This is a genomic window from Cryobacterium sandaracinum, assembly GCF_004403415.1.
Lineage (GTDB): Bacteria > Actinomycetota > Actinomycetes > Actinomycetales > Microbacteriaceae > Cryobacterium > Cryobacterium sandaracinum.
Genome location: NZ_SOGO01000031.1, coordinates 1 through 114,087, shown reverse-complemented (window position 1 = coordinate 114,087; position 114,087 = coordinate 1). Strand labels below are relative to the sequence as shown.

Sequence of the window (114,087 nt, the reverse complement as noted above, 5' to 3'; positions counted from 1 at the left end):
GGTCGCGCGCACGCGCGCCGACGTGCTCGCCCGGGACATCGACCTCACGGTGCACGCCGGCACCGCTCTGGCAGTCACCGGACCGAACGGCGCCGGCAAATCGACCCTGATGCTCACCCTCGCCGGCCTGCTAAAACCGGCCGGGGGAGCGGTTCTCGCGAGCCCGGAGTTCGCCGGCGGGGCCGACGAGGAACCGATCCGCTGGAAGTCCCGCCAGCTGCTCACCCGCATCGGCACTGTGTTCCAGAGCCCGGAGCACCAGTTCGTGGCCGCCACCGTGCGGGCCGAACTCGCCGTAGGGCCGCGCGCCCTCAAACGGCCGGAGGCGAACATCAATGCCCGGGTCGACGAGGTGCTGCAGCGCCTGCGCCTGGATCACCTGGCCGAGGCGAACCCGTTCACCCTCTCCGGCGGAGAGAAACGTCGGCTGTCGGTGGGCACCGTGCTGGCCACCCAGCCACGACTGCTCATGCTCGACGAGCCCACCTTCGGCCAGGACCTGCGCACCTGGCGGGAGATCGTGGCCCTGCTCGACGAACTCCTGCGGGAGGGCACCGCGGTGGTCGCCGTCTCGCACGACACCGACTTCGTGGTCGCCCTGGCTGACCGGGAGTACCATCTGGCCGGGCGGGCCGGCCGCAGCGTCACGCCGCGGGCGGCGGTGTCCCGGTGAGCGTGCTGACGCCTGCCCGGGGAACCCAGGCCATCTTCCGGATCAACCCGGTCGCGAAGCTGGCCGCCGCGCTGCTGCTGGCGGGCGTGCTCATCCTCACCATCGACTGGGTCTCCGCAGTCGTCGCCCTCGCCTGCGAGTTCGTGCTCTTCTTCTGGGCCGGGCTGTCCCTGAAGGCCTTCGCGGTGCGCACCCTGCCGGTCTGGATCGCCGCACCCACCGCCGGCGTCACCACCCTGCTCTACGGGCAGGCGGCCGGGGCGGTCTATTGGTCTTTCGGGCTGGTGAACGTGACCGAGGGATCACTCGAGCTGGCCATCGCCACGACCCTGCGCATCCTCGCCATCGGACTGCCGTCGGTCGTGCTCTTCGTGACCGTCGACCCCACCGACCTGGCCGACGGCCTCGGCCAAGTCGTGAAACTGCCGGCCCGCTTCGTGCTTGGCGGTCTGGCCGGGCTGCGCCTGGTCGGCCTGTTCCTCGAGGACTGGCGCGCCCTCGAACTGGCCCGGCGGGCCCGCGGCATCGCGGACCGCGGCGTCCTGCGCCGGCTGCTCAGCCAGGCCTTCGCCCTGCTGGTGCTGTCGATCCGGCGCGGCAGCAAACTCGCGACGGCGATGGAGGCCCGCGGGTTCGGCGCCTCGGTGCGGCGCACCTGGGCCCGCCCCTCCAGCTTCCGGGGGCGCGAGGTGGCCCTGGTCGGCATCGGTCTGGCCGTGGCCCTGCTCTCGGTGAGCGTCTCCGTGGCGACGGGAAGCTGGAACTTTGTCCTCACCTGATCTGCCCACGGCCGCCCTCGAACCGGCCGCCCCCGATCCGGTCGGTGACCGACGGATGCTGCTGGCCCCCGTGCTCCGCGACCTTGCCGCCGCCGGGGTGGCGCCCGTCGTTCTCATCGACGGGCCGAGCGGCGCCGGCAAGAGCACCCTCGCCGACGCGCTTGTCGTCGCCTGGCCGGGACCGCTCCGGCCCACCCTGGTGCGGCTGGATGACATCTACCCCGGCTGGCAGGGGCTGGACGCCGCCGTCACGCACCTGCGCGAACAGGTGCTCGCCCCGAGAAGACTGGGCCGGCCCGCCGCCTGGCGGCGCTATGACTGGGAGCGGCGCGAGTTGGCAGAATGGCACCCGGTCGACCCGGCCCGCCCGCTGATCGTGGAGGGCTGCGGAACCCTGGCGGCCGCCCACGCGCCACTCAGCGACATCCGGGTCTGGCTGGCCGCCGACGACCGCATCCGCAAGCAGCGGGCCCTCGCCCGGGACGGCGAACTGTTCCGGTCGCACTGGGACCAGTGGGAAGCGGGCTGGGACGCTTACCGAGAGCGGGAGGCGCCCGAGCGGCAGGCGACGATCCGGCTGGCCGGGACCCCGGACATCCGTCGCCCGTAAGTCGGTGCCCGGGACTAGGTTGGAGGCATGGCTGATCAAGGTGCTGAAAATGTCGTTTACACCGCGGAATTCATTGACGGTCCCCTCGCGGGCCAGGTCGACACCCGGGTGCTGATCCAGGGCAAACATGACGCCCGGGTCAGCATGATGGCCGCCGTCGAGGGGGTCGAAACGCTGTTCTGGTACGACGAGGAGGACGTGCGCGATGTGCAGGGCCGCGTGCACGTGCGCTACCGGTTCGACGCGGGCGAGAGCGACCCGTTCCTGCCGACCGGCGAGCGCGAGTAGCCGCAGACCAGTAGCCGGCGGGCGGTCGCGGCAGCCTTTCGCCGCTAGCGGTCCGCGGCGATCAGCGCCGAGATCATCGGCACGGGGTGCAGGAGCCGCCAACCGAGGCCCGGCGCGCTGATCGTGCGGTCGAGCACCAGCGTCGACGTCACCTCGGTGCCCCCGGTCTCCACCGTGACCCGGCCGACGGTCTTGCCCGCCCGGCCGGTCGACACCGTCTCCAGGATCACCTCCGCGTCGCCCGGCGCCTGGGCCTGCCAGCCGTACGTCGTCGTGGCCGTGCGCACGGTTCCGGAGGCCTCGGCCCCCCACGGTGTGCTGAACTCCACGTAGGCGTCACCCTGGGCGAGGGTTGGCAGCTCGCGTACCCCGGCGCGGGCGCTCTCCATCAGGGCGGTGACGTCACTGGTCAGGGTGTCGTAATCGGGTTCGCCGAGCAGGGCACCGGCAAAGGTGTAGGTCGAGTCCGGGCCCTGCACCTGACCGGTGAAGAGAAAACAGACGCCCGCCCCGTCCGTGTAGCTGCGGGTGATGCCGGTGACGCCCTCCTCGGCCAGGAACGCCGTGGTGTTGTCCACGCCGCGCTGGCCCACCAGGGCGGAGGCCGGCTGGGAGAGGATGGCACCGATCACCGGGTCGGCGGCGGCCAGGCCGGCCAGCCGGGCAAGGTCGGTGGCCGTTCCGACGCTTTCGTCGTTGAGCCCGGTGGCGTCGGCGACACGAGTGCCGTCGAGGCCCTGCTTGCCCAGCCAGGCGTTGGCGGCGGCGCTGTAGGCGTCGAGGGAGCCGAAGGCCCAACGCGCCAGCGTGTCGGCGTGATTGTTGCTGGAGCCGAGGATCATCGCCTGGAGCAGCTCGGTCTCGGTCCACAGTTCGCCCGGGAAGACCACGACGGTGCGGGCACCGGAATTGCCGTAGTCGATGTAGTCCTGGTAATCCGCGGCCGTGATCGGGATCTGAGGCCCCGTCTCACCAAGGGTCAGCGGTTTCGCGTCGAGCACGACCAGGGCGGTCACGATCTTCGTCGCCGCGGCCATCGGCAGCGGTTCGGCCGTGCCGGCCACGGCGAGAGGCAGGGTGGTGGCGAGAGCGTCGGCGTCCAGCGCCGTCGTCTCCGGGAAGGCCGGATCGGGTGTGACCGTGGCCAGGCCGATGACGGCGCTGCCGCCGGTGGCCGGCAGCGCGGGCGGGAACGGAACCGACTCGCCGGCCGCCGGCGTGACCAGCGTGGCGGTGGCCTCAGGCAACGGCCCCAGTAGGGTGGCCGGCCCGTAGACGCCGACGGACAGGATGACGAGGGCGCCGACCGTGGCGCCGATGACGCGGGCAGGCCGGGATCTACTCATGACGCAAGGCTAACGGTGGTTGGTCATCCCCAGCCGAGGTCGTGCAGCCTGTCGTCGTCGATGCCGTAGAAATGGGCGATCTCATGCACCAGAGTGATGTGCACCTGGTCGCGCAACTCCCCGAGATCCGCGCAGAGCTCCAGCAGCGGCTCCCGGTAGAGCACGATCCGGTCCGGCATCTCACCGAAGCCGTACTGCCCGCGCTCGGTCAGGGCAACCCCGTCATAGAGCCCGAGGGTGTCCATCGTGCCGTCTTCGGGTCGGTCCTCGACCACGAAGATCACGTTGTCCAGGCCGTCGACCATGTCGTCGGGCAGGAGGTCGAGCTCGTCGACGACGAGACGCTCGAACTCCTCGTGAGTCAGCTGCGGCATCCGTTCAGCATCTCACATTCGTTCAGCCTCTCAGGGAGCCGGTCAGCCGTTGATCGTGATGGTGCTCAGGCCGCCGTCGGTGACGCCCCAGGTCTTGAGGATCTCGCCGTAGGAGCCGTCGTCGACCATGGACTGCAGGGCAGCCTGCACGGCCGCTGCCATCCCGGAGTCCTTCGCCACGGCCATGCCGTACGGTGCCTCGTCGAAGGAGGTGCCGGCCTTCTGCAGCTTGCCCGCGGTCTGCTGGATCGCGTAGAGGGTGACCGGGGAGTCTGCGCTGAAGGCGTCGGCCTGGCCGAGCACAGTGGCGTTCGTGGCCAGGTCCTGGGTGTCGAACTTGAGCTTGTCGATCGGGGGCTTTCCGGCGGCGACGCATGCGGCGCTCTTGGCCGGGATTTCGTCGGTGTCCTCGTAGGTGGTGGACTGCACGGCGATCTTCAGGCCGCAGGCGTCGTCGGGGTCGACGGTGGTGCCGGTGGCGGAGGCCCACTGGATGCCGGCCGTGTAGTAGTTGACGAAGTCGACCTGCTCCTGGCGCTTCAGGTTGACGGTGAAGGACGAGTTTCCCAGGTCCATCTCGCCGCCGATGATGCTCGGGATTATGGTGTCGAAATTCGCGACCTTGTAGTCGGCGGTCAGACCCAACTTCGCGGCAACCGCGGCGCCGAGTTCGACTCCCCAGCCGATCGGGTTGCCGGAATCGTCCTTGAACTCGTTGGGGGAGTAATTCGGGCTCGTGCCGATCACGAGCGTGTCGGAGGCGCGGACCTTCTCCGGGAGCAGCGCCGAGGCGGCGGCATCTTCGGTCACGGTCTTGGCGGGCGCGGTGGCGTCGGCTCCGGGAACCGGCACAGTGTTGTCGACGCAGCCGGTGAGCAGGGAGGCGGCCACCGCAGCGACGGCGGGGAGGGCGAAACGAGCACGCATGGAGAGATCCCTTTCAGCTGTCCCGGACGCCGTTGGATCGGCGGGGAGGCCGAGGCGAGGACACCATTTCGGTGAGGCGTTTCGATGCCGGAAATGCGAACGCGCGGCCGGATCCGAGGGCCCGGTCGCGCGTTCGATGGACTGTTTCTGCGTGTTTCAATTGGGGTGAGTAACGGGGCTTGAACCCGCGGCCTTCCGGACCACAACCGGATGCTCTACCAGCTGAGCTATACCCACCATGCGCTGCTTTCTCACAGAGAAGGCAACTTGACAAGTGTATTACATGTTCGCAGCGAAAATGTTCACGGCTTCGGCCGCGCTGTTCTTCGCCTGTTGGCTGGACGGCCCGGGGTCGGCCACGAACACGGTTTGGCGGTAGTACGCCAGTTCGCGGATGGATTCGAGGATGTCAGCCAGGGCGCGGTGTCCGCCGTCTTTCGCGGGGGCGTTGAAGTACACCCGAGGGTACCAGCGGCGTGCGAGTTCCTTGATCGAGGACACGTCGACGTTGCGGTAGTGCAGCTGGGCGTCGAGGCGAGGCATGAATTTCATCAGGAAGGCCCGGTCGGTGCCGATGGAATTTCCCGCCAGCGGAGCCCTCTGCTCGGCCGGGATGAACTGCAGTACGTATTCCAGCACCAGGGTCTCGGCCTCGGCGGCGCTGATTCCGTTCGGGATCTCGTTGATCAGCCCGCTGGTCTCGTGCATGTTGCGCACGAAGTCGTTCATGTTCTCCAGCGACGCCTGATTCGGCTTGATGATGAGGTCGAGTCCCGGGTCGATGATGTTCAGGTCGTAATCGGTGATCACTACAGCGATCTCCACCAACTCGTCGGAATCAATGTCCAAACCGGTCATCTCGCAGTCAATCCACACCAACCGGTCACTACTTTTTTTCATGTGCCGAGTCTAACGGCGGACGCCGACCGGCCCTGTTGCGCTGATCCCGGCAGCGGTGCGACTGAGACGTTCGCTCCGTAGACTACCTCGCATGGAATTGACGTACTTCTCCTCCGCCTTCTGTGAGCCCTGCATGCAGACCCGGGCAGTCCTGGCCGAGGTCGAACGCCTCGTGCCCCAGGCGACCGTGCGTGAGCTCGACGTGGTGCGGGACGTCGCGGAAGCCGAGGCCGACGGCATCCGGATCACCCCCACGGTGATCATCCGGGACGCGGCCGGGATCGAGGCCTTCCGGGCCACGGGTGTGCCGACACTCGCCCAGGTGCTCGTGGCGGCCGCGAAGGCCGTTTGAGCGCCGGCGGGCCGGGTCTGCGGTATTGTTGATCGTTCTTCGCCCCCGTAGCTCAGTGGATAGAGCAGCGGCCTTCTAATCCGCTTGTCGTAGGTTCGATTCCTACCGGGGGCACCGCACAACACCCGTGAATCCTGTTGCTCTACCCTCGGTTTGGTAGATTCGGGAAATGCGAGAACTACAGGCGCGAATCATCGCGGAGCTGAACGTGTCCCCCCATATCGATGCATCCTCCGAGGTTCGCCGCAGAGTGCAGTTCCTCGCGGACTACCTGCTCCGAACGGGGGCACAGGGCCTCGTGCTCGGCATCAGCGGGGGTCAGGATTCCAGCCTGGCCGGCCGTCTGTGCCAGCTGGCCGTGGAGCAGCTCGCCGAGGCGGGACATTCGGCCATCTTCCAGGCCGTGCGCCTGCCGTACCGGGTGCAGCGGGACGAGGAGGACGCGCAGCTCGCCCTGGAATTCATTCGTCCTGCGTCGACCGTCACCTTCGACATCAAGCGCGCCGTCGACGGCATCGAAGCGGAATTCGCCGATGCGACGGGCCGCCCGCTGCCGGACTTCGACAAGGGAAACGTCAAGGCCCGGGTGCGCATGGTCGCCCAGTATGCCCTCGCCGGCTCGGCCGGCCTGCTGGTCGTGGGCACCGACCACGCCGCCGAGGCGGTCACGGGATTCTTCACCAAGTACGGCGACGGCGGCACGGACATCCTGCCGCTGACCGGACTGACCAAGCGTCAGGGGCGAGCGCTTCTGGTCGAGCTGGGGGCGCCGGACCGGTTATACCTCAAGGCGCCGACTGCCGACCTTCTCGACGACAACCCCGGCCAGACCGACGAGGCCAACCTGGGGTTGCGGTACGAGCAGATCGACGACTTCCTGGAAGGGCTGCCCGTCGACGATCTCGTCGCCGAGACGATCGAGAACCGCTACCTCGGCACCGAGCACAAGCGCCAGGTCCCGGCATCGATGTTCGACGAGTGGTGGCGCTGACTCGTGAGAGCTGTGAGCCGCCGCCGCCTCGCTCGGGAGCGCGGCGGCGGCTCACGGACGTCTAGCTCTGGAGCGGGGTGGGGCGCACTTCCAGTGCCTGCACGTCGTCGAGGAGGCGCTGGGTCTCCGTCGACGCCGAGGCCGTTCCAGACGCATATTGTAGCGGGGCAGGCACGGGCGCGGCCGGCGCGGCGGTGAACTGGTCGTGGTGCTGCTGGGCGGTCCAGGCATCCTGCTCGGCGAGGAGGTTCTTCTCGGTGCTGTTCTTGGAGACCTTCCACCGGTCGAGGTCGCTCTGGAAGATCTTGCGGGTGCGGCCCGGCTTGTCCTGCCATTCGACCAGGCGGTCGCGGAACTCGAGCAGCGCGGGCTCGAGCTGGTACCCGAACGTGGCCGAGGTGCGCTTGAGCTCAGCGAGTTGATGCGCGGCCCAGTTCGCGGCGACGCCCGAACCCTTGATCGGCAGGAGGCGTAGCTGCACGTCGGCCTGGCCCACCGCGCGGTCCGCCATGACCTGCTCCTGCGGCGTGAGCGAGTTCCAGACGGATGCCTCGGTCGCGGCATCCACGAGGGTGCCGATCACGGCCGCCTTGAGAGCCCGGTCGTTCTGCGCCAAGAGGCGTTTGATCGCCCCGCGGGAGATCACCGCCGCCAGAAGGCTGGCGACGACGATCGAGACGATGAGCACCACGGCGCTGAAAACCATGGACTGATTGCTGGCTGCCGTGAGCCAGGATACGAAACTATTCCACCACTGCATGAGCGCACTTTACCGGCGTCTCGTCCCGATCTCCGGGAGCGGCGCGGCGTGCCCTGCGGAGAGGTGCGCGCAGTCAGCGGAAGCAGTCGGCCGCGTCGTCAATGCGCCAGAACGAACCGACGTTCATTGTGCGGGTGGCGGCGAGCAGGCGCCGCGCGGCGAAGTGGTCGCCGTCGACCTCGGTGCGCCGCTCGATGTGCCCGAGCACCATGCCGGACCGGTTCGAGACCCGCCAGAGGCCGTCTTTCACGGGAACAAACTGCAGACCGCGGATGACCGGCAGTCGGGGAAGTGGGGACGCTGGTGTGGACATGGAATTCTCCGAGAACGACCGTACGCGGGTGAGGGTCCCCTCAGGCTACGGAGAGCCACCGACAGTGGTTTCGGCGCTACCGCAGAGGTCCGTTCAGCAAAACCATGTCCTGGCTGGCCAGGTCGAGGTCCACAACCCGGTTCGGACGTGCGGTCTGGGCGACGACGATGCCCGCGAGCACAAGGACCACCCCCGCCATCTGCAGCCCGTCGAGGGACTCGCCGAGCCAGAGGAACGCGAACGCGAAGGCGAAGATCACCTCTGAGGCAGACACGATGCCGGCCGCCGTGGCAGTCAGTCGGCCGAGCGCCATGTACGAGAACAGATACGGGGCGAAGGAGCCGAACACGCCGTTCCACAGCGTCAGCAGCCACAGCGGGAGAGACACCGCCCCGAGGTTGCCGTTCAACGCGACATCCTGAACCAGGGTCTGCGGCTCGACCTGCCACCAGGCGCTGAACACGAGCCAGAACGCGCTGGCGAAAAGCATGGACCAGAACGACACGGCCAGTGGCGAGGTCGCGGCGACCTGCCGCTCCCCGACCAGGAAATACACTGCCAGGCAGATTGCGGCGAGGATTCCCGCCAGCACACCCAGTTCAGAGAGGGTGCTGGCCCAGATCTGGGCGACGACGGCCATGCCGATCAGAACGCAGCCGATGGCCAGCCAGATGCGGGATTTGACCCGCTCCTTGAAGACGAACCGGGCGACCAGGGCGACGATCAGCACCCCGGTGTACTCGAGCATGAGCGCGATGCCCACCGGCAGCAGACTGATCGCCACTGCGTAGAACCACTGGATCAGGGCGACCCCGGCCACCCCCAGGATGGCCATTACCGCGAGCTGGCGCAGGCTGATGCGGAACGCCCGCCGGTTGGTCACGAGCAACAGACCGCCGGCCAGGAGGGCGACGACCGTGACCCGGAAGAAGGTCAGCTGGGCCGGGGACAGGCCCGCATCCACGATCACCTTGGTGGTGCTGCCGTTGAGGCCGAAGAGCAGCGACGCGAGGAGAGCGTAGAGGTAGCCCACTTCGCTCAGCCCAGACCGGTGCCGTGCACGGCGTACGGTTCGATCTCGTCGATTTCGATCTGGGTGAGAGGCGGGGCATCCAAGGCCGCCACGGTCTGCTCGAGCTGGTTCAGGCTGCTCGCGCCGACCAGCACACTGGTCACCGACGGCTGGCGCAGGATCCAGGTGACCGCCAGCTGGGCCAGCGTCTGGCCGCGCGCGGCGGCAATCTCGTTCAGGGCGCGGGCACGGCCCTGGTAGGTGTCGGTGAGAACGTCCTCCGACAGGAAATCGCTCGTCGCGACCCGCGAGCCTGCCGGAACGGTGCCGTCCAGGTAGCGGTCGGTGAGAAGTCCCTGTGCGAGCGGCGAGAAGACGATGCTGCCCATGCCGAGCTCGTCGAGCACGGGGAAGAGCCCGTCTTCGATGTGGCGGTCGAACATCGAGTAACGCGGCTGGTGGATCAGGAGGGGGATCTTGTGCTCGGCCAGCGCCGCCGCCGCGGCCCGCGTCTGCTCGGGGGTGTAGCTGGAGATGCCGACATAGAGGGCCTTTCCCTGCTGCACCGCCGACGCCAGCGCGCCCATGGTCTCCTCGATGGGAGTCTCCGGGTCCGGCCGGTGGGAGTAGAAGATGTCGACGTAGTCGACGCCGAGCCGGCCCAGGCTCGCGTCGAGGGAGGAGAGCAGGTACTTGCGAGAACCGAAGTCGCCGTAGGGGCCCGGCCACATGTCGTAGCCGGCCTTGCTGGAAATGATCATCTCGTCGCGGTAGGCCCGGAAATCTTCGGCGCAGATGCGGCCGAAGTTGGTCTCGGCGGCTCCGGGAGGAGGACCGTAGTTGTTGGCCAGGTCGAAGTGGGTGACCCCCAGGTCGAAGGCACGGCGCAGGATGGCGCGTTGGGTCTCGATCGGGCGCTCGTGGCCGAAGTTGTGCCAGAGGCCGAGAGACAGCGCCGGCAGTTTGAGGCCGCTCCGTCCGACGCGTCGGTAGGTCATGTCGGCATAGCGGTTCGGAGCTGGCACGAAGGTCATGCCGTTACTCTAGGGGTGTGCAAACTTTTGTGGTCGCAGGTGGATGTTTCTGGTGTCTCGATGCCGTGTATCGGGTGTTGCGTGGCGTGAGCGAGGTGGTTTCCGGGTATACCGGGGGAGGGGCTCAACGGCCAACGTATGAGTCGGTGTGCACGGGCCGTACCGGCCACGCCGAGGCCATCGCCGTGACGTTCGACCCGGAGGTCATCCCGGCCAGCGTCATCCTCGACGTGTTCTTCTCGCTGCACGACCCGACCCAGCTGAACCGCCAGGGCGCCGACGTGGGCACCCAGTACCGGTCGGCGATGTTCTATGCCGACGACGCGCAGAAGCGGCTCTTCGAAACCGCTCGCACTCGCGCCGCCGAATGGTGGGGCGGCGGCGTCGTCACCACGATCGATCCGCTCGGCGAATACTTCGTGGCCGAGGACCACCACCAGGACTTCTTCGCCAAAAACCCAGGTCAGGGCTACTGCATGGCCGTCGCGCTGCCCAAGGTGAACAAGATCCGCAAGTCCTACGCCGAATACCTCCTCTAGCAGCGCGAGTTCGTGTACTCGTAGGCGGCGAGTATCGCCGAGCGCGGCGAAATGAACGGGTTTTCTAGCTGCCGTGCCAGCGCCGCCGAGACCGCCGTGCGGAAACCCGGAGCCAAACGAATTCGACGGAGATTTTGCCCAAAGCGGCACTAGAAACTGGGAAAGAGCGCTTTCACAGGAGAATCTCCGTCGAATTGGTTCGGCATCGACCGCGGCGCGCACCCGGACCCTCTCCGTCAGAAGCGAGCCCAGCCCTCCCCAGCTGCGGGGGGCGGTCATTCGGCACAGGTTCCGGATGCCGCGGCCGCGCGTCGTCCTGCCGCCGCACACTCGGAGTACGCGATCTGGGGCGGCGGAGACGGGCACGAGCCGTCGCTCCAGGTCGCGTGTTCCGGGCATTCGTCCGGGGCTCACAGGATGAGGGAGACCGTAATGAGCGACAGCATCACCGTGACCGGAATCGTGGCCACCACGCCCCGTCACCTCGTGACCAGTTCGGGGCTGGCCATCACGTCGTTTCGGCTGGCATCAAGCCAGCGTCGCTTCGACCGTGTGAAACAGACCTGGGTTGACGCCGAGACCAACTGGTACACGGTGTCCTCCTTCCGGCAGCTCGCCCACAACGTGGAGCGCTCGGTGCAGAAGGGTGAGCACGTAGTCGTGGCGGGGCGGTTGCGCATCCGGCCGTGGGAAAATGCCGACCGCAACGGTACCTCGGTCGAGGTCGAGGCAGAGACCGTCGGGCACGACCTGGCCTGGTGCAGCACCGTCTACACGCGCTCGCCGCCGCCCGGCGCAGCGTCGGCGCCACATCCGACCGAGCCCACGGACGGCTTCCTACCTGCCGATACTGACGACGCACCCCCGATGCGCGACGAGGCAGAGTCCGCGGCGCTAGTCGGGGTCGATTCCTGATGGCGGCAACTCGGCACAGTGTCCGGCACAGTCACCGGGACAGTGACCGGAATAGACTCTCGGGGACACGGGGCATCTGGCAGACTCAGAGGTCTGACCGCACCGCGGTCGCGGAAGGACCACGTGCCGGCACCATCAGATCGGGAAACCCGTAGTCGTCGAACCGGCATCCGTTCCCCACGCACCGGTAGCGCGTTGCTGCTCGGGCTGGCCGTCACGGTCAGCCTCGCGGCCTGCTCGGCGGCACCGGCCGCGACTTCCTCGAGCACGGCCACGGCGTCGGCGTCGGCGTCGGCTCGTCCGACCGCGAGCGCGGCGCCCATACCCGCGCCGCAGCTACAGCCGGAGAAGGATGCCGCGGCGAACCTGACCTACTTCGACAGCGTCGCCACGGCGGTCGTCACCGCCGACGAGAATGCCGGCGGGCGGGCATTCGTGGACGCGCTGGGGGCCTCCGGCTTCGACCGGGCCCAAATGGAGGTTACCTTCGACGAGACCAACATCGACCTCCCAGCGGACTCTATCCAGTTCTCCGTTCGGTTCAACGGCGAATGCCTGATCGGGCAGAACGGACCGGCCACGGGCGGGTACCACAGCGCGGTCACGGCGATCCTCGCATCCGGAACGTGTCTGGTCGGGGCCACGCGGCAAATAGACTGGTAAGCACTATGGCTGAATTTATCTACACGATGGTCCGCGCTCGCAAGGCGGTCGGCGACAAACTGATCCTCGACGACGTCACCATGTCGTTCTTCCCCGGCGCCAAAATCGGTATCGTGGGGCCGAACGGCGCCGGAAAATCCACGATCCTGAAGATCATGGCCGGGCTGGACACCCCCAGCAACGGCGAGGCGAAGCTCTCGCCCGGCTACTCGGTCGGCATCCTGATGCAGGAGCCCGAACTCGACGAGGCCAAGACGGTCCTCGAGAATGTGCAGGAGGGCGTCGGCCCGATCAAGGCCAAGGTCGACCGGTTCAACGAGATCAGCCTCGCGCTCGGCGAACCCGACGCGGACTTCGACGCACTGCTGGCCGAAATGGGCACGCTGCAGGAGGCCATCGACGCCGCCGACGCCTGGGACCTCGATTCCCAGCTGGAGCAGGCCATGGACGCCCTCCGCACCCCGCCGGGCGATTACTCCGTCGCCGACCTCTCCGGCGGTGAGAAGCGCCGCGTGGCGCTGACCAAGCTGCTGCTGCAGAAGCCCGACCTGCTCCTCCTTGACGAGCCCACCAACCACCTCGACGCCGAAAGCGTGCTCTGGCTCGAGCAGCACCTGGCCCAGTACCCCGGCGCCGTTCTCGCCGTCACCCACGACCGGTACTTCCTCGACCACGTGGCCGAGTGGATCGCCGAAGTCGACCGCGGCCACCTGTACCCCTACGAGGGCAACTACTCGACCTACCTCGAGAAGAAGCAGGAACGGTTGCTCATCGCGGGCAAGAAGGACGCGAAGATGGCCAAGCGCCTCGCGGACGAGCTCGAATGGGTGCGCTCGAATGCGAAGGGCCGCCAGGCAAAGTCGAAGGCGCGTCTCGCCCGCTACGAAGAGATGGCGGCAGCGGCCGAGAGCACCCGCAAGCTTGACTTCGAAGAGATCCAGATTCCCGTCGGCCCGCGCCTCGGTGCCCAGGTCATCGACGCCAAGAAGGTCAAGAAGGGCTTCGGCGACCGGGTCCTCATCGAGGATCTCTCCTTCACCCTCCCGCGCAACGGCATCGTCGGCATCATCGGCCCCAACGGCGTGGGCAAGACCACGCTGTTCAAGACGATTGTCGGACTCGAGCCACTGGACCTGGGTGAACTGAAGATCGGCGAGACGGTCGACATCTCCTACGTCGACCAGAGCCGCGCGGGCATCGACCCGAACAAGTCGCTTTGGGAGGTCGTCTCCGACGGCCAGGACTATATCCAGGTCGGCAAGACCGAGATCCCGTCGCGGGCCTACGTGTCCACATTCGGCTTCAAGGGTCCCGACCAGCAGAAGAAGGCCGGCGTGCTCTCCGGTGGTGAGCGCAACCGCCTCAACCTGGCGCTCACCCTCAAGCAGGGCGGCAACCTGCTGCTGCTCGACGAGCCCACCAACGACCTGGACGTCGAAACCCTCGGCTCGCTCGAGAACGCGCTCCTTGAATTCCCCGGCTGCGCCGTGGTCATCACCCACGACCGGTGGTTCCTTGACCGAATCGCCACGCACATCCTCTCCTATGAGGGCACCGACGAAGACCCGGCGAACTGGTACTGGTTCGAGGGCAACTTCGAGTCGTACGAGCAGAACAAGATCGAACGCCTTGGCCCGGATGCCGCGAAACCGCACCGGTCCGCGTACCGCAAGCTGACCCGCGACTAGGACCCGCGGTGAAGCTGCGCGTGCCGGTGAAGTTGCGCTGGTCGGATCTGGACGCCTACGGCCACGTCAACAACGCCGAGTTGTTGCGTGTGCTCGAGGATGCGCGCATCCAGGCGTTCTGGCCGGATGAAGACGGCGACGGCCCCGGGGCGTTCGCCGGCACCGCCGTGCTGGACGGGCGCCCGGGCGCGGCGACGCTGACCCTGATCGCGCGGATGGAGGCCGAGTATCTGGCTCCGATTCCGTATCTGAGGCAGCCTCTGGACATCCGTCTCTGGCTCGGCAAGCTCGGCGGCGCCAGCCTCGAGGTCTGCTACGAGGTCTGGACTCCGATCGGCCTGGAGCCAGCGGTTCTCTTCGCGCAGGCGAGCACCACAATCGTGTTGGTGGATGCCGCGACCGAGCGGCCGCGCAAGATCAACGAGGTCGAGCGCGCCGCTTGGGCTCCATACGTAGACGAACCCATCCGATTCACCCGGCGCGCGTCCCTGCCGGCTGAGTAGGCCGGCCCGGACGCAGTCCGCCTCAGCCGGCGGTGACGGCGTCGCCGGTGACGGTGACCTTCACCGACGCCAGCGGTTCGGTCGCCGGTCCGGCGAGGGCCTCGCCGGTGGCACGGTCGAACTTCGAGCCGTGGCAGGGGCAGTCGAACTCGTCCTTTACCGCTTTGACCACGCAGCCCTGGTGGGTGCAGATCGCGCTGAACGCCACCACGGTGCCGGCCGCGGGCTGGCTGATCAGGATGGGCTTGCCATCGAGGGAGGCCTCGATCGAACCGCCCACGGGGATGTCGGCGAGCTTGGCTAACTCCACCGGGCCAATGTTGCCGGTGCCGGTGCCGGAGTCTGCGGCGCCGTCGGTGCTGCAGCCGACCAGCGCGACGGCGGTGCCAGCGGTGCCGAGCAGGAGCGCGGTGCGGCGGGAGATGTCGGTGGCGTTCGTCATGGTTCTCCTCGATCGGGCGGGCGTTCAGAGATGCTCAGAGACGCTCAGAGCATGTGAGAGAGGCTACTCTGCGTTCGTGGGCACGCGCAGCATGCCCTCCTGCGCGACCGTGGCGAGAAGCAGGCCCGCCCGGCTGTAGATGCTGCCGGTGGAGAGCCCGCGTCCACCCTGGGCGGTCGGGGAATCCTGTACGTAGAGCATCCACTCGTCGACCCGGCCGAAGCGGTGGAACCACATGGCGTGGTCCAGGCTCGCAACCTTGAGCCCGGGTGTGGCCCAGGCCACGCCGTGGCGACGCATGACAGGCTCCATGATCGAGTAGTCGCTGGCGTATGCCAGCGCGGCGCGGTGCAGGTCAGGGTCGTCGGGCAACGGTCCCATGGTCTTCATCCACACGGCCTGGCGAGAGGTGTGCTCGCCGTCCACCTTGAGGTAGATCGGCGACGGCAGGTGCCGCATGTCGAACGGACGCTCGTTCGCCCAGTAGCGGGCGATGGAGTGGTCGACCTGGGCCAAAGCATCCGCCGCCGTCGGCAAGGACTCCGGGTCGGGCATATCGGTTGGCATCTCGATCTGGTGCTCGAGGCCTTCATCACCGTCCTGGAACGAGGCGATCATCGACAGGATCGGATGCCCGTCCTGATAGGCCTGCGTGCGGCGGGTGGAGAAGGAGCGGCCGTCGTGGATGCGATCGACGGAGAAGGTGATCGGCTGGCCCACGTCGCCGGGGCGCAGGAAATAGCCGTGCATCGAGTGCACATGGCGGTCGTCGGGAACCGTGCGCATCGCGGCGACCAGTGACTGGGCGAGCACCTGCCCGCCGAAAACGCGGCCGAGCGGCATCCACTGCGACGGCCCGGTGAAGATGTCCTCGCTGGTGCGGGCGCCCGTGTCGGTGAGGTCCAGGGCGGTTAGAAGGCCCTCCATCGGCAAGTCCATGTGGCCTCCTCAGGCGCGTGGCGGAGCAGACGCGCGCACCGGTGTGACGCGCGCCGTACCTTGGTAGTTTAGGAGCAGATGAGTAAGTCATTTTCTCTCCCAGAGTCCCTGTCCCTTCGCGACCTCCAGGTCTACCTCTCCCGCGCTAGCCGGGTGGAGGACGGTTCCGTGCGCCTCATTCAGGCCGCGGGGGTGCTCGCTGTCTACACCGCGATCCTCTACCCGCGCGGTCTCCTCGACTCCAGCCCGACCGTGCTGGGCCTGCGCACCTTCGCGCTCACCGCACCGGTCGAGCTCGACGCGGTCGTTCCCGTGCGCTCCCTGCTGGACCGCCTCGCCCGCCTCACCGCGGCCGTGCTGGAGGACGAGGCGACAGTGACCGTAACCGTGCCGCTGGAAGTGACCACCGTGACCTGGGCCGGTATCTCGCCGCCCCAAGGCGGCTGGACCCTGCTCGGTGAAACGGATGCCGCCCTGCTCGACGGTGCGGCGCAGGCCGGCATTGAGGAAGTCGCCGCCGTCATCCCGGCGGGAACCGGCGGGCAGATCGTGCAGCGGGTGCGCTCCGAAGTCTGGAGCCGCCCGATCCCCGGCCTGGAAATCGTGCCGGCCGGCGCCGCCTTCGCGGCCGTCAGCCTCGGTTTCCTGCCGAAAAACGAGCCCGTGCGCCTGTTCGAGACGGGCCTGTGGACCCGGCTGAGCACGAGCCGCGGCCACATCCTCGTGCGTCGCAAGCCCTGGTCGCTGAGCCGCTGACTATTCGCTGGGTGTTCGCACCGTGCCCCGAACGAATTCGACGGAGATTTTGCCCGGATCGGCCTTAAACTGGCCGAGAATCGGCTCAAACATCAAAATCTCCGTCGAATTGGTTCGACACCGGTCGCTGACTCGGCGACACGCGGGCGTCCTGCCACAGCCGGGTGAGCACGTCGGCCGCCGGTTCTGCGCGGGCAGAGCGGAAGCCGGTGCCCGCCCAGAGGGCGAGTCCGTCGGCGTCGCCGCGTCGACCCGCATCCGCCCTGAGGCCACTGGTGAGATGGTTCACCTGAGGATAAGCCCGGGGCGCGGTGGCGTCGTGCTCGATGATGAACGCGTTGCGCAGCCCCCGTGCCGGACGCCCGGAGAACGCGCGCGTGACCACGGTGCGATCAAAGTTCGGGTCGACGAGCGCGTCCTTGTGCGCCTGCTGGGCGCCGGACTCCGCGGTGCGGAGGAACGCCGTGCCCAGTTGCACGGCGTCCGCGCCGGCCGCCAGGAGCGTCGCGATCCCGGCACCGGAGTGGATGCCCCCGGCCGCGATGAGCGGCAGAACCACCAGGTCCGAAATGGCGCGGACCAGTACGATCAGGGGAGTGGTCTCCGGTTCTTCGGCCGTCGTGAAGGTCGCCCGGTGTCCGCCTGCTTCCGGGCCCTGCACGCAGAGCACATCGACTCCGCGTTCCTCCGCGAGAACCGCCTCCCGAACCGAGGTGACCGTGGCGATCACGCACGCGTCGACGGCGTGCAAACCGTCCACGGCCTCGGCCGGCGGTAACCCGAAGGTGAACGACACCACGGGGACTCGGTGCCCGATGAGAAGGGACACCTTGGCGGAGAACCAGTCATCGTCCGCGGCCAGTGTCGGGGGCAATTCCACGCCGTGTTCCAGCGCGGTCGCTGCCAGGCTCCGGCGGTAGGCATCGACTCCGGCCTGGTCGGTCAGTGGTGGCCCGGGAACGAATACGTTCACGCCGTACGGCGGCCGCGAGCCCTGGTGCACGTCGGCGATCTGCCGGGCCAGCGCATCCGGGGTCTTGTACCCGGCGGCCAGGAACCCGAGGCCGCCCCCCGCGCTGAGGCTGCGCACCAGGGCTGGGGTGGACGCGCCACCGGCCATGGGTGCCGCGATGATCGGAATGCGAAGGTCCTTCAGACTGAACATTGTCTCTTTCCGGTGTGTGGTTGCTTGCGTCACAGTGTGCGAGCCGCCTCGTGCGTGCGGTGTTTCCGGCCTATCCCGCCGACGCCAGCAGCGCCGCCCAGAGGTCGGCGCGGGCGTGGAAGGCGCCGAGGTCCCGCCCGAGCAACTGCTCGGCGTGGCTGATCCGGCCGCGCACGGTGTGTCGGTGCACGCCGAGCTCCGTCGCGGCCGGGCCGAACTGGCCGTTGCGCTCGAGCCACACCCGCAGGGTGGGGAGCAGCGCCGTGCCGTGGGCGGCATCGTGGTCGGAGAGCGGCCGGAGGGTGGCGCGGCCGACCTCCGAGGCATCCGTTCGGGCCAGGAACGCGAGCACGCCCTGCCGTGAGATCACCTCGAATTCGACGATGCCCGCCGCGCCTTCGTGGGCGCGCTCGAGCGCCTGTCGGGCCTGGGCCGCCGCGTGCGGCAGGGCACGATAGGCGCTCCGGTCGGAGACGCCCACGTGCAGCCCGAGGCCCACCAGCTCGGCGAGCACCGGATCGGCGGCGACATCGAGGATGAGCAGCACCTGGCCGCCGTCGCGGGCGAAGAACAGGTACCCGGGGCGTTCCTCGACCCGCAGTTCGAGCAGCTCGGCCAGAGCGTCCAAGCGTTCGGGCGGCGGGGAGACGACGGCGACCCGTACCGGCTCGGCCGGGAGGGCACCCCAGAGCTCCCGGGAGATGCTCTGCACCAGCGGGAGGTCGCCGCCGAGCAGCGCCTGCAGCAGCCCGGACCGCAGGTGGCCGCGGGCGCGACCCTGGGCGCTGTTCTGCTCGAGCGCGAGCCCGGCGAGGGCGATGACGCTGGTCACCACCTGCTGGCTGGCCTGGTCGAGCAGGGTGCCGCCCCCGAGGGCCAGCACCCCGCGCAGCTGGCCCTGCCTCCCCAGGGTCTGCAGGGTCAAAGTCTCGCCGCCCTCGTCGAGGGTGGTGCCGGCCCGCTGCCCGCGGCGGAGCAGCCGGCCGGCCTCCGCCTGCACCTGCGGCAGGGCGGTGGAGGAGGCGGAACCGGAGAACGCGTCGCGGGGGAAGACCCGGTCGAGCGTGCCGCTCGCGTCGAAGAGCGCGACCCAGTGGCCCAGCTGCCGGGACAGCTCGCTAAGAATGTTGCTCAGGCCGTCGGGTCGGAGGGCCGCGTGCGAGATGGCCCGCTGGGCGTCCAGCGCCCAGGTGTTGCGGGCATAGCGCAACTCGGCGACCAGGTCGCCGGCCGCGCGGGCCACCGCGATGAACGGAGTGTCATAGGGCACCTCGATCAGGGGCAGCCCCTCGGCAAGGCAGGCCGCAACGAGGGCCTCCGGCGTGCCGGCGCGCACGACCTCCGTGCCGAAGCCGAGACAGGCGATGCCGCGGGCCGTGAGCCGGCGCACGTAGTCGCGGTAGTAGGCATCCGTCATCGGGTCGGCGAACTGGGTGCCGGTGGTGAGGAGCACCTGGCTGGCGGAGAGAAACGGCGTCGGGTCGGCCAGGTCGGAGCCGTGCACCCACTCCACGGGCTGGTCGAGCGCGTGTGCCGGCAGCTGCGGCTCGGCCGTGAGCAGGCGCAGCTGGAGGCCGGGCTGGGCCAGCAGGCGGCGCACGGTGGGCAGGAGCGGCGGGGCCAGGTTCGGAGCCATGCGACGAGTGTACAACGTGGCGAAAGTTCACCCGCGCGTTGTACACGGTGCCAGATGTTGCGGGTGGCCGCCCTGCGTAGCCTTCTGGAATCGGTATCGTCGCCGGCCCCGCGCCGATGCAACAGCCAGCGAACTGGAGCAGCAATGACCCTCGTAGACGCCCTTTCTGTGATCCCGGTCGGCGGGCCGTCCCTTCCCCAGGAACGCCGCCTCGTCACCGCCATCCCCGGCCCGAAGTCCCAGGAGCTCGGACGTCGCAAGATCGAGGCCGTCTCCGCCGGGGTGGGAGTGACCCTGCCTGCCTATATCGTCGCGGCCGGCGGCGGTGTGCTTGTCGACGTCGACGGCAACTTCCTGATCGACCTCGGCAGCGGCATCGCCGTGACCGGCATCGGAAACAGCGCCCCCGAGGTCGTGGCCGCCGTGGCCGCCCAGCTGGCCCAGTTCACGCACACGTGCTTCACCGTGACGCCCTACGACTCGTACATCGAGGTAGCCGAGATGCTCAACCGGCTCACCCCGGGCGACCACGCCAAGCGCAGCGCCCTGTTCAACTCCGGCGCCGAGGCCGTGGAGAACGCCGTCAAGATCGCCCGGCACTACACCGGCAAGCAGGCCGTCGTCGCCTTCGACCACGCTTACCACGGCCGCACCACCCTGACCATGGGCCTCACCGCGAAGAACCAGCCGTACAAGAATGGCTTCGGCCCCTTCGCCGCGGAGATCTACCGGGCACCCATGTCGTACCCCTACCGCGACGCCGGACTCGACGGGGTAGGGGCCGCCCGGCGCGCCATTTCCCAGATCGAGAAGCAGGTCGGCGCCGACAACCTGGCCGCCCTGATCATTGAGCCGATCCAGGGTGAGGGCGGCTTCATCGTGCCCGCACCCGGCTTCCTTCCCACCCTGGTGGACTGGTGCCGCGCGAACGAGGTCGTCTTCATTGCCGACGAGGTGCAGACCGGATTCGCCCGCACCGGCGACCTCTTCGCCAGCAACCACGAGGGCATCGTGCCTGACCTGATGGTGATGGCCAAGGGCATCGCCGGCGGCCTGCCGCTCTCCGCCGTCACCGGCCGCGCCGAGATCATGGACGCACCGCAGGTCGGTGGCATCGGCGGCACCTATGGCGGCAACCCGCTCGCCTGCGCCGCGGCCCTGGCCACCATGCGCAGCTATGAGACCGAGAACCTGGCCCAGCGCGCCCGTGAAATCGGCGCCATCCTGACCGAGCGGCTGAACGCCATCCGTGCCGTCGACAAGCGTGTGGGCGATGTGCGCGGCCGCGGCGCCATGATCGCCATCGAACTGGTCGACCCGGTGACCGGAGACCCGGATGCCGCCCTCACCGGCCGCGTCGTGGCTGCCGCCCACGCCATGGGCGTCGTGCTGCTCACCTGCGGCACCTACGGCAACGTGATCCGCTTCCTGCCGCCTCTGAGCATCTCCGACGACCTCCTCGTCGAGGGCCTGCAGGTGCTGGTGAGCGTGCTCGCCGCCGCATGAGCCCTGGCTCCGCGGTCTCCTGCCCGAAGCCGACGGGGGCACAGGGCGATCAGTCATACTGGGGGAACGCCGCGGGGAGGGTGGCGGAAACGCCCGTTCTGCACGGCCTCCACCCCTGATCAAAACTTCATTCGCATTTCCCGTATCGCATCGGAAAGAGTCTCATCGTGTCCACTCGTGAAACCGAACTGCTCGCCCGCGTCCCGGACGGCCTCTACATCAACGGCACCTGGCAGCAGGGTGGCGGTAAGGCCATCGAGGTCACCGACCCGGCGACCGGTGCTGTGCTCAAACGGATCGCGAACGCGGATGCCGCCGACGGCATCCGTGCCCTCGATGCGGCCGTCGAGGCGGCCGAGTCGTGGGCGGCTACCGCGCCGCGTACGCGGGCCGAGATCCTGCGCCGGGCCTTCGACCTGCTGCAGGAGCGCCGCGATGATTTTGCGCTGCTGATGACCATGGAGATGGGCAAACCTCTCGCCGAGGCTAATGGAGAGGTCACCTACGGCGGCGAGTTCCTGCGCTGGTTCAGCGAGGAGGCCGTGCGCATCAGCGGTCGCTTCGGGCTGAACCCGGAGGGAACCGGCACGATGGTTGTCTCTCAGTATCCGGTCGGACCGTGCCTGCTGATCACTCCGTGGAACTTCCCGCTGGCCATGGCCACCCGCAAGATCGCCCCCGCGCTCGCCGCCGGCTGCACGGTCGTCGTGAAGCCCGCCGAGCTGACCCCGCTGACCACCCTCTTCTTCGTGCAGCTGCTCGAAGACGCCGGGGTACCGGCCGGCGTCGTCAACGTGATCACCACGTCGACCTCTTCCGCCGTTGCCGGGCCGATCATCGCCGACCCCAGGCTGCGGAAACTCAGCTTCACCGGGTCGACCCCCGTGGGCCGCAAGCTCATTCAGCAGGCGGCCCAGGGTGTGCTGCGCACCTCGATGGAGCTCGGCGGCAACGCCCCGTTCGTCGTCTTCGAAGACGCCGACCTGGACAAGGCCGTCGAGGGCGCGATGCTCGCCAAGTTCCGCAACATCGGGCAGGCCTGCACCGCGGCCAACCGTTTCATCGTGCACGAGTCCGTCGCCGCCGAGTTCGCCCGCCGCCTGACCGAGCGTGTCGGCGCGCTGAAGATCGGCCGCGGCACCGAAGCCGGCGTCACCATCGGCCCGCTCGTCAGCGAGGCTGCCGTCGCCGGCACCGATGCCCTCGTGCAGGACGCGCTGGCCCACGGCGCCACCCTGCTCGCCGGCGGCAAGCGCCCCGAAGGCGCCGGCTCCTTCTACGAGCCCACCGTGCTGACGGACGTGGCCCCGGCCAGCGCCCTCCTGACCGAGGAGATCTTCGGCCCGGTCGTTGGCATCGTCACCTTCGCCGACGAGGCCGAGGGCGTGCGTCTGGCGAACTCCACCGAGTACGGCTTGATCAGCTACGTGTACACCCAGGACCTCGCCCGCGGGCAGCGGATGATCGCCAAGCTTGAAACCGGAATGATGGGTCTGAACACGGGCCTGGTCTCCAACGCGGCGGCACCGTTCGGCGGTGTCAAGCAATCCGGTCTGGGCCGCGAAGGCGGGCTCGAGGGCATCCAGGAGTACCTGTCCACCAAGTACACGCTCATCCCGGTCTCCTGACCGGCGACGTACCTGTTTTTCACCTGCTTCCCCACCACCAGAACGCAATGGAGCACTTCTTGAGCATCATCGAACGTGACATCGTCATTATCGGCGCGGGGGCATCCGGCCTGACCGCCGCGACCGAGCTGCGGAAGGCCGGCCTCACCGTGGCCGTGCTCGAAGCGCGAGACCGCGTCGGCGGCCGCCTCCACACCGACGACATCAACGGTGCCATGCTCGAGATCGGCGGCCAGTGGGTTTCGCCCGATCAGGACGCACTCAAGGAGACCATCGCCGAGCTGGGCCTCGAGACCTTTGCGCGGTACCGCGAGGGCGAAAGCGTCTACATCAACGCCGCGGGGGAGCGAACCCGGTTCGAGGGCGAGATCTTCCCGGTCTCGGCCGACACCGAGCGCGAGATGGTGGCCCTGATCGCCACTCTCGACGAGCTCGTGGACCAGATGGACCCCGACCGTCCCTGGGCACACCCGCGTGCGGTGGAGCTCGACCAGATCTCCTTCCGGCGCTGGCTGGAGCAGGAGACCGACGACCAGGAGGCCCGCGACAACATTAGCCTCTTCATCGCCGGGGCCATGCTGACCAAGCCGGCGCACGCTTTTTCCACGCTGCAGGCCCTCCTGATGGCGGCCAGCGCCGGCAGTTTCAGCAACCTCGTCGACGCCGACTTCATCCTCGACGAACGGGTCGTGGGCGGGCTGCAGCGGGTGCCGATCCTGCTGGCCGAGAACCTCGGTGACGACGTATTCCTCGGGCAGGCCGCCCGCACCGTGCGCTGGGGCGACGCCGGCGTGAGTGTGCTCACCGACGACCTCGAGGTGCGTGCGCGTCGCGTGATCGTTGCCGTTCCTCCCGTGCTCTACACCCGGATCTCCTTCGATCCGCCGCTGCCACGCCGCCAGCAGATGATGCACCAGCACCTCTCGATGGGCTTCGTGATCAAGGTGCACGCGGTCTACGAGACCCCGTTCTGGCGGGAGGACGGCCTCTCCGGCACGGCCTTCAGCCCCTACGAGCTCTCCCACGAGGCCTACGACAACACCAATTTCAACGACCCGCGCGGCACTTTGGTCGGCTTCGTCTCCGACGAGGCCGCCGATGGCGTGTTCACCGTCTCGGCGGAGGAGCGCAAGCAGCGCATCCTCACCTCGCTCTCGCACTACTTCGGCCAGAAGGCACTGACGCCCGTCGTCTACTACGAGAGCGACTGGGGCACGGAAGAGTGGACCCGCGGCGCCTACGCGGCGAGCTTCGACCTGGGCGGGCTGGCTCGCTTCGGCGCGGACCTGCGCACACCGGTTGGCCCGATCCTGTTCTCCTGCAGCGACCTCGCCGGAAAGGGCTACCAACACGTCGACGGCGCAATTCGGATGGGACGCGCAACGGCCGCGGAGATCGTCGCCGAGCTCGACTTGTAAAGCAGGCGCGGCGGCATCCGTCGGCCGGCCTGGTTCGGTCGGCCTGTGTCTCGCGGCGCAGATTGCAGAAGCGGGCGCACGGTAGAACGTGCGCCTGCGTCCCAAGGGTGCGCCGAGAGCGGGTGCGCTGCTACTCGTCGAAGGTATTGAGCATTGCGAAGGCCGCGCGCTCGAGGTAGTCCCAGAGCTGGTCGCGCTGCAGCGGTGCAAGAGCGGCCTTGTCGACGGCGGCGCGCATGTGGTTCAGCCAGCGGTCGCGGGAATCCGGGTTCACCTTGAAGGGCTGGTGCCGTTGGCGCAGCCGCGGGTGGCCGCGCTGCTCGCTGTAGGTGGTCGGGCCACCCCAGAACTGCTCGAGGAACATGGTCAGACGCTCGGCGGCCGGGGCCAGGTCGTCCTCGGGGTACATCGGCTTCAGTACCGGGTCGGTGGCGACGCCGCGATAGAACTCGTTCACCAGATTCTCGAAGAACGGCCTACCGCCGACCTGCTCGTAGAACGTGGCGCCGATCGCGGTGCCGTTCTCGCCCGCGCGCAGGTGGACCGCACCGGGCGTGGCAGGAGTGGGGGCGCCGGCGTCATTCGTCATCGTGAGTCTCCGGATCTGGTGCCGTGTGCGTGGGTGCCTCGGTCTTGGGTGTCGGGGCCTTGGGTGCCGCGGTCTTGGGTGTCGGGGCCGTGGGCACAGCCGGGTCTGTACCGGAAACATCCGCTGACGCTGCGCGTGGGTGGGCCTCCTGGGGCAGCGCGGTCGCGGCGTTCTTGGGTCGGCGGGGTGCGCGGGGAGCCTTTTTCTTCCGCACCGGGATCGGGGCCGTGAACGGGCCGGTGGTGAGGTCCGGCATGGCCGCGGCTGCTTCCGCGGCCGCGTCGGGCGTTCCCTCGGAGCCGGGGTCGGAGCCGGCGGCGACCGTGCCATCCGTGCCGGCCATGACCACGCTGTTGAGCGGAGTCAGACCGATGCCGAGCCCGTCCAGCGCCTTCTTCAGGTGCAGGCGCAGGTCGCGGGCGAAGTCCCACTTCGCCGCCACCCGGGTCTTGACGACGAGGCGCACGACGAGGGCCTCGGCGGAGATCGACTCGAGTCCCCAGATCTCCGGCTTCTCCAATATCACCGACCGCCACTTGCGGCTGGAGGCGAGCGCCTTCGCGACGCGCAGCAACTCGTTCTGCACCGCCTCGACATCGGACGAGTAGGGGATGGCGAGGTCGATGATCACGCGCGCCCAGCCCTGGGACATGTTGCCGACGCGCAGGATCTCACCGTTGCGCACGAACCACAGAGTGCCGTCGATGTCACGCACCTGGGTGACACGGATGCCGACGGTCTCCACGACCCCGGAAGCGAAGCCCACGTCGACGATGTCGCCCACGCCGATCTGGTCCTCCACGACCATGAACAGCCCGTTCAGGATGTCCTTGACGATGTTCTGCGCGCCGAAACCGAGACCGGCGCCGAGCGCGGCCGTCAGCAGGGCGAAAGAGCCCAGGATTTCATTGTTGATGATGTTGACGATCAGCAGGATAGTCACGATCAACAGGGTCACGTTGATGATATTCGAGAGCACCGAACCGAGGGTGCGGGTGCGCTGCACGACGCGCACGGCGGCTAGCGGCGAAACGCTCAGCGCCTGCGTGTCCTCCACGTTCTGTGTCTTCTTGACCCCCGTGACGATCTGTTGCACGACGCGGTCGATCACGAAGCGCAACACCCACCGGATGACCAGCGCGGCCACAATGATGACGACGATATTGATGACCCTGAGCCACAGGTCGATTTTGAAAAATTGAATCAGTTCAAGCCAGATTGCGTCAAAGTCCATAACGATCCGAGTCTACAGAGCCGCGTCCTGTCCAAGTCCTGAGTCCGCGGCTCCGCACCCAGCCGCACCCTGTTGACCCCTGCCACCCGCCCGAACGAATTCGACGGAGATTTCTACCCAGGTGACGAGCTGAACCGGTTTTGTGCGGCTCGGGGAGCAGAATCTTTGTCGAATTTATTAGGGGCGAGGGCGAGGGTGGGAGCGAGAGCGAGAGCGGGGGTGGGGACGGGGGCGAGGGCGAGGGCGGATGCGGCGTGGGGCACGAACGGCGCGGGCGGGCGGATGCCTCGGCGCGGCTACTCCGCGTCGCGCGCCTGGGCGGCGAGGGCGCGTTCGACCCCGGCCAGGTTCTCGATCACCAGGCGACGCAGTGCGAGCGGCTCCGGGTTGGCGTCGAGCCACTTTCGCGTCGCGGTGACGAGCGCCCGGTCAGCCAACGGCGCCGGGTATAGGCCGAGCACCAGCTTTTCCGCGATGGAGAAGCTGCGGGCGGCCCAAACCGGCTGCAACATGGCGAAGTACTGCTCGACGAACGGCTCCAGCAACGTGGTGTCGTTGGCCCGTAGGAAACCGGCTGCCGTGACCCGCACGATGGTGTTCGGCGCGGTGTCCACGTCGATCAGAGACGACCAGGCGGACTGCTTGCCCTCCAGGGTGGGGATGGCGGCGCGGGCCTGCGCGGCCGACTGAGCGCCGGTCGCGGTGTTGTCCGCGGCCAGTGCTGCGTCGATCTCGACCGCGTCGGCCTTGCCGCCGGCTACGAGGGCGATGAGCAGCTCCCAGGAGAGGTCGGTGTCGATCTCGAGGCCGTCGAGCGGCGCCGTGCCACCACGCAGCGCGGCAACGGATGCCAGCTGGCTGTCGGTGGTCGCGATGGCGGCGAAGAACTTCACGAACTGGAACTGCTCGTCGCTGCCGGCGTCGGCGTGGCGGGCGAGGGACCAGAGCGCGTCACCGACCTCCTTGACTGTACTCGTACGGAATTCCTCGGCGACGTAGTACGAGGCGGCGAGCACAACCTGGCCGAGCACGGTGCGCAGCGTGGTGGACTCGGATTCCGTCGCGACGTTGCCGAGCACAAGCGTGATGAAGTCGCGCGCCGAGGTCTCGGCGTCGCGGGTGGCGTCCCAGACCGCGCCCCAGATGATGGCGCGGGCGAGGGGGCTCTCGATCGCGGAGAGGTTCTCGAGGGCCACCTCCTGCGATTCCGGGTCGAGGCGGATCTTGGCGTAGGCCAGGTCATCGTCATTGAGCAGAACGAGGTCGGGTTGTTGGCGGCCGAGCAGTGACGGGACATCCGTCTGCTCGCCGTCGACGTCGATCTCGATCCGGTGAGTGCGCACCAGGGCGCCGTCCACCCGGTCGTAAAAGCCGATGGCGAGGCGGTGCGGGCGGATGGTGGGGTAGTCGGCCGCGGCGGTCTGCAGCACCGTGAAGCCGGTGATGGCGCCGGACTTGTCCACGACGATCTCGGGACGCAGCGTGTTCACGCCCGCGGTCTCGAGCCACAGCTTCGTCCACTCGGTGAGATCGCGGCCGCTGGAGGCTTCGAGCAGGGCCATCAGGTCGGTCAGCTCGGTGTTGCCCCACTGGTGCTTCTGGAAGTACGCGGCGACGCCGGCGAAGAATTCATCGCGGCCGACCCAGGCCACGAGCTGCTTGAGCACGGAGCCGCCCTTGGCGTAGGTGATGCCATCGAAGTTGACCTGCACGTCTTCGAGGTCGTTGATCGTGGCGGTGATCGGGTGGGTGGAGGGCAGCTGGTCCTGCTTGTAGGCCCAGCTCTTCTCCATCACGGCGAAGGTGGTCCACGCTTCGGTCCACTCGGTGGCCTCGGCGGTTGCCATGGTCGACGCCCACTCGGCGAACGACTCGTTCAGCCACAGGTCGTTCCACCACTTCATGGTGACGAGGTCGCCGAACCACATGTGCGCCAGTTCGTGCAGCACGGTGACGACGCGGCGTTCCTTGATGGCGTCGGTGACCTTGGACCGGAACACGTACGTCTCCGTGAAGGTGACCGCGCCGGCGTTCTCCATGGCGCCCGCGTTGAATTCCGGCACGAACATCTGGTCGTACTTGTCGAACGGGTACGGGTAGTTGAACTTGCCCTCGAAGTATGCGAAGCCCTGGCGGGTCTTCTCGAACAGGTAATCCGCGTCGAGGAACTCGAACAGGCTTTTACGGCAGAAGAGCCCGAGCGGGATGACGCGGGCGTCGTTGGAGGTCAGCTCGCTGCGCACGACTGCGTAAGGGCCGGCGACGAGGGCAGTGATGTAGCTGGAGATGGTGTGGGTGGGGGCGAACGCCCAGGTCTTGTGGCCGCTGCCGGCATCCGTCGGCTCGGGCGTGACGGAGTTGGAGATGACTTCCCAGGCGCCGGGGGCGGTGACGGTGAAGGCGAACGTGGCCTTGAGGTCGGGCTGCTCGAACACGGCGAAGACGCGGCGGGAGTCGGGCACCTCGAACTGGCTGTACAGGTAGACCTCGTTGTCGACCGGGTCGACGAAGCGGTGCAGGCCCTCGCCGGTGTTCGTGTACTCGGCGTCGGCGACGACGGTGAGCGTATTCTCGGCGGCTAGGCCGTCGAGCTGAATCCGGATGCCGTCACTGACGAGTGAGGGGTCGAGCGCGGCGCCGTTCAGCGTCACCGAGTGCACGGTGCGGGTGATCGCGTCGATGAAGGTGGACGCGCCGGGCGTCGCGGTGAAGTGCACCGTGGTCTCGCTGCCGAACGTTTCCGGTCCGGTCGTGAGGTCGAGGGTGACCTCGTAGCTCTGAACGGTGATGAGCGCGGCGCGCTCCTGGGCTTCGATCCTGGTGAGGTTCTCTCCGGGCAACGGTTTCTCCATCTCGGTTTCGCGGTCTGCACGCGCGCCGACGCTTGTGGCGCCGCGCACCGACAATCAGCCTAGCCAAGGAATATGGTGTCTGCACGAGGGTAAGCACCGACCCGTGGGCCGCGACGGACGACCGGTACCGTGAGTTTGCTGACGTGGGAGCGCGCGGCATGAGCGCCTGCTAAGAGGCGTGGGCGCACAAAGTGTCGGATGACCCGGCGACCTCCGCTCCGATCGCCGGTTCTCGGCTCTGAAACGGCTTCGTGCTCGCGCCCGATGCCGAACTCCTCGCAGTCCCCCGGCCGCATAGGCGGGCGCTGCACTGGCGGTGAGCAGGGACCGTCGCCCCGGCAGGTGAGCGGAGGCGTCGCCCGGTCGTGCGCGTGCGCTCACCCGTCATCCGGTGTCTGGTGTCCCGCGTCCGGTGTCGGGCGTGGAGTCAATTCGACGGAGATTCTGCGGAAAAGGGCGGATTAAGGCCTCCGTGGAGCCGTTTCGCGCAAAATCTCCGTCGAATTCGTTCTGGGCGGCTCTAGGGTTATCCACAATGACAACCCGAGACGCGCTCCGTGATGCCTACGACGCACAGCTTCGGCTCTGGGTTCCGACCGACCGGCCCACGGGCATCCGTTACGAACTGTCGGGCCCGGTTCTGCGGATCTTGGGACGGCACCAGGGGCTCGTCGAGACCGCTCGCGACGTGGGTGCGACCGGCGCGGCGCTCGACGCCCTGATCGCGGAGCACCGCGATTTCTTCGCTGCCCGCGGCGAGGCCTTCGAGTGGAAGACCCGCGGCCACGACCTGCCAGCCGATCTGCCGGACCGCCTGCTTGCGGCCGGCTTCGTGGCCGAGGAGCTGGAGACGGTCGTCGTCGCCGAGACCGAACGCCTGAACGCCGTGCCGGTGCTGCCGGTCGGCGTCACGATCAGGCAGGTCGACACCCGGGCCGACTTCGAGCGCATCGCCGCGCTGCAGTCGCAGGTCTGGGACGAGGACTACGCCTGGCTGGCCGACCAGCTGGAGGCCGGTGTGCGTGATGCCCCGGGCGACGTGCTCGTGTTCGTCGCCGAGGCCGGCGGCGTGCACGGCGGCGAGCTCGTCTCCTCGTGCCGGCTCGAGTTCACCCGCGGCACTGATTTCGCGGGACTCTGGGGTGGGTCGACCCTGGCCGCCTGGCGGGGCCGCGGCATCTACCGGGCGCTGGTGGCATACCGCGCGCGGCTCGCGCACCAACGCGGTGTGCGCTACCTGCAAGTGGATGCCTCCGACGATAGCAAACCGATCCTGCTGCGGCTGGGCTTTCAGGCCATCACGACGACGACCCCCTGGGTCTGGACCCCGCCGGCTCCTGACTGAGGTGCGGTTCGGCGGGGCGCGATCCCGGTGCCGGCACCCAGCGGCATCCGCTCGCCGCACCAAAATGGCCCGCACCATGTCGCCCGCCCGAACCAATTCGACGGAGATTCTGCCGAAACCAGGCCGCAACCGGCCGCCCGGGTGCGCAAACCTCAAAATCTCCGTCGAATTGGTGAGGGGCCTGCCGGCTGTCCTGCTGCCTGTCCAGCGCGCCGACGTGACTCGCCGACTCGACTCGCCGACTCGACCCGCCGACCCGCCGACTCGCCGACTCGACCCGCCGACTCGCCGACTCGACTCGCCGACTCGACCCGCCGACTTGCAGGCCGACCCCGCCGACTTGACCCGCCGACTCGCAGGCCGACCCCGCCGACGACCTGCCCCGGCTACCAGGCGCCGGGCTTGTAGTCCTTGAGGAAGACGCCGCAGAGGTCCTCGCCGCCCTCGCCGCGCACAATCGGGTCGTAGACCCTCGCCGCGCCGTCGACCAGGTCGAGTGGGGCGTGGAAGCCCTCCTCGGCGAGGCGGATCTTGGTGGGGTGCGGCCGCTCGTCGGTGATCCAGCCGGTGTCGACGCTGGTCATCAGGATGCCGTCGGACAGCATTTCCTTCGCGCTCGTGCGGGTGAGCATGTTCAGCGCGGCTTTGGCCATGTTCGTGTGCGGGTGGCCGGGCCCCTTGTAGCCGCGGCCGAACACGCCCTCCATCGCCGACACGTTCACAATGTAGGTGCGGCGGGCGTCGGATGCCGCGAGCGAGCCACGCAGACGGCTCACCAGCAGGAACGGGGCCGTGGTGTTGCACAGCTGCACCTCCAGCATCTCCAGCGGGTCGACGTCTTCCACGTTCGCGGTCCAGCTGTTTCGGGAGTGCAGGTCGGGCACGAGCCCGCCGGCGTCGATCGCGGTGCCGGCGGCGAGACGCGCGAGAGACGAGGAGCCCGGTGCGAGCGCCAGGGCGGTCAGGTCGTCGGCCGTGAGTGCGCCACTCGCTCCGGCTGCTGCGGCCAGGATCGGGTGGCTGGTGACGGATGCCGCGAGCGCGGTCGGGTGCGCGTCACTGGTGTGCCCGAACGTGACGATCTCCGGGATGACGCCCTCCGGCAGCGGCGACTGCTCGGCCTCGACCAGCATCGAGTAGGAGCCGGGGGAGCGGCGCACGGTCTGGGCGGCGTTGTTGATCAGGATGTCCAGCGGCCCGGCCGCGGCGACGGAGTCGGCCAGGCCGATCACCTGGGCCGGGTCGCGCAGGTCGATCCCGACGATGCGGAGACGGTGCAACCAGTCGGCCGAGTCCGGCATGGCGCTGAAGCGGCGCACCGCGTCGCGCGGGAACCGGGTGGTGATGGTGGTGTGGGCGCCGTCGCGCAGCAGGCGCAGGGCGATGTACATGCCGATCTTGGCGCGGCCGCCCGTGAGTAGGGCGCGCCTGCCGGTCAGGTCGGTGCGGGCATCCCGCTTCTCATGGCTCATCGCCGCGCAGGCAGGGCAGAGCTGGTGGTAGAAGGCGTCGACGAGGGTGTACTTCTGTTTGCAGATGTAGCAGGCCCGCGGCACGAGCAACTCGCCGGCCGACGCCCGGTCGGTGCCCAGGCGCAGCTGGGCGCCAATGGTCTCGTCGTCGATGCGGGTGGCGGCGCCGGTCGCGGTCGCGGCGATGACCTCCCGGTCGGCATCCGCAATCGCCTGCCGCTTCTCGCCGCGTCGCACCATCTTGACGGACTTGAACATCTTGGCGGTGGCCTGCCGCACGGTGACGAAATCGGGGTCTTCGGGGTCGATCTCGCTGAGCGAGGCGAGCACGCGCAGGGCGATCGCCATCTCGGCAGGGTCGATGCTGAGGGTGGACACGGCCCCGGGAGCGGGCTCGGTCGGAGGCGTCGTGGTCATCGAACAATTCTACGATGGCCCCCGCGATGGCCCGGCCCGGTGCACACAGCACACAGACCGGTGGCCCGGCGCGCCGAGACCAGGGTCTCCGCACGCCGGGCCACCGGTCGATGCAGCAGGGTGTCGCTAGACCTTCAGCGGCTCCGGCTCGGTTTCCGGCTCCGTCGCGAGCGATGAGAGATCCATCGACGAGGTCGGCGGCTCATAGGTCTCGTCGAACGGCATCTCGTCGGTGTCCAGGGCAGGGTTGTCATCCTGCGTGGCTACCAGTTCACGGGCCTCGAAAACCGAGTCCACGCTGGGCATCGAGCCGATCAGCGGACGCCCGGCAGACTCGCGCAGGAAGAAGATCGCGATTCCACCGATGACGGATGTCCCCATCAGGTAGTAAGCCGGCATCATGTCGTTCTCGGTCGTGGCGATCAGCGCCGCGATGATGAAAGGCGTCGTGCCACCGAAGATGGCCACCGAGAAGTTGTATGCGATGCCCATGGCACCGTAACGGCTTTCGGTCGGGAACAGCGCCGGCAGGGCCGAGGCGAGGTTGGAGACGTAGAACGTGACGGGCAGGGCGATCAGAGCCAGGCCGAGCAGCGTCGTCCAGATCTCGCCGACGCCGATCAGCATGAAGGCGGGGATGGAGAGCACTACGGCGCTGAGCGAACCCATCCAGAGCACGGGACGACGACCGATCTTGTCGGACAGGCGGCCGGCCAGGGGGATGCAGAGCGCCATGATAACGAGGATCGGGATGGTGAGCAGTGTCCCGTGCAGCTCGTCGTAGCCCTTGGTGGCGGTGAGGTAGGTCGGCATGTATGAGGTGAGCGCGTAGCCGAGCGTGTTGGCCGCGGCGACGAGGATCATGGCGACGATGATGCCGCGCCAGTGGTTCTTGAAAATGCTGACCGGGCTGTTGGACGGGGCGGACTCGTCGGAGAACGACGGGTCGGTCGCGGCCAGTTCCTTCGCGTCCAGGGTGGCCTGGAAGGTGGGGGATTCCTCGATCTTCAGACGGAACCAGATGGCGATCAGGCCGAGCGGTCCGGCGATCAGGAATGGGATGCGCCAACCCCAGTCTTCCATGACGGGCTGCCCGAGGGTGACCTGCAGGATGGACACGAGCGCGGCGCCGATGGCGAAGCCGAGGTAGCTGCCCATATCGAGCAGGCTGGCGAAGAAGCCGCGGTGCTTGTCGGGCGAGTGCTCGCTCACGAAGGTGGTCGCACCGGCGTACTCACCGCCGGTGGAGAAGCCCTGCACGAGTTTGGTGAAGACCAGCAGCGCGGCGGCGAGCATGCCCACCTGGGCGTAGCCGGGCAGCAGGCCCACGGCGAAAGTGGATGCCGCCATCAGGATCAGGGTCATCGACAGCACCTTCTGGCGGCCGATCTTGTCCCCGAGCCAGCCGAAGAACACACCACCCAGCGGACGGGCGATGAACGTCGCGGCGAAGGTGCCGAGCAGGAACAGGGTCTGCACGGTCGGGTCGGACTCGGGCAGGAACACCGGACCCATGGTCGTGATGAGGTAGCCGAACACGCCGACGTCGTACCACTCCATCGTGTTTCCCACGATGGTTCCGCCGAGGGCTTTCTTCAGCCTTGACTGATCGACCACGTTCACGTGCGACACCTTCAAGCGGCGCTGCAGGAGCGGATTCTTGGTCTTCACCGCCGTGCCGTCGGCACCGGAAAGTGAGCTGGTTCTGGGCATGGGAACTTCTCTCGTAGAGATCATGTTGCTGCGAAAAAAAGGGGCCCGCTTTCGGGCATAACGAACAATTTTAGTCGGAAATGGGCAACAACCAGACATTTTGCCGAGGATACCCTCTCTGGACAGGGGTTTACGTTCGGTCTCCGTCGGCGCTTTCCCAGCCGGGAGACACTTAGGCTGGGCCCCATGGCTGACTCTGTGAAGTTCTGGTTCGACCCCTCCTGCCCCTGGGCCTGGATGACCTCCCGCTGGGTGGAGGAGGTCTCCGCCCTGCGCGGTTTCGACGTCGAGTGGAAGGTGATGAGCCTCGCCGTCCTGAACGAGGACCAGGACGTGTCCGAGGAGTACCGCGCGTTCTTCCCCCGGGCTCTCAAGTACACCCGCCTGGTTGCTGCCGCACAGGAACTGCACGGCCAGAAAACGGTCAAGGCGCTCTACGATGCCCTGGGCGCCCGCATCCACCTCGGTGGCAGCACAAACCCCGACGAGGTCATTCCCGCCGCGCTCGCCGAGGTGGGCCTGCCGGCATCGTTCGCGGAGTGGGCCGACAGCGACCACTACGACGTGCAGATGCGCGCCAGCCACTTCGACGCCATGGAGCGGGTGGGCCAGGATGTCGGCACCCCCGTCATCGCCGTGAACGACGTGGCCTTCTTCGGCCCGGTCATCTCGCCCGCGCCGAGCGGAGATGCGGCGCTCAAGCTTTGGGACGGTGTGGTGGCCGTTGCCGGGTACGACGGTTTCTTCGAGCTGAAGCGCTCCCGCACCCGCGAGCCGATCTTCGCCGCGGCTGCGACGGTACCAGCCGAGTAAGCCGAGTAAATATAATCGGTTGCATGCGCATCCACATCGCCACTGACCACGCCGGCCTCGACTTCAGCCACCAGCTGGTCACGCACCTCGCCCTTGCCGGTCACGAAGTCGTGGACCACGGGCCGGAGGTCTACGACGCCCTCGACGACTACCCCGGTTTCTGCATCCGGGCGGCCGAGGCCGTCGTCGCCGACCTGTCCGTCGGCGTCGACGCGCTCGGCGTCGTCTTCGGCGGCTCGGGCAACGGCGAGCAGATGGCCGCTAACAAAGTGAAGGGCGTGCGCGCCGCGCTGGTCTGGAGCCTCAGTACCGCCAGGCTCGCCCGCGAGCACAACGACGCGAACGTCATCTCCATCGGTGCCAGGCAGCACAGCATCGAGGACGCCATCGACTTCATCGACGCCTTTATCTCGGAGCCGTTCCCCGGCGACGAACGCCACTGCCGCCGCATCCTGCAGCTGGCGGAGTACGAGGCGCACTGCACCATCAACGGCACGCGTCTCGCCGACTAGCCGTGCCTGAGGGTCATTCCGTCCACCGCATTGCGCGCCAGTTCGCCCGCAACTTCGTGGGTAAAAGCATCCGACTGTCGTCGCCGCAGGGCCGCTTCGTGGACGGCGCGGCGATGCTCGACGGCCACATCATGACGGATGCCCGTGCCGTCGGCAAGCAGATGTTCCTCGAATTCGACAACGGGCTCTGGCTGCGCGTGCACCTGGGGCTCTACGGCGCCTGGGACTTTGCCGGGGACATCCAAGCGCACGGTACGGACGCCGCCATCAAGGGTCGCAGGCGCCGGACCGTCAGGCGCGACGCGGGTGACGTCATGCAGGGCCTGGCGGGGGAGGACTCGCTGCAGAGCATCGGCGCGCCCCGGCTGACCCGGCTGCGGATGGCGGAAGACGAGAAGGTCAGCGTCGAGCCCGACGGCTTCCCGCCCGCACCCATCGGCCAGGTGCGGGTGCGTCTGCTGGCCGACGACGTCGTTGCGGACCTGCGCGGGCCCACGGCTTGCGTGGTGCTCGACTCTCAGGAGGTGCACGTGGCGATGGACCGTCTCGGGCCGGACCCGATGCTCGACGACAGCCGCGCCGCCGAGGACCGCTTCGTCACGGTGGTGCGGAAGAAGCCCACCCCGATCGGGCGCCTTTTGATGGACCAGTTGGTGGTCAGCGGCATCGGCAACGTCTACCGGGCCGAGTTGCTCTTCCGTGCGCGCCTGAACCCGTATGCGCCGGGCAAGTCGCTCAGCGACGAGCAGTCCCGTGCGCTCTGGCGAGACTGGGCGCACCTGCTGAAGATCGGCGTGTCGACCGGGCAGATGATGACCATGGACGGCCTCGGCGACGCGGCTTATGGGCGAGCCCTGAGGCGACGGGCCGACCGGCACTGGGTGTACAAGCGCGAGGGGCTGCCCTGCCGGGTCTGCGGCACCCACATCACCGTTGAGGAGATGGCCGCACGCAAGCTCTACTGGTGCCCGAAATGCCAGGCCTGACCTGCTCGCCCTGATCTGCTTCACCTGATCTGAACCCACGACCAGAACGGGACACCGATGAGACACAACCCCATTTTTGAGCAGGGCGACCCGGCCGAGATCCGCCGTCTCATCCGGGAGAACCCACGGGCCACGCTGATCAGCCACACCGAGTCCGGTCTGGTGGCCTCGCACTACCCGGTACTGCTCGACGAGGAGGCCGACGAGACCGACGGAATCGTGCTGGTCAGCCACGTCGGACGCCCCGACGAGGCCCTGCACGAACTCGGCCGGCACGAGCTGCTGGTGATCATCCAGGGACCCCACGGCTACATCTCGCCCGGCTGGTACGACGCGGCGCCCGCCGTTCCCACCTGGAACTTCGTCGCCGCGCACCTGAACGGCACACCCGAACTACTCAGCGACGAGGAGAACCTGCGGGTGCTGGACCGCCTGGTCGACCACTTCGAGGAGCGGATGCCTGAACCGCGTCGCCTGTCCGGCACCGAGGCCAACGCCGCCTACGCCGCCCGTATTGCGGCCGGTACGGTCGGCTTCCGGCTCAGGGTGAACCGCCTCACCGCCAAGAGCAAGCTCAGCCAGAACAAGCCGGCCGAGACCGTGGCGCGCATTCTGGGTGAACTCGAGGGAGACGGTCCCTATGCGAGCCCGGGCCTGGCAGCCGAAATGCGCCGGGTGCACGGGGTCGACCGGTGAGCGTGTCCACGCCCGCTCCGGCAACAGCGTCGGCCCCTCCGCTCGTCTTGCGGAACGGCCGGCTGCCGGGAAGCGACGAGATCGTCGACACGCTGATCGTCGACGGCCGGGTGCGCCGGCTCGGGTATCTGAGTCAGTCGGCTGCGGGCATCCGTTCGGTCGATCTGGAAGAACGCTGGCTGATTCCGGGCCTCTGGGACAACCACGTGCACTTCAGCCAGTGGGCGCAGACGAATCAGCGGCTGGATCTGTCCGGCACCGACAGTGCCGCCGCCGCGGCCGACCTGGTGGCCGAACGGGTGCCCGGCGTTTCGAGGGGGGAGACCCTGGTCGGGTTCGGGTTTCGCGACGCTCTGTGGCCGGATGCCCCGAGCCGGCCCCTGCTGGACGCCGCCGCCGGCACCGTTCCGACCGTGTTGATCAGCGGTGACCTACACTCATGCTGGCTGAACTCGGCCGCGCTCGCCCGCCACGGCCACACGGAGCACCCGACCGGGCTGCTCCGTGAGGAGGACTGCTTCGCCGTGGTGCGCACGCTCGCCGAGGTGCCCGATGTCGTGATGGACGGCTGGGCCGACAGCGCGGCCCGGACCGCGGCGGCTCGCGGGGTCGTGGGCATCGTCGACATGGAGATGGACTGGAACCTCGCCACCTGGCTGCGGCGCATCCAGGGCGGCACCGACTCGCTGCGGGTGGAGTTCGGTATCTACACCCAGCATTTGGAGCGCGCCATCGCACTCGGTCTGCGGAGTGGGGCCGGCATCGACGGCACCGGCGGGCTGCTCACGGTGGGATCCTGCAAGGTGATCACCGACGGCTCGCTGAACACCCGCACCGCGTACTGCGTCGACGAGTACCCCGGCCTGGAGGGCCAGCCCGGGTCACGCGGGATGCTCACCGTGCCGCCGGAGGAGCTGCTCGCGCACCTGGGCCGGGCCGTGGCCGCGGGCATCCGCCCCGCCGTGCACGCCATCGGCGACCGGGCCAACGCGCTGGCCCTCGACGCCTTCGAGCAGCTCGGCTGCGCCGGCAGCATCGAGCACGCGCAGCTGCTCACGAGGGAGGACGTCGCCCGTTTCGCCCGGCTCGGCGTGGTAGCGAGCGTGCAGCCCGAGCACGCCCTCGACGACCGGGACGTCGCCGACCGCTACTGGGTGGGACGCACCGACCGGGCCTTCGTGCTGAAGAGCCTGCTGAACGCCGGGGTCACGCTCGCGCTCGGGTCCGACGCCCCGGTCGCTCCGCTGGACCCGTGGGTGAGCATCGCCGCCGCCGTCGGGCGCACTCGCGGCAGCCGCGAACCCTGGCACGCCGAGCAAGCCATCTCCCGGCAGGCCGCGCTCGCCGCGTCCGCGCGCGGCCGGCACCGCGTTCTGGCGGGAGACGTCGCCGACCTCGCGGTGTGCGAGATCGACCCGTTCGTCGCCTCAGTGCCCGACCTGCGACGGATGCCCGTGGCCGCCACCCTGCTCGCCGGCCGCTTCACCCACACCACCCTCTGACCTGGGGGGTTACCCCCGGCGAGATCCGGTTGGCAGCGGGATGTCGTCAACTCGACCCAGCGATCAGGCTGAGTACCGACAGACTTACTGGAGGACACCATGACCGCACCGACCGAAACCCCCGCACGCGCCGGCTATCGCGCGCTCTGGCGGCGCGTGCCGCAGGAGCTGCTCTTTCTACTGCTGACCCTGCCGGTGGTCGTGATCGCCCTCACCGTTCTGAGCACCGTATTCTTCACCGGCATCGGCCTGCTCGCCGCCGTCGTTGGGATCGTCGTCGTCGTGGCGTCCCTCTACCTCGCCCGCGGCATCGGTCTGGTCGAACTCGCCCGCCTGCGCTGGGCCGGCCAGCCTGCCATCACCCCGCCGCGGTGGGCGACGCCGGGGGAGCCGGCCACCACCCTCCGCGCCCTGCTCGGCCCGCTCGTCAACGGGCACTACTGGCTCTACCTGCTGCACGGCATGGTCGTGAACTTCGTGGTCGGGCTTGTCAGCTGGATCGTCACCGTAGTCTGGCTGTCGGTGGGCCTCGGCGGCGTCAGCTACTGGATCTGGGGCCGCTTCCTCCCCGAGGACCGGAACGACGACCTGCACGCGATCATCCTGAACTGGATTCTGCCGGGCACCACGCTCCCGATCGACCCGCTCCTGGCCGAAAGCCTCCTCCAGCTCGTCCTGGGCATCCTCTTTCTGCTGACTCTGCCGTACATCACCCACGCGTTCACCCGGCTGCACCAGTTCGCGGCCCGCGGCATGCTGGGCGCCTGGCGGTCCGAGGCCCTGCAGCGTGAGGTCGCCGACCTCAGCGCGTCGCGCGGGGCGGCCGTCGCCGCGGAAGACCAGTCCCTGCGGCGCCTGGAACGGGACATCCACGATGGTCCGCAGCAGCGCCTGGTGCGCCTGCAGATGGACCTCGCCAGCGCCGAGCGCAAGCTCGATACCGACCCGGATGCCGCGCGCACCCTGATCGTGGAGGCCCGGGAGCAGGCTCACGACACCCTCGAGGAGCTGCGGGCGCTGTCCCGCGGTTTGGTGCCGCCCCTCCTGCAGGACCGCGGTCTCCTCGCCGGCCTCGAGTCCCTGGCCGCCCGTAGCACCATCCCTGTGCGGCTCGAGCTGCAGGTCGACCCGGCGCTGCGGCTGCCCAGCGAAATCGAGCGGAGCGCGTATTTCGTCGGCGCGGAGTTGCTCACCAACGCCGCCAAGCACTCGCGGGCCACGGACATCCGTCTGCACCTGGCCCTGCGCGCCGTCCCCGACGATGGGAGCACCGGCAGCCCTGCCAGCACGGGGGCCGCCGGCGTCATCTGGCTCGACCTCTGGGTGATCGACGACGGCATCGGCGGGGCCCGGCTGACCGATGCCCATGGCCTGCACGGACTCGACGAACGCCTGCACGGCCTTCGCGGGGTGTTGTCGGTGCGGAGCCCCGAGGGTGGCCCGACCGCGATCGGGGCACACATCCCACTGCCCGCGGCCCGGCCGGCGCGAGCGGTCGCCGTATCCTGAACGGATGACCGACCTCGCTTCAGCCATTCTCGCCGCTCCCTCCGCCCCACCCCTGAGGCTCGTGCTGGCCGAGGACTCGGTGCTGCTCAGAGAGGGCCTGATCCGCCTGTTCGACGAGGCCGGGTTTGTGACCGTCGCGTCCTACGGCGACGCGGATTCCCTCCTGGCCGAGGTAGACGCGCTGCGGCCCGACATCGCCGTGCTGGATGTGCGGATGCCGCCCACCTTCCGGGACGAGGGCGTGCGCGCCGCGCTGGAACTGCGCCGCAGGCTGCCGTCGGTGGGCATCCTGCTGCTCAGCCAGTATGTGGAGGGCACCTACGCGCATGAACTTCTCGCCGCCGGCAACGGGGGACTGGGCTACCTGCTCAAGGACCGGGTGGCGTCGCTCGACGAGCTGCGGGACGCCGTGACCCGGATCAGCGCGGGCGGCACCGTGCTCGACCCGCAGGTCGTGCGCGAGTTGCTGGCCCGCCGCACCGACCCGGTCGCGGCCCTCACCCCGCGTGAGCGTGACGTGCTCGGGCTGATGGCGGAGGGGCGCACCAACGCCGGCATCGCCGCGAAGCTCGTGATCGGCGTCGGCGCGGTCGAGAAGAACGTCACCTCGATCTTCCAGAAGCTCGGCCTCGACGACTCGGGCTCCGACCACCGCCGGGTGCTGGCCGTGCTCACCTACCTGCGGCACTGACCCTGCGGCACTGACTCAGCCACGGATATCCGGATACTCGGATCCGGCCCGGTCAGGGGTGCAGAATGAGCTTATGAGCGAGATCGCGAATTCCAAGCTGGCCATCATCGGAGCCGGGGCCGTCGGGTCGTCCCTGGCCTACGCCGCACTGATCCGGCAGTCCGCGCGGGAAGTCGTGCTCTACGACATCAACGGGCCCAAGGTGGAGGCCGAGGTTCTCGACCTGGCCCACGGCACCCAGTTCACGGGTGCTTCCTGCGTGGCCGGCGGCAGCGACCTCGACGCCATCGCGGGGGCGAACATGGTCGTGATCACGGCCGGGGCCAGACAGCACCCCGGTCAGTCCCGGCTCGAGATGGCCGGCGTCAATGTCGGGATCCTGCGGGAGCTGATGCCCCAGCTGGTCGAGCGAGCCCCGGACGCCGTCTATATGCTCGTCACCAACCCCTGCGACGTGCTTGCCTATGCTGCCCGCCAGTTCAGCGGGCTGCCGGCCACGCGCGTCTTCGGGTCGGGCACGGTGCTCGACTCCTCCCGGCTGCGCTGGATGCTCGCGCACCGGGTCGGCGTCGCGATCGCCAATGTGCACGCCGTGATCGTCGGAGAGCACGGCGACTCGGAGTTCCCGCTCTGGTCCCAGGCCCGGATCGGCCCGATCTCCCTGGCCGAGTGGGTGCAGGACGACATCTCGCCTAAGGGTCTGGTGCCGTTCTCGGAGGCGGAATTCGACGCGATCACCGAGAGCGTGAAGACCGCGGCGTACACGGTCATCGCCGGCAAGGGCGCCACGAACTACGCGATCGGGCTTTCGGGCGCCCGGATCGTCGAGGCCGTGCTGCGCGACGAGGGCGCCGTGCTTCCGGTCAGCTCGGTGCTCACCGACTACCGGGGCGTCAGCGACGTGGCGCTGTCGGTGCCGAGCGTGATCAACGCCGAGGGCGTCTCGCGCGTGATCGAGGTTCCCTTCAGCGAGAAGGAGCAGGAGCTGTTCGAGCACTCGGCGGCGACGTTGCGCACGACGCTGAACGGGCTCGGACTCGACTGAGCCGTGTGAGACGATCCGTCCAGGATGTTGGGTGGAGGGGATGACGGGAATCGAACCCGCGCCATCAGTTTGGAAAACTGAGGCTCTACCATTGAGCTACATCCCCCGGGCGCAGTTCCCCGCGCACACACCCAGCGTAGTACACGTCGACGGTCGCCAGCTGCACGCCTCGACCCGCGGCATCCGGACCGTGCAGTAGACTTATCGAGGTCATTCCGCGAATTGCGCGAACTCTGCGCCCCAAGCGGATGCCATCACCGGGTTGAGAAATTGTCCGGGGCGTAGCTCAGCTTGGTAGAGCGCTCGGTTTGGGGCCGAGAGGTCGCAGGTTCGAATCCTGTCGCCCCGACCAACACCCCCTAAATACATCGGTCGAACACAGGAGATTGCCACGTGAAGTCCACGGTAGAACAACTGAGCCCCACTCGCGCGAAGGTCACCATCTCGGTGGCTCCCGAGGAGCTGAAGCCCAGCATCACCCACGCCTACGGCCACATCGCCGAGGACATCAACATCCCCGGCTTCCGCAAGGGCAAGGTCCCGCCGGCCATCATCGACCAGCGTGTCGGCAAGTCCGCCGTGCTCGAGCATGCGGTCAACGAGAGCCTCGACGGTTTCTACCGCTCGGCCGTGACCGAGCACAAGCTGCGCCCTTTGGGCCGCCCCGAGGCAGACATCGTCGCCTGGCCCAGCGACAAGGACTTCTCCGGAGACCTGGAACTGGCCATCGAGGTCGACGTGCGCCCCGAGATCGACCTGCCGAACTACTCCGGGCTGAAGCTCACTGTCGACGCCGTCGAGGTGTCCGATGAAGAGGTCACCGAGGAACTCGACAACCTGCGCAGCCGCTTCGGCACTCTCGTCACCGTCGATCGTCCCGCCACCACGGGCGACTTCGTGCAGATCGACCTGATCGCCGCCATCAACAGCGTCGAGGTCGACAACGCCACCGGCATCTCCTACGAGGTCGGATCCGGCGACCTCATCGACGGCATCGACGAGGCGCTCGACTCTCTCAGCGCCGGTGAGACCACCACCTTCAATTCCAACCTCATGGGTGGGGACCACGAGGGCGAGACCGCCGAGATCACCGTCACCGTCGGCGCCGTCAAGGAGCGCGAGCTTCCCACCGCCGACGACGACTTCGCGCAGATCGCCAGCGAGTTCGACACCATCGCCGAACTGACCGAGAGCCTCAAGGGCCAGGTCGAGCGCTCCAAGGTCTTCGGCCAAGGCACCCAGGCCCGCGAGAAGCTCGTCGAGCAGCTGCTCGAGTCGGTCGAGGTTCCGATTCCGACCGCGATCATCGAGGACGAGGTGCGTCGCCACCTCGAGGGCGAGAACCGCCTCGAAGACGCCGAGCACCGCGCCGAGGTCACCGAGGCCAGCGAGAAGACCTTCCGTCAGCAGATCCTGCTCGACACCATCGCCGAGGCCGAGAAGGTCCAGGTCAGCCAGGACGAGCTCACTCAGTACCTGATCCAGGGCGCAGCCCAGTACGGCATGGACCCGAGCGAATTCGTCCAGGCGCTGAGCGGCAACGGTCAGATCCCGTCGATGGTGGCCGAGGTTGCCCGCAACAAGGCCCTCGCCATCGCGCTGGGCAAGGCCGAGGTCGTTGACTCCAACGGTAACGCCGTCGACCTGTCCGAGTTCGTCGCGGTCGCCGACGAGGCGTCCGGCGAGGACGAGGAAGAAGAGATCGAGGAGGACGACTCCGACGCCGCCGAGGTCGAGGCCGAGGTCGACGCCGAGGTCGAGGCCATCAAGGCCGCCAAGGCCACGGCAGCGAAGGCAGCCAAGGCCAAGGCCACCGCGGCGAAGAAGAAGGCCGCCGCCAAGAAGTAGCACGACGACCGCTCACGCGGGCGTTCGGGTCGGATGTCACAGACATCCGACCCGTTCCGCGTTTCTGCCTTGCCGCCCCCGCTCTCGTCCCTTGCCCTCAGCTCTCCCGCACTGGACCAATTCGACGGAGATTTTCGGGTTAAGGGCCGTTATGCACGATTTTCGGGGCCAGGAGAGCAGAATCTCCGTCGAATTGGTTCGGAGCGACTGATGCGTGGGCGGCGCGTTATCTGCCGAGGGCGAACACAGCCGTTCCGGAGCGTTGGCTCCTATAGATTCAATCTGAAGCGACAAGTGAAACGGAGCGCGACATGGCCGATATGACACCTACACCGGGCGTTTTTGACCGACTGCTGAAAGACCGCATCATCTGGCTGGGTTCAGAGGTCCGGGATGAGAACGCCAACGAGATTTGTGCCAAAATCCTGCTGCTGGCCGCAGAGGACTCGGAGCGGGATATCTTCCTGTACATCAACTCGCCCGGCGGCTCAATCACGGCGGGCATGGCCATTTACGACACGATGAGGTTCGTTCCGAACGACATCGTCACCGTCGGCATCGGACTCGCTGCCTCGATGGGGCAGTTCCTGTTGTCCTCTGGAACCAAGGGCAAGCGCTACATCACACCCAACGCCCGGGTCCTGTTGCACCAGCCGTCCGGCGGATTCGGTGGCACGGCCGCCGACATCCAGACGCAGGCGAAGGTCATCCTGGATATGAAGAAGCGGATGGCCGAACTCACGGCAGAGCAGACCGGCAAGTCGGTCGAGCAGATCCTCATTGACAACGACCGCGACAACTGGTTCACCGCTCACGAGGCCGTGGCCTATGGTTTTGTCGACCACCTGCGCGGCTCCGCGTCGGAAGTGGTCGGCGGCGGCGGCACCGACGACTCAGTGAACAAGAAGTAGGACGGGCGAGACGACATGGAATTCACGAATTTTGGTCACCAGGCCGGGGGCCGCGCTTCGCAGGCTCCCGAGGCCCGATACATCCTTCCCACGTTTGAAGAGCGCACGGCCTACGGCTACAAGCGCCAGGACCCCTACGCGAAGCTCTTCGAGGACCGCATCATCTTTCTCGGCGTGCAGGTGGACGACGCGTCCGCCGATGACGTCATGGCCCAGCTCCTGGTGCTCGAGAGCCAGGACCCGGACCGGGACATCGTGATGTACATCAACTCACCGGGTGGCTCCTTCACCGCGATGACGGCGATCTACGACACGATGCAGTACATTCGTCCGCACATCCAGACGGTCTGCCTCGGCCAGGCGGCATCCGCTGCGGCCGTGCTGCTTGCCGGCGGCACACCCGGGAAGCGCCTCGCCCTTCCCAACGCCCGCATCCTCATCCACCAGCCCTCGGCCGGCGGACAGGGCGGAGGTCAGGCCTCCGACATCGAGATCCAGGCAGCTGAGATTCAGCGGATGCGGGAGTGGCTCGAATTCACCATCGCTCACCACTCCAACCGCAGCGCGGAGCAGGTTCACAAGGATATCGACCGCGACAAGATCCTCGGCTCGGCCGAGGCCCTCGAGTACGGCCTGATCGACCAGATCCTGACCAGCCGCAAAAACGTGCCCACGCTCGTCAAGTAGAAGAGCGAAACCGTGAACGCGACGGATGTCCGGCTCAACGGAGCCGGGCATCCGTCGCGTTTCGCATATCGGAGAGTTCGGGCAGAACGGTGCCTGAACGTTATTCGACAGATGCGGTCAGCCTGCACCCGTGCCGCACAGGCACAGGCTAGGCTCGATGCAGTTGTCAATGGAGGAGGCTGACGGATGGCCCGAATAGGCGAAAGCGCTGACCTGTTGAAATGCTCTTTCTGCGGAAAGAGCCAGAAGCAGGTGCAGCAGCTCATTGCGGGCCCCGGTGTCTACATCTGCGACGAGTGCGTCGAGTTGTGCAACGAGATCATCGAGGAGCGTTTGGCCGAAGCCACCGCTGAAGACGGTGCCGGCGAATTCGAATTGCCCAAGCCGAAGGAGATCTTCGGCTTCCTCGAGGAATACGTCATCGGGCAGGAAGCCGCAAAGCGCGCCCTCGCCGTTGCCGTCTACAACCATTACAAGCGCGTACGCTCCCGCGCCACCCTCACCGCCGCCGACGCCATCCACGACGACGTGGAAATCGCCAAGTCCAATATTCTGTTGATCGGCCCTACCGGCTGCGGCAAGACCTACCTCGCCCAGACACTGGCAAAACGCCTCAACGTTCCCTTCGCCGTGGCGGATGCGACGGCCCTCACCGAGGCCGGCTATGTCGGTGAAGACGTGGAGAACATCCTCCTCAAGTTGATCCAGGCCGCCGACTACGACGTCAAGCGCGCCGAGACCGGCATCATCTACATCGACGAGATCGACAAGATCGCGCGCAAGGCCGAGAATCCCTCGATCACCCGCGACGTGTCCGGCGAGGGTGTGCAGCAGGCCCTGTTGAAGATTCTCGAGGGCACTGTGGCCTCGGTTCCGCCGCAGGGTGGGCGCAAGCATCCGCACCAGGAATTCATTCAGATCGACACCACGAATGTACTGTTCATCGTGGCCGGCGCGTTCGCGGGCCTGGATGACATCATTTCGACCCGGGCCGGCAAGAAGGGCATCGGGTTCGGCGCTCCGCTTCACAGCAAGGGTGACGACGTCAACCTGTTCAGTGAGGTGCTCCCCGAAGACCTGCACAAATTCGGCCTGATCCCCGAGTTCATCGGCCGTCTGCCCGTGGTCACCACCGTCACCCAGCTCGACCAGGTGGCCCTGATGCAGATTTTGACCGTCCCGAAGAACGCCCTCGTGCGGCAGTACCAGCGCATGTTCCAGCTCGACGGCGTCGAGCTCGAGTTCGAACAGCCGGCGTTGGAGGCCATCGCCGACCTCGCGGTCCTGCGCAAGACCGGTGCGCGTGGCCTGCGAGCGATCATGGAAGAAGTGCTCGGACCGATCATGTTCGAGGTGCCGTCGAGCTCCGAGGTGGCGCGCGTCGTGGTCACCCGGGCCGCCGTGCTCGATAACGCCGAGCCCACGATCGTGCTGCACAAGGCCCGCCGCGTCGACAAGTCCGCCTAGGTTCAGCGTCCGGCCTCACCCCGCTTCGGCACCCGACCGAACTGGGCCCGGGGGCCGCCGTGTACCAGCCCGCTTTCGTCGGCGTCGTTGCGGCGGTCACCGGATTCGCGGGTTCATTCGTGCTCGTCATCGCCGGGCTGCAGGTCGTGGGCGCGACCGATTCGCAGACGGCATCCGTGCTGTTGGCGCCCTGCCTGCTGGTCGGCATCGACGGCGTGCTGTATCCCGAAGCCGATCGCCAGTGCGATGCTTGCCGGCATCCTGTTCCCGATCTGCCCGGCCCCGGTGACGGCAGCCGTGCAGCAGCGGCTGCTCGCGGTGCCGGTTGTTCTGGTCTGGCTCGCCGCGGGCAAGCCGGCGCGCGCGTGGATGGTGCCGGCGACCATGGCCGTGGCCGCGATCATCGACGTTCGGCTACCAGCCTCCGCCCTGCGCGATCTGGTCGGCTCCGGTCTGGCGAACGCGGTCGGATCGGTCGTCGGCGCGCTCGGCATCACCCTGACGGCAATCACGACCGCGCCGATGGCCGGCCCCGACGCGCATCCTGACGGCCCGAAGCGGTGGATCGCCACGGCTGCCTCCGGGGCGGCTTGCCTCGTCCTGGTCACCGCGTCGGGCGTTTCGGTGTTGGGCATCGGCTCCGCGTTCGGGGGCTGGTCATCGGCGGCGTGGTCATGCTCTGGCTCGGCTGGATGCCCCCCGGCCGCTCTCACCCACTGCCGTCGCTGCCCCCTAACGAATTCGACGGAGATTTTGCCGAAATCGGACCCACACGGGCCGAAAGCGGCCGGTTTCCGTAAAATCTCCGTCGAATTGGTTCAGGGGCGGGGCGTTAGGGCGCCGGGCAGGGCCGGGCAGGGCCGGGCAGGGCCGGGCAGTGCCGGACGGTGCTAGTTCAGGCCGCGACGGTCGAGCAGCGGCTGAATGTCGGCGTCACGACCGCGGAAATGGCGGTAGGCGGCGAGCGGGTCTGTGCTGCCGCCCACGCTCAGCAGCCGCGACCGGAAACGGTCTCCGTTGGCCCGGGTGAGCCCGCCGTTCTCTGCGAACCACTCGCCGGTGTCGGCGTCCAGCACCTCGCTCCAGATGTAGGAGTAGTAGCCGGCGTCGTAGCCGCCGGCGAAGGTGTGCGCGAAGTAGGTGCTGGAATAGCGGGTCGGCACGGCAGGATTGTCGAGCCCCACGGCGGCGAGGGCGGATGCCTCGAACGCGGCGACATCCGTCACCCTGTCGTCGGCTTCGATGCGGTGCCAGGCCTGGTCGAGCAGGGCCGCCGCAAGGTACTCGCTGGTGGAGAAGCCCTCGTTGAAGGTGGACGAGGCGTGGATGCGGTCGACGAGGTCCTGGGGCATGGGCTCCCCGGTCTCGTGGTGACGAGCATAGTTCGCGAGCACGTCGGGCCACAGCATCCACATCTCGTTGACCTGGCTGGGGAACTCCACAAAGTCGCGGTACACATTGGTGCCGGCGAATTTCGGGTAGGTGACCCGCGCGAACAGGCCGTGCAGGGCGTGCCCGAACTCGTGGAACAGGGTGACGACCTCGTCGAAACTGAGCAGGGTGGGCTCGCCCGTCGCCGGCCGGGGAACGTTCAGGTTGTTGCAGACGATCGTGGGGGTACCTATAAGCGTCGACTGGGAGCCCAGGGCGTTCATCCAGGCGCCGCCCCGCTTGGAGTCGCGGGTGTAGACGTCGATGATGTACAGGCCCACGGGCGAGCCGTCGGCCTCGGCGACCTCGAACACACGCGCGCCGGGGTGCCAGGCGACGAGGTCGGGTCGCTCGGTGAAGGTGACGCCGTAGAGCCGATTGGCCGCGTAGAACACGCCGTCCTGCAGCACCCGTTCGAACTCGAAGTAGGGGCGCATGGCCGCGGTGTCCACGTCGTAGCGGGCTCGCCGCACCCTCTCCGTGTAGAAGGCCCAGTCCCAGGCGGCGAGCTCGAAGTCCCCGCCGTCCGCATCGATCTGCTCCTGCAGGTCGGCCTGCTCGACGCGCGCATTCCGGGCTGCCGCCGGCGCGAGGCGCCCGAGCATGTCGGCGACCGCCTCCGGGGTCTTCGCCGTCTGGTCCGCGGTCACGCCGGCCGCGTGGCTGTCGAATCCGAGCAGCCGGGCCCGCTCGGCACGCAGCCGCGAGATCTCCAGCACGAGGGCGCGGTTGTCGAACTGCCCGCCACGGATGCCCCGGGACCGTGAGGCGGCCAGCAGCCGTTCCCGCACACCCCGGTTCGTCAGCTGTGCCAAGTAGGGGTGCGAGGTAGCCAGCACCAGAGTGATCACGTAACGCCCGGTCAGGCCGCGCTCGTGGGCGGCCTCGGCCGCGGCGGAGATCTGACCGGGGGTGAGGCCATCCAGCTCGCTCACGTCGTCGAGCACGAGTGCCAGATCGATGGTGTCGGCGAGCAGGTTCTTCTCGAACCGGGTGGTGACCGTGGAGAGCCGCTTATTGTAGTTACGCAGCCGGGCCTTGTCGTCGTCGCCGAGGCCCGCGCCCGCGAGCGTGAACTCGGTGAAGTACCGCTCGATCAGGTAGCGCTCCTCCGGCTCCAGGTCCAACCGGTCCCGCTGCTCCTGCAGAGCGGCGATCCGGGTGAACAGGCCAGGGTCCAGACGGATGGCGTCCGCGTGCGCCGCGAGGAGCGGGGCCAGTTCCTCCTCGAGGGCGTTGGTGAAGTCGCTGGAGTCCGACGAACTCCGGTTGAAGAACACCTCGGCCACCCGGGTCAGCAACGGTCCGCTGCGCTCGAGCGGAACCATCGTGTTGTCGAAGGTGGGGGCATCCGCGCTCGCGCAGATCGCCGCAATCTCGGCCAACTGCTCGGACATACCGTCCAGGAACGCCGGCCGGTAGTGCTCCTCCGCAATCAGCGCGAACGGGGGCAGCTCGAACGGAAGCGTGCTGATGCTGGCGAAGGGGTTCATTTGTTTACCCTGTCACATCCACATTTCGTCTGTCGGAGTATTCCCCCGCACGCCTAGGATCGGTTCATGATCGACGAGCCGGCACGCCCCGAGACCGCGCCCCGGGAGCAGTACACGCACGGGCATCACGAGAGCGTGCTGCGCTCGCATACCTGGCGCACGGTGGCCAACTCGGCGGCCTACCTGATCCCACACCTGGATGCCGGGCTGACCCTGCTCGACGTGGGCTGCGGTCCGGGCACGGTCACGGTCGACCTGGCACGCCGGCTGTATCCCGGTCAGGTCACCGGCATCGATGCGTCGGAGCAGATTGTGCTGCGCGCAGCCGGGCTGGCCTTCGATGAGGGGGTGCGGAACGTGTCGTTCCGGGTGGGTGACGCCTACGCGCTCGGCTTCGCCGACGCGAGCTTCGACATCGTGCACGCGCACCAGGTGCTCCAGCACCTCGCCAACCCCGTCGCCGCGCTGCGGGAGTTCCGGCGCGTGCTGAGACCGGGCGGAATCCTCGCCGCCCGCGACGTCGATTCCGGGGGAGTGATGTACTACCCGAAGCTTCAGGGCCTGCAGCTGTGGGAGAGCGCCTTCCGCGACGTGCAGTACTGGAACGGCGGCGACCCCGACGCCGGGCGCGCTCTCAAAGCCTGGGCGCGCAAGGCCGGGTTCACCGACGTGGCGAGTTCGGCATCCCTTTGGTGCTTCGCCTCGGATGTCGAACGCGAGTGGTGGGGGCAATCCTGGGCCGAGCGGGTGATCGAGTCCGACTTCGCGGCACACGCCATCGAGGTGGGCGCGGCCGACCTCGCCGACCTTCGGATGATGCAAGCCGCATGGCTGCAGTGGGCCGGCGACCCCGATGGCTGGTGCGGTATCCCACACGGCGAGATCGTCGCCAGGAAGTAGCCCGTGCCGTTCCTCGACCGACTCCAACACTGGGCCCAGGTTCAGCCCGACGCCACCGCCGTCGCAGTCGGCGCCGACCGAATCAGCTTCGCCGAGCTCCGCGATGCGGCGGCGGCGATCCTGCCCGCGACGCCCCGGATCTCCAGCGTCTGCCTGCCCCACGGCACCGCGTTCGCCGTTGCCTTCGCCGCGGGCGTCGCCGAAGGCCGCTGCTCTGCGATTCTCAACCCTGACTGGCCGGAGGCGCAGCGCAGGGTGGTCGAGAGCCGCCTGGCGAGGACCGCCGGGTTGGACGGACGGGTCGCCGCCGGCGCGCCCCTGCTCGGCACGGAGCTGCGCGACGGTCCACCCGACAGGGACTTCCTCTACGGGTTCACCTCCGGCACGACCTCCGTACCCAAGGCATTCACGCGCAGCCGAGCCTCCTGGCAGCGCTCGTTCGCGCTGGGCACCGAGTTCTTCGGCCTGACTCGGCACGACCGCACACTGGCGCCCGGCCCGCTCTCTGCCAGCCTCAGCCTCTACGCTTTCGCCGAATCGCTGCACACCGGCTCCGCCTTCTTCGCTCTGCCCCGCTTCTCCGCCGCCGCCGCTGTCGCCTGTGTCACTGTCGAGCAGATCACCCGGATCGTGGCGGCGCCGACCGTGCTGCGTGTGATCGCCGCGCACGCGCTGTCCGTCGGCACGGACGGGAGGCCCCCCACCGGCAGGGGGCTCACCGGCATCGTGAGTGCGGGGGCCAAACTCGACCCGGGAACCCTGTCGATGCTGCGCCTCTGGGCGCCGGACGCCAGCGTGTTCGAGTACTACGGGGCGACCGAACTGAGCTTCGTGACGGCATCCGTGCTGCGTCCCGGCGAGGTGTCGCCGATCTCGGCGACCGCCGTCGGGCGGGCTCTGCCCGGCGTGGAGGTGCGCATCCAGGACGACGCGGGACGCGCCCTGCCGACCGGCACCCCGGGCACCATCTTCGTGCGCAGCCTTCTGGTGGGCGGCGGTTACGCCTGGGGCGACGACGGCGAGGCGTTCCGCCGCGAGGTCGACTGGTGCACGGTCGGCGACATCGGCTTCCTCGACCCGGCGGCCGTGCTGCACCACCTCGGCCGCCGCGCCGACTTCATCGTCACGTCCGGGCACAACGTCTACCCGCAGCAGGTCGAAGCGGCTTTGCGCGGCCTTCCCGGCGTGGAGGCGGCCGTCGTCACCGGTCTGCCGGACCCCGTTCGCGGGACCCGCGTGGTGGCCGCCGTGATCGCGGGCTCCGAGACGGATGCCGCGCGCATCCGGTCATACGTCGCGGCTCTGCTCGCCGCGCCCCACCGGCCCCGCGCCTACTACGCCCTGGCGGAGCTGCCGCTCACCTCGGCCGGTAAACTCAGCCGGGTGATGCTGCGCCGCTGGATCGAGGAGGGTGACCGTCGTGTGCGCCCGCTCCGCTGACCCAATCCGGCCGGACGCGGTCGGTGCCGACGGCTCCGCTGCTCCCAGCGCCGACACCGTCGATTCGCACGCCGGCCCGCCAACCGACGCTGCCCGGGAACCCGTGATCGTTCTTGCCCGCCGCACCGCCTTCGGCCGCCGCAACGGGGTGTTCGCGCACACCCGTGCCGAAGACCTGCTGGCCCCCGTGCTGAACGCCGTGGTGTCCGGCGGCGGGGTGTCCCCGGCTGCCATCGACGACGTCATCATCGGCAACGCGGCGGGCGGCGGCGGCAATGTTGCCCGCCTCGCCGCGCTGACGGCCGGTCTGCCGGATTCCGTTCCCGGCCTCACGATCGACCGGCAGTGCGGCTCCGGCCTTGAGGCCATCGTGCTGGCCTGCCGGTTGGTTGCCGCCGGCGCTGGCGACCTCTACCTTGCCGGGGGAGTCGAGAGTTGCAGCACGGCCCCGCTGCGTGCGCACCGGCTCACCTCGAGCGCCGGGCAGCCGGACTTCTTCGATCGCGTGCGTTTCGCCCCCGATTCGATCGGCGACCCCGACATGGGCGTCGCCGCCGAGAACGTGGCCGACCGCTACGGCTTCTCCCGGCAGCGGCAGGACGCCTTCGCCCTCCGCAGTCACCGGCTGGCCGCCACGGCTGCCGCCGTGCCAGCCCCCGAGATCGTGCCGCTGCCGACAGAGGCCGGCCCGGTTTTCGTCGACGAGGGTCCCCGCCCGGGTCTGACTGAGGCCCTGCTGGCCCGGTTCGCGCCGGTCTTCCGGCCGGGAGGAACGGTCACCGCCGGCAACTCCTGCGCGGATGCCGATGGCGCCGTCGTGGTCCTGGTCACCAGCCGCCGGCGGGCACGCGAACTCGGACTGACCGGCTGGTTATCCTTCGTCGACGCCGCGGTCACCGGCACGGACCCGAACTTCCTCGGCATCGCCGGCGCCGAGGCCGCGCGCCTCGTGCTGCTCCGGCAGGGCCTGACCGGGGCCGACCTGGCTCGGATCGAGTTCAACGAGGCGTTCGCGGCGCAGGTGCTCGCATCCCTCGATCTGCTCGGCGTTGCGGAGGAGCACGCCAACCGCGAGGGCGGAGCGCTGGCCCTCGGGCATCCGTTCGGCGCCAGCGGAGCCCTGCTGGTACTGAGGCTGCTGCGGCAGTGTCGCGCCGCGGCAACGCCGGGGGACGCCGCCCTCGCGGCGGTCAGCATCGCCGGCGGCCTGGGGGTCGCCGCCCTGTTCCGCTGGGAGCAGTCCCTGTCATCGGAGGCAGCAGGCGTCGAACGACTCTCACGCTGACGCACGACCACGGGGTGCGGAGTGGCCCCGCGGAGTACCGGAATGCCGGTCAGCAGAGGTTAGATCCAGTCGTCTTCGTCGTCGAGCACGATCGACGGCTGCGTGATCGTGGCACTGTCCTCGCCCGGGTCATAGCGGATGATCGTGCCGTCGTCGAGCTCGAGCACGGGGTTGCCCTCGAGCCAGGTCAGTGTCCAGCGCCAGGCGCTGGAGTCCTCCGCCAGCGCGGTGAGGTCCTCTTCGACCGCACGGATGGCGATTTCCACCACATGAGGCAGCCCGGCCGGCGCCGGGTGACCCAGAGGCCAGCGGGTTCCCATCTTCACTTACAGCTCGATCTCGTAGGTGACCCAGTCCGTGCGGGTGGCCACATCGTCGTACAGGCGCTGCGCGGTCTCGTTGTCGGCGGCGGTCAGCCACTGCACGGTCGTGAGACGGTCCGCCGCGGCGCACTCCTTGGCGAACTCGATCAAGGCCCGGCCGACGCCCGTGCTGCGGGAGTCCGGCGACACGAACAGGTCGTCCAGGAACAGTCCGCGAGTGGCGGTCAGGGTGCTCGGGACCTCGCGGTAATGGGCGAAGCCGACGAACTCGCCGTCCTCGTCGACAGCCACGGCACCGGCGAGAGACTCGTTCTTGTCGATGATCCAGCTCCAGACCTGGAGCGCTTTCTGATCAGTCAGTTCGCTCTTGTAGAACTCGCTGTAGCCCTCGAAGAGTCCCAGCCATGAGAAGAAGTCCTTGTCGCCGAGCGCGCGTACCTTGATTGACATTCGGTTCTCCTAGTTCTCCAGCACCGTGGCGAGCACGATGTCAGTGACAGCCAATTCGCTGCCCTCAATAAAAACCAACTCCGAGATGCGGCCAACGGCCCTCAGATCGGCTGCAGCCTGCCTGAGCAGGGCAATCTCTGCCGCCGTACCGCTAATTACAGCAGAAACAACGGCGGATTTCTGGGATGCCTTGGCATCCGTTTTCGCGCGGCGGATGCCGGTCAGCGCCCGGCTGCACAGGTCCAGCAGGGCCACGTTGCCGCCCTGCCCTCCGCCGAGCTCGGTCTGAACGGGCCAGGGGGTACGGTGGATGGACCCCTCGTTGGACCAGGACCAGGCTTCCTCGGTCGCGAACGGCACGAACGGGGCGAAGAGGCGCAGCTGGGTGGCCAGGGCGGTGCGCAGGGCGGCGACGGCCGAAGCCTGGCCGGCTCCCGCTTCGCCGTACGCGCGCTCTTTGACCAGTTCGAGGTAGTCGTCGCAGAACGTCCAGAAGAAGCTCTCGGTGAGTTCCAGCGCACGGGCGTGGTCGTAGCCCTCGATCGCGGCGGTGGCGTGGCCGACGACGACGCTGAGCCGAGCGAGCATGCTCTGGTCGAGCGGCTCGGTCACGGGGGCGTCGGCGGCGCCGTCGAAGGCAAGGATGAACTTTGACGCGTTCAGGATCTTGATCGCCAGGCGACGCCCGATTTTGATCTGGGTCGGGTTCTTGGGGTCGAAGGCGGCGTCGGTGCCGAGGCGCGACGACGCGGCCCAGTAGCGCACGGCATCCGAACCGTGCTGCTCGAGCATGTCTGCCGGGGTGACCACATTGCCCTTGGACTTGGACATCTTCTTACGGTCGGGGTCGACGATGAAGCCGGACAGGGCTGCGTGCTGCCACGGCGAGACGCCGTGTTCCAGCTCGGAGCGCAGCAGGGTGGAGAACAGCCAGGTGCGGATGATGTCCTGGCCCTGCGGGCGCAGCGAGTACGGGTAGACGAGATCGAACAGTGCGGGGTCGCGCTCCCAGCCGCCCGCCAGCTGCGGGGTCAGGGAGGAGGTCGCCCAGGTGTCCATCACGTCGACCTCGCCGACGAAGCCGTTCGCCTGGCCGCGCTGCTCGGCAGCAAAGCCCGGGGCGGTGTCGGAGGACGGGTCGACCGGGAGCGTCTCGCGGGTGGCGACGATGGGCTGGTCGAAGAGCGGGTTCGCGTCGGCATCCAGCGGGTACCAGATCGGCAGCGGAACGCCGAAGAAGCGCTGGCGGGAGACGAGCCAGTCGCCGGTGAGGCCGTTGACCCAGTTCTCGTAGCGCACACGCATGAACTCCGGGTGCCACTGCAGGTCGGTGCCGTGCGTGAACAGGCGGGCGCGCAGCTCCTCGTCCCGAGCGCCGTTGCGGATATACCACTGACGGGTCGACACGATCTCGAGCGGTTTGTCGCCCTTCTCGAAGAACTTGACCGGGTGCACGATCGCGCGGGGCTCGCCGATCAGGTCGCCGTCGATGCGGAGCAAGTCGACCACGGCTGCCTTGGCGGAGAAGACGGTCTTGCCGGCCAGCTGCGCGTACGCGGCCTGTCCGGCCTCGCTTGTGATCGCCTCGGGCGCCTCGGCGATGATGCGGCCGTCAAAGCCCATGATGGCGCGGTTCGGAAGGTCGAGTTCACGCCACCAGATCACATCGGTGACGTCGCCGAACGTGCAGATCATGGCGATGCCACTGCCCTTGTCCTTCTGCGCGAGGTGGTGGGCCAGGATCGGCACTTCCACGTCGAAGAGGGGGGTGCGCACGGTCGTGCCGAACAGCGCCTGGTAGCGCTCGTCGTCCGGATGCGCCACGAGCGCCACACAGGCCGGCAGCAGTTCCGGGCGGGTGGTCTCGATCTCGATGGCGCCGCCATCGGGCTTGGCGAAGGCGACCCGGTGGTAGAACGCCGGCATCTCCTTGTCTTCGAGCTCGGCCTGGGCGACCGCGGTGCGGAAGGTGACGTCCCAGAGGGTGGGGGCCATGGCCTGGTAGGCCTCACCGCGCTCGACGTTACCGATGAAGGCGGACTGGGAGGTGACCAGGGAGTCATTGCCGATCGTGCGGTAGGTCTGGGCCCAGTCGACGCTCAGGCCCAGCATGCGCCAAACGGCCTCGAACTGCTTCTCGTCCTCGATGGTGAGGCGCTCGCACAGCTCGATGAAGTTGCGGCGGCTGATCGGCAGCTGGTCGGCGGCTTTGGTGCTTTTGCCGTCTCCGCCCTCGAACGGGGCGGTGAACTCGGTGGCGTAGGGCAGCGACGGATCGCAGCGCACGCCGTAGTAGTTTTGCACGCGCCGCTCGGTGGGCAGGCCGTTGTCATCCCAGCCCATCGGGTAGAAGACGCTCTTGCCGCGCATCCGCTGGAAGCGGGCGATGACATCCGTGTGGGTGTAAGAGAAGACGTGGCCGATGTGCAGGGAGCCGGAAGCGGTCGGCGGCGGGGTATCGATGGAGAAGATACTTTCCCGTGTGGCCGAGTCACGGTCGAAACGGTAGGTGCCGGTCTCTTCCCACGAGCCGCCCCACTTGGTTTCGAGGCCTTCAAGGGCCGGTTTTTCCGGAACGTTGGCGGCGGTCATGTTTCTCCGATTCGATCTGTGCGGCACCGTGTCGTTGGTGAAGTGCCTGAGTATTGGGCCTTATCCAACTTACCGGATGCCCCGTCGTCCGCCGACTCCGGCCGTCACCAGGCTGCCGGAGCGCCTGCAGCGCCCGGCCGGGCCTCGCCGTGAGTGGCAGTATTGGAGCGGGAAGGGGTGCCATGGATGACCCGGGAACACTGTCCGAGGCCCGTCGCACGGTGCTGCGCCGCACGGTGCGCTGGATCGTGGGTTTCACGATCGGCTACAACGTGCTCGAGGCCGTCGCCTCGATCGTGGCGGGCGCCGCGGCATCCTCGACCGCCCTGATCGCCTTCGGCCTGGACTCCGTCATCGAGGTGCTCTCCGCCGCGGTCATCGCGTGGCAGTTCTCCCGTCGCGATCCTGAGCGCTGGCAGAAACCGGCCCTCCGCGCCATCGCGATCGCGTTCTTCACCCTCGCCGGGTACGTGATCCTGGCCGCCGGCCTGAGCTTCGCCGGGGTTGTCGAGGCGGCGCCCAGCCCGCTGGGCATCGTCATCGCGTGCCTCAGCCTCGTGATCATGCCCGGGGTGGCAGGCGTGGAGCGCCGGACCGGCGCGGAGCTCGGCAGTGCCAGCGTGATCGCCGACGCCCGGCAGCTGCTGCTCTGCGCGTGGCTGTCCGGGTCGATGCTGCTCGGGCTGGCGGCCAACGCGCTCCTCGGCTGGGCCTGGGCGGACTCGCTCGCCGCCCTCGTGATCGCCGGGTTCGCGATCAAGGAGGGCATCGAGGCATGGCGCGGCGAGGTAGAGCCGCCGGTGGTGCTGCACGTCAACTAAAAGGGTGAGCCCCCGTATCAGGCGGTGGTCTAACCAATTCGACGGAGATTTTGCTCTGGGAGCCGGTTGCCAGGTTTAAACAAGGCGTTTCGGGCAAAATCTCCGTCGAATTCGTTCGGTACGGAGTTGCTCGAGGGTCAGAACCTGATCCGGGGGACCGCGCCGAGCAGGGTCTGCGTGTACGGATGCTCCGGCGCGGCGAAGACCCGGGCCGTTGCGCCGGTTTCGACGATACGGCCGTCCAGCATTACGGCGACCTGGTCGCTGACGTGCTGGATCACCCCGAGGTCGTGGGAGATGAACAGCAGGCTGAGGCCCAGGTTCCGCTGCAGCTCGTCGAGGAGGTCGAGCACCTGGGCCTGCACGGTCACGTCGAGGGACGACACGGGCTCGTCGCAGATCAGGATCTGCGGCCCCGACGCCAGCGCCCGGGCGATGCTCACCCGCTGCCGCTGCCCGCCGGAGAGGGACAGCGGCCGCCGGCCAAGCAGCCCCTGCGGCAGACCCACCGCGTCGAGCAGCGCCAGCACGCGCAGCCGGTCGGCAGCCGAGGCAGTGGCCGCAGTGGCGGCAGTGGCGGCAGTGGCAGCAGTGGCAGCCGAGGCGGATGCCGCGCCGCGCCCGGTGCGCCCGCCGCCGACCGCGTCCCGGAGCACCTGCTCGACGCTCAGCCGCGGGTCGAAGGAGCTGAGCGCATCCTGATAGACCGCACCAAGCCGGGGCCGCAGGAGCCGCCGTTCCTTCTCCGAGGCGGCGCTGAACGGCTGCCCGAGCACCCGCACCTCGCCGGCGTCCGGCCGGGTCAGCGCCAGCGCGAGGCGGGCCGTCGTTGTTTTGCCGGAGCCGGACTCGCCGACGATGCCGAGCGTCGTGCCGCGTTCGAGCCGGAACGAGACCCCGTCGACCGCGAGCTGCTCGGTGCCGTCGGGCCGGGTGAAGCGCTTGACCAGGCCGGTGGCCTCCAGCACCGTGTTGCGGGGAGCGACAGGGTCGGCACGATCTGAGAGAGCGAGAAAGGGCGCGGCGGCGGGCGACACCGGGGCCGCGGCCCGCGGGCTGAGGCGCAGCCCGCGCGGCTTGTCGACCGGGATCGCGGCGAGCATCTGCCGGGTGACCGGATGCTCCGGCCGGGTCAGAATCGCGTGCGCCGGTCCCTGTTCCACGATCCGTCCCTCGCTCAGCACAGCGATCCGGTCGGCGATGCGGCCGACGACGGCCAGGTCGTGGCTGATCAGCAGGATGCCGGTGCCGGCGCGTTTCAGACCCGTCAGCAGCTCCAGGATTTGTGCCTGCACCGTGACGTCGAGCGCCGTCGTGGGCTCGTCGGCGATCAGCAGTGGCGGGTCCAGGGCGATCGCGGCCGCGATCAGGGCGCGCTGGCGCTGGCCGCCGGAGAGTTCGCCCGCGCGCTTCCGCACAGAGTTGCCGGCGTCGGACAGGCCCACCCGGGCCAGCACCTCGAGCACCCGGGCGTGGCGCGCCGCTGCACCGAGGCGGGTGTGCAGTCGCAGCGAGTCGGCGATCTCCCGGCCCACCGGGCGCAGCGGGTCCAGCGACACCAAGGCATCCTGCAGCACCAGGCCCACGTCGCGGCCGCGCCGCCGGCGCCAGCTCTGCTCGGAGAGTCCGCGCACGTCGTTGCCTGCGAGGCTCAGCTCGTCGGCGCGCACCCAGGCGTTGTCGCCGGCCAGGCCGAGCAGGCTGCGCGCGGTGACGCTCTTGCCCGAGCCTGACTCTCCCACCAGGGCCAGGCATTCCCCGGGGGCCACCTCGAACGAGACGCCGTTCAGCACCGGGTCGGTATCATTTTGCGGTCCGAAGCCCACGACGAGGTTCTGCACCCGCACGGCCGGGGCAACCCCGCCGTCACCCTCGCCTGGCGCGCCCACCGAAGCGCCCACGCCGCTCTCGTCACTCACGCGCGCCTCACCCGTCGCTCGATGCCGCGACCGAGCGCCGTGGCAGACACCGCCGTCAGCACGATGAACAGCCCGGGGAAGAAGCTCATCCACCAGGCCGAGCCGATGTAGGTGCGCCCGGCGGAGAGCATCGCGCCCCACTCCGCGGCGGGCGGCGCCGAGCCCAGGCCGAGGTAGCTCAGCGCCGACGCCCAGACGATGGCCTGACCGATGCCGAGGGTGCCGAGCACGAACAGCGGCGCGAGCGTGTTCGGCAGGATGTGGCGCATCAGGATCTGGACGGGGCTGCGCCCGAGCACGGTCGCCGCCTCGACGAAGGCCGATGACCGCACCGACAAGAGCTGGCCGCGGATGATGCGGGCGTAGCCGGGAGCGGTCGCCAGGCCCACGGCGATGGTCGCCGTGGCAACGCCCGGCCCGAAGATCAGGATGAAGAGCAGGGCCAGCAGCAGGCCGGGGAACGCGAACAGCACCTCGAGGAACCGGTTCACGGTGAAGTCCACGACCGGGCCGAGCATACCGGCCAGGGTGCCGAGCACGAGGCCCAGGCCGAGGCCGATCACGGTGGCGAGGGTGCCGATCAGCAGGGAGCTGCCGGTGCCGTGGCTGACCCGGGTATAGATGTCCCGGCCGGACTCGTCGGTGCCGAACCAGTGCGCGGGTGAGGGGGTCTGAAACGCGGACAGCGGGTCGATCCCGAGCGGGTCGCCGGGCGCTACGAGCGCGGGGAACAATGCCGCCGTGACCAGGAACAGCGCGAACAGGCCCGCCAGGACCTCGGCCACGCCGAACCGGCGAATGCGGGGCGCGCGCGGCGACTGGGGCGCGCCGGTGCGCGGCGACCGGCCCAGCCCGGCCTGGATCTCGAGGTCGCTCATCGTGCCCGCAGCCTCGGGTCGGCGATGCGCTGGGCCAAATCGGTGAACAGGGTCATCAGGATGTACCCGACGGCCACGATCAGCACAGCACCAACCACGACCGGCACGTCGCGCACGGTCACCGCGTTCAGAAGCGTGCGGCCGAGGCCCGGCCGGGCGAAGATGGTCTCGACCACCACTGCCCCGCTGATCAGGGAGCCGAATGCCCAGCCGGAGAGGCTGATCGCTGGCAGTGACGCGTGCCGGATCACGTGCACCCAGCGCACCCCGCGTTCGCTCTCGCCCCGGGCGCGGGCGGAGAGCACGAATGGGGATTCCAGCGCGGTGAGCAGGGACTCCCGCATGATCTGGCCAAGGAACCCGGCCAGCGGCACGGCGAGGGTGAGCACCGGCAGCACCAGCCCGGAAACCCCGGAGGTACTGATCGGCGGCAGCCAGCCCAGCCAGACGCTGAACAACACGATCAGCGCTGTCGCGAGCCAGAAGTGAGGGAGCGCGGCAGCCACGATCTCCAGACCGGAGCCCAGGTACCAGGCGACGCGCCCGCCGCGGGTCGACCAGGTGGCCAGCCCGAGGGCGAGCAGCCAGGCCACAGCGAGGGCGAGCACGGCCAGCAGCAGGGTGCCGCCGAGCTGGCCGACCAGGAGCGGGGCGACGTCCTGGTCCAGTGAGTAGGAGCGGCCAAGATCCCCGGTGGCCAGGCGAGCCAACTGTGCCAGGTACTGCACGAGCACGGGCTGGTCGAGCCCGTATTCCGCCCGCACCGCGGCGAGCGCCTCCGGGGAGGTCTGCGAGCCGGGGCCACCCAGGATGGCCTCGGCCGGGTCTCCGGGAATCAGACGGATGGCGAAAAAGGTGAGCGTGGCCACCATCCAGAGCACCAGCACCGCCCCTCCCAGGCGGGCCAGGACGACCCGGGCTGCCCGCGCTACTTCAGCCACGCATCGTAGAACGTGGGCGTCGACACGGTCGGCAGCGCCCGCGCGCCCACCACATCGGTGCCGAGCAGGTAGTGGTTCTGCTGGTCGAAGAGCGGCAGGATGTAGAAGCCCGCGAGCACCTGGTTCTGCGCGTCGGCGTAGAGGGCGGCGCGTTCATCGGCATCCGTCACCTGGCCGGCCTGGGTGAGTAGGGCGTCGATGGCCGGGTCGTTCACCTGGGCGTGATTGGCGAAGTAGCCGCTGGGTGCCGGGGTGATCCCGTCGGAGTGGAAGAGGATGCGCAGAACGTCGGGTCCGACCTTCGTGTACGGCGCGCTGACGGCGTCGTAGTCGTTCTCGCCCAGCGCGGTGTACCAACTGGAGAGGTCCATCGGGCTGAGCAGAACCTCGAAGCCGGTCTTCTTCGCGGTGGCCTGGATCTGCTCGAACAGGGACTGCTCCGCCGGAATGGACTGGTTCGTACTCACCGGGAAGTCGACCGTGAGGCGCACGCCGTCTTTCACCCGGTAACCGTTGGAATCACGCTCGGTCCAGCCGGCGGAATCGAGGAGGTCCGAGGCAGCCTCAGGGTCGTACGCGAACAGGTCCGGGCCCGACACGGCGAGGGGTTCGACGCTGGAGAGGGCGGAGTAGGAGCGCTCGGCCGTGCCCCGGAAGAGGCTGGTGACGGCGTCGTCGACATTCGCCGAGCGGATGAACGCCTCCCGCACGAGCGGGTCGTTGAAGGGCGCGCGGCCGGAGTTCAGTTCGATTCGGTTCGAGGCACCCGGGCGAGGGGCGTCGAGGTGCACGATGGTGTCGCTCTTCTCGGCCTGCACGATGGTGTCGGGCTGGGCGTTGTCGATCACGTCGGCGTCGCCGGACTGCAGAGCCGCGTAGCGGGACGCGGAGTCGGGGATGAAGCGCCAGACGATGGAGTCGAGGTAGGCAGGCCCGGTGTGCGCGGCATCCGCGGGCGGGGAGTTGTACTTCTCGTTCCGCACCAGGGTGATCGATTCCTGCTGTACCCACTTCTCGACCTGGAAGGGGCCGGTGCCGACCGGGGAGGCGCAGTTCTCGTCCTGGCTCCGGGCCAGCGCGGTGGGCGATTCGATCGCCAGCCACGGCTGTGACAGGGATTCGAGCAGGGCGCTGTCGGGTTCGCTGAGCGTAAGGCGCACAACGTTGGTGGAGACCGCGTCGGTGCCGGTGACCTTCCCCAGAGCGAGGTAGCCGGTCGACGAGGCCGTTTCCGGGTCTTGGATGTGCGCGATATTCGCCTGCACGGCGGCGGCGTCGAGCGGGGTGCCGTCGGTGAAACTCACGCCGGCGGCGAGCGTGAAGTCCCAGGCCAGCCCGTCGGCGCTCTCGGTCCACGAATCTGCCAGCCAGGGGATGATCTCACCGTCCGCGTTGCGGGACACAAGCGACTCAAGGTACTGCGTGCTGACCAGGGCCTGCGGGTAGTTGCCGCCCACGTGCGGGTCCAGGCAGGTGGGCTCGGCGTCGCCGGATGCGTAGGTCAACGTGCCGCCGGTGAGAGGCCGGGTGGCTTCGGGGGACTCAGCGGTGGCGCAGCCGGTGAGCAGGATGCCGGTGGCGGCGAGGCCGACCAGCCCGGTCAGGGTGCGCGCTGTGCGATGGGTGTACCCCGAAGTGTGCATTATGGGTCTCTTTCCGCGGCGCCCGATGGGCCGAGTGTGCACCTGCTGGACCCGCAAGATTAGGGGCCTCGGGCACGTGTTGGACGGGGTCCACAAATAAAATGATTGACGACCATCGTAGAACACAGGAGAGCTGTTCGCTGAGCAGACGTGTGCGGGCACCGCGCGCTGTACACCCGGGGGTAGGCGCAGGGTAGACTTTTCAAGTAGGACTGTGATCCGGCTATCACCGGTGAGTCTTCGGAAGAACGGCAACCACCCTCGCGGTGGTTCTCAGTAGAACCGAACGGGTCGGGCCCGTCACAGCCTCAGAACAAGCGGTTTTCCGAAGCCTCGGCTCCGGGAGACAAGCGAGGTGGTACCGCGGCGAATCCCGTTCGGAGTCGGCGTCCTCGTGGAACAGGGGCAGATCTGTGAATGACACAACCTGCCCGACTCGTCCAGGAGAGACATGACGTACCCCAAAGGCCAGCAGTCCGCTTCTCCCGCCCAACCCGGCGGCATCGTGCCCTCACCGAACTTTCCCCAGATCGAAACCGAGGTGCTCGCGTTCTGGAAAGCCGACGGCACCTTCCAGGCGTCGATCGACAACCGTGCGGATGCCCCCGAGTGGGTCTTCTATGACGGCCCGCCGTTCGCCAACGGGCTGCCGCACTACGGCCACCTGCTGACCGGGTACGCGAAGGACCTCTTCCCGCGCTTCCAGACCATGCGCGGCAAGCAGGTGCACCGCCGGTTCGGCTGGGACACGCACGGCTTGCCGGCCGAGCTCGAAGCCGAACGCGAGCTCGGCATCACCGACAAGAGCGAGATCGAGAAGATGGGCATCGGGGCCTTCAACGCCGTCGCCCGCAGCTCCGTGCTCAAGTACACCAAGGTGTGGGAGGAGTACGTCACCCGCCAGGCGCGCTGGGTCGACTTCGAGAACGACTACAAGACGCTCGACATCACCTTCATGGAGTCCGTGATCTGGGCCTTTAAGCGCCTGCACGACAAGGGCCTGGCCTACGAGGGCTACCGGGTGCTGCCGTACTGTTGGCGCGACCAGACACCGCTGTCCAACCACGAACTGCGCATGGACGACGACGTCTACAAGATGCGCCAGGACCAGACCGTCACGGTCACCTTCCCGCTGGTCGGCGCCAAGGCCGAAGCCCTCGGGCTGACCGCCGTGCGCGCCCTGGCCTGGACGACCACCCCCTGGACCCTCCCGACGAACCTGGCGCTCGCCGTGGGCCCGGAGATCGTCTATGCCGTCGTGCCGGCCGGGCCGAACGGCACCCCGGACGCCACCGTGCTGCGGGAGGCCGTTTCCGGGGCGGATGCCGCGGCATGCGTCGCAACCACCGAGGTTTTCGGCGCCGAATACCTGATCGCGATCGACCTGGTCGGCAACTACGCCAAGGACCTCGGCTACGACTCGGCGGCAGAGGCGACCGCGGCGATCTCCCGCACGGTTCTCGGCAGCGCCCTGGAGGGCGTCAGCTACGACCGCCTCTTCGACTACTACGCCGACACCGCGGTCTGGGGCACCGAGAACGCCTGGACCGTCGTCGTGGCCGACTACGTCACCACCGCCGACGGAACCGGCATCGTGCACCAGGCGCCCGCCTACGGCGAGGAGGACCAGAAGATCTCCATGGCCGCCGGCATCCCGGTGATCATCTCCCTCGACGCGGGCGGCAAGTTCCTCTCCGACGTGCCCGAGGTCGCCGGCCAGCTCTGGAGCGACGCGAACAAGCCGCTCACCCAGCTGATCAAGAATGAGGGGCGCCTGCTGCGCCAGGCCAGCTACGAGCACTCCTACCCGCACTGCTGGCGCTGCCGCAACCCGCTGATCTACAAGGCCGTGTCGAGCTGGTTCGTGCGCGTCACGGACTTCCGCGAGCGTCTGGTGGACCTGAACCAGGACATCAATTGGGTGCCGGAGAACGTCAAGGACGGCCAGTTCGGCAAGTGGATCGGCAACGCCCGCGACTGGTCGATCAGCCGCAACCGGTACTGGGGTTCGCCCATCCCAGTCTGGAAGAGCGACAATCCCGACTATCCGCGCGTCGACGTCTACGGCTCGCTCGACGAGCTCGAGGCGGACTTCGGCGTGCGCCCCACCGACCTTCACCGCCCCTATATCGACGCGCTCACCCGACCCAACCCCGACGACCCCACCGGGCGGTCCACCATGCGGCGCATCACGGATGTGCTCGACGTCTGGTTCGACTCCGGCTCGATGCCGTTCGCGCAGGTGCACTACCCGTTCGAGAACGCCGACTGGTTCGACAGCCACAACCCGGCCGACTTCATCGTGGAGTACATCGGCCAGACCCGCGGCTGGTTCTACATGCTGCACACGCTCTCCACCGCCCTGTTCGACCGTCCGGCCTTCAAGAACGTGGTCAGCCACGGCATCGTGCTCGGCAACGACGGCCAGAAGATGTCCAAGTCGCTGCGCAACTATCCCGACGTGAACGAGGTGTTCGACCGGGACGGCTCGGATGCCATGCGTTGGTTCCTGATGAGCTCCTCCGTGCTGCGCGGTGGCAACCTGATCGTCACCGAGGAGGGCATCCGCGAGGGTACCCGCCAGGTTATGCTCCCGCTCTGGAGCACCTGGTACTTCTTCTCCCTCTACGCCAACGCGTCCGGCGAGAACGGCTACGACGCCACCTGGCGCACCGACTCGACCGACGTGCTCGACCGCTACCTGCTGGCCAAGACCCGCGATCTGATCGTGGAGGTCACTGCCGACCTCGAGAACCTCGACAGCACCCAGGCGACCGCTCGAATCCGGGACTTCGCCGACGTGCTCACCAACTGGTACGTTCGCCGCTCGCGCGACCGGTTCTGGGCCGGCGCCGGGGCCTCTGTCTCGGTCTCGACGGTCTCATCCACCGGAAACGAGGCTTTCGACACGCTCTACACCGTGCTCGAAACGGTGACGCGGGTGGCCGCCCCGATGCTCCCGCTCGTCACCGAGCGTATCTGGCAGGGCCTCACCGGCGGTCGCAGCGTGCACCTGACCGACTGGCCCGACGCCGAATTGTTCCCGGCCGATGCCGTTCTCGTCACCGCGATGGACCAGGTGCGCACCATCAGCTCCACCGTGCTGTCACTGCGCAAGCAGTCCGGGCTGCGCGTGCGTCTGCCGCTGGCCACTCTGACCGTGGTCACCACCGACACGGCGGCCCTGGCCCCGTTCGAGGGCATCCTGCGCGACGAGCTGAATGTGAAGAGCGTGCGTTTGGTCGAACTGGCCGACGACAGCGCGAGCGCCTACGGCATCACCTCCCGGCTCACCGTGAACGCCCGGGCAGCCGGCCCGCGACTCGGCAAGCAGGTGCAGCAGGTCATCAAGGCCGCCCGCGCCGGCGACTGGAGCGAAACCGACGGCGTAGTCACCGCCGGCGGTACCCCGCTCGCCGCGGGGGAGTACGAACTCGTGCTGCAGACCGGTCCGGCCGACGGTTCCGCCGTCGCTGACGACACGGCGGCGGATGCCCCGGCTCTGGCGCTCCTGGCGGGCGGCGGTTTCGTGCTGCTGGAGACGCAGACCACCCCGGAACTCGAGGCGGAGGGCTTCGCCCGCGACCTGATCCGCGCCGTGCAGGACACCCGCAAGTCGGCCGGATTCGAAGTGAGCGACCGCATCCGTCTCGACCTCGTCTTCTACTCCGCCGAGGACGCCGCGACCTTCGCCCTTGCGGCCGGCGTCGACGTCGCTGCGGAGACCCTGACCCTCCGGTTCGCCACCCATGTGGCCACCGAGGTGTCCGATGACAGCCTGGCGCACGGTCTGCCGTCCGAATGGCTGCAGAGCCTGGTCGGCTTCCCCGTCGAGCACTACGTGCTTTACGAGGCTGGTCACTATGCCAACCGGGGGACCGTCCTGGTCGCCGTCGCCCGAGAGAACGGACTCGTCCATGTCTGAACCCAAGAAGCCCGGATCGAAGAAGCCCGGATCGAAGGAGCCCGGATCGAAGAGGCCGCGCCAGTCCTCCGACGCCGGCCGTGAGGCCGGGGACGCCGTCTTCGCCGCCCTCCTCGCCCGCGTGGGCGAGGGTGCGCCGAAGCCGCGTCTGGCCCCGACCCGGCGGGCGCTCGAACTGCTGGGTGACCCTCAGACCGTCTACCCGGTGATCCATATCACCGGCACCAACGGCAAGACCAGCACGAGCCGCATCACCGAGAGCATCGTGCGCGCCTACGGGCTGCGCACCGGACTGATGACGAGCCCGCACCTGGTGCGGCTCAACGAGCGCATCGTGATCGACGGGGAGTTCATCACCGATGAGGCCCTGGCCGCGAACTGGGCCGACATCGAACCCTTCCTGGCCATGGTCGACGCGGAGCTCGAGGCGGCAGGCGACGACGTGCTCACCTTCTTCGAGGCGCTCACCGTGCTGGCCTTCGCCTGCTTCGCCGACGCCCCCGTCGACGTCGCCGTGATCGAGGTCGGCATGGGCGGCGAGTGGGATTCCACCAACGTCGCCGACGGGCAGGTGGCCGTGTTCACGCCCATCGCCCTCGACCACACGCTCCGCCTCGGCAACACGATCGCCGAGATCGCCCGCACCAAGGCCGGCATCATCAAGCCGTCCGCCGCCGTGGTCTCCGCCCGGCAGGGCGAGGCGGCGCAGGCCGAACTCGAGCGGGCCGCCGAGCTGACCGAATCGACCCTGGCCAGTGAGGGCGAGGATTTCGTCCTGCTCAAAAACCAGGTCGCCGTGGGCGGGCAGCTCATCTCGGTGCGCGGCCTCGCCGGCACCTACTCGGACCTGTTCCTGCCGCTGTACGGCACGCACCAGGCGCAGAATGCGGCCGTCGCGATCGCCGCCGTCGAGTCCTTCCTCGGGGCCGGCACCACGGCGCTCTCGCATGACCTGGTCGAGGAGGGCCTCGCGCAGGTCACCTCGCCCGGACGCCTGCAACTGATCGGAATCGCACCGACCGTCCTGGTGGATGCCGCGCACAATCCGCACGGAGCGGCCGCCCTCAGCACTGCACTGGCCGACTACTTCGACTTCGACGAGATTGTGGCCGTGGTGGGCATCCTCACCGACAAGGATGCGACCGGCATCATCACCGCGCTGCAGTCCAAGGTGGTGCGGTTCCACGTCACACAGTCGCAGTCCGAGCGCGCGATCGGCGTCGACGACCTCGCCGATCTGATCGCCGACCTCGGCAGCGAGGAGACAACCGTCCGGTTCGACGACCTCGCGCAGGCCCTCGACTCCGCCAGGGACTGGGCCCTCGAGTCGCCCAAGCGGGCTGTGATCGTGACCGGGTCGATCACCCTCGTCGGCGAAGCCATCATTCTGGCCGACGCACGGGAATGGCTGGCGAAATGACGTCCGCTCCCCGCTCGGTGAAGCGCACGCTCGCGACGATCGTGCTCGGCTTCGAGGTCATCGTGGTTGCCCTCGCCGCCCTGGTGATCTTCGGTCTGCAGGCGTTGCCGCCGTGGCTCGCCCTCGGCGGCGGAGCCGTGCTGGGGCTGGCCATGGTCGCCGTGCTCGCGCTGCTCCGTTACGAGTGGGCCTACGTGGTCGGCTGGATCCTCCAGCTGATCATGGTGGCCGCCGGCTTCCTCAATCCGGCCATGTTCTTCGTCGGCGGCATGTTCGCCGCCATGTGGACGTACTGCATGATCGCCGGCTCCCGGATCGACAACCAGAACCAGAACTTTCCCAACAACGAGAACAACGAGAAGGAGAACTCATGAGCACCCAGGTCCAGGAAACGCTCGTATTGGTCAAACCGGATGGCGTTGCCCGCAACCTCTCCGGCGAGATCCTGCGTCGCATTGAGCAGAAGGGGTACTCCCTCGTCGACGCGAAGCTCGTGCAGGCCGACAGGTCCCTGCTGGCCGAGCATTACGCCGAGCACCAGGGCAAGCCGTTCTTCGAACCTCTCGTGGAGTTCATGGAAAGCGGTCCGATCCTCGTGCTGCGCATCGCCGGCGAACGCGTGATCGAGGGCTTCCGCTCCCTGGCCGGCACAACCGACCCGACCACCGCGGCTCCCGGCACCATCCGCGGCGACTTCGGCCGAGACTGGGGCACCAAGGAGCAGCAGAACCTCGTGCACGGCTCCGACTCGCCCGAGTCGGCCGACCGCGAACTGGCCCTCTGGTTCGACTGACCCGTACCGACCGGGGAACAGCCACTGACCGGATGCTTGGAGGCGGCTGTTCTCGTCGGTACCAGATGTCGTTGCTTTGTGCACCAAGCGCACCGCTGTCGCAGAATGGCCGATGATGGCAGAGCCCCGCTGAGCATGTGCCGACATCCTCTTTGATTCGTCTGACTAGAAAGCCTCACCATGCCGCATGCCCGGAACCCCTGGTTCAATCTGGTCTGGGCAATCCCGCTGGCGATCATCCTGCTGGTCGCCGTCGTGCTCGCCGCCCGGGGCATCCGTTCCCTGCCGATGGCGCAGGAGTTCCTGGTCGACTTCCCGGGGGCCTCGCCGTTGCCGTCGTGGGCCCCCGTCGGCTTCCCCGCGTGGCTGGCGTGGCAGCACGGCCTGAATGTTTTCTTCCTGCTCTTCATCGTGCGTTCGGGTTGGCAGATCCGCACGGCCGGGCGCCCGAGCATGTTCTGGACCCGGCGCAACACCGGCCTTTTTCGAACCCGACGTGCCCCCCGCCGGTTGGGCATCAACCTCTGGCTGCACCTCGCGGTGGATGCCCTTTGGGTACTCAACGGGATCGTCTTCTACGTGCTGCTGTTCGTCACCGGTCAGTGGGTGCGCATCGTGCCGGTCAGCTGGGACATCATTCCGAACGCACTCTCGGCCGCCCTCCAGTACGCCTCACTGGACTGGCCGATCACCGACGGCTGGGTGAACTACAACGCGCTACAAACTCTGAGCTACTTCAGCATCGTGTTCGTGGCCGCGCCGCTCGCCTTGGTCTCGGGCATCCGTCTGTCACCGCTCTGCACGTCGCGCCGGCTTGGAGAACTGATCCCGCTGCGCCCGACCAGGGCCGTGCACGTGGGCGTGATGGTCTTTTTCCTTGCATTCATCGTGATCCACGTCACGCTGGTGTTCGCCACCGGTGCCCTGCGCAACCTGAACCACATGTACGCGGCGCAGAGCGACGACGGCTGGACCGGATTCTGGATCTTCGCCGCATCCCTGGTCGTGATGCTCGTGGCCTGGGTCGCCGAGGGTCCCCGACTGCTGCGGGCGGTCGCCTCTCTCGGCGGAACCGTAACCACGCGCTGAGCCGCGGTGCTGGCTGAGCCGGCCGATGGCTCTGCCGGTCGAAACCCGGTGGTTGTGTACCCCCCCTTCCCCCCTCGGCCGGGGTCCCTCCCTGGCCTTGTCTACGGCTGCCTGGGCCGCGTCGCGGGCCAGGGCTTCGGCGAACCGGCGGGCCTGATCGACCTGTTCGGCCAGGTGGGCGTCGACCCAGGGCGGCGTCCGCCTGGGTCTCCCGGATGGCGTCGAAGTGACGACCCAGGCGTTCTAGCTGCTCACTGTATGAGGACTTCATGAGACAAACGCTACGGGCAGCCACTGACATTCCATGCCCCAGATCGGCACCTGTCAGCGCCCTGTGGATAACCTGATCAAACGCGTATTGTGGTGGAAAGGGAACAGCCGTCGCGGGGCGCGCAGCACGCATCCGTCGTCGCATAAAAGCGGAGATTTTCGGGAAACGCCGGTTGTGGCGCCGTGAGCGGCGTGTCGCAAAAATTTCCGAGGTTAGCAACCGCAACGGATGCCCGGAGCGGCAACCTCCGGCCGCCACGTCACCGGAGCTCGACCACCGGGTCTCAACCGGACGGGGGCAGGGTCGCCATTACAGGCGGTTCAGGAAGTCCATCTCGACCTGGGCGATGACGGCGGCGATCAGATAGCAGACGATCGTGATCACAATGATCCAGGAGGAGGCGACGGATGCCAGGCGCCGCACGCGCGGCCCCGCTGGGAGGTTGCCCGACGTGAGGTTGTGCAGCGTCACGGCTAGGAACATTGGGATCGTGACCGTCCAGGTCACCATGCACCACGGGCAGAGCACGTCGAGCTCGAAGAAGCTCTGCGCCATCAGCCAGATCACGAACGCGAGGGCGCCGGTGACGCCCACGTTCAGCGCGATCCAGAACCAGCGGGCTAACCGCGCCCCGGCCAGGATCGCGGCGCCGATCGCGATGACGACCGGCCAGGCCATCAAGCCGATCACCGGGTTGGGGAAACCGAGGATGGCACCCTGCCACGATCCCAGGTTGGTGCTGCAGCCCACCAGCACACTGAAGTTGCAGGAAAGCTGGGCCTGCGGGTCCTCGAGGATCGCGAACTTGTCGACGGTCAGGAGGAAAGCCGCGGTGAGGGCGATCAAACCACCGATGATGAAGAAGATGGCGAGCCCGATGGGGCGCTTGACGGGCGGGTTGTGGGGCACGTTTGGATTATGTCATGTGCCTCGCATGTGTTCCTGAGAATGCATGCGATAATCGGAACAGTCGCTTGGGCCGCGCTCAAGTTGACGCCATACAAGTCTTAATGGGCCGTAAAGGCCCAGATTCATTGGTCCCACGACCAAAGGTATTAGCAGCCAGAGCCAAGAGCCGGTTGCGAACGACGAGGATTTCCGAGGGTTTCGCGCAAGCGTGATCCTCGCACGAGAGAGTAGCCGGATGGGTGGCGCGGTCGCCCACACTGGTCAAGGAGCGCGCCAGTGATGGTGGAAGACAACGAAAACATCAAAAAACGCAAGGGTTTATTCGGCACCCGCCGCACCTCGCGGAGGGCTGCCACCCCGGTGGCCGTTCCGGAGGCCGCGCCTGAGAACAACAGTGCGCAGCACAATGACGCCGCACAGAACGTCGCTGCGGCGACGCGCGAGCCGCTTTCAGCAGCGCAGACACCCCGCGTCCACACCGACGACGCCGTGACCGAGCCGGCAGCCGCCGCTCCGTTCGGCGAAACCCCCGACTCAGAACAGGACGCTGCCGTGGAACCGACGCCGCCGCCCACCCCGACCGCCGATGTGGTTCGCCGCCCGTCCACCTCGCTGGTGTTCCAGGCCCCGGTCATCGTGCCGCAACCGGCCCGCACCGGAGCGCGCCGCGACACCGCGCGCCAGGACCAGCGCCAGGACACCGGCCAGGACATCCGTCAGGACCATGACGACGAGGGCGACGAGTCGTCGACCGTTCGTCGTCGCGCCCGTCGGCGCACCGGCGACGAGAACCGGTCCGGATCCGACGACCCCGCGAACACCGTTGTTCGCGTGCGTACGCCCCGCGAACCCGAACTCATCACCGAACCCCAGCGGATCAAGGGGTCGACCCGCCTCGAGGCCAAGAAGCAGCGCCGCCGTGACGGCCGCGATGCCGGGCGCCGTCGCCCGGTGATCACCGAGGCCGAGTTCCTCGCCCGCCGCGAATCCGTCGACCGGGTCATGGTCGTGCGGGCCAAGCAGAACAAGATTCAGATCGGGGTGCTGGAAGACGGTGTGCTGGTCGAGCACTACGTCGCCAAGAATCAGGATGCCTCGCTGATCGGAAACGTCTACCTGGGCAAGGTGCAGAACGTGCTGCCGAGCATGGAAGCAGCCTTCGTCGACATCGGACGCGGCCGCAACGCCGTGCTGTACTCGGGTGAGGTCGACTGGGAGGCTGCCGCCGAGAACTCCGGCAACAGCAGCCAGGCTCGGCGCATCGAGCTCGCGCTCAAGCCGGGCGACAAGGTGCTCGTGCAGGTCACGAAGGACCCGATCGGGCACAAGGGTGCGCGACTCACCAGCCAGGTGTCACTGCCCGGCCGCTACCTCGTCTACGTGCCGAACGGCTCGATGAACGGGATCAGCCGCAAGTTGCCCGACACCGAGCGGGCGCGCTTGAAGAAGATCCTCAAGGAGGTTCTGCCCGAGAACGTGGGAGTCATCGTGCGCACCGCGGCCGAGGGTGCCACCGACGAGCAGCTCACGCTCGACGTCAACCGGCTCACCTCGCAGTGGGCGTCCATCGCCAAGCAGGTCGACACGGTGCAGGCACCGGCCCTGCTGCACAGCGAACCGGACCTTCTGATCAAGATCGTGCGGGATGTCTTCAACGAGGACTTTCAGAAGATGGTCATCTCCGGCGAGGAATCCCGGGAGGTCATCGAGGCCTACCTGCGCCAGGTCGCACCGGACCTGGTGGAGCGCGTGGAGCGCTACGAGGGCGAGAACGACGCCTTCGACGAGCACCGCATTTCGGAGCAGATCGAGAAGGCCCTCGACCGCAAGGTCTGGCTACCGTCCGGTGGCTCCCTCGTGATCGACCGCACCGAGGCCATGACCGTCGTCGATGTCAACACCGGCAAGTTCGTCGGCTCTGGTGGAAACCTCGAGGAGACCGTCACGAAGAACAACCTCGAGGCTGCCGAAGAGATCGTTCGCCAGCTGCGTCTGCGCGACATCGGCGGCATCATCGTCGTCGACTTCATTGACATGGTCCTCGAAACCAACCGCGACCTCGTGCTGCGCCGCATGCTCGAATGCCTGAGCCGCGACCGCACCAAGCATCAGGTCGCCGAGGTCACCTCGCTCGGGCTTGTGCAGATGACCCGCAAAAAGCTCGGTCTCGGACTCCTGGAATCATTTAGCGAGAACTGTGAAGCCTGCGCCGGCCGAGGCATCGTCATCCACCACGACCCGGTGCTCAAGCACCGCCAGACGGCTCAGCCGGCCATGGAGCGTCGCCCGCGCAGCAAGTCGGGCACCAATTCCGGCGGCGACAACGGGCACCGCGGCGGAAACGGAAACGGAAACGGAAACGGTACCAACTCCGCAGCCGTGCACGCGTCTCAGGCCGATGCCGGCAAGTCCGGACACGGCACCCACGGCATCACCGAGGATGCCAAGCACGCCCTCGCCCTGATCGCCGCCCGCACCATCCCGCGCGCCCTGACCGGCTCGATCCCGATCATTGCCCCGCCTGAGGCGATGCCGGAATCGGTTCCCGCGGAGAAGGCGGCCGCCCCCGCGGCCTCAGCCGACGGGTCATCTGTCGACGCGGCGACCGCCGCATCAGTCAACCCGGCCGACGAGGCCAACCCGATCGAGGAGGCCGTGAATGAGGCAGTCGCGGCCGAGACGTCTGCACCGTCGGCACGCCGCAGCCGTAGGGCGTCCTCCACGCCCCGCCAGCGGGACGCAGCGCCCATCGTGACCCCGGAAACCCCGGTGCAGGACGCGCAGCAGACCCCGGTCGAGGCGCCTGCCGCGCACGAGGCCGCAGCGCCCGACGACGACGAGCCCGTCGCCATCCTGGACATCCCGGTCAAGAAGTCCTCCCGTAGCCGCCGCACGGTCAGCAAGCAGGTCACCGACCAGCTGCTGGACTCGGTGCTGGACGCCCTGCCCGAGCCCAAGCAGCCGGGCCAGGGGCGTTCGCGCAGCCGGCGGGTGACGACGGCCGGCGGATCCACCGGGTCGGCCCAGCCGATCATGACCACGGCCCCGGATTCCCAGCAGTAACGAGAATCCCTGCAGGAACGAATCGAGTCGATCGGGAGACCGGCGGCGCACAGCCCACGGGGCTGGGCGTCGCCGGTCTCCCGATCTCTTTCAACCGGCGAGGCAGCGCTTCGGGCCCCGATCAGGACTCTGGGAGAGAGCCGCTGCCCGATCGGTCCCGCCCGCGCACACGCAGGCCGCTTGCGCGGAGCCGGAGAACCAGTTCCCGATTGTCCACCGGATGCGCCCCCGAGGCCACGAGGGCGTCATAGCGGTGGGCGGGTACGTCGTAGTGGTCCAGGTCGAAGCCGCGGCGGGGGATTCCGTTGCGGGCCGCGAAAGCGTGCAGTTCGGCCAGTGACGAATCGCTGACAAGATGGGACCAGACGGTGCCATGCGCGGGCCACATCGGCTTGTCGATCAAGACGGTCATTACCCGATTCTATGATCCGGCCTCGGTTTGACCGTCGCAGCAGGATCGGCTAACGTTGACTTTTGGTGTGCGACGGGCCTTTGCCCCCGCGATCACCGTGGTTTTCTGAGAGCGACGGGCCGACTTGGCGTGTTTAAGGCAGTAACTTTCCATCACGGGGCCTCACGGCTCCCCAGAGATAGGTACGTAACGTGGTTTACGCAGTTGTGCGCGCCGGTGGGCGGCAGGAAAAGGTAGAGGTCGGGACCATCGTCACGATGGACCGAATCAAAGCCAATAAGGACGGCAACGTCGAGCTGGCCGCAGTGCTTCTCGTCGACGGCGACACGATCACCTCTGACTCCCAGTCACTGGCCAAGATAACGGTCACGGCCGAGGTTTTGAACGATCTCCGCGGTCCGAAGATCGTCATCCAGAAGTTCAAGAACAAGACCGGGTACAAGAAGCGTCAGGGGCACCGTCAGGAGCTCACTCGCGTTCAGGTTACCGGCATCGCCTAGGCCCTGAGGAGCAGAACAGATGGCACATAAAAAAGGCGCGAGTTCCACTCGCAACGGTCGCGACTCCAACGCCCAGCGCCTCGGCGTGAAGCGCTTCGGCGGTCAGGTTGTCAGCGCGGGCGAGATCATCGTCCGTCAGCGCGGCACCCACTTCCACCCCGGCGTCAACGTCGGCCGTGGTGGCGACGACACGCTCTTCGCTCTCGAGCCCGGCTCGGTTGAGTTCGGCGCCAAGGGCGGCCGCAAGGTCGTCAACATCGTGGTGGCTGCCGCTTAGGCATTTCACATCGGTAAGCGTGAGGGCGGGCTTCGGCTCGCCCTTTGCGTGTTTCACGGCACCCGCACGACAAGATGCATAGCACCAATGATTTACGCACCACTGAGCTTTTTGCCACCTGGAAGGGGCACCCCCATGGCCACGTTTGTTGACCACGTCACTCTCCACCTGCGAGCAGGCATCGGAGGGAACGGCTGTGTCTCCGTCAAGCGTGAGAAGTTCAAGCCGCTCGCCGGCCCTGACGGCGGCAACGGCGGAAGCGGTGGTGACATCGTGCTCGTCGCTGACCCGAACGTGACGACCCTCCTCGGTTACCATCGGTCCCCGCACCGCAGTTCCGCGAACGGCGGCCCCGGCATGGGTGACCACCGCGCCGGCTTCGGCAGCGAGCTGATGGAGCTGGCCGTTCCGCTCGGCACCGTGGTCAAAGACGCCGAGGGCAACGAACTCGCCGACATGACCGAGCCGGGCTTCCGCATCGTCGTGGCGCCTGGCGGTCAGGGCGGGCTCGGCAACGCGGCCCTGGCCTCGCTCAAACGCAAAGCCCCCGGCTTCGCCCTGCTCGGCACCTACGGCTGGGAAGGCGACATCCAGCTTGAACTCAAGACCGTGGCGGATGTCGCGCTTGTCGGCTACCCCTCGGCCGGCAAGTCCAGCCTGATCGCGGCCATCTCGGCGGCCCGGCCCAAGATCGCGGATTACCCGTTCACGACCCTGCACCCCAACCTCGGCGTCGTGGATGCCGGCGAGGTGCACTACACCGTCGCCGACGTGCCCGGACTGATCGAGGGCGCCAGCGAGGGAAAGGGCCTCGGCCTCGAATTCCTTCGTCACGTGGAACGGTGTACTGCGTTGCTGCACATCCTCGACTGCGCCACACTCGACCCTGACCGTGACCCGCTCAGCGACCTCGACGTCATTCTCGGCGAACTGGCCGCCTACCCGGTGCCCGACGGCCAGAAGCCGCTCCTCGACCGCCCCCAGCTGATCGCCCTGAACAAGATCGACGTTCCCGAGGGCCGGGAGCTCGCGGAGTTCGTCAAGCCCGACCTCGAGGCACGCGGTTACCGCGTGTTCGAGATCTCGACCGTCAGCCATGAGGGTCTCAAGCAGCTCAACTACGCGCTGGCCGAGACCGTCGAGGCCGGCCGGGTCGAGGCCGCCGCGGCGCAGGCCGTCAAGCCGCGCATCGTGATCCGCCCGAAGGCCGTCGACGACAGCGGCTTCGTCGTCAAGGTCGAGGGTGGGTCGTTCGGCAACATCTACCGCATCATCGGCACCAAGCCCGAGCGCTGGGTGCAGCAGACGGACTTCAAGAACGACGAGGCCGTCGGCTTCCTGGCCGACCGCCTGGCCAAGCTCGGCATCGAGAACGAACTGTTCAAGGCCGGCGCGATCGCCGGCTCGACGGTCATCATCGGACCCGGCAACGGCGTGGTCTTCGACTGGGAGCCCACCCTCACCTCCACGGCCGAACTGATCACGGCACCGCGTGGCACCGACACCCGCCTTGACGACTCCAAGCGACGCACCAGCAACGAGCGCCGAGAGGAGTACTTCGGCCGGATGGACGCCAAGGCAGCCGCACGCGCCGAACTGATCCGAGAGCGCGAGGCCGGCATGTGGTCGACCGGCGAGGAAGAGTACAACGGCGACACTCTCACGGGCGACGGTTCAGTCCCGGTGTCGCCCCGTAAGGAGAGCGGGGCCGAATGAGTCACCGCTCCCGCGCCCAGGTAGCCGCCGCCCGGCGCATCGTCGTGAAGGTCGGCTCCTCGTCGATCAGCGGCGACAACTCCGAGCAGATCGCACCTCTGATCGAGGTCCTGGCCCAGGCCCACAATCGCGGCGTGGAGGTCGTCCTGGTGTCGAGCGGCGCCGTCGCCAGCGGCATGGACTACCTCAACCTCGACGAGCGGCCGGCCGACCTAGCCACCCAGCAGGCCGCGGCATCCGTGGGTCAGAACGTGCTCACGGCCCGTTACCAGGAGACTCTGGACAGCTATGGCATTGCCGCGGGGCAGGTGCTGCTGACAGAGGGTGACCTACTCAACGAGCCGCACCGCAGCAATACCCGCCGCGCGGTGAACCGGCTGCTGGACCTGCGCATCATGCCCGTCGTGAACGAGAACGACACGGTCGCGACCTACGGGCTGCGATTCGGCGACAACGACAGGCTCGCCGCCATGCTCTCGGTGCTCATCCGCGCCGACCTACTGCTCTTGCTCAGCGACGTCGACGCGCTCTACACCAAGCCCCCGCACCTGCCCGGTGCGGAACCGATCGACTTTATCGGGTTCGACCAGGAACTGGACGGCATGGAGTTCGGGGCGAACAAGGGTGCCGGCACCGTGGGCACCGGCGGGGCGGACACCAAGGTGAAGGCGGCCCGCCTGGCCGCCTCCGCCGGAACGGCCGTTCTCGTCACTGAGACGAGCCTGGCCGCAGAGGCCCTCCGCGGCGGCTCCTGTGGCACCTGGTTCGAGCCGATGCCCACCGCGCCCGGCCGAGCGCTTCTGTGAGCGCACTCGGCCGACACGAGGTCGCGTCGGCCGCGCGCATCGTTGTGAAGGTCGGCTCCTCCTCGATCAGCGGCGCGAACATCGCACAGATCATCCCGCTCGTCGATGCCCTTGCCGAAGCGCACGGGCGCGGAGTGGAGATCGTCCTCGTCTCCTCCGGGGCCATCGCCACCGGCATGCCCTACCTGCAACTCGACGAGCGCCCCACCGACCTGGCCACCCAGCAGGCCGCGGCATCCGTGGGCCAGAACCTGCTCATCTTCCGCTACCAGGACAGCCTCGACCGGTACGACATCGTCGCCGGCCAGGTGCTGCTCACTGCCGGTGACCTGGAAAACCCCTCGCATCGAGGAAACGCGCACCGGGCGATGGATCGCCTGCTCGGTCTGCGCATCCTGCCGATCGTCAACGAGAACGACACGGTCGCCACCCACGAGATCCGGTTCGGCGACAACGACCGGTTGGCCGCCCTGGTCGCCACGCTCATCCACGCCGACCTGCTGGTCCTGCTCAGCGACGTCGACGCCCTCTACACGCGCGCGCCGCACCTGCCGGGCGCGGAACGCATCGATCACGTCCCTTGCGGCGATCCCATGCTCGGTGTCGAGCTCAGCGGCAGCCGCTCCGGCGTGGGTACCGGGGGTGCCGACACCAAGGTGTCGGCCGCACGGATCGCGGCGGAGGCCGGCACTGCCGTGCTGCTCACATCGACTGGTCTGGTTGCCGAGGCACTCCGCGGCGACCCGGTCGGAACCTGGTTCGAACCCGCTCTGGCCTAAACTACCGGGATGCTGCAGACCGACTCACCTCAGATCACTCCGATCCTCGAAGCCGCCCGAACCGCCGCCCGAACTCTGGCCACGACGTCGACAGGGTTGAAGAACCAGGCGTTGCACGGGATCGCCGCCGCCCTGCGGGGGAGCGCTGCGGAGATTCTGGCCGCCAACACCCTGGATCTGGCCGCCGGCACGCACAATGGCCTCTCCGAGGGCATGCTCGACCGCCTCAGCCTCGACGAGGCGCGCATTAACGCCCTCGCCGACGCCGTGCTCGAGATCAGCCTGCTCACCGATCCCGTTGGGGAGGTTGTGCGCGGCTCCAGCCTGCCCAACGGCGTACGAATCAGCCAGGTGCGTGTACCCTTCGGTGTCGTCGGCGTCATCTACGAGGCCCGCCCGAACGTCACCGTGGACATAGCCGCCATCGCTCTGAAGAGTGGCAACGCCGTCGTCCTGCGGGGCGGATCGGCCGCCGAGAACACCAACCGGGTGCTCGTCACCCTACTCCAGGCGGCGATCAGGCAGGTCGGCCTGCCCGAGGCATGCGTGCAGACCATCGACCCGTTCGGCCGTACCGGTGCCACCGAACTGATGCAGGCCCGCGGCCTTGTCGACGTGCTGATCCCGCGGGGGAGCGCCGGCCTGATTCGGGCCGTCGTCACCCAGTCGACCGTGCCCGTGATCGAGACCGGGGCAGGCGTCGTGCACATCTTCGTCGACGAGTCGGCGAATCCGGAGTGGGCGGTCGACATCGTGCACAACTCGAAGGTGCACCGGCCCAGTGTCTGCAACGCCCTCGAGACTCTGCTCGTGCACGAGGCCGCGGCTGCGCGGCTCCTGCCGGCCGTTCTGGCGAAGCTGACGGAGTCCGGCGTGACCCTGCACGGCGACGACCGCGTGCGCGAGATCTTCCCCGCGGCGGTGCCGGCCACGGAGGAGGACTGGTCCACCGAGTACATGGGCCTCGAACTGGCCGTGGCGGTCGTCGACTCCCTCGACGACGCCATTGCGCACATCCGTCGCTACTCGACCGGGCACACGGAGTCGATCATCACAAACGACATCGTGAACGCCGACCGGTTCCTCGGAGAAGTGGATTCCGCGGCGGTCATGGTCAATGCCTCGACCCGGTTCACCGATGGCGGCGAGTTCGGTTTCGGAGCCGAGGTGGGCATTTCCACTCAGAAACTGCACGCTCGCGGGCCGATGGGTCTGCCCGAGCTCACCAGCACCAAGTGGATCGTGCGTGGCTCCGGCCAGGTGCGCGCATAGCCCCCGCTAGACTGTTGGCCATGGCGTACCGCTGTGCCTTGTGAGTCCCTGAATGGAGAATCCCATGTCGTTCCTGACCGTTGTGCTGGCTGAGGCCGGGCTCGTCGATTTGCCGATGCCGATCTTCCTCTACGGAGTGATCGCCCTCGTGGTCTTCGCCGCGCTCGGCTTCGTCGTCTGGTCCTACCGGGATGTCGCCAACCGCCACCAGGCCAAGGCGAAGGCTTACTCCGACGCCCACGGCGGCGCGCGCAGCGACCACTAATCGGAAGCGTCACCATCCATAATCCCGGGGCCCGCCCACCGCGCATCGGCGTGATGGGCGGCACGTTCGACCCCATTCACCACGGGCACCTTGTGGCCGCCAGCGAGGTGGCTCAGAGCTTCGACCTCGATACGGTCATTTTCGTTCCCACCGGTCAGCCGTGGCAGAAGGCAGATGTGACCGAGAGCGAGCATCGGTATCTCATGACGGTCATCGCCACCGCCTCCAATCCCCGGTTCACCGTCAGCCGGGTCGACATCGACCGAACCGGGCCCACGTACACGATCGACACCCTGCGGGATCTGCACGCCGAACGCCCGGACGCGGAGCTCTTCTTCATCACGGGTGCCGACGCGATGGGGCAGATCCTGGGCTGGAAAGATGTTCAGGAGCTCTGGGACCTGGCCCATTTCGTGGCTGTGAGTCGTCCGGGACACGAGCTCAGTATTTCGGGATTGCCCAACCAGGACGTAAGCTTATTGGAGGTTCCGGCTCTGGCCATCTCGTCCACGGACTGCCGGGAACGTGTGAATCGGGGATTCCCGGTCTGGTATCTGGTCCCCGATGGGGTTGTCCAGTACATCTCAAAGCATCATCTGTATCGGAGTGTGGCATGACGTTGGGTAATGACCCACAGCCACTGACGCGGCGACAAGCCCGCGAATTGGCTAGTCGGAACGAGCAGGTCGTCGTCGGCGAATCCGCCGTTCCTGCGCCTCCGGCTCCGCTCGAACCGGCACCGGTGGATCAGGCACCGGTTCCTTCGACGGATGCCCTTTCCGCAAAGCAGCATGCCGCCCAGGAGTATCCCGCCGCACCGACCGCGTTCGCGCCTCGCGCCGTCGACGGCACGCGCAGCGTTCTCCACGCACAGGACCACAACACCCTGACCCGTCGTGAGCTGCGCGCGCTTCAGACCGCGCAGACCGGCGATTTCGGCGAATTCCTGCTGAAACACAACTCCCACACCGAGTCGGCGCTCCCCGCTGCCCCGATCGCACCCGCACCTGTCCCCGAGACGGCTGCGCACCCCTTCGCCATCGACGCGCTGCACGTTCCGGTGGCCCCCGCCAAGGTGGCGCCGCCCGTCGAGTTCCTGATTGAGGCCTCCCCGCGCACGAAGGTCAAGTCCCGACCCGGAGTGCTCCACCCGCCGGTCGGACACTGGTCGCTGGCCCGCGACGAGGTTGACGACCACGTTCCCGGCGTGACACAGCTCGAACCGTTCGACCAGATCGTGGCTCGCGGCATCAGCGCCGGCGGCATTCCGACCACGACCAACGCCCTGATCCTGCCTTCCATCCCGCACCACGAGTCTTCGTCGGGCCCGCTCATGCGCACCGGCGAGATTATGGTCACCGGGTCGATCGACCTACCCCGCAGCCTCGGTTCCACCGGAACCCTGCCGAACGTCTTCGACTCGTCGGACATGGACCAGATGCTCGACCAGCTCGACGAGGGTGGACACCATAGCGACGTCGCCCCGGTCAGTGCGAGCCGCGCCGTCAGCACGCACGCTTCGACCCGGGGAGTCATGGCTCCACCGAGAAAGCGCGGGTTGACCGTCCCGGCCGTCCTGACCGTTACCGCAGGCGTGCTCGCTTTCGGCGTGCTGGCCCTGATCGTGGCCGGCTACGTCCTCAAGATTTTCTAATGCCATCCATTTCGCCTTCACTAACTCAGGGATTCATTCGATGACCGCTTCTGCCCATGCTCTCGAGTTCCTCCAGGTGGCCGCCGCCGCCGCAGACTCGAAAGCGGGGGAGGACCTCGTCGCAATCGACGTATCCAATCCCCTGCCTCTCACCGACATCTTCCTGATCGTCACGGGCCGCTCCGAGCGCAACGTGGTGGCCATCGCCGGTGAGATCGAGGACAAGATGACCGAGGCCGGCCACAAACCGTTGCGTCGCGAAGGCCGTGCCGAGGGGCGCTGGGTCCTCGTCGACTTCGGCGATCTCGTCGTGCACATTTTCCACGAGGAAGAGCGCGTGTACTACTCGCTCGAACGTCTGTGGAAAGACTGCCCCGTCATTCCCATCGCACTGCCTGCCCACAAGGCCGCCGAGTAGCGGTGGTCAGCAGCAGGCTAATCATGTAGTAGCCTAGAGAAGTTGTTTCGGGCAAGTTGCGAAACACATTCTGGGTCCGTGGCGCAGCTGGTAGCGCACCTGCATGGCATGCAGGGGGTCAGGGGTTCGAATCCCCTCGGATCCACCGAGTAGCACAACGTACCGAAAATATGGAACAGGCCTCGACTTCGGTCGGGGCCTGTTCTGGTTATGTGGGGCAGAAAAGCTCATCAATTTTCGCATGAAATGTATCGATCAGATGGATCCTCGCGGAGGCCCTCTGACGCGACTGCGGGGGCTGGTGATCACGCGCCGTCGATCAGGGCGAAGCGTGGAACGTCTGCGCCGTCGACGCGGACGGTTCCCGTGAACATGGCCAGGGGGCGCACCCACAGCCCGCGTTCTCCGTACAGGGGGGTGTAGACCACCAGCTGTTCCTCGGTCTCCGAGTGCCGGGCCACGCCGAGAACCTCGTAGAGGTGACCTTTGTAGTGCTTGTATCTGCCGATCGCAATGTCATTCATGGTGGGCTGACTCTAGGCTCCTTCGCCCGACATTCCCAAACCGTCATCTCCCCACCCGAGCCGGACCGGCAGGTACCGGGCCGTACCCTGTTGCCCGGCGCCACACACCTGTTCGAGGAGCCGAAACCCTGGCGGCGGCCGCCGACCTGGCCCGGGACCGGGTCGCCGACCACCTCGCCCAGACCGTCCCGCCACCGGTTGCCCGCACCGCGAGTATCGCTCCGAGTCCGGCCGACACCCGAGCGACGGGAGCCACAGAACGAACCCGGCACGGGAGGAGGTGACCGCGACGCTGCGATCGAACAGGTCGGCAGAACGCGAGTACGAGACCGAGCCGACCGGGTTCCGGCGGCCCGAACGCTGCCCGATACTGGAGGGGTGCCCGAGACTTCGATTCCTGCAGAGCGCCCGCAGCGCCCTCGACCGTGCCCCTGCCTGAGCGGCAACCTCTATTCCGCGTGCTGTGGTCGGTTCCACCGCGGGGACGCGTTTGCGCCCACCGCGGAGGCGCTGATGCGGTCCCGGTACGCGGCCTTCGCGGTGGGGGAGCCGGACTACCTGCTCACGACGTGGCATCCGCTCACCCGCCCGGAGGTGCTGGAACTCGACGCCGACGTGCGTTGGCTCCGCCTCGAGATCGAACGGACCGCGCAGGGCGGCCCGTTCGACACCGAAGGGGTGGTGGAGTTCACGGCGCACATCCGGTCCGGCGGCGTCTCCTCGCAGCAGCACGAGATCAGCCGGTTCGTGCGCCTGAACCGCCGGTGGGTCTACCGGGACGCCGTCTAGCCCAGCTGCTCCAGGTGGGCTTTCAGCCGCGCCGCGAACGCGGGGCGGGCACCTTCGGCCCGCACAGTCTGCAGCACGTGTTCCCGCACGCCCAGGGCGGTGAGCGTGGCGCTGAGCCCCTGATGTCTCCGGGGGGCATGATCATCGGGTCGACGGTCGTGCGTGCCGGGTGGGCTCCCCACCCGAAAAGACCACGCCGTCGAGCAGGCCGTGACGCTTGGCCAGCAGCCAGTCGCAGGTGGACAGTGCCACAAGTCCCGCGATCTGCAGATCGTGCGCGCTCGCCCTTCTTGCCGATGCTGAACGAGCTGACCGGGCGGAAGTGGCCCATCACGATGGTCCACACCTCACAGACGCAGCCGCAGACCGTGCAGGTCGGGTGCTCGCCGGCCAGGTAGCCGTGGTCGGGGGCAGATTGAGACCGACGGCGTAACCGTGATGTACGGCAGCCGGTGCGTCGTCAGGGAGCGCTGGACGAGCTCGCGGCAGGCCGCGGCCGTGCAGAGCTTCTCCGACATGTACAGGTGCAGCACGGTGCCGCCGGTGTGGCCTCCAGGTTGTACATGTTTCCGGTGGTCTCCTGGAATGAAGTTCTGGAAATAAGGAGTGCCAAACACCGCGGTCATCACGTCGATAGACGCCCGCTTGATCACGGCCATCTCCTCGGCCAGGTCGCCGTGGTTGAAGTCCTGCTCGACCTCGCCGATCACGGTCACCTGCTCGCGCAGGTCCTCCAGGCAGACCCAATCGAACGTGAGGTTGGTGAACGGCGCCCTGTAGGAGTCGAAGGAGCTGCACTCCTGCGCTCCGGCCCACTCGTTCTGCATGGTGCCGAGGAAATTGACGATCTGCGCGATGGCCGAGGAGAAATGCCTCGGGGAGTGGACTCGACCTTGTCGAGAAAGCCAATCAGTCCCTCGTCGAGGAACACCCGGAGCGACCAGCCGGCGCAATAGCCGGCCAGCATGTCGAGGTCGTGGATGTGTAGCTCGCCCTCGCGGTGCGCCTTGCCGATCTCGGCGCTGGAGACGGCGGCACGGATCCGCACTGCGTCGGAAGGAGCGTTAGCGCCAGTGCGCGTGATGGCCCGAAATTTCGGGTTTGTGCATTCGACCTCACACCCGGTGCCTCAACGTCACCACATCTTGGGGTCCACATTCCGATACTGACGACATGTGGTGGTGAGTGGCTAAGCGAACGGTCGGAACAGGGCCGCCAAAATGGCGATATAGACGACCACGAAGACTGCGGGGGTCAGGAAGCGCACGACGTTGATCCACGGCGCGGAGGCGATGACGCCGCGCCCGAGGGCGCTGCTCGCGGGCAGCGCGCATAGGTCAGCCACGATGGCGAGCCCTTCGTTCGCGGACGCGATTTGAGCGAGCGCGCCGAGAATGCCTGAGGCCAGCAGGATGCCCGCGGCCGCGATGCGCACGCTCAGCTCGGCCTCCGCAAGGCCGAGGGACAGGAAGGCCACGAGCGCCGTGAGCAGGAAGGTCGGAGCGAACTGGGACACGATGATATGCCAGCGGGCCCGGGTCCAGAGCGAAATGAGTTCGTGTTCGGTCATGGGAAATCTCCTGTCGCCGGGGCGACCGGATGGTGGCGCCTGACCCCATTCTGCCCCCTCGCGCCGGCTCGCCGGCGGCCCCCATCCCTAGCGGAGCGCCCCGAACCTCAGGTCGGGCTCGGAATATTCTCGGGACGGCCGCGGTTTTTTCCTTTGAATGCATTTGCATAGAGTTTGTCGAACGTACCGACCACGGCGAGGAGCACGCACCAGATGAAAAAGAAGTTCGAACTCGGGCTGGATACCTTCGGTGACGTTACCTTTGACGCCTTCGGGGCCCGGTTGTCCCAGGCGGCGACGCTGCGCGACGTGGTGGCCGAGGGTGTGCTGGCCGATCAGGTCGGCCTGGACTTTTTCGGGATCGGTGAGCACCACCGGGAAGATTTCGCCGTTTCCGCCCCCGAGGTTGTTCTGGCCGCGATCGCCGGACAGACCACCAGCATCCGTCTCGGGTCGGCGGTCACCGTTCTCAGCTCCGACGACCCGGTGCGCGTCTTCCAGCGCTTCTCCACCCTCGACGCGGTCTCCTGCGGGCGTGCCGAGGTCATCCTGGGTCGCGGCTCCTTCACCGAGTCGTTCCCGCTTTTCGGCCTGGAGCTGGAGCAATATGAGCTTCTGTTCGAGGAAAAGCTCAACCTCTTCACCGAGCTGCTCAAGGAGGAGCCCATCACCTGGTCGGGCGAAACCCGTGCCGGCCTGCGTAACCAGCGGGTGTTCCCGCCCACCGAATCCGGATCCCTCACCACCTGGATCGGCGTGGGCGGCAGCCCCCAGTCCGTCGTACGCGCCGCGCACTACGGCCTGCCGCTGATGCTGGCCATCATCGGCGGCTCGCCGCTGGCCTTCGTGCCACTGGTTCAGCTCTATCACCGTGCGCTGGCCCAGTTCGAGAAGCCGACCCGCCCGATCGGCGAGCACTCCCCGGGGTATGTGGCCGTGACGGATGCCCGGGCGCGCGAGGAAATGTGGCCGCACTATGCCGCCATGCAGGACCGGATCGGCCGTGAGCGCGGTTGGGGTCCGGTCACCCGGGAGCGCTTCGAACACGACGCCGGCCCGGACGGCGCCCTGTTCGTGGGCTCACCCGAGACCGTGGCCACGAAGATCGCCGCCACGGCGGTGAGGCTGGGGCTCGCCCGCTTCGACCTCAAATACAGCCTCGGCACGCTCTCCCACGAGAAACTGATGACCAGCATCGAGCTTTACGGCACTGAGGTGGCACCGCTCGTGCGCGAGCTGGTGGCTGCCGACCGCGCCGACGACGTGAGCGGGTGATCGCGGAACGCCAGAATACGAGGCCCGTCACAGCGCACGGAACGAATTCGACGGAGATTTTGCACAATACGGCTCGAAATACTCCGGAAACCCGCTCTTGTGCCAAAATCTCCGTCGAATTGGTTCGACACCGGGCACGGTGCTCCGCCTCTAGAGCTCGGCCACCGTGCCGGCGCCCTCCTCCTGCAGGGCGTACCTGGCGGGGACGAGCTGCTCGAGGCTGCGGTAGACATCCGCCGGCACCACGTCTTCGCCGGCCAGTGCGCTGAGGATGATGACGTCTGTCCCCAGGCCGGCCCGGAGGGTGAGGTCGTAGAGCTCGTCGAGATCGTGCCGGGACAACACATCGCCCTGAGCCTCGGCGAGATGTACGCGTTCGCCGCCACGCCGAGCGTGCAGGTACGCAGTACCTCGGCCGGGGCGTCGCACCGCGAGCCTGAACCATCCGGGCCTGCAAAACTCCCTGGCCACCGGCGTGCAGAGGCACATCGGTGGCGTCCTCGCGGCCCTCGACGGTGACCGTGAGAACCGGGGACGGAGCGAAGACCACGACCGCATTCACAGCGGCTTGATACCCAGAGCGGTCACCCGCGAAAACGGATCGGGCGTCGACGGGGCCCGGCAGACTGTAGCGTACTTGTGGGCATACCGGCGCGATCGGTGTGTCGACAGCACGAGACCCGTAGCACGAGGAGCACCCCTTTGGAAACCTGGCCCGGTACTGCGTACCCGCTCGGAGCAACGTACGACGGCAGCGGCACGAACTTTGCCCTGTTCAGCGGAGCCGCCCACCGCGTTGAGCTCTGCCTTTTCGACGAACAGGGCGTGGAGACCCGCATCGACGTGGTCGAATCCAGCGCGTTCATCTGGCACTGCTACCTGCCCCTGATCCAACCGGGACAGCGCTACGGCTACCGCGTGCACGGCGACTACAACCCCGCCGCGGGCAGCAGGGCGAACCCCAACAAGCTCCTGCTCGACCCCTATGCCAAGGCCACCTGCGGCACGATCGACTGGGACCAGTCCCTGTTCTCCTACAACTTCGGTGACCCGGATTCGCGTAACGACGAGGACTCCGCCCCGCACATGATGCTCGGCGTCGTCGTCAACCCGTTCTTCGACTGGGTGGGAGACCGGCCCCTGCGTACGCCCTACAGCGCCTCCCTGATCTACGAGGCCCACGTGAAGGGCCTCACCAAGCTGCAGGATGCGGTACCGGAGAGCCAGCGCGGCACGTACGCCGGCGTGGCGCATCCGTCGGTCATTGACCACCTGCAGAAACTCGGCGTGACCGCGATCGAGCTGATGCCGGTGCACCAGTTCGTCAACGACGGCACCCTCGAGGAAAAGGGTCTGAACAACTACTGGGGTTACAACACCATCGGGTTCTTCGCCCCGCACAACGCGTATTCCTCCTCCGGTGACCTCGGCAACCAGGTGCAGGAATTCAAGGGGATGGTTCGTTCTCTGCACGACGCTGGTATCGAGGTCATCCTCGACGTGGTCTATAACCACACCGCGGAGGGCAACCACCTCGGCCCGACGATCTCGTTCAAGGGCATCGACAATGAGGCGTACTACCGGCTCATGGACGACGACAAGCGGTACTACATGGACTACACGGGCACCGGCAACACCCTGAACGTTCGTCACCCGCACTCGCTGCAGCTGATCATGGACTCGCTGCGCTACTGGGTTCTCGAGATGCACGTCGACGGCTTCCGGTTCGACCTGGCCTCGGCTCTGGCCCGGGACCTCTACGACGTCGACAAGCTCTCCACCTTTTTTGAACTGGTGCAGCAGGACCCGGTGGTGTCCCAGGTCAAGCTCATCGCCGAGCCGTGGGACGTCGGCCCCGGTGGGTACCAGGTCGGCAACTTCCCGGCTCAGTGGACGGAATGGAACGGAAAGTACCGCGACACCGTGCGTGACTTCTGGCGCGGCGAACCGTCGACGCTGGGCGAGTTCGCGTCGCGAATCACCGGTTCCGCCGACCTCTACGAGCACTCGGGCCGCCGCCCCGTCGCCTCGATCAACTTCGTCACCGCGCACGACGGGTTCAGCCTCTCCGACCTGGTCTCTTACAACGAGAAGCACAACGACGCCAACGGCGAGAACGGCCAGGACGGCGAATCGCACAACCGGTCCTGGAACTCCGGGGTCGAGGGGCCGACGGATGACCCGGAGGTCCTGGCATTACGGGCCCGGCAGCAACGCAACTACGTTGCCACCCTGCTCCTGTCGCAGGGTGTGCCGATGATCCTGCACGGCGATGAGCTCGGCCGAACGCAGAACGGCAACAACAACACCTACGCCCAGGACAATGAACTGAGCTGGATCCACTGGTCGGAGGCGGACCAGCCGCTGATCGAGTTCACGGCTGCCGTTTCCCGGCTGCGCCGCGAACACCCGACGTTCCGCCGCAGCAGCTTCTTCAACGGCCACCCCGGTCACCGCGCCGCGGGCGACCCGATGAGCGACCTTGTCTGGCTGACCCCCGACGGGCAGGAAATGCAGCCCCAGGACTGGGACGAGCACCTGACGCGCACGGTCGCCATGTTCCTCAGCGGCGACGGCATCCGGGAGCGCGACGTCCGTGGCCAAATGGTGACCGACGTGAATTTCCTGGTCTGCTTCAACGCAGACGCCGAGGATGTCGAGTTCACCCTGCCCCCGGCCGAATACGCCCCGGCGTGGGAGATCGTCGTCGACACGGCGGGCGAAGGCGCCGACGCGGTTCCGCGGCCCGCCGGGTCCCTGCACACGGTGACGTCGCGTTCCCTCGTCGTGCTGCGGGCGTATCACGCTCCGGAAACCACGCCGGACCACTCCGTCGCGGCCTCCCTGGCCGGGCTGATGACGGGGACGATCCCCGTGATCGACCCGGCGCACCTGGTCCAGCCGTGAAAATTCCGCTCACCACCTACCGTCTGCAGATCACGGCCGCGTTCGACCTGGCGGCCGCGGAAGGGGTGCTCGACTACCTGACCGAGTTGGGAGCGGACTGGCTCTACCTGTCCCCGCTGCTCGCTGCGGAAGAGGGCTCCGACCACGGCTACGACGTCGTCGACCACTCACGCATCGACCCGGTGCGGGGCGGAGCCGAGGCGCTCACCCGCTTGGCGGCGGCCGCGACGGATGCCGGGCGCGGCATCTTGGTGGACATCGTGCCCAACCACATGGGCGTCGCGACCCCGCACCGCAACCTCTGGTGGTGGAACCTGCTCCAGCACGGCCCCGCTTCGCGCTACGCGGAGGCCTTCGACGTGGACTGGGCCGCGAACGGCGACCGAATCCTGCTGCCCGTGCTCGGCGACGACGCGGACGGAATGAGCGAACTCGACCGCCTCCAGGTGGTCGGCGACGAGCTGCACTACTACGACAACCGGTTCCCGCTCGCCCCGGGCAGCGCCGACGGCGGCGCGGACGCCCGCGTCGTGCACGCCCGGCAGCACTACGAACTCGTCAACTGGCGCCGCGCGGACGCGCAGCTGAACTACCGTCGGTTCTTCTCCGTGAACACGCTGGCCGGCCTCCGGGTCGAGGTGCCGTGGGTCTTCGACGAATCCCACCGGGAGATCGTGCGCTGGGTGCAGGACGGCCTCGTGCACGGGCTGCGGGTCGACCACCCCGACGGTCTCGCCGACCCGGGCGGCTACCTCGACCGGTTGCGGGATGCCACCGACGGAGCCTACGTGCTCGTCGAGAAGATCCTCGAGGGCGACGAACAGTTGCCGACCAGCTGGGCCACCGCCGGCACGACCGGGTACGACGCCCTCGCCGACTTCGACCGGCTGCTCGTCGACCCGGCCGGGCAGGGCGCGCTCGACGCACTCGAGGCCCGGCTGCAGGCCGAGGCCGCGGCGCTGACCGGTGACGCGCCGCCGGCGGACTGGGCCGACCTGGTGCACGCGCGGAAGCGCGTCATCGCGGACCGCACCCTCCAGGCCGAGGTCGTGCGCCTGGCCCGACTGGTCCCCGGCGGCGACGCCACCACCGAACTGACCACGGTCGACGCCCTGACCGAACTCCTGGCCTGCTTCCCGGTCTACCGCTCCTACCTCCCGGTGGGCATCGACGAGCTGCGCCACGCTGGCGTCGAGGCGGCTCGCCACCGGCCCGACCTCGGCCCCGCGATCGAGGCTCTGCTCCCGTTGCTCGGCGACCCGGGGCATCCGCTGGCCGTGCGCTTCCAGCAGACCTCGGGCATGGTGATGGCCAAGGGTGTCGAGGACACCGCGTACTACCGCTTCAGCCGGCTCACCTCGCTGAACGAGGTCGGCGCCGACCCGGGGGAGTTCGCGGTCGACCTGGCCGAGTTCCACCGTCGCCAGCAGACCCGTCAGGCCACCTTTCCGGCCTCGTTGACGACCCTTTCCACCCACGACACCAAGCGCAGTGAGGATGTGCGCGCCCGGATCTCGGTGCTGGCCGAGATCCCGGCCGAATGGGAGAGCACCCTGCGCACCCTGCGCGCGACCGCGCCCCTCGGCGACGCCCCGTTCGAGAACCTGCTCTGGCAGGCCATCGTCGGATCGTGGCCGGCCACATCGGAACGCCTCATCGCCTACGCGGAGAAGGCGGCTCGGGAAGCCGGAACGTCGACCACCTGGACCAGCCAGAACGCGGAGTTCGAGACGGCGATGCGCGGCCTCGTGACCGCCTCCTTCAACGACCCGGCAGTCACGCAGACGCTCACCGCGTTCGTCGACCGGGTGCGCCAGGCGGGCTGGAGCAACGCGCTCTCGAACAAGCTCGTGCAGCTGACGGCCCCCGGAGTGCCCGACGTCTACCAGGGCAGCGAGCTATGGGACACCTCCCTCGTCGACCCCGACAACCGCCGCCCGGTCGACTACGACCTGCGGCGCGGCTACCTGGCCCGGGTGCAGGACGGCTGGCTGCCGCCCGTCGACGAGACCGGCGCCGCGAAACTTCTGGTCACCACGCGCGCCCTCCGGCTGCGCCGCGACCAGCCCGAACGTTTCTACCGGCACAGTCCGGTCCCCGCGTTCGGCGCCGCCGCCGACCACGTGATCGCTTTCGACCGCGGCGGCGCGGTCACCATCGCCACCCGGCTGCCGCTCGGGCTCGCGGCCGCGGGCGGCTGGGGAGATACGATCGTGGTCTTGGCCGGCGGGCCGGTCGTCGATCTGCTGACCGGGGAACGCCACCCCGGCGCATCCGTCAGCGTGGCCGCCCTGCTGGGGCGCTACCCGGTGGCCCTGCTGGTGCCGGCCGACGACGCCGACCCGACTCGCACGACCGACCTGGAAGGTGCCGACCATGCCCGCTGAATTCAAAGTCTGGGCTCCCAACGCATCGGCCCTGGCGGTCGAACTCGCCGACCAGACCGTGCCGATGACCCCGCGGGGCGACGGATGGTGGCACGCACCCCGTCCGCTGACCGAGCCCGCCGAGGGCCGTGCCGATCAGCCCGTCGACTACGGCTTTTTGATCGACGGTCAGGGGCCCTTCCCCGACCCCTGCTCCCGGCACCAGCCGAACGGCGTGCACGCGAAGAGCCGCACGTTCGATCCCGGCGCGCACGTCTGGCAGGACAGCGCCTGGACCGGCCGCCAGCTGGCCGGCAGCACGATCTATGAGCTGCACCTCGGCACCTTCACTACGGAGGGCACCCTCGACGCCGCGGCGGGCCGACTGGCCCACCTGGCCTCGATCGGCGTCGACTTCGTGGAGCTGCTCCCGGTCAATGCCTTCAACGGCACCCACAACTGGGGCTACGACGGGGTGCTCTGGTACGCCGTGCACGAGGGCTACGGCGGACCGGCTGCCTACCAACGGTTCGTGGACGCCTGTCACCAGGCCGGAATCGGCGTCATCCAGGACGTGGTCTACAACCACCTCGGCCCGAGCGGCAACTACCTGCCGCAGTTCGGTCCGTACCTGAACGAGAGGGGCGACACGGGCTGGGGCTCCTCTCTCAACCTCGACGGCGCCGACTCCGACCCGGTGCGCCGCTACATCATCGACAACGCCCTGATGTGGCTGGGCGACTACCACGTCGACGGACTCAGGCTGGATGCGGTGCACGCCCTGCGGGACGACCACGCCCTGCACCTGCTCGAGGAACTCGCCGCCGACGTCGATGTGTTGAGCGCCACCCGCGGGCGTCCGCTCACCCTGATCGCCGAATCGGACCTCAACGACCCGCGTCTGATCACGCCGCGAGACGCCGGCGGCTACGGGCTCACCGGCCAGTGGAGCGACGACTTCCACCACGCCGTGCACGTGGCGGTCACCGGCGAGACCACCGGCTACTACGCCGACTTCGAGCCGCTCAGCGCCCTCGCGAAGGTGCTCACCCACGGGTTCTTCCACGACGGCACCTTCTCCAGCTTCCGCGGGCGCACCCACGGTCGGCCGATCGACACCGCACGGATGCCGGCCTGGCGCCTCGTCGTCAACAACCAGAACCACGACCAGATCGGCAACCGGGCCACGGGCGACCGCCTCAGTGCGACCCTCGACGCCGGGCAGCTGGCGATCGCCGCCACCCTGACCCTGCTCGGCCCGTTCACGCCCATGCTGTTCATGGGCGAGGAGTGGGGGGCGAGCACACCCTGGCAGTTCTTCACGTCGCATCCGGAACCCGAACTCGGCGAGGCCGTCCGCACGGGCCGGATCGGCGAGTTCGCGCGCATGGGCTGGGACCCGGCCGTGGTGCCCGACCCGCAGGACCCGGCCACGTTCGAGCGGTCGGTGCTGGACTGGGCTGAGGTGTCCCAACCGGCCCACGCGCGCCTGCTCGATTTCTACCGGGCTCTGGGCTGGCTGCGGCGTTCCCGTCCGGACATCACGGACCCGCGCTTCGGCCGGGTCGCGGTCGACGTCGACGATAACGAGCGGTGGCTGCGGCTCTGCCGCGGCGACACCGAAATCCTGGTCAACCTGGGCACGGAGGCTCGTGACGTGCCGACGGATGCCCCGGCGCTACTGGCATCCTTCGCCGCCGTCGGCGACGCGGTCCAGTCTCGCACGCCCACCGCGGTCACCCTCGCACCGCACTCCGTCGCCGTGTTCGGCGCCTCCGAGTAGCCCGCAGTCAACGGTCCTCGGGGCCTCGTGCCTCGCGGCGCACCCTACGGAAACTGGCGCACGTTACACCGTGCGCCAGTTTCTCCAACCTGCGCCGCGAGTGGGCAGAGCTCAGACGGCGCCCGACTATGCCAGGTGGGATGCGGCGGCGTCCGGATCGTCGGCGTCGGGCCGCGTCACCTCTTCCAGCAGCTCGAGCACGTGGCGGTATTCCTTGCCGGTGGCCCGGGTCAGCCCGAGCTCACAGGTGCGGTTGCACGACGCGAATGCCGTGGCGTCCATCGTCGCGACATCGGCCGCCTGCGCCCGGGTGGCGGATTCTGTCAGCTCGGGATGCAGCATGCCGCGGTCCCCGGCGAAGCCGCAGCAGCCCCAGTTATCCGGCACCTGCACCCTCTCGGCCACCCCGCCGGCCAGGGTCTGCAGGGAGTCGTTGATGCCCATCCGAGTGGAAGAACACGTGGGGTGCAGCGCGAGCGAATCGATCTTCTGGTACTCGGGCAGTGACGGCAGGATGCGTTCGGCCGCGAACTGCACGGCGTCGACCACCCGCAGGCGCGGCTCGTTCTGGTCACCCTCGATGGTCGTCCGCAGCCCCTCGGTGCAGGAGGAGGCGTCGCAGATGATGGCGAGCTCGCCGTTCCGGGTCGCCGTGCGCAGCGCCGCGAGGGTTTTGGCCCGCATGGTCGCTTCGCCGGTCTTCAGCCCCTTCGACGACCACGGCGTGCCGCAGCAGAGCCCGTCGATGCCCGCGGGCACGACGAGGGTGATGCCGGCCCGGTCGCAGAGCTGCTCGAAGCTGACCTGCACCCCGGGCGTGCCCGCGGTGGCCGGACCGAACATGGTCTGCACGCAGGCCGGGAAGTAGACGGCTTCCGGCGCCAGGGCCGGCACCGGGCGGGAGCGTCCGCCGCCGCCGCCAGGCAGCTCGCTCGAGTAGAGCGGCAGCGTGTCGGTGCCGAGCACGGCTCGGCCGAGCTTGTTGGGCACCATCAGTACCGGGGCCGGGATCTTGCGCACCACAGTGAGGGCCAGCCCGGCGCCGCGGGTGACCGCACCCCAGTTCTTGGCCGCGGTGTTCCAGACGCCGTTGATCAGCGGTCCGGTCTCGCCGCGCCGGATCTGCTTCATCATGGTGCCGGTGTTGATGTTGACCGGGCAGGCGGTCTGGCACATGCCGTCGACCGCGCAGGTCTCCACGCCGTCGTAGACGAAGTCCTTCTCCAGCTCGGCGGCCAGAGCCAGGTCGCCGCTCCGGCGGGCCTGTTCGATGGCGCGCAGGGTGACGATCCGCTGGCGGGGGGTCAGGGTCAGGTCCCGGCTGGGGCAGACGGGTTCGCAGTAGCCGCAGGAGACGCAGCTGTCGACCACCTCGGCGACGGGCGGCACCAGCTTGATGTCACGAAGGTGAACCTCAGGGTCGTCATTCATCAGCACGCCGGGGTTGAGCATCCCGGCGGGGTCGAACAGCACCTTGAGCTGCCGCATGACTTCGTAGAGCTCGTCGCCGTACTGGCGCCGCACATACGGAGCCATCACCCGGCCGGTGCCGTGCTCGGCCTTGAGCGAGCCGCCCTCGCCGAGCACCAGGTCCACCATGTCCTCGGTGAAGGCGCTGTAGCGCTCTAGCTCGGTTGTGCCGGTGAACCCGTCGGTGAGCATGAAGTGGATGTTGCCGTCCTTGGCATGGCCGAAGATCACGCTGTTGCGGTAGCTGTACTTGTCGAACAGACGGATCAGCTCCACGCAGGTGCGGCCGAGCGCGGCCACCGGCACGACGACGTCCTCGAGCAGCGCCGTGGTGCCCTGCGGGCGGGCGCCGGCGACGGATGCGTAGAGCCCCTTCCGCAGATGCCACAGCTGGGCACGGGTCGCAGAGTCCGCGCTGAACTTCACCGGGGCGCTGAGCCCGAGCCCCGGCATAATGGTCAGGCCCGCGCGCTGGAGCTCCTGCAGCGATTCGGGGTTGTCGGTCTGGTACTCCATCAGGAGGGCGGCGTGGTCGCGCACCGCGAGGTCGCGCACGACCGGGGGTACGTCGTCCAGGCCCTGGCCGACCTTGAGCGACAGGGCGTCCATCAGCTCCAGGGTGGCCGCCCCGGTGCCCACCAGGGCAGGCAGGGCCGCGTTGGCGGTCTCCAGGTCCGGGAAGACCAGCAGGCCGGTGACCGTGTGGGTCGGCCGCGGGACGGTGCGGAAGACCGCCTCCGCGACGAACCCGAGGGTGCCCTCGCTGCCCACGATCAGGTGCGCCAGGATGTCGACGGGCCGGTCGAAGTCCAGCAGGGAGTTCAGGCCGTAGCCCATGGTGTTTTTCATCGAGAACTGGTGACGGATGGTCGAGACGGAGGCCGGGTTGCCGGCAACCCGCTTGGCGAGGCGCAGCAGGCCCTCGTGCAGCTCGGGTTCGAGGGCGCGGAGGCGCGCGTCGGCATCCGCCGCCCCGGTGTCGACGACGGTGCCGCTGGGCAGCACCACCGTGATCGATTCCAGGGTCTGGTAGGCGTTGTCGACGGTGCCGCAGGCCATACCGGAGGAGTTGTTGGCCACGACGCCGCCGATGGTGCAGGCGGATTCGCTCGCCGGGTCCGGGCCGAATTTGCGGCCGTACTGCGCCAGGCGGGCGTTCAGGGCGCGCACGGTGACGCCGGGCTGAACCCGCACCCGGGCGCCGTTGTCCTGCACCTCGATCTGTTTGAAGTTGCGGCGCACGTCGACGAGCACGCCGTCGGTGAGTGCCTGGCCGCTCAGGCTGGTACCGCCGGAGCGGAACGTGAGCGGCACACCCTGCGCCCGACTGGCGCGCAGCAGCTTGCCGACCTCGTCCGCGTTGGCGGCCACGACGACCGCCTGCGGCACCAGCAGGAAGTGCGAGGCGTCGTGGGCGTTGGCGTGCAGGTCGATCGCCCGGGTCTTCACCTGGGCCGGGTCGGACACCGCGGCCCGGAGGGCACCCAGCATCCCGGCGGATGCAGGCACCGCTGTGGGACCGGAGACGGTCGCCGAGGGGGTGACCACCGTGCCGCGGCGGGCCATTACGGCACCATCCAGCCGAGGACCGGGGTGGACTGCAGCACGATCAGGACCGTGATCAGCACGAGGAGCCCCAGGCTCCATCCGACGAGCTTGCGGAAGAGCAGGCTCTCCGCACCCACCAGGCCGACGGCGGCGGCCGCCACGGCCAGGTTCTGCAGCGAGAGCATCTTGCCGAGCACACCGGCCGACGAGTTGGCGGCGGCCATCAGCACAGGCGACAGGCCGGTCGCGTTGGCGGCGGTGACCTGCAGCTGCCCGAAGAGCGCGTTTGACGAGGTGTCGGAGCCGGTCAGGGCCACGCCGATCCATCCGATCAGGGGGGAGATCACGGCGAAGAATACGCCGGCGGTGGCCAGGTAGGCGCCGAGGGAGGCGGTCTGGCCGGACAGGTTCATCACGAACGAGAGGGCGAGCACGGCGGTAACGGTGACGATGGTCCAGCGCAGCTGCACGAGGGTGTCGCCGTAGATCTTGAGGCCCTGGCGGAACGAGACCTTGTAGAGCGCCATGGTGAGCAGGCCGGAGAAAAGCAGCAGGGTGCCGGTGGCCTTGAAGTGGTCGAGCTTGAACATCGTGGCCGGAACCGGGTCGCCGGCGGCGTCGGTCACGTTCAGTCCGGGCCAGGCGAAGGTGACGCTGCCCACGACGCTGAGCCAGGCCTTGATGGCCGGGATCTGCGCGATCGAGAAGATGCCCATGATGATCAGGTACGGGGCGATGGCCTTCCACACCTGGCGCGGTTCCGGGCGGGTGTTGTCGTTCAGGTCAGGGCTGTCGGCAGAGCGTCGCGCCGACTTGAGCGCGGTGGTGGGGGTGCTGCGCATGGCGGATGCGGGGACCGCGGCGCCCACGGTCGTGCTCACCAGGTTCTCGGCACCGGACAGTTCGACGTCGTCGTTCAGTCCCATGGATTCGGCCGGCTGCCAGAAGCGCAGCATGACCAGGACGGCGGCCACGGTGGCGACGGCGGCCACGACATCCGTCAGCTCGACGGCGAAGAAGTTGGCGGTGACGAACTGGGCCAGTCCGAAGACGAGTCCGGCGACCACGGCCACCGGCCAGGTCTGCTTGACGCCGCGCTTGCCGTCGACGATGAAAACGAGGATCAGCGGAACGATCACGGCGATGAACGGCGTCTGGCGGCCGGCCATCGACGCGAGGTCCTGGATCGGCAGGCCGGTGACGCCGTTGAGGGCGATGATCGGGGCGGCCATGGCACCGAACGCCACCGGGGCCGTGTTGGCCAGCAGCGACACCATGGCGGATTTGAGGGGTTTCATGCCCGCGGCCATCAGCATGGCGGCGGAAATGGCAACCGGGGCGCCGAATCCGGCGAGGGACTCGAGTAGTGCGCCGAAGCAGAAGGCGATCAGGATGGCCAGGATACGCAGGTCGTTGGAGATGGAGCGGATGGTGCGGCCCAGCACCTCGAACCAGGGGGTGGCCACGGTGAGCTTGTAGATCCACAACGCGTTGACCAGAATCCAGAGAATCGGGAAGAGGCCGTAGAAGACGCCGGCGGCCGTGGCGCTCAGCGCTTGGCCGACCGGCATCTGCCAGCCGACGACGGCGAGCACGACCGAGAGGAGCAGGCTGACCAGCGCCGCCTTGTGCGCCTTGACCCGGAACACGCCGAGAAGGACGAACAGGAGAATCAGCGGCAATGCGGCGCAGATGGCCGACAGGACGAGGGATCCAAGAATCGGATCGAGTATCTGTTGAAAGATTGGGTCTCCACACTGAGGTCGTGGTCACGCCGTCGTGACACTTCATCAGTTGTATAGCAAGTATGCAAGTAAGTCAATATATATTGTGTTTTTGTCTGTCAAGATGAGAACACAATTTAGGAAAGGCAGGTCCCGTGACAGCGCGCGTAACGGCAACGTCGATCGTGGATGCCATCGCGAACGACCTGCGAACCCGAATCCTTGAAGGGGAATTGACCTCCGCCACGGCCCTGACCGAGACCGATATGGCCGCGAGCTACGACGTCGCCCGCCCCACGGCGAAGGCGGCGATCGAGAAACTCGTCGCTGAGGGACTGCTGGTGCGCGGGGCGCACAAGAGCGCCCGCGTCGCCGAGCTCGGACCGGACTCCGTGCGCGACATCTACCAGGCCCGCGCCTACCTCGAAAGCGAGGTGCTGCGCCGCCTGGCCCTCACCTGCACCGTCCCCGAGGAGGCCGTGCAGGCCAACCTCGACATCGCGGCCGTGGCTGGCGGCTCCGCCCTCGACGTCGTGGAACCCGATATGCGTTTCCACACCAGTCTGATCGACGCCGTCGGCAACGAGCGGATCAGCAGGATGTACCGTTCCCTGGTTAGCGAGGTACGCCTCTGCATGGTGCGGGTGCAGTCGCTGAACCTGCTCGACACCGCGTTGATCCAGGCCGAACACCAGCGCCTGCTCGAGCTGATCGGGGAGGGCGATGGCGCCGCGGCTGCCGAGTTGCTCGACGAACACCTCGCCCGTGCCCGCGAACGCCTCGCCGCGGCAATCGGCGGCGAAGCCGGCCCGGAGGCACACCTCCCATCATCCCTGCACCGGGTCTGAGTCCCCCAGACGCCATGGGCTACTTTCTCGCACCATCCACCCGGGTTGCCCTGTCGCGCCTGGTGACCCTCGACACGGCCCCGGGCTCGGCGCCGCTCGAGCGGTTGCGGGCCATCCGTTCCCTGCTCTTCGAGCTCGACGCCGACCCAGCCACCCTGGTAGGTGTGCGCGACGCCCTCAGCGGGGGAGCGGACTGGGACGAGATCGCCGACGCCGCCGGTTTGAAACCGGCCGCCGCGAAGTGGCGCTGGAGCGGCACCGATTCGGAGATCGCCGCCCGGCAGGCGGCCGGACGCAAGCGGTCCGCACGTCCCAGCGCCGTGCCCACCGATCTGCCTGGGCTGTCCGTGTCCGAGGCTGCTGCGCAGCTGGGGGTCACCGCCCAGGCGATCTACCTGAAGCTGAGCCGCGGCAAGCTCGCCGGCCGAACCGTCGAACTCCCCGACGGGCGAAGCTACAAACGGGTCTTTCTCAACGAAGACCCGGATGCCCGCCTTGACCGCGCCGAATCGGCAGCAGACAATGACCCCACCGCTTCCCCCCGATGCACTTTGACGACGGAGCCCTCACCATGACTGATTTCTCCTCGACCAGCACGCCCACCCGGTCGATGCCCCTGTCCGATCAGACCGAGACGCTCAAGCCCATTGAAGAGCCCCAGACGACCGAGGCCCAGCCCGCGCCCAGGCGCGTAGCGCACCTCACGACCACGTCCGGCCAGCGCACCGCGCTGGTCGTCCTGGTCGGAATCATAGCCCTTGCCGTGGCCTTCATCGTGATGCTTTTGGTGGGGGTGTCGAGCGAGAGCATCAACGCCCTCGCCGTATTCGCCACGCCCATTGCCTCGATGGTGGCCGCCTATTACGGCATCACCCTGAGCATCCAGCAGGTGCGCAGCGAACGCGCCGAGAAGGAAAAGGCTATCGCCCGAGCGGATGCCGCCGACGCCGCCAGCCGCGAGACCGAGGTCTGGGCCGCCCAGATGGAATCCGGCCTGCGCGTCGCGATGGCCCAGCTCGGCGCCGCGCGTATCGGCACCGAGGCGGTCGAGAAGGCTGCAGGCACCCCCGACGGCTTCTTCTGACCGGGGTTCGATCACTCGAAGCCTCCCAGTTTCGGCTAGCCGGCCTCCTTCTCGGCGGTGCCGTTCCGCACGCGCACGATGGTCCCCCAGCAGGCGACGGTCGTCAGCATGAGCGCTCCCAGCGCTCCTAACGCGAGCGGCGAGAGGGCGAAGGCGAGGGGCAGCGCCAGCAGCAGTAGTGCGATTCCCGTGACATGGGAGATCAGCACCTCCCGGGCCACGACGAATCGGAACAACGCCAGCCCCAGCAGGTACAGCAGAGGCCCGCCGGTGATGGCGACGGCCGTCGAAAAAATGACCGGGTCATCCGGATGCGCCAGGATCTCCTTGACGCCGACCGAGCTCAGAACAATGCCGGCGATGAGCATCGCATGTACATAGGTATACGCGAGCCGGGCGAGCCGGCCGGGGTCGGCGGCATCGGCGAGGGCTTTGCTGCCCGCGTACTCGCTGTGGTCGAAGTACAGCCACCACATGGCCGCTCCACTCACGAAGGCCAGTAGCAGGCCGAGCACACCCGGCACCGACACGTCCTGATCGACGAAGGCGAAGCCCGTCACCAGAAATGATTCGCCGAGTGCGATGATGACGAACAGGGCGCTGCGCTCCGCGATGTGCGGACCGGAGAGCTCGCCGTCGCCGGGAGTGGCCCGGCCGAGGCCCGGCACCGGGAAACCGAGCTTCGCGGAAACGAACTCGATCCCGAGTGCGGTGGCCCAGAGCAGCAACCGGTAGTCGGCCGGGAGCAGGCCGCCGAGAATCCAGAAGAGCCCGGCCACGGCGAGCCAGAGGAAGATCCGCACGAAGGCGCGGAAGAGGGCGCGATCGTGGAGCGCGAGGGCGAGCGCCATGAAGGCCGTTCGGCCCAGCTGCAGGGTGACGTAGGCCGCGGCGAAGAGGAATCCCCGGTCGCCGAATGATTCGTAGATCGAGACGCTCACCACCAGCCCGACCAGGGAGAGGCCGATCACGACCCCGCGCACAGGCAGGCGGGCCGGATCGAGCAGGTTGGTCACCCAGGTGGTGTGCACCCAGATCCACCACAGGGCGAGCACCAGGATGACGGACTCGGCGGCTCCCTGCCAGGACTGGTTCTCGTAGAGGTGGCGCGACAGCTGGGTCAACGCGAACACAAAGATCAGGTCGAAGAACAGCTCGATGTAGGTGACCCGATCCGCCAGGTCGGGCCGATCCGGGCGCATCAGATTGAGTCGGAGGCCAAAACGGCCGGCGGGGCGGCGACCGGTGCCGGGAGCGGAGGGGACGGTGCTGGGCGTTGCGTTCACGCACCCAGTCTGCCTCAGTTCGGCAGATGTGGGGGAGGCGGTATGGCGGCCTCCCGTGTTGCCCTGATGGGACTTTCTATGACATTCTTTTACAAAACGAACGGTCAGTTAGTAAACACGGCGATCAAAGGTGATGAAGCCATGCCCGAAGCATTCCTAGTTGATGGTGTTCGAACTCCTATCGGCCGATACGGCGGGGTGCTGGCCGGCATCCGCCCCGACGACCTGGCCGCCATCGTGCTTGCCTCGGTCGTGTCCCGGTCCGGGCTGGATCCCACCCACCTTGACGAGGTCGTCCTCGGCGCCGCCAACCAGGCCGGCGAGGACAACCGCAACGTCGCCCGCATGGCCGTGCTCCTGGCCGGTCTCCCCGACAGCGTGCCGGGGATCACGGTCAACCGGCTCTGCGCATCCGGCCTGTCCGCCGTGCACCTGGCCGCCAACATGATCAAGGCCGGCGAAGCAGACCTCGTGATCGCCGGCGGCGTCGAATCGATGACCCGCGCACCCTGGGTTCTCGCCAAGCCGGAGAAGGCGTTCGCCAAGCCGGGCGAGATCGTCGACACCTCGATCGGCTGGCGCTTCACGAACCCGCGCCTGCAAGCGCGCGACAAGGCCACCTTCTCCATGTCGGAGACGGCGGAGGAGGTCGCCGCCCTCGACGGCATCAGCCGGGCGGATGCCGACACGTTCGCCCTCCGCTCGCACCGGCTGGCACTCGAGGCGCAACGTGACGGCATCTTCACGCCCGAGATCGTGGGTGTTCCCACCCGCGCCGGACTGATCGAGATCGACGAGGGCCCCCGAGCCGACACCACGCTCGAACGCCTCGCCGGGCTGCGCTCGGTCGTGCGGACGGGCGGCATCGTCACGGCCGGCAACGCCAGCTCCCTGAACGACGGGGCCTCCGCCATCGTTGTGGCGAGCGAGGCGGCCATCGAGCGTCTGGGGCTGACGCCCCGCGCCCGGGTGGTAGGCGGAGCCAGCGCCGGCGTCGCCCCGGAGACCATGGGCCTCGGCCCGGTCCCCGCCACCCAGAAGCTGCTGCACCGCCTGGGACTGACCATCGGTGACGTCGACGCCGTCGAACTCAATGAGGCGTTCGCGACCCAGTCTCTGGCCTGCATCCGCCGGCTCGGCCTCGACCCGGAAATCGTCAACCGGCACGGCGGCGCCATCGCCCTCGGGCACCCGCTCGGGTCGTCCGGGTCCCGTATCCTGATCACCCTGTTGGGGCGCATGGAGCGCGAGGGTGCCCAACGCGGCGTGGCCACCATGTGCGTGGGCGTCGGGCAAGGTTCCTCCCTGCTGGTGGAGCGCGTCTAGATGTCGCGCGAGTTCACGACGCTGCTGGTCGACGAGCGGCCCGACCGGGTGCATGTGCAGCTCGACCGACCGGCCGTGCGCAACGCCATCGACCAGACCATGATCGACGAGTTGCACCTGGTCTGCGCCGACCTCGAGCAGGAACCCCGCATCCTGATCCTGTCTGGCACGAACGGCGTCTTCGCCTCCGGGGCCGATATCGCGCAGTTGCGGGAACGCCGGGCCGAAGACGCCCTGAACGGTATCAACTCGACCTTGTTCGGCCGGATCGCCCGCCTGCCGATGCCCGTGATCGCCGCCATCGACGGCTGGGCGCTCGGCGGCGGGGCCGAGCTGGCCTACGCCGCCGACTTCCGGATCGCCTCCACGACCGCCCGGCTCGGCAATCCGGAGACGGCCCTCGGCATCATCCCGGCGGCCGGAGCGCTGTGGCGGCTGGCCGCGCTGGTCGGCGAACCCGTGGCCAAGGAGATCATCCTGGCCGGGCGCATCCTGAACGCTTCCGAGGCGCTGGCGGTGCACCTGGTCACCGAGGTGCACGAGTCGGACGTCCTGCTCGAGGCAGCGCACGCGCTGGCCGACCGGATCGCCAAGCAGGACCCGTTGGCCACCCAGCTGGCCAAGGAGGTCTTCCATGTTCCCGCCGCGGAGCATCCCGTGGCCGACAACGAGGCCCAGGCGCGCCTGTTCGAGTCCGACCAGAAATTCACCCGAATGACCGCATTCCTGGAGAGGAAGAAGCGATGACGCTCAGCACCGTGTCCGCAAAGGCCCAAGCCGCTCAGTCCGTGCCAGTGCCGCACCAGGTCGGCGTGCTCGGCGGAGGCCGCATGGGCGCCGGCATTGCGCACGCGTTCCTGATGGCCGGGGCCCGTGTCACCGTCGTGGAGCAGGGAGACGACGCGGCTGCCGCCGCCCGCGACCGGGTCCTGACCGCCATCGACAAATCCCTCAGCCGCGGTAGCGTGACCGCGAGCCGCGCCGAGCTCGACGACCGGCTGACCGTGACAACGGATGCCGCCGCGTTCGCCGGCTCCGGCCTCGTCGTCGAGGCCGTTCCCGAGATCGTGGCGCTGAAGACGCAGGCGCTCCGCCTGGTGGAGGCGCACCTCGCCCCCACCGCCTGGCTGGCGTCCAACACCTCCTCGCTGTCGATCACCGATCTGGCCGAGACGCTGGACCGCCCGGACCGGTTCATTGGACTGCACTTCTTCAACCCGGTGCCAGTCTCGACCCTGATCGAGGTCGTCACGGGGGAGCGCACCGACCCGGAGCTCGCCCGGCTCGCCCAGGACTGGGTGTCCTCGCTCGGGAAGACGCCGATCCTGGTGCGGGACTCGCCCGGCTTCGCCAGCTCCCGCCTCGGCGTCGCGATTGCGCTCGAGGCGATCCGCATGGTCGAGGAGGGCGTGGCCAGCCCCGAGGCCATCGACACGGCCATGGTTCTTGGCTACAAGCATCCGGTCGGGCCTCTCCGCACGACCGACATCGTCGGCCTCGACGTTCGCCTCGGCATCGCCGAACACCTGCACGAAACCCTCGGCGACCGGTTCGCCCCGCCGCAACTGCTACGCGACCTTGTCGCACGCGGTGACCTCGGACGCAAAAGCGGCCGCGGCTTCTTCGATTGGAAGGACGCATGATGACACTTCTCAGCAACGGCACCAGCACTGACACCGGCCCCGACACGAGCTCTGACACGGTCGTTCCCAGCTACGTTCTCGACTCCTGGTGGACCCCGGACACCGATGTGGTTGCCCAGCGTGTCCTCGACGCGAGCACCGGGGCCGAGGTCGCCCGGGTCAGCAGCGACGGGCTCGACCTGGCCGCCGTGGTCGAACACGCCCGCACGGTCGGCCAGGCCTCGCTCGGGGAACTGACCTTCCACCAGCGTGCCATCCTGCTCAAGAAGCTGGGACAGTACCTGGGCGGGGTCAAGGAGGAGCTCTACGCGCTCTCCGCCCGCACCGGCGCCACCCGCTACGACTCGATGGTCGACATCGACGGCGGCATCGGAGTGCTGTTCACGCTGTCCTCAAAGGGCCGGCGCGAGATGCCCAACAGTCAGGTTTACATCGACGGCGACGTCGAGGCGCTCTCCCGCGACGGCTCCTTCAGCGGTCAGCACATCTACACCCGCATCCCCGGAGTCGCCTGCCAGATCAACGCCTTCAACTTCCCGGTCTGGGGCATGCTTGAGAAGCTGGCCCCGGCGTTCATCGCCGGCGTGCCGACGATCGTCAAGCCCGCGACGCCCACCGGGTACCTGACCGAGGCGGTCGTGCGTCACATCCTGGCGTCCGGCATCCTGCCCCTGGGCGCCCTGCAGCTGATCTCCGGCAGCGCCAGGGACCTGATCGACCACCTCGACTACCGCGATCTGGTGGCGTTCACCGGGTCGGCCGGCACCGCCCGCACCCTCAAGTCCCACCCGAACGTGGTCGAGGGCGGCGTGCGCTTCACGAGCGAGACCGATTCGCTCAACGCCGCGATCCTGGGCCCGGACGCCGCAGCCGGCACGGCCGAGTTCGACGCCTACGTCGCCTCCGTAGTGACCGAGATGACCAGCAAGGCCGGTCAGAAGTGCACCAGCATCCGCCGGCTGATCGTGCCGGCGGGCCGCCGCGACCAGGTCGTCGCGGCCGTCTCCGAACGGATGGCCCGCCGCGTCACCCTCGGTGACCCGCGCGCCGAGGGGGTCACCATGGGGCCCCTCGCCAGCACAGGGCAGCGCGACGAGGTGCTCGCCAGCGTCGCCCGCCTGATCGACGGCGGCGGACGCATCGTGATGGGCTCGGCGGACGCCCCGACCGGAACCGACCCGGGCGGCGCCTTCGTCGCCCCCATCCTGCTGGCCTTCCACGACCCGGAGAGCCCGGCCGTGCACGAGATCGAAGCCTTCGGCCCGGTGGCCTCCATCATCGAGTACACCGACCTGGACCACGCCATCGCGCTGGCCGCGCGCGGCGGCGGCTCACTGGTGACGACCGTGGCCACTCACCACCCCGATATCGCACGTACGCTCGTGCTCGGGATCGCAGCGCACCACGGCCGGGTGCTGATGCTTGACCGGGTCGATGCGCGCAGCAGCACGGGCCACGGATCGCCCGTTCCGCACCTCGTGCACGGCGGACCCGGGCGGGCCGGCGGCAGTGAGGAGCTCGGCGGCATCCGTTCGGTGCTGCACCACATGCAGCGCACGGCTATCCAGGGCTCGCCCGACATGCTGACCGCCATCACGGGGGAGTGGCACGCCGGTGCCGCGGTGCGAACGGGCATCCACCCGTTCCGAAAGTCCCTGGCCGAGTTGCGGGTGGGCGACCAGACCCAGGGCGGACCGCGCGTGGTCACTCTGGCCGACATCACGGCATTCGCCGAGGCCACCGGCGACAAGTTCTACGCGCACACGGACCCCGAGGCGGCGGCGGCGAACCCGTTCTTCCCCGGGATCGTCGCGCACGGCTACTTGCTGGTGTCCTGGGCGGCCGGGTTGTTCGTGGATGCGGCCCCCGGGCCGGTGCTCGCGAACTCCGGGCTGGAGAAGCTGCGGTTCGTCACCCCGGTGTCGCCCGGCGACAGCATCCGGGTCACCCTGACGGCCAAGCGGATCACCCCGCGCGAGACCGAAGAGTACGGCGAGGTCTGCTGGGACGCCGTGCTGCACAACCAGAACGATGAGGTCGTCGCCACCTACGACGTTCTCACCCTGGTCGCCAAGGAGTAACCCCCGGGCACCAGCTGAGAGCGCCACAGGCGGAGCGCCAGGTCGGGTGTCGAACGAATTCGACGGAGATTTTGGCTCTCCTGCTTCATCTGTGGGTGTCNACTCGCCCAACTCGAGGAACCGCCGGCGAACGGGCAAGCCTGGCTGAAAGACGCACAGCACATGCGCCAGGTCGCCCGCATGGTCGTCGACGCCGGCGCCCGGAACCCCGACGCCCTCGACCAACTACTGCAGACCACGCAGGAGTTGGCGGACCGGTGCGCGCTCGACCCGGCCGCGGACATCGGGCTCGGCACCCCGAGGATGCCGGAAGCCTCGAGCATCGGCGTGGTCGGCGACCCGGTCGCTGAGTTGTGGCGACGGGCCCGGCACGGTATCGACGACCGGTACGCCGGCACCACCCTCGTCCGTGCCGCACACGAGGAGCTCGCCCATGAGATGGAGACGGTCGAGCACCTCGGGTTCGCCGCGTATTTCTTGACCGTCGCCCGGGTCGCGGACCTGATCCGGGGCATGGGCGTCCGGGTGCAAGCCCGGGGGTCCGGTGTCGGCTCCGTCCTCAACTACGCGCTCCGCACCTCCTCGGTCGAACCGATCGAGAACGGCCTGATCTGGGAGCGGTTCCTCTCCCCCGAGCGCCAGACCCTCCCCGACATTGATATTGACGTCGAATCCGCGCGCCGCCACGACATCTACCGGGAAGTGTTCCAGGTCTTCGGTGCCGACCGGGTGTCGTTGATGTCGATGACCAACGCGTACCGGGGGCGGGGCGCAGTCCGGGACGCCGGGCTCGCCCTCGGCATGCCCGAGGACCAGGTCGCGGCGATCGCCAAGCAGATGTGGCGGTTCAACGCCCGCGACTTCCGCCGGGCCCTCGAGGAGAAACCCGAGCTTGCGGAACTCGCCGCGCAGGTAGGCGAGTCGCAGCAGCTGGACCAGCTGGTGGACCTGACCGCTAAGCTCGACCGGCTCCCCCGCCACATCAGCGTCCACCCGTGCGGCGTCATCCTCTCCGACACGTCCCTCCTCGACCGGACCCCGGTGCAACGCTCGGGGATGGGTCTGCCGATGTCGCAGTACGACAAGCACGACATGGACCCGATGGGCCTGATCAAGCTCGACATCCTCGGCGTCCGGATGCAGAGTGCGATGGCGTACGCGATCGAGGAGCACCGGCGACTCACCGGCGAGACCATCGACCTGGACCGGGTTCCCCTCGACGACGAACCCACCTACGAAATGCTCCGCACCACCCGCACCCTGGGCGTCTTCCAGCTCGAATCCCCCGGGCAAATGGAGCTGATCGGGAAACTCCAGCCGGAAGTCTTCAACGACCTGACCGTGGAGATCAGCCTGTTCCGCCCGGGCCCAATGCAAGCGAACATGCCCCTGCAATATTTGAAGGCGCGGCACGGGGAAGTCACACCCGACCACATGCACCCGCGGTTCAAGCCTTTCCTCGCCGAAACCAACGGTGTCGTCGTTTTTCACGAACAGGTCATGCGGCTCTTCGACGAGCTGACCGGCTGCGGAATGGGTAAGGCCGATGTGTTCCGCCGGCACCTCGGGAAATCCGGTGACCTCGCGGAGATTGAAGCGTACGTGCGGAAGCAGGCGGCCGGCCGCGGGTTCCCGGCGCCTGTCGTGGACCGGGCGTGGAAGGTGCTGTCTGGGTTCGGCAGTTTCGGGTTCGCCAAAGCACACGGGGCCGCGTTCGCCCGCACCACCTATGAGAGCGCCTGGCTGAAAACGCATCACCCGGCGACGTTCTTCGCCGGGCTCCTCACCCACGACCCGGGCATGTGGCCCAAGGACCTGATCGTCGCCGAAGCCCGCAACCTCGGCGTCCCCGTCCTCGGTCTTGACGTCCAAAAATCAGCGTTGGACTACCGGGTCGAGGAGCTGGGCGACGGGCAGCTCGCCATCCGCCTCGCCCTGCCCGAACTCGCCGGTTCCAGCGCCCTGGAGCGGCAGCGGATCGCCGAGCATCAACCGTTCTCGTCGTTGCAGGACTTCCGGGACCGGGTGCGGCCGCGCCGGCGCACGTTCGAAGCCCTGGCCCGGGTCGGCGCCCTGGACTCGTTCATCGGCTACGACCGGGCCCGCCGCGGCGACCTCCTCGCCCACATCCAAGGCCTCGGCCGGCGCGCCCTCCCCGTCGGCCCCGACCAGCTCGCCTTCGATATTGAACTGCCACTGCCCGACTTCAATCGGGCAGTCACCGCCCTCGACCTCCGCGGCCGCACCCAAACGGACGTGGAACTCCGCGACCTCGGCCTCGCCGTCAGCCACCACCAAATGACCCGCTTCTACCCACTCTTCAAAGAACTCGGGGTCACACCTGCCTCGAACCTCGTCAACCTGCCGGGCGGCACTGAAGTCCTGGTCGCCGGGGTCCGCCGCGCCACCCACACTCCCCCGATGCGCAGCGGCAAACGCGTCGTCTTCCTCTCCCTCGACGACGGCAGTGGGCCGGTATCCAACGTGGTGTTCTTCCACGACGCCCAGGCTGCGATCGGGGCACCCGTGTTCCGCACCCACTACGCGCTGATCCGCGGCCGGACCCGGCGCACCGGCGCCCGCGGGGTCTCTGTGACGGGCGAGCAAATGTGGGACCTGCTCGACGTGGCAGGGAAAGTTCGGGCACGCCAGGCCGCGGAGCAAGAACGGGAGCGGGTTGTGGTCGAGGCGGAGGCTGCGGACAACGTCATCCAGATGTGGAGACGGAGAGCGTGAAGTTCCCGACGCTATTCACGGGACGGGCGTTCCTTTAGACGCGCCTGACTGCGAATTCTCCCGGGCGGAGCAAACGGGACGGTCCCTTCAGCAGAAGCTCCCTGGCCGTTTCGTGTCGATTTCCATACTCGGCAGCACAAATTCCGCACTTGCATGCACCGCTCATTTACGCCACCACGGACCTTGGCTCTGTGCCCATGAGGGTCCCTCTATCGGGCGGCAGCTTGATGTTCGCCAGGTCTGGGACGGCATCGACGCTTCGGGCCAGCTCATTCGCGTGATCGGCGTCTCCAGTTACTCCTGCCAGCTTCAACCGACCACCTTGAGGACGATGCAAATGACCGTGGCTAGGCTCGGCCCTGACGATCGCACGTCATTGAGTCATCTGAACCTTGCCAGTTCCACGGCTTATCCACCTAGATAGGGACGTGGTCGGCGAAGGCGATGGCCTGTTGGATCGCCGCGATCCCAAGCACCCAGCACAACCAGACAGCTGGTAGCGCCAGAAGCAGCGCTATCACCGAGGTCGCGATCCTTAGCGTCTTGCGCGGCGTTGCAAGAATGGAAAACACGGATGCCGCCGCAGAAAGCGCCGGAACAAGTACAGACACAACCATCACCCCCAGATGCATGGGAATCCTGGCAGCGTAGTACGAGCTGGGATGATCGTCAGGGTCAAAAATGAACCCGGAAATAAATGCAAAGTACGTCGATACCAACGACAGTCCTAAAAGCGCGAAAGCCAAAGCCAGCCACGTGCCCCCGCTCCACTGCTTCCCCATGAAGATCAGTCAACCATGGCTTGAACAGGGACAAGTTTCGACGATCGTTCCTCTTGCGGGGAATATCCCGACAGTGGGCACTTCACTCTTGGGTCATGGAATACTGACGCTCCGGAGCGTCGTGGGCGCACAACTCAATACGACAAATAGCGATCAAAGAACGCCTCCACAGAGCGCCAGAAAACAGGGCTACGCAGTTCAAGGTGGCTGCACCAGGTGGGGTCAGACCAGCCAGAGCGGAATCCGCGAAGTCGGCGGAGGTGCGTGACTCACCGTGTACCTGTGTTGCTCCGTTTCCCACGCTTCACCATCAAGTAGATTCCGCCGATGACAAGGAGCATCAGCGCGATGACTACTACACTCAGCGCCGTGGATTCGAGCCCAGATAGGACGACGGCGGACGGCCCCGTTCCGATGCTGCAGTGGATCTGCGTCGGCATAAGCGTCGTGGAAATGTCGAGGGTCTTGCCCACCCCACCGTGGGCGCCGGCGTCGATAAGTGGGTACCAGCAGGCCGAGCGCAGTTTCTCACCACTCGGAAGCACGAAAGCGGTGAGGACGAAAGGCCATGTGGCGAGTCCGAGCGCCCCGCCGCCGGCGGTCAGCGCGCCCGAAACGAAGCGTGTGGTCTGCCCGATATCTGTCGTCCAGACGAAGAATGATGAGATGAACGCAACGCCGGCGCCGGCCAACAGGAAGATGAGAGCTAAAACGTTGGTGTTGTTGGTCTCCAGAAAGTCGAGGTAGGAGACGCCGAACGACGCGATGAGGACGGTCAGGCCAACACAGTAACCGCCGATGGCGACGTTCGATTCTCGCTGGGTTACCTGCTGTTCTGCAATCGTCACGGTCGGATCCTACCTGTTCACTATCTGGATGCTGAGGCCTCGCATTGCCCCAGGATCGTGGTCTTCACGGACAGGCTCCTAACTGCGGATATCGCGGCTCAGGCGCGTCCGAAGGCTACGGCGTGCTCGTGAATACCGGGCCCGAGCCGCTTCTGGTCGGATGCCAATGATGCTGCCGGCCTCAGCGATGCTCAACCCCTCCCAGACGACGAGGGTGACCAGCTCCTGATCGCGAGCAGAGAGAGACGCGAGTGCTGTGATGGCTGCGTCGTCGCTGGATTCAGGTGCGATCGGCCACACACGCAACTCGTCCCGCAGGCGTCCGGTCAGCGCCAGGCGTCGCACACGGTGCCGCCGGTGGGCTGCGAGAACGCGATGGGCGACCCCGTAGCTCCAGGCTCGCCGGACGCCGTGTTCTTCTGGCAGCTTGTCGCGTCTCTGCCAGACGACCAGTAGCGTTTCGGACAGGCAGTCCGCCGCGTCCTCGTCCGGTGTCACCCGTCGCGCGAAGTACGCGAGCAGCTCGTCGGCAATCAACCGAATGAACGCTTCCACGTCGCCCGCGAGGGACTCAGGCAGCACAATTCGTGCGGAGTCATAGGTCATCGTTTCCCCCCACCGAGAATCTGATCGCAGACTTGCTCAGTGTAGGAGGTCTCCATCAGGTCGACGTCGCCGTCTCGAGCTCCCGCCGCGACCTCCATGAGCCTGTCGGTCACACCGCCGCCGTCATTGGCCACCAGAGTCCGAAAGTTGTCCGTATCACCCAGCCATTCCGCCGCCCGCTTCTGCCGATCTGCATCGTCGGCCTTGTGCGCCTTGAGCCAGTCATCTGTCCATGCGCAAATGGCGAAACTCTCGTACGTTTGCGTCATCAAGCCTTCCTGCGCGAGGCCCTGCCCACCCGACTCAACATCAAGGCGAGTGAAGATTGCTCCGACGCCAGCGATCGCGGCCTCCTTCGGCACGGTTGCCGGAAGCGTTAGGTAATCGGGGTAAGCGTCGACGACGACTTGCGGTGCGTCGTCAGCTCCCAGCGAAATCCACTCTGTGTCGTCCACCTCTGTGCTGGTCGATGGGTCTCCGAATTCTCCGGTACGGGTGAGTATCGAGGTAGCAACCGCCGGGACAGCCACACCAACACCTGCCAACGCGATGAGACTGCCGATGACCAGACGGCGACGACGGGAGAACCCGGCAAACCGGTGCGCGCGTTCCCGTTCCAGTCCGGCACGCACCCCCGGGTCCTCGAGCGCCCTCGTGAGAGCATCCGTAGCGGTGCGCGCGCCAGCAGACGAACGGACCTCACCCAGGGCTCGGATTCGTGCCTCTACGTCATCTGTCGAATCGTTCATACCTATTCATGTCGGGTGAGGGCCCAAACGTGACAAATTGCCCTGCAAGTCGCACTTGAACTATGCGCCGAGCTAAATTCTCTCGACGAAACGTATCGCTGTCTTCGCAGTTGACGGAAGCTTTCGATACCTGTCTCAAGGAAAGTGGCGCACAGTGAGCAGAGTCGGGACGAGCCCGGGTCGCGCGTTGCCGACGGGGCCGCAACGCAGGAATGGTTGTTCCAAGGGTCCCCCTGCGAACCCTGGACGCCATCAGCAGCCGCTCCCCCCTTTCGCAGAATGAGTGCCGGGGAACGTCCGGCTTACGGGACTGCGGATGAGCCCACGCGTGACGGCAGAATGTCTTCAACAGCGTCGGCGCCGGTGGCACTTGGGAGACGATCGTTTGGGATTGCGGCGAACAGGCATACTTATTTGGTTGGCGAGGTGCGGTCGCATATTGCGAGGACGGTGGGGCAGACAATGGATCACCTGCGAATCAATTCAGTTGATGCAGCATTGTCTTACCTCATCCTCCTTGTCTCGTTGGTCATTGTCCCCACGATGCTGACGTGGTGGATTGTCGCCCAACACATAAATGGCCGAATGAGAAGCACCAGAAGCCAGCTAGATCGGGGCCGTTGGCACTTTTTACGGTTCGGGCCGGCGGCACCGCTCATCTCTGCCGCCGCGTCCTTGTGCGGTTTCCTGATGTTCTACGTGCCCCACTTACATGATGCTCTCAGCCCAGACGTCAGATTCGCTTTCTTGATTTTGGGCGGGATTGGTCTCGTCGCCTTCATGATGAGCATGGTTCTTTGGTCTTACTCCAATGCACCACCAAGAGAAGCATGCCGCCGTAGGTAGGAACGCTGCGCTTCTGCGCGCCGTGTGGAGACTGCCATTGACCCGCAGAGGGTTCCAAAATGCCACCCAGCTGCTCAACGCTGGCTCGAAGCCCTGGCGGCGTATTCTGTGCCCCATGAAGGTCCCTTTCTGACACTCACCAGGTGGGGCCACTACTTCTTCGATAGGAGCTTCGCACCGTCCGACCGCAGCTCCCCCGCAGGTGAGACATGGCGGTACAAGGTCTGCCGGGTGATCCCGAGCTCCTTGCAGAGGTCGCCAACCTTCGTTTCCTTCTGACCCATCGCGGCCATGGCCAGGCGGACCTTGGCCGGCGTCATCTTGAACGGCCGCCCGCCCGTCCTCCCCCGTACTCGAGCTGCGGCAAGCCCGGCGACAGTGCGCTCAGAGATGAGCGCCCGCTCGAACTCGGAGAGAGCAGCAAAGATTCCGAAGACGAGCTTCCCAGGTGCCGTCGTGGTGTCGATCGCAGCGCCCTCTCCGGTGAGCACCTAGAGGCCGATGCCACGTTCGGTGAGGTCATGCACCGTATTGACCAGATGACGCAGGTCTCGACCGAGCCGGTCCAGCTTCCACACCAGGAGCGTGTCACCATGACGCAGCGCCTTCAGGCAAGCCGCCAGGTGCGGCCGGTCGTCCTTCTTCCCGGATGCCTGGTCCTCGTAGAGATCCCCTGCAGCGACGCCGGCGGCCAGGAGTGCGTCTCGTTGTAGATCAGTGCTCTGCGAACCATCAGCTTTTGACACGCGCATGTATCCGACGAGCATGCTCGACCCCTGTCATTTAAACGTTCGATTGCGTGACAAACCTAACTTCGGCCTACGAAGGATCAAATGCGTCACTTATCCGGCTCTCCTGCTTCATCCGTGGGTGTTGCGGAGCGCCTTAACGGCCGCACGCCGCTTCCTGTCTAGGTTTCTGACTGTCTAGGAACAGAAACTCAAGGGGCAGGAATACGGCGTGCGGTCTCTAACTTTATGGCGGACTTTGCTGGGTGTCGATAAGACGGTCGTTGAGGACCTGAATCTGGACCCGGCGGCGGGTGTTTTGGTGGCCTCGGTGCGGCCGACGGGGTCGGCGCGGCACCGGTGCGGGGTCTGCCTGAAACGTTGCCCACGCTACGACAGTGGTGCGGGGCGGCGCCGGTGGCGGGCCTTGGACGCGG

The 114,087-nt window shown here is 67.8% G+C and carries 101 protein-coding genes, 5 tRNA genes and 3 pseudogenes (1 of these 109 only partly in view); 66 read left to right on the top strand and 43 right to left on the bottom strand.

Features of this window, described 5'->3' with window-relative positions:
* The 4 genes in view from E3T25_RS10955 to E3T25_RS10940 are tightly spaced (at most 27 nt apart) and all read left to right on the top strand, a layout consistent with a single transcriptional unit that may run on beyond the window.
* A protein-coding gene (locus E3T25_RS10955; protein WP_134374224.1) for an ABC transporter ATP-binding protein crosses the window boundary here: on the top strand, positions 1 to 673 show its end. The gene continues 851 nt to the left of window position 1, outside the view; only the last 673 of its 1,524 coding nucleotides appear in the window; the start codon falls outside the window, past its left edge; it ends in the stop codon at positions 671 to 673.
* Positions 670 to 1,452 carry an energy-coupling factor transporter transmembrane component T family protein gene (locus E3T25_RS10950; protein WP_134343107.1) on the top strand — a complete coding sequence of 261 codons (783 nt, stop codon included), beginning with the start codon at positions 670 to 672 and terminating at the stop codon, positions 1,450 to 1,452. Before E3T25_RS10955 ends, E3T25_RS10950 begins: the two co-directional genes overlap by 4 nt.
* Positions 1,439 to 2,062 carry a nucleoside/nucleotide kinase family protein gene (locus E3T25_RS10945; protein ID WP_241973344.1) on the top strand — a complete coding sequence of 208 codons (624 nt, stop codon included), beginning with the start codon at positions 1,439 to 1,441 and terminating at the stop codon, positions 2,060 to 2,062. The genes E3T25_RS10950 and E3T25_RS10945 overlap by 14 nt, the downstream gene beginning before the upstream one ends.
* A 27-nt stretch (positions 2,063 to 2,089) precedes the next feature.
* Positions 2,090 to 2,350, top strand: a complete 261-nt coding sequence (locus tag E3T25_RS10940) for a hypothetical protein (RefSeq protein WP_104103259.1) — start codon at positions 2,090 to 2,092, stop codon at positions 2,348 to 2,350.
* A 44-nt stretch (positions 2,351 to 2,394) separates the two neighbouring features.
* Here the strand turns inward: E3T25_RS10940 and E3T25_RS10935 are convergent, their stop codons facing one another.
* The 5 genes from E3T25_RS10935 to orn form a co-directional block, all read right to left on the bottom strand.
* Positions 2,395 to 3,696, bottom strand: coding sequence for a D-alanyl-D-alanine carboxypeptidase family protein (locus E3T25_RS10935; protein ID WP_134374222.1), 1,302 nt, complete (start codon positions 3,694 to 3,696; stop codon positions 2,395 to 2,397).
* 23 nt (positions 3,697 to 3,719) lie between these two features.
* A complete protein-coding gene (locus E3T25_RS10930) occupies positions 3,720 to 4,070 on the bottom strand; it encodes a metallopeptidase family protein (protein WP_134374220.1) in 351 nt (116 codons plus the stop codon).
* Between the two features lie 42 nt (positions 4,071 to 4,112).
* Positions 4,113 to 4,997: an ABC transporter substrate-binding protein gene (locus E3T25_RS10925; protein WP_134374218.1), complete on the bottom strand. Its 885-nt coding sequence runs from the start codon at positions 4,995 to 4,997 to the stop codon at positions 4,113 to 4,115.
* A gap of 161 nt (positions 4,998 to 5,158) precedes the next feature.
* Positions 5,159 to 5,234, bottom strand: a tRNA-His gene (locus E3T25_RS10920).
* Between the two features lie 42 nt (positions 5,235 to 5,276).
* Complete coding sequence (gene orn, locus E3T25_RS10915) at positions 5,277 to 5,897, bottom strand: oligoribonuclease (RefSeq protein ID WP_104103271.1); 621 nt, start codon at positions 5,895 to 5,897, stop codon at positions 5,277 to 5,279.
* A gap of 91 nt (positions 5,898 to 5,988) precedes the next feature.
* Here orn and E3T25_RS10910 point away from each other — a divergent pair, with 91 nt between their 5' ends.
* From E3T25_RS10910 to nadE, 3 genes are all read left to right on the top strand, one after another.
* A complete protein-coding gene (locus E3T25_RS10910; protein WP_134374216.1) occupies positions 5,989 to 6,249 on the top strand; it encodes a YbbN family protein in 261 nt (86 codons plus the stop codon).
* A 41-nt stretch (positions 6,250 to 6,290) separates the two neighbouring features.
* Positions 6,291 to 6,363, top strand: a tRNA-Arg gene (locus tag E3T25_RS10905).
* A gap of 55 nt (positions 6,364 to 6,418) precedes the next feature.
* Positions 6,419 to 7,240 carry an ammonia-dependent NAD(+) synthetase gene (gene nadE / locus E3T25_RS10900; protein ID WP_134374214.1) on the top strand — a complete coding sequence of 274 codons (822 nt, stop codon included), beginning with the start codon at positions 6,419 to 6,421 and terminating at the stop codon, positions 7,238 to 7,240.
* A 61-nt stretch (positions 7,241 to 7,301) separates the two neighbouring features.
* Here the strand turns inward: nadE and E3T25_RS10895 are convergent, their stop codons facing one another.
* The 4 genes from E3T25_RS10895 to E3T25_RS10880 form a co-directional block, all read right to left on the bottom strand.
* Complete coding sequence (locus tag E3T25_RS10895; protein WP_104103279.1) at positions 7,302 to 8,000, bottom strand: hypothetical protein; 699 nt, start codon at positions 7,998 to 8,000, stop codon at positions 7,302 to 7,304.
* Positions 8,001 to 8,073: 73 nt separating this feature from the next.
* Entirely contained in the window at positions 8,074 to 8,313 is a 240-nt protein-coding gene (locus E3T25_RS10890) for a DNA mismatch repair protein (RefSeq protein WP_104103281.1), read from the bottom strand.
* A gap of 76 nt (positions 8,314 to 8,389) precedes the next feature.
* Positions 8,390 to 9,346 carry a DMT family transporter gene (locus tag E3T25_RS10885; RefSeq protein ID WP_134343111.1) on the bottom strand — a complete coding sequence of 319 codons (957 nt, stop codon included), beginning with the start codon at positions 9,344 to 9,346 and terminating at the stop codon, positions 8,390 to 8,392.
* A gap of 5 nt (positions 9,347 to 9,351) precedes the next feature.
* Positions 9,352 to 10,359, bottom strand: a complete 1,008-nt coding sequence (locus E3T25_RS10880; protein ID WP_134343112.1) for an aldo/keto reductase — start codon at positions 10,357 to 10,359, stop codon at positions 9,352 to 9,354.
* Between the two features lie 17 nt (positions 10,360 to 10,376).
* Here E3T25_RS10880 and msrA point away from each other — a divergent pair, with 17 nt between their 5' ends.
* The 5 genes from msrA (at position 10,377) to E3T25_RS10855 (ending at position 14,667) form a co-directional block, all read left to right on the top strand.
* Entirely contained in the window at positions 10,377 to 10,898 is a 522-nt protein-coding gene (gene msrA / locus E3T25_RS10875; protein ID WP_134343113.1) for a peptide-methionine (S)-S-oxide reductase MsrA, read from the top strand.
* Positions 10,899 to 11,330: 432 nt separating this feature from the next.
* Positions 11,331 to 11,813, top strand: a complete 483-nt coding sequence (locus E3T25_RS10870) for a single-stranded DNA-binding protein (RefSeq protein WP_104103293.1) — start codon at positions 11,331 to 11,333, stop codon at positions 11,811 to 11,813.
* Positions 11,814 to 11,936: 123 nt separating this feature from the next.
* Positions 11,937 to 12,476: a DUF6993 domain-containing protein gene (locus E3T25_RS10865; RefSeq protein ID WP_241980807.1), complete on the top strand. Its 540-nt coding sequence runs from the start codon at positions 11,937 to 11,939 to the stop codon at positions 12,474 to 12,476.
* 5 nt (positions 12,477 to 12,481) lie between these two features.
* Positions 12,482 to 14,164 carry an energy-dependent translational throttle protein EttA gene (ettA, locus tag E3T25_RS10860; RefSeq protein WP_134374212.1) on the top strand — a complete coding sequence of 561 codons (1,683 nt, stop codon included), beginning with the start codon at positions 12,482 to 12,484 and terminating at the stop codon, positions 14,162 to 14,164.
* 8 nt (positions 14,165 to 14,172) lie between these two features.
* The gene (locus E3T25_RS10855; RefSeq protein WP_104103299.1) at positions 14,173 to 14,667 is read left to right on the top strand and encodes an acyl-CoA thioesterase; all 495 of its coding nucleotides are present in this window, start codon (positions 14,173 to 14,175) and stop codon (positions 14,665 to 14,667) included.
* Between the two features lie 22 nt (positions 14,668 to 14,689).
* On the opposite strand, the gene E3T25_RS10850 is transcribed toward E3T25_RS10855, so the two are convergent.
* Positions 14,690 to 15,109, bottom strand: a complete 420-nt coding sequence (locus E3T25_RS10850) for a QcrA and Rieske domain-containing protein (protein ID WP_134374210.1) — start codon at positions 15,107 to 15,109, stop codon at positions 14,690 to 14,692.
* A 63-nt stretch (positions 15,110 to 15,172) separates the two neighbouring features.
* Positions 15,173 to 16,048: an acyl-CoA thioesterase gene (locus E3T25_RS10845; RefSeq protein WP_233191540.1), complete on the bottom strand. Its 876-nt coding sequence runs from the start codon at positions 16,046 to 16,048 to the stop codon at positions 15,173 to 15,175.
* Positions 16,049 to 16,126: 78 nt separating this feature from the next.
* Between E3T25_RS10845 and E3T25_RS10840 the strand changes: the two genes are divergently transcribed.
* Positions 16,127 to 16,804, top strand: coding sequence for a DUF8185 domain-containing protein (locus tag E3T25_RS10840; RefSeq protein WP_104103304.1), 678 nt, complete (start codon positions 16,127 to 16,129; stop codon positions 16,802 to 16,804).
* Between the two features lie 85 nt (positions 16,805 to 16,889).
* Here E3T25_RS10840 and E3T25_RS10835 read toward each other — a convergent pair whose 3' ends face one another.
* Both E3T25_RS10835 and E3T25_RS10830 read right to left on the bottom strand, forming a co-directional pair.
* Positions 16,890 to 17,969 carry an NAD(P)H-dependent flavin oxidoreductase gene (locus E3T25_RS10835; RefSeq protein ID WP_134374208.1) on the bottom strand — a complete coding sequence of 360 codons (1,080 nt, stop codon included), beginning with the start codon at positions 17,967 to 17,969 and terminating at the stop codon, positions 16,890 to 16,892.
* Positions 17,970 to 18,039: 70 nt separating this feature from the next.
* Positions 18,040 to 19,605, bottom strand: a complete 1,566-nt coding sequence (locus E3T25_RS10830) for a PucR family transcriptional regulator (protein WP_134374206.1) — start codon at positions 19,603 to 19,605, stop codon at positions 18,040 to 18,042.
* A gap of 144 nt (positions 19,606 to 19,749) precedes the next feature.
* Here E3T25_RS10830 and gabT point away from each other — a divergent pair, with 144 nt between their 5' ends.
* The 3 genes from gabT to E3T25_RS10815 all read left to right on the top strand — a co-directional run bounded on the left by gabT (position 19,750) and on the right by E3T25_RS10815 (position 24,157).
* Positions 19,750 to 21,111, top strand: a complete 1,362-nt coding sequence (gene gabT, locus E3T25_RS10825) for a 4-aminobutyrate--2-oxoglutarate transaminase (protein WP_134374204.1) — start codon at positions 19,750 to 19,752, stop codon at positions 21,109 to 21,111.
* 164 nt (positions 21,112 to 21,275) lie between these two features.
* Complete coding sequence (locus tag E3T25_RS10820) at positions 21,276 to 22,739, top strand: NAD-dependent succinate-semialdehyde dehydrogenase (RefSeq protein WP_104103314.1); 1,464 nt, start codon at positions 21,276 to 21,278, stop codon at positions 22,737 to 22,739.
* A gap of 23 nt (positions 22,740 to 22,762) precedes the next feature.
* Positions 22,763 to 24,157, top strand: coding sequence for a flavin monoamine oxidase family protein (locus E3T25_RS10815; protein ID WP_370247235.1), 1,395 nt, complete (start codon positions 22,763 to 22,765; stop codon positions 24,155 to 24,157).
* Positions 24,158 to 24,287: 130 nt separating this feature from the next.
* Here the strand turns inward: E3T25_RS10815 and E3T25_RS10810 are convergent, their stop codons facing one another.
* The 3 genes from E3T25_RS10810 to pepN form a co-directional block, all read right to left on the bottom strand.
* A complete protein-coding gene (locus E3T25_RS10810) occupies positions 24,288 to 24,746 on the bottom strand; it encodes a globin (protein ID WP_134374200.1) in 459 nt (152 codons plus the stop codon).
* On the bottom strand, positions 24,736 to 25,980 hold the full coding sequence (locus E3T25_RS10805) for a mechanosensitive ion channel family protein (RefSeq protein WP_134374198.1): 1,245 nt from the start codon (positions 25,978 to 25,980) through the stop codon (positions 24,736 to 24,738). Before E3T25_RS10805 ends, E3T25_RS10810 begins: the two co-directional genes overlap by 11 nt.
* A gap of 296 nt (positions 25,981 to 26,276) precedes the next feature.
* Entirely contained in the window at positions 26,277 to 28,820 is a 2,544-nt protein-coding gene (gene pepN / locus E3T25_RS10795; protein ID WP_134374284.1) for an aminopeptidase N, read from the bottom strand.
* A 547-nt stretch (positions 28,821 to 29,367) separates the two neighbouring features.
* Here pepN and E3T25_RS10790 point away from each other — a divergent pair.
* A complete protein-coding gene (locus E3T25_RS10790) occupies positions 29,368 to 30,177 on the top strand; it encodes a GNAT family N-acetyltransferase (RefSeq protein WP_134374196.1) in 810 nt (269 codons plus the stop codon).
* Between the two features lie 386 nt (positions 30,178 to 30,563).
* Here E3T25_RS10790 and E3T25_RS10785 read toward each other — a convergent pair whose 3' ends face one another.
* Entirely contained in the window at positions 30,564 to 32,066 is a 1,503-nt protein-coding gene (locus tag E3T25_RS10785) for an SDR family NAD(P)-dependent oxidoreductase (protein WP_134343120.1), read from the bottom strand.
* Positions 32,067 to 32,192: 126 nt separating this feature from the next.
* Positions 32,193 to 33,779, bottom strand: coding sequence for an MFS transporter (locus E3T25_RS10780; RefSeq protein WP_233191541.1), 1,587 nt, complete (start codon positions 33,777 to 33,779; stop codon positions 32,193 to 32,195).
* Positions 33,780 to 33,965: 186 nt separating this feature from the next.
* Between E3T25_RS10780 and E3T25_RS10775 the strand changes: the two genes are divergently transcribed.
* The 8 genes from E3T25_RS10775 (at position 33,966) to E3T25_RS10740 (ending at position 41,533) form a co-directional block, all read left to right on the top strand.
* Positions 33,966 to 34,592 (top strand): mycothiol-dependent nitroreductase Rv2466c family protein, encoded by a 627-nt coding sequence (locus tag E3T25_RS10775; RefSeq protein ID WP_134374194.1) that lies wholly within the window; start codon positions 33,966 to 33,968, stop codon positions 34,590 to 34,592.
* Between the two features lie 23 nt (positions 34,593 to 34,615).
* Positions 34,616 to 35,104 carry a ribose-5-phosphate isomerase gene (locus E3T25_RS10770; RefSeq protein ID WP_104103334.1) on the top strand — a complete coding sequence of 163 codons (489 nt, stop codon included), beginning with the start codon at positions 34,616 to 34,618 and terminating at the stop codon, positions 35,102 to 35,104.
* Between the two features lie 2 nt (positions 35,105 to 35,106).
* Entirely contained in the window at positions 35,107 to 36,090 is a 984-nt protein-coding gene (locus E3T25_RS10765; RefSeq protein ID WP_104103336.1) for an Fpg/Nei family DNA glycosylase, read from the top strand.
* 57 nt (positions 36,091 to 36,147) lie between these two features.
* Positions 36,148 to 36,786, top strand: a complete 639-nt coding sequence (locus E3T25_RS10760) for an FMN-binding negative transcriptional regulator (RefSeq protein WP_134374192.1) — start codon at positions 36,148 to 36,150, stop codon at positions 36,784 to 36,786.
* A gap of 2 nt (positions 36,787 to 36,788) precedes the next feature.
* Entirely contained in the window at positions 36,789 to 38,288 is a 1,500-nt protein-coding gene (locus E3T25_RS10755; RefSeq protein WP_134374282.1) for an amidohydrolase, read from the top strand.
* A 99-nt stretch (positions 38,289 to 38,387) separates the two neighbouring features.
* Positions 38,388 to 39,797, top strand: coding sequence for a sensor histidine kinase (locus E3T25_RS10750; protein WP_134374190.1), 1,410 nt, complete (start codon positions 38,388 to 38,390; stop codon positions 39,795 to 39,797).
* A gap of 4 nt (positions 39,798 to 39,801) precedes the next feature.
* Positions 39,802 to 40,488: a response regulator gene (locus E3T25_RS10745; protein WP_104103347.1), complete on the top strand. Its 687-nt coding sequence runs from the start codon at positions 39,802 to 39,804 to the stop codon at positions 40,486 to 40,488.
* Between the two features lie 73 nt (positions 40,489 to 40,561).
* Entirely contained in the window at positions 40,562 to 41,533 is a 972-nt protein-coding gene (locus E3T25_RS10740; RefSeq protein WP_104103349.1) for an L-lactate dehydrogenase, read from the top strand.
* 32 nt (positions 41,534 to 41,565) lie between these two features.
* On the opposite strand, the gene E3T25_RS10735 is transcribed toward E3T25_RS10740, so the two are convergent.
* Positions 41,566 to 41,639: transfer RNA gene (locus tag E3T25_RS10735), tRNA-Gly, on the bottom strand.
* A gap of 169 nt (positions 41,640 to 41,808) precedes the next feature.
* On the opposite strand from E3T25_RS10735, the gene E3T25_RS10730 reads away from it, so the two are divergent.
* The 5 genes from E3T25_RS10730 to clpX all read left to right on the top strand — a co-directional run bounded on the left by E3T25_RS10730 (position 41,809) and on the right by clpX (position 46,446).
* Positions 41,809 to 41,885 (top strand) — tRNA-Pro (locus tag E3T25_RS10730).
* Between the two features lie 41 nt (positions 41,886 to 41,926).
* Entirely contained in the window at positions 41,927 to 43,381 is a 1,455-nt protein-coding gene (gene tig, locus E3T25_RS10725) for a trigger factor (RefSeq protein WP_134343128.1), read from the top strand.
* Positions 43,382 to 43,692: 311 nt separating this feature from the next.
* The gene (locus E3T25_RS10720; protein ID WP_104103353.1) at positions 43,693 to 44,292 is read left to right on the top strand and encodes an ATP-dependent Clp protease proteolytic subunit; all 600 of its coding nucleotides are present in this window, start codon (positions 43,693 to 43,695) and stop codon (positions 44,290 to 44,292) included.
* Positions 44,293 to 44,307: 15 nt separating this feature from the next.
* Positions 44,308 to 44,979, top strand: a complete 672-nt coding sequence (locus E3T25_RS10715) for an ATP-dependent Clp protease proteolytic subunit (RefSeq protein ID WP_104103356.1) — start codon at positions 44,308 to 44,310, stop codon at positions 44,977 to 44,979.
* Between the two features lie 186 nt (positions 44,980 to 45,165).
* Positions 45,166 to 46,446, top strand: a complete 1,281-nt coding sequence (clpX, locus tag E3T25_RS10710) for an ATP-dependent Clp protease ATP-binding subunit ClpX (protein WP_104103359.1) — start codon at positions 45,166 to 45,168, stop codon at positions 46,444 to 46,446.
* A 113-nt stretch (positions 46,447 to 46,559) separates the two neighbouring features.
* Here clpX and E3T25_RS16790 read toward each other — a convergent pair whose 3' ends face one another.
* Positions 46,560 to 46,706: a hypothetical protein gene (locus E3T25_RS16790; protein ID WP_166785992.1), complete on the bottom strand. Its 147-nt coding sequence runs from the start codon at positions 46,704 to 46,706 to the stop codon at positions 46,560 to 46,562.
* Between E3T25_RS16790 and E3T25_RS10700 the strand changes: the two genes are divergently transcribed.
* The gene (locus E3T25_RS10700; RefSeq protein ID WP_134374188.1) at positions 46,693 to 47,340 is read left to right on the top strand and encodes a benzoate/H(+) symporter BenE family transporter; all 648 of its coding nucleotides are present in this window, start codon (positions 46,693 to 46,695) and stop codon (positions 47,338 to 47,340) included. The two genes, E3T25_RS16790 and E3T25_RS10700, sit on opposite strands and share 14 nt — an antisense overlap.
* Here E3T25_RS10700 and E3T25_RS10695 read toward each other — a convergent pair.
* Entirely contained in the window at positions 47,337 to 49,370 is a 2,034-nt protein-coding gene (locus E3T25_RS10695) for a M3 family metallopeptidase (RefSeq protein ID WP_104103364.1), read from the bottom strand. The two genes, E3T25_RS10700 and E3T25_RS10695, sit on opposite strands and share 4 nt — an antisense overlap.
* A 66-nt stretch (positions 49,371 to 49,436) precedes the next feature.
* Here E3T25_RS10695 and E3T25_RS10690 point away from each other — a divergent pair, with 66 nt between their 5' ends.
* The 3 genes from E3T25_RS10690 to E3T25_RS10680 are packed head-to-tail and all read left to right on the top strand — an operon-like array spanning position 49,437 to position 52,995.
* Positions 49,437 to 50,270, top strand: coding sequence for a methyltransferase domain-containing protein (locus tag E3T25_RS10690; protein WP_134343131.1), 834 nt, complete (start codon positions 49,437 to 49,439; stop codon positions 50,268 to 50,270).
* A 3-nt stretch (positions 50,271 to 50,273) separates the two neighbouring features.
* Positions 50,274 to 51,710: a class I adenylate-forming enzyme family protein gene (locus tag E3T25_RS10685; RefSeq protein ID WP_134374186.1), complete on the top strand. Its 1,437-nt coding sequence runs from the start codon at positions 50,274 to 50,276 to the stop codon at positions 51,708 to 51,710.
* On the top strand, positions 51,691 to 52,995 hold the full coding sequence (locus tag E3T25_RS10680; RefSeq protein ID WP_338145477.1) for a thiolase family protein: 1,305 nt from the start codon (positions 51,691 to 51,693) through the stop codon (positions 52,993 to 52,995). Before E3T25_RS10685 ends, E3T25_RS10680 begins: the two co-directional genes overlap by 20 nt.
* Before the next feature lie 59 nt (positions 52,996 to 53,054).
* On the opposite strand, the gene E3T25_RS10675 is transcribed toward E3T25_RS10680, so the two are convergent.
* Genes E3T25_RS10675 through valS form a run of 3 tightly spaced genes read right to left on the bottom strand, consistent with a single transcriptional unit; the run spans position 53,055 to position 56,360 of the window.
* Positions 53,055 to 53,315 (bottom strand): hypothetical protein, encoded by a 261-nt coding sequence (locus E3T25_RS10675; protein ID WP_233191554.1) that lies wholly within the window; start codon positions 53,313 to 53,315, stop codon positions 53,055 to 53,057.
* Positions 53,316 to 53,321: 6 nt separating this feature from the next.
* Complete coding sequence (locus E3T25_RS10670) at positions 53,322 to 53,768, bottom strand: GNAT family N-acetyltransferase (RefSeq protein WP_104103375.1); 447 nt, start codon at positions 53,766 to 53,768, stop codon at positions 53,322 to 53,324.
* A gap of 9 nt (positions 53,769 to 53,777) precedes the next feature.
* On the bottom strand, positions 53,778 to 56,360 hold the full coding sequence (gene valS / locus E3T25_RS10665; RefSeq protein ID WP_134374184.1) for a valine--tRNA ligase: 2,583 nt from the start codon (positions 56,358 to 56,360) through the stop codon (positions 53,778 to 53,780).
* Between the two features lie 182 nt (positions 56,361 to 56,542).
* On the opposite strand from valS, the gene E3T25_RS10660 reads away from it, so the two are divergent.
* Entirely contained in the window at positions 56,543 to 57,181 is a 639-nt protein-coding gene (locus tag E3T25_RS10660) for a cation efflux transmembrane domain-containing protein (RefSeq protein ID WP_104103381.1), read from the top strand.
* 137 nt (positions 57,182 to 57,318) lie between these two features.
* Here the strand turns inward: E3T25_RS10660 and E3T25_RS10655 are convergent, their stop codons facing one another.
* From E3T25_RS10655 to E3T25_RS10640, 4 genes are read right to left on the bottom strand one after another with little or no spacing between them, the layout of a single operon-like run.
* The gene (locus tag E3T25_RS10655; protein ID WP_241980803.1) at positions 57,319 to 59,100 is read right to left on the bottom strand and encodes a dipeptide ABC transporter ATP-binding protein; all 1,782 of its coding nucleotides are present in this window, start codon (positions 59,098 to 59,100) and stop codon (positions 57,319 to 57,321) included.
* Positions 59,097 to 59,978, bottom strand: a complete 882-nt coding sequence (locus tag E3T25_RS10650) for an ABC transporter permease (protein ID WP_104103383.1) — start codon at positions 59,976 to 59,978, stop codon at positions 59,097 to 59,099. Before E3T25_RS10650 ends, E3T25_RS10655 begins: the two co-directional genes overlap by 4 nt.
* Entirely contained in the window at positions 59,975 to 60,919 is a 945-nt protein-coding gene (locus tag E3T25_RS10645) for an ABC transporter permease (RefSeq protein WP_255409047.1), read from the bottom strand. The genes E3T25_RS10650 and E3T25_RS10645 overlap by 4 nt, the downstream gene beginning before the upstream one ends.
* A complete protein-coding gene (locus E3T25_RS10640) occupies positions 60,907 to 62,562 on the bottom strand; it encodes an ABC transporter substrate-binding protein (RefSeq protein ID WP_134374182.1) in 1,656 nt (551 codons plus the stop codon). The genes E3T25_RS10645 and E3T25_RS10640 overlap by 13 nt, the downstream gene beginning before the upstream one ends.
* Before the next feature lie 451 nt (positions 62,563 to 63,013).
* Here E3T25_RS10640 and ileS point away from each other — a divergent pair, with 451 nt between their 5' ends.
* From ileS to E3T25_RS10615, 5 genes are all read left to right on the top strand, one after another.
* Positions 63,014 to 66,487: an isoleucine--tRNA ligase gene (gene ileS, locus E3T25_RS10635; RefSeq protein ID WP_134374180.1), complete on the top strand. Its 3,474-nt coding sequence runs from the start codon at positions 63,014 to 63,016 to the stop codon at positions 66,485 to 66,487.
* On the top strand, positions 66,480 to 67,907 hold the full coding sequence (locus tag E3T25_RS10630) for a bifunctional folylpolyglutamate synthase/dihydrofolate synthase (RefSeq protein ID WP_134374178.1): 1,428 nt from the start codon (positions 66,480 to 66,482) through the stop codon (positions 67,905 to 67,907). The genes ileS and E3T25_RS10630 overlap by 8 nt, the downstream gene beginning before the upstream one ends.
* Positions 67,904 to 68,281, top strand: coding sequence for a DUF4233 domain-containing protein (locus E3T25_RS10625; protein ID WP_158250313.1), 378 nt, complete (start codon positions 67,904 to 67,906; stop codon positions 68,279 to 68,281). Before E3T25_RS10630 ends, E3T25_RS10625 begins: the two co-directional genes overlap by 4 nt.
* Positions 68,278 to 68,700, top strand: coding sequence for a nucleoside-diphosphate kinase (ndk, locus tag E3T25_RS10620; RefSeq protein WP_104103399.1), 423 nt, complete (start codon positions 68,278 to 68,280; stop codon positions 68,698 to 68,700). Before E3T25_RS10625 ends, ndk begins: the two co-directional genes overlap by 4 nt.
* Positions 68,701 to 68,880: 180 nt before the next feature.
* Entirely contained in the window at positions 68,881 to 69,789 is a 909-nt protein-coding gene (locus E3T25_RS10615) for a cytochrome b/b6 domain-containing protein (RefSeq protein WP_134343139.1), read from the top strand.
* 580 nt (positions 69,790 to 70,369) lie between these two features.
* Here the strand turns inward: E3T25_RS10615 and E3T25_RS10610 are convergent.
* Positions 70,370 to 70,969, bottom strand: coding sequence for a vitamin K epoxide reductase family protein (locus E3T25_RS10610; RefSeq protein ID WP_241973036.1), 600 nt, complete (start codon positions 70,967 to 70,969; stop codon positions 70,370 to 70,372).
* A gap of 279 nt (positions 70,970 to 71,248) precedes the next feature.
* On the opposite strand from E3T25_RS10610, the gene E3T25_RS10605 reads away from it, so the two are divergent.
* On the top strand, positions 71,249 to 74,032 hold the full coding sequence (locus E3T25_RS10605; protein WP_134374274.1) for an Rne/Rng family ribonuclease: 2,784 nt from the start codon (positions 71,249 to 71,251) through the stop codon (positions 74,030 to 74,032).
* Positions 74,033 to 74,153: 121 nt separating this feature from the next.
* On the opposite strand, the gene E3T25_RS10600 is transcribed toward E3T25_RS10605, so the two are convergent.
* Entirely contained in the window at positions 74,154 to 74,444 is a 291-nt protein-coding gene (locus tag E3T25_RS10600) for a DUF4031 domain-containing protein (RefSeq protein ID WP_104103409.1), read from the bottom strand.
* A 191-nt stretch (positions 74,445 to 74,635) separates the two neighbouring features.
* Between E3T25_RS10600 and rplU the strand changes: the two genes are divergently transcribed.
* From rplU to E3T25_RS10545, 11 genes are all read left to right on the top strand, one after another.
* Positions 74,636 to 74,944, top strand: a complete 309-nt coding sequence (gene rplU, locus E3T25_RS10595) for a 50S ribosomal protein L21 (RefSeq protein ID WP_104103412.1) — start codon at positions 74,636 to 74,638, stop codon at positions 74,942 to 74,944.
* A gap of 19 nt (positions 74,945 to 74,963) precedes the next feature.
* Positions 74,964 to 75,221 carry a 50S ribosomal protein L27 gene (rpmA, locus tag E3T25_RS10590; RefSeq protein WP_104169636.1) on the top strand — a complete coding sequence of 86 codons (258 nt, stop codon included), beginning with the start codon at positions 74,964 to 74,966 and terminating at the stop codon, positions 75,219 to 75,221.
* 135 nt (positions 75,222 to 75,356) lie between these two features.
* Entirely contained in the window at positions 75,357 to 76,937 is a 1,581-nt protein-coding gene (obgE, locus tag E3T25_RS10585) for a GTPase ObgE (protein WP_134374176.1), read from the top strand.
* Positions 76,934 to 77,743, top strand: a complete 810-nt coding sequence (proB, locus tag E3T25_RS10580) for a glutamate 5-kinase (protein ID WP_134374174.1) — start codon at positions 76,934 to 76,936, stop codon at positions 77,741 to 77,743. Before obgE ends, proB (E3T25_RS10580) begins: the two co-directional genes overlap by 4 nt.
* Positions 77,740 to 78,522, top strand: coding sequence for a glutamate 5-kinase (gene proB / locus E3T25_RS10575; protein ID WP_104103424.1), 783 nt, complete (start codon positions 77,740 to 77,742; stop codon positions 78,520 to 78,522). Before proB (E3T25_RS10580) ends, proB (E3T25_RS10575) begins: the two co-directional genes overlap by 4 nt.
* 9 nt (positions 78,523 to 78,531) lie before the next feature.
* Positions 78,532 to 79,794, top strand: coding sequence for a glutamate-5-semialdehyde dehydrogenase (locus tag E3T25_RS10570; protein ID WP_104103426.1), 1,263 nt, complete (start codon positions 78,532 to 78,534; stop codon positions 79,792 to 79,794).
* Between the two features lie 64 nt (positions 79,795 to 79,858).
* Positions 79,859 to 80,059, top strand: coding sequence for a hypothetical protein (locus E3T25_RS10565; protein ID WP_104103428.1), 201 nt, complete (start codon positions 79,859 to 79,861; stop codon positions 80,057 to 80,059).
* Between the two features lie 14 nt (positions 80,060 to 80,073).
* Positions 80,074 to 80,676 carry a nicotinate-nucleotide adenylyltransferase gene (gene nadD / locus E3T25_RS10560; RefSeq protein WP_255570179.1) on the top strand — a complete coding sequence of 201 codons (603 nt, stop codon included), beginning with the start codon at positions 80,074 to 80,076 and terminating at the stop codon, positions 80,674 to 80,676.
* A 47-nt stretch (positions 80,677 to 80,723) separates the two neighbouring features.
* The gene (locus E3T25_RS10555) at positions 80,724 to 81,713 is read left to right on the top strand and encodes a hypothetical protein (RefSeq protein WP_134374172.1); all 990 of its coding nucleotides are present in this window, start codon (positions 80,724 to 80,726) and stop codon (positions 81,711 to 81,713) included.
* Between the two features lie 40 nt (positions 81,714 to 81,753).
* Positions 81,754 to 82,131 carry a ribosome silencing factor gene (rsfS, locus tag E3T25_RS10550; RefSeq protein ID WP_134374170.1) on the top strand — a complete coding sequence of 126 codons (378 nt, stop codon included), beginning with the start codon at positions 81,754 to 81,756 and terminating at the stop codon, positions 82,129 to 82,131.
* Positions 82,132 to 82,203: 72 nt separating this feature from the next.
* Positions 82,204 to 82,276 (top strand) — tRNA-Ala (locus E3T25_RS10545).
* A 160-nt stretch (positions 82,277 to 82,436) separates the two neighbouring features.
* Here E3T25_RS10545 and E3T25_RS10540 read toward each other — a convergent pair.
* The gene (locus E3T25_RS10540) at positions 82,437 to 82,655 is read right to left on the bottom strand and encodes a DUF1653 domain-containing protein (protein ID WP_134374168.1); all 219 of its coding nucleotides are present in this window, start codon (positions 82,653 to 82,655) and stop codon (positions 82,437 to 82,439) included.
* On the opposite strand from E3T25_RS10540, the gene E3T25_RS17955 reads away from it, so the two are divergent.
* Positions 82,581 to 83,444, top strand: coding sequence for a YchJ family protein (locus E3T25_RS17955; RefSeq protein WP_420898242.1), 864 nt, complete (start codon positions 82,581 to 82,583; stop codon positions 83,442 to 83,444). The genes E3T25_RS10540 and E3T25_RS17955 overlap by 75 nt on opposite strands.
* Here the strand turns inward: E3T25_RS17955 and E3T25_RS17500 are convergent.
* The 3 genes and pseudogenes from E3T25_RS17500 to E3T25_RS10525 all read right to left on the bottom strand — a co-directional run bounded on the left by E3T25_RS17500 (position 83,441) and on the right by E3T25_RS10525 (position 85,014).
* Positions 83,441 to 83,626 (bottom strand): hypothetical protein, encoded by a 186-nt coding sequence (locus E3T25_RS17500; protein WP_241980801.1) that lies wholly within the window; start codon positions 83,624 to 83,626, stop codon positions 83,441 to 83,443. The genes E3T25_RS17955 and E3T25_RS17500 overlap by 4 nt on opposite strands.
* Before the next feature lie 98 nt (positions 83,627 to 83,724).
* Positions 83,725 to 84,474, bottom strand: a pseudogene (gene nrdD / locus E3T25_RS10530) (anaerobic ribonucleoside-triphosphate reductase); the annotation flags it as partial.
* A 159-nt stretch (positions 84,475 to 84,633) separates the two neighbouring features.
* Positions 84,634 to 85,014, bottom strand: a complete 381-nt coding sequence (locus tag E3T25_RS10525) for a hypothetical protein (protein WP_134374166.1) — start codon at positions 85,012 to 85,014, stop codon at positions 84,634 to 84,636.
* 213 nt (positions 85,015 to 85,227) lie between these two features.
* Between E3T25_RS10525 and E3T25_RS10520 the strand changes: the two genes are divergently transcribed.
* Positions 85,228 to 86,289, top strand: a complete 1,062-nt coding sequence (locus E3T25_RS10520) for an LLM class flavin-dependent oxidoreductase (RefSeq protein WP_134374164.1) — start codon at positions 85,228 to 85,230, stop codon at positions 86,287 to 86,289.
* A 150-nt stretch (positions 86,290 to 86,439) separates the two neighbouring features.
* Here E3T25_RS10520 and E3T25_RS10515 read toward each other — a convergent pair whose 3' ends face one another.
* On the bottom strand, positions 86,440 to 86,631 hold the full coding sequence (locus E3T25_RS10515; RefSeq protein WP_134343145.1) for a hypothetical protein: 192 nt from the start codon (positions 86,629 to 86,631) through the stop codon (positions 86,440 to 86,442).
* Between the two features lie 360 nt (positions 86,632 to 86,991).
* Here E3T25_RS10515 and glgX point away from each other — a divergent pair, with 360 nt between their 5' ends.
* Genes glgX through treZ form a run of 3 tightly spaced genes read left to right on the top strand, consistent with a single transcriptional unit; the run spans position 86,992 to position 93,345 of the window.
* The gene (glgX, locus tag E3T25_RS10510; RefSeq protein WP_134374162.1) at positions 86,992 to 89,196 is read left to right on the top strand and encodes a glycogen debranching protein GlgX; all 2,205 of its coding nucleotides are present in this window, start codon (positions 86,992 to 86,994) and stop codon (positions 89,194 to 89,196) included.
* On the top strand, positions 89,193 to 91,583 hold the full coding sequence (gene treY, locus E3T25_RS10505) for a malto-oligosyltrehalose synthase (RefSeq protein ID WP_134374160.1): 2,391 nt from the start codon (positions 89,193 to 89,195) through the stop codon (positions 91,581 to 91,583). Before glgX ends, treY begins: the two co-directional genes overlap by 4 nt.
* Positions 91,573 to 93,345 carry a malto-oligosyltrehalose trehalohydrolase gene (treZ, locus tag E3T25_RS10500; RefSeq protein ID WP_134374158.1) on the top strand — a complete coding sequence of 591 codons (1,773 nt, stop codon included), beginning with the start codon at positions 91,573 to 91,575 and terminating at the stop codon, positions 93,343 to 93,345. Before treY ends, treZ begins: the two co-directional genes overlap by 11 nt.
* A gap of 126 nt (positions 93,346 to 93,471) precedes the next feature.
* On the opposite strand, the gene E3T25_RS10495 is transcribed toward treZ, so the two are convergent.
* On the bottom strand, positions 93,472 to 96,306 hold the full coding sequence (locus E3T25_RS10495; RefSeq protein WP_134343158.1) for an FAD-binding and (Fe-S)-binding domain-containing protein: 2,835 nt from the start codon (positions 96,304 to 96,306) through the stop codon (positions 93,472 to 93,474).
* Between the two features lie 74 nt (positions 96,307 to 96,380).
* The gene (locus tag E3T25_RS10490) at positions 96,381 to 98,108 is read right to left on the bottom strand and encodes an L-lactate permease (protein WP_104103462.1); all 1,728 of its coding nucleotides are present in this window, start codon (positions 98,106 to 98,108) and stop codon (positions 96,381 to 96,383) included.
* Between the two features lie 134 nt (positions 98,109 to 98,242).
* Between E3T25_RS10490 and E3T25_RS10485 the strand changes: the two genes are divergently transcribed.
* The 3 genes from E3T25_RS10485 to E3T25_RS10475 are packed head-to-tail and all read left to right on the top strand — an operon-like array spanning position 98,243 to position 100,019.
* Positions 98,243 to 98,935, top strand: a complete 693-nt coding sequence (locus tag E3T25_RS10485) for a GntR family transcriptional regulator (RefSeq protein WP_104103465.1) — start codon at positions 98,243 to 98,245, stop codon at positions 98,933 to 98,935.
* A gap of 14 nt (positions 98,936 to 98,949) precedes the next feature.
* Positions 98,950 to 99,510 (top strand): hypothetical protein, encoded by a 561-nt coding sequence (locus E3T25_RS10480; protein WP_104103468.1) that lies wholly within the window; start codon positions 98,950 to 98,952, stop codon positions 99,508 to 99,510.
* On the top strand, positions 99,507 to 100,019 hold the full coding sequence (locus E3T25_RS10475) for a hypothetical protein (protein WP_134374156.1): 513 nt from the start codon (positions 99,507 to 99,509) through the stop codon (positions 100,017 to 100,019). Before E3T25_RS10480 ends, E3T25_RS10475 begins: the two co-directional genes overlap by 4 nt.
* Positions 100,020 to 100,054: 35 nt before the next feature.
* Here E3T25_RS10475 and E3T25_RS10470 read toward each other — a convergent pair whose 3' ends face one another.
* Positions 100,055 to 101,305 carry a low temperature requirement protein A gene (locus tag E3T25_RS10470; RefSeq protein ID WP_134374154.1) on the bottom strand — a complete coding sequence of 417 codons (1,251 nt, stop codon included), beginning with the start codon at positions 101,303 to 101,305 and terminating at the stop codon, positions 100,055 to 100,057.
* 141 nt (positions 101,306 to 101,446) lie between these two features.
* On the opposite strand from E3T25_RS10470, the gene E3T25_RS17015 reads away from it, so the two are divergent.
* From E3T25_RS17015 to E3T25_RS10450, 5 genes are all read left to right on the top strand, one after another.
* On the top strand, positions 101,447 to 102,631 hold the full coding sequence (locus E3T25_RS17015; RefSeq protein ID WP_174843021.1) for an acetyl-CoA C-acyltransferase: 1,185 nt from the start codon (positions 101,447 to 101,449) through the stop codon (positions 102,629 to 102,631).
* Positions 102,632 to 103,378 carry an enoyl-CoA hydratase/isomerase family protein gene (locus tag E3T25_RS17010; protein ID WP_104103479.1) on the top strand — a complete coding sequence of 249 codons (747 nt, stop codon included), beginning with the start codon at positions 102,632 to 102,634 and terminating at the stop codon, positions 103,376 to 103,378.
* Complete coding sequence (locus tag E3T25_RS10460; RefSeq protein ID WP_134374152.1) at positions 103,375 to 104,274, top strand: 3-hydroxyacyl-CoA dehydrogenase family protein; 900 nt, start codon at positions 103,375 to 103,377, stop codon at positions 104,272 to 104,274. Before E3T25_RS17010 ends, E3T25_RS10460 begins: the two co-directional genes overlap by 4 nt.
* The gene (gene paaZ, locus E3T25_RS10455; protein WP_104103585.1) at positions 104,274 to 106,355 is read left to right on the top strand and encodes a phenylacetic acid degradation bifunctional protein PaaZ; all 2,082 of its coding nucleotides are present in this window, start codon (positions 104,274 to 104,276) and stop codon (positions 106,353 to 106,355) included. Before E3T25_RS10460 ends, paaZ begins: the two co-directional genes overlap by 1 nt.
* A gap of 162 nt (positions 106,356 to 106,517) precedes the next feature.
* Positions 106,518 to 109,091, top strand: a complete 2,574-nt coding sequence (locus E3T25_RS10450) for a helix-hairpin-helix domain-containing protein (RefSeq protein WP_134374151.1) — start codon at positions 106,518 to 106,520, stop codon at positions 109,089 to 109,091.
* 416 nt (positions 109,092 to 109,507) lie between these two features.
* Here the strand turns inward: E3T25_RS10450 and E3T25_RS10445 are convergent, their stop codons facing one another.
* The 5 genes and pseudogenes from E3T25_RS10445 to E3T25_RS10425 all read right to left on the bottom strand — a co-directional run bounded on the left by E3T25_RS10445 (position 109,508) and on the right by E3T25_RS10425 (position 113,689).
* Complete coding sequence (locus E3T25_RS10445; RefSeq protein WP_134374149.1) at positions 109,508 to 109,873, bottom strand: hypothetical protein; 366 nt, start codon at positions 109,871 to 109,873, stop codon at positions 109,508 to 109,510.
* Between the two features lie 269 nt (positions 109,874 to 110,142).
* Positions 110,143 to 110,721 carry a hypothetical protein gene (locus tag E3T25_RS10440; protein WP_134374147.1) on the bottom strand — a complete coding sequence of 193 codons (579 nt, stop codon included), beginning with the start codon at positions 110,719 to 110,721 and terminating at the stop codon, positions 110,143 to 110,145.
* 78 nt (positions 110,722 to 110,799) lie between these two features.
* The gene (locus tag E3T25_RS10435) at positions 110,800 to 111,327 is read right to left on the bottom strand and encodes an RNA polymerase sigma factor (RefSeq protein WP_134374145.1); all 528 of its coding nucleotides are present in this window, start codon (positions 111,325 to 111,327) and stop codon (positions 110,800 to 110,802) included.
* The gene (locus tag E3T25_RS10430) at positions 111,324 to 111,959 is read right to left on the bottom strand and encodes a hypothetical protein (RefSeq protein ID WP_134374143.1); all 636 of its coding nucleotides are present in this window, start codon (positions 111,957 to 111,959) and stop codon (positions 111,324 to 111,326) included. The genes E3T25_RS10435 and E3T25_RS10430 overlap by 4 nt, the downstream gene beginning before the upstream one ends.
* 1,115 nt (positions 111,960 to 113,074) lie before the next feature.
* Positions 113,075 to 113,689, bottom strand: a pseudogene (locus E3T25_RS10425) (recombinase family protein).
* Positions 113,690 to 113,882: 193 nt separating this feature from the next.
* Between E3T25_RS10425 and E3T25_RS17495 the strand changes: the two are divergent.
* Positions 113,883 to 114,087: pseudogene (locus tag E3T25_RS17495) on the top strand (ISL3 family transposase); the annotation flags it as partial.

Bases quoted from the DNA above. Each gene is read 5' to 3' on its own strand.
- E3T25_RS10650 (WP_104103383.1), bottom strand. From the start codon at position 59,978: ATGAGCGACCTCGAGATCCAGGCCGGGCTGGGCCGGTCGCCGCGCACC.
- E3T25_RS10605 (WP_134374274.1), top strand. From the start codon at position 71,249: ATGGTGGAAGACAACGAAAACATCAAAAAACGCAAGGGTTTATTCGGC.
- E3T25_RS10525 (WP_134374166.1), bottom strand. From the start codon at position 85,014: ATGACCGAACACGAACTCATTTCGCTCTGGACCCGGGCCCGCTGGCAT.
- paaZ (WP_104103585.1), top strand. From the start codon at position 104,274: ATGACACTTCTCAGCAACGGCACCAGCACTGACACCGGCCCCGACACG.
- obgE (WP_134374176.1), top strand. From the start codon at position 75,357: ATGGCCACGTTTGTTGACCACGTCACTCTCCACCTGCGAGCAGGCATC.
- E3T25_RS10840 (WP_104103304.1), top strand. From the start codon at position 16,127: ATGAGTAAGTCATTTTCTCTCCCAGAGTCCCTGTCCCTTCGCGACCTC.
- E3T25_RS10835 (WP_134374208.1), bottom strand. From the start codon at position 17,969: ATGTTCAGTCTGAAGGACCTTCGCATTCCGATCATCGCGGCACCCATG.
- ndk (WP_104103399.1), top strand. From the start codon at position 68,278: ATGAGCACCCAGGTCCAGGAAACGCTCGTATTGGTCAAACCGGATGGC.
- E3T25_RS10870 (WP_104103293.1), top strand. From the start codon at position 11,331: ATGAGCGACAGCATCACCGTGACCGGAATCGTGGCCACCACGCCCCGT.
- E3T25_RS10770 (WP_104103334.1), top strand. From the start codon at position 34,616: ATGCGCATCCACATCGCCACTGACCACGCCGGCCTCGACTTCAGCCAC.
- E3T25_RS10745 (WP_104103347.1), top strand. From the start codon at position 39,802: ATGACCGACCTCGCTTCAGCCATTCTCGCCGCTCCCTCCGCCCCACCC.
- E3T25_RS10450 (WP_134374151.1), top strand. From the start codon at position 106,518: ATGCGCCAGGTCGCCCGCATGGTCGTCGACGCCGGCGCCCGGAACCCC.
- E3T25_RS10630 (WP_134374178.1), top strand. From the start codon at position 66,480: ATGTCTGAACCCAAGAAGCCCGGATCGAAGAAGCCCGGATCGAAGGAG.
- E3T25_RS10845 (WP_233191540.1), bottom strand. From the start codon at position 16,048: ATGGACTTGCCGATGGAGGGCCTTCTAACCGCCCTGGACCTCACCGAC.
- E3T25_RS10640 (WP_134374182.1), bottom strand. From the start codon at position 62,562: ATGCACACTTCGGGGTACACCCATCGCACAGCGCGCACCCTGACCGGG.
- proB (WP_134374174.1), top strand. From the start codon at position 76,934: ATGAGTCACCGCTCCCGCGCCCAGGTAGCCGCCGCCCGGCGCATCGTC.
- nadE (WP_134374214.1), top strand. From the start codon at position 6,419: ATGCGAGAACTACAGGCGCGAATCATCGCGGAGCTGAACGTGTCCCCC.
- E3T25_RS10675 (WP_233191554.1), bottom strand. From the start codon at position 53,315: ATGGGAACCCGCTGGCCTCTGGGTCACCCGGCGCCGGCCGGGCTGCCT.
- E3T25_RS10910 (WP_134374216.1), top strand. From the start codon at position 5,989: ATGGAATTGACGTACTTCTCCTCCGCCTTCTGTGAGCCCTGCATGCAG.
- treZ (WP_134374158.1), top strand. From the start codon at position 91,573: ATGCCCGCTGAATTCAAAGTCTGGGCTCCCAACGCATCGGCCCTGGCG.
- E3T25_RS10460 (WP_134374152.1), top strand. From the start codon at position 103,375: ATGACGCTCAGCACCGTGTCCGCAAAGGCCCAAGCCGCTCAGTCCGTG.
- E3T25_RS10700 (WP_134374188.1), top strand. From the start codon at position 46,693: ATGCTTGCCGGCATCCTGTTCCCGATCTGCCCGGCCCCGGTGACGGCA.
- E3T25_RS10625 (WP_158250313.1), top strand. From the start codon at position 67,904: ATGACGTCCGCTCCCCGCTCGGTGAAGCGCACGCTCGCGACGATCGTG.
- E3T25_RS10480 (WP_104103468.1), top strand. From the start codon at position 98,950: ATGGGCTACTTTCTCGCACCATCCACCCGGGTTGCCCTGTCGCGCCTG.
- E3T25_RS10740 (WP_104103349.1), top strand. From the start codon at position 40,562: ATGAGCGAGATCGCGAATTCCAAGCTGGCCATCATCGGAGCCGGGGCC.
- E3T25_RS10785 (WP_134343120.1), bottom strand. From the start codon at position 32,066: ATGACCACGACGCCTCCGACCGAGCCCGCTCCCGGGGCCGTGTCCACC.
- E3T25_RS10935 (WP_134374222.1), bottom strand. From the start codon at position 3,696: ATGAGTAGATCCCGGCCTGCCCGCGTCATCGGCGCCACGGTCGGCGCC.
- E3T25_RS10775 (WP_134374194.1), top strand. From the start codon at position 33,966: ATGGCTGACTCTGTGAAGTTCTGGTTCGACCCCTCCTGCCCCTGGGCC.
- E3T25_RS10790 (WP_134374196.1), top strand. From the start codon at position 29,368: ATGACAACCCGAGACGCGCTCCGTGATGCCTACGACGCACAGCTTCGG.
- E3T25_RS10880 (WP_134343112.1), bottom strand. From the start codon at position 10,359: ATGACCTTCGTGCCAGCTCCGAACCGCTATGCCGACATGACCTACCGA.
- E3T25_RS10520 (WP_134374164.1), top strand. From the start codon at position 85,228: ATGAAAAAGAAGTTCGAACTCGGGCTGGATACCTTCGGTGACGTTACC.
- E3T25_RS10895 (WP_104103279.1), bottom strand. From the start codon at position 8,000: ATGCAGTGGTGGAATAGTTTCGTATCCTGGCTCACGGCAGCCAGCAAT.
- E3T25_RS10570 (WP_104103426.1), top strand. From the start codon at position 78,532: ATGCTGCAGACCGACTCACCTCAGATCACTCCGATCCTCGAAGCCGCC.
- E3T25_RS10690 (WP_134343131.1), top strand. From the start codon at position 49,437: ATGATCGACGAGCCGGCACGCCCCGAGACCGCGCCCCGGGAGCAGTAC.
- E3T25_RS10565 (WP_104103428.1), top strand. From the start codon at position 79,859: ATGTCGTTCCTGACCGTTGTGCTGGCTGAGGCCGGGCTCGTCGATTTG.
- E3T25_RS17015 (WP_174843021.1), top strand. From the start codon at position 101,447: ATGCCCGAAGCATTCCTAGTTGATGGTGTTCGAACTCCTATCGGCCGA.
- orn (WP_104103271.1), bottom strand. From the start codon at position 5,897: ATGAAAAAAAGTAGTGACCGGTTGGTGTGGATTGACTGCGAGATGACC.
- rsfS (WP_134374170.1), top strand. From the start codon at position 81,754: ATGACCGCTTCTGCCCATGCTCTCGAGTTCCTCCAGGTGGCCGCCGCC.
- E3T25_RS16790 (WP_166785992.1), bottom strand. From the start codon at position 46,706: ATGCCGGCAAGCATCGCACTGGCGATCGGCTTCGGGATACAGCACGCC.
- clpX (WP_104103359.1), top strand. From the start codon at position 45,166: ATGGCCCGAATAGGCGAAAGCGCTGACCTGTTGAAATGCTCTTTCTGC.
- E3T25_RS10720 (WP_104103353.1), top strand. From the start codon at position 43,693: ATGGCCGATATGACACCTACACCGGGCGTTTTTGACCGACTGCTGAAA.
- E3T25_RS10715 (WP_104103356.1), top strand. From the start codon at position 44,308: ATGGAATTCACGAATTTTGGTCACCAGGCCGGGGGCCGCGCTTCGCAG.
- valS (WP_134374184.1), bottom strand. From the start codon at position 56,360: ATGACCGCCGCCAACGTTCCGGAAAAACCGGCCCTTGAAGGCCTCGAA.
- E3T25_RS10760 (WP_134374192.1), top strand. From the start codon at position 36,148: ATGAGACACAACCCCATTTTTGAGCAGGGCGACCCGGCCGAGATCCGC.
- E3T25_RS10445 (WP_134374149.1), bottom strand. From the start codon at position 109,873: ATGGGGAAGCAGTGGAGCGGGGGCACGTGGCTGGCTTTGGCTTTCGCG.
- rpmA (WP_104169636.1), top strand. From the start codon at position 74,964: ATGGCACATAAAAAAGGCGCGAGTTCCACTCGCAACGGTCGCGACTCC.
- E3T25_RS10805 (WP_134374198.1), bottom strand. From the start codon at position 25,980: ATGGACTTTGACGCAATCTGGCTTGAACTGATTCAATTTTTCAAAATC.
- E3T25_RS10940 (WP_104103259.1), top strand. From the start codon at position 2,090: ATGGCTGATCAAGGTGCTGAAAATGTCGTTTACACCGCGGAATTCATT.
- E3T25_RS10540 (WP_134374168.1), bottom strand. From the start codon at position 82,655: ATGAATGACATTGCGATCGGCAGATACAAGCACTACAAAGGTCACCTC.
- ettA (WP_134374212.1), top strand. From the start codon at position 12,482: ATGGCTGAATTTATCTACACGATGGTCCGCGCTCGCAAGGCGGTCGGC.
- E3T25_RS10660 (WP_104103381.1), top strand. From the start codon at position 56,543: ATGGATGACCCGGGAACACTGTCCGAGGCCCGTCGCACGGTGCTGCGC.
- E3T25_RS10830 (WP_134374206.1), bottom strand. From the start codon at position 19,605: ATGGCTCCGAACCTGGCCCCGCCGCTCCTGCCCACCGTGCGCCGCCTG.
- E3T25_RS10695 (WP_104103364.1), bottom strand. From the start codon at position 49,370: ATGAACCCCTTCGCCAGCATCAGCACGCTTCCGTTCGAGCTGCCCCCG.
- gabT (WP_134374204.1), top strand. From the start codon at position 19,750: ATGACCCTCGTAGACGCCCTTTCTGTGATCCCGGTCGGCGGGCCGTCC.
- E3T25_RS10600 (WP_104103409.1), bottom strand. From the start codon at position 74,444: ATGACCGTCTTGATCGACAAGCCGATGTGGCCCGCGCATGGCACCGTC.
- E3T25_RS10930 (WP_134374220.1), bottom strand. From the start codon at position 4,070: ATGCCGCAGCTGACTCACGAGGAGTTCGAGCGTCTCGTCGTCGACGAG.
- E3T25_RS17010 (WP_104103479.1), top strand. From the start codon at position 102,632: ATGTCGCGCGAGTTCACGACGCTGCTGGTCGACGAGCGGCCCGACCGG.
- E3T25_RS10615 (WP_134343139.1), top strand. From the start codon at position 68,881: ATGCCGCATGCCCGGAACCCCTGGTTCAATCTGGTCTGGGCAATCCCG.
- E3T25_RS10435 (WP_134374145.1), bottom strand. From the start codon at position 111,327: ATGACCTATGACTCCGCACGAATTGTGCTGCCTGAGTCCCTCGCGGGC.
- E3T25_RS10780 (WP_233191541.1), bottom strand. From the start codon at position 33,779: ATGCCCAGAACCAGCTCACTTTCCGGTGCCGACGGCACGGCGGTGAAG.
- E3T25_RS10750 (WP_134374190.1), top strand. From the start codon at position 38,388: ATGACCGCACCGACCGAAACCCCCGCACGCGCCGGCTATCGCGCGCTC.
- E3T25_RS10850 (WP_134374210.1), bottom strand. From the start codon at position 15,109: ATGACGAACGCCACCGACATCTCCCGCCGCACCGCGCTCCTGCTCGGC.
- E3T25_RS10810 (WP_134374200.1), bottom strand. From the start codon at position 24,746: ATGACGAATGACGCCGGCGCCCCCACTCCTGCCACGCCCGGTGCGGTC.
- E3T25_RS10475 (WP_134374156.1), top strand. From the start codon at position 99,507: ATGACTGATTTCTCCTCGACCAGCACGCCCACCCGGTCGATGCCCCTG.
- E3T25_RS10890 (WP_104103281.1), bottom strand. From the start codon at position 8,313: ATGTCCACACCAGCGTCCCCACTTCCCCGACTGCCGGTCATCCGCGGT.
- E3T25_RS10670 (WP_104103375.1), bottom strand. From the start codon at position 53,768: ATGTCAATCAAGGTACGCGCGCTCGGCGACAAGGACTTCTTCTCATGG.
- E3T25_RS10925 (WP_134374218.1), bottom strand. From the start codon at position 4,997: ATGCGTGCTCGTTTCGCCCTCCCCGCCGTCGCTGCGGTGGCCGCCTCC.
- ileS (WP_134374180.1), top strand. From the start codon at position 63,014: ATGACGTACCCCAAAGGCCAGCAGTCCGCTTCTCCCGCCCAACCCGGC.
- E3T25_RS10495 (WP_134343158.1), bottom strand. From the start codon at position 96,306: ATGCTGGGTGCCCTCCGGGCCGCGGTGTCCGACCCGGCCCAGGTGAAG.